Consider the following 115343-nt stretch of genomic DNA (forward strand, 5'->3'; position numbering starts at 1 on the left):
CATCTATATTATAATTAATTAACTCATGTGCTGAGTGATAGTTGAATGTCAATCGTACTAGCGTTTTGTCATCACCTGTTATTGCGGCTAGTCGTGTTTGTTCTTCTACTGAAGTTAACAATAAAGGACTTTCTTGGCGTATCAATAATGCTTTTGTATTTGACGGCGGCACTAGTGGATTTACAGGCCGTAAATCAGTATCGATTGTTAAGATTGTATTTCCAGAAACGGCTCTTGAGAACCAGTTAATTCCATAGGAATTATAATAATGCGTTCCACTAACTTTTTGCCTATGCACATATAATGGATGATTTGGCTCTGGAAATAAAATAGGTAGTGTTTCCGCATGCGCGAAATCACCTGCTGGCACAGCATTTAGATATGCTAAATCATGAGATAACTCTGGTTTTTGCCATGTTGTCTCTTCATTTTTTCGATATTCTAATCCCGCATACAATGGAAAAGTAAACGTTGATCTATCTATTTCATCTGAAATATTGTAAAATGGTACATTTATTTCGTCTTCTGGTAAATCATAACAATGTAGACTTACAAAGCGATATCTTCCATCATGACTATATCCATCTTCTGCTGTTAGACTTTGTGCTTCATCAGCATCATTTCCAACAAACGCTCCTGGAATGATTTCCTCTAAATCTATCGCTAATGGCAAACGTTGCTCGTTGGTACTTGTAGGCAAGCTCATAGATAAGTGTTGTACTTCTCTAGCTCCTAATCCATCTTCTAAGTTTCCAAACGTTGTGTATTCTGTAACATAAATATATTGATTACCACTAGTTGCTTGGCTATCTAAATCTAAAAATCCAAGTCCTAACATACGTGCCACATGATAGTCATATGCTGCTAAGTTTAGCATATCTAGATTTGAAATATCCATCGTATCATTGTCACTAATTGGTACTGCTTCTACTGCTGCTGGATTGTCGGCATCTTCATCACTAAGTGCTATGAAGTTTTGGACAATTTGCTTGATATTTCTATCCCAAGTATCTACTGGACCACTCCATTTATCTTTATAGTTTTGCGTGTTTACGTATGCATCATCATTGTAGCGTTGCCAATGTCCATGTACGCTACCATCTACAGGTTCTAGTCCATTAAAGGCTGTTCCATCTTCTAATGTTAATCCATAGTCACCTTTGAATTCCCAGCTTTGTGTTTCATTCGCAGTTCTGATAAAGTCTTCATACAACTCAAATTTAACAGTAGAGACATTACAACTCACTGCTCTGTATCTAATACTTCTTCCATTTTCACAAACTATACGAACATTATTTAGTTCTGAAGCTGAAAATGTTTTTCTATTTCCAATTGTTTTTAAAGCTATAAGTATATTTTCTGAAACATATAAACTTTCCGTTTGTAAAGAACTACTTCCTGTATTATTTTCAACAAGAAGTTCTGCGGCAAAGAATAATGCTGTTTTATTTTCAATTTCAATTAACTCATTTCCATAGTTTTGTATAAACTGAGCTGGATTTGTTAACGGGTTTATAGATGCTCTTACAATATTGTATTGTGCTATGTTTCTAAAATACACATAGAATTCTCTTCCTGCTACAGGTCTAAAAATCCAAAGTGCATTTGTATTATCAACTACGTTTGGCGTTGCATGTAAATTCAACGATACTTGTTGTTTCACATAAGGTGCTCTGTATACTTTTACAACATCATTTGGCTTGTTGAAATTATAATTTGTAGTTGCATAATTACGTTTTGGCAAGTGTTTCTCTCCTAATGTACCTCTAAACATCCAACGTAAATGAATTCCTAGCGTACTTTCTTCTCCTAGAGAACCCGCTGCTTGCATGTAAAAATTAGGTGACTGTAACGATGTGATTTCTGTAATCGGAACCACTCGGATTTCATGATATAAGTTAACCGTAGCAGTATTCCCAATCGCTTCTTGCCCTCCAACAGTAAAACTGACAATTACATTTTCTTCTATTGTAGAAGATTGTAGTGTTGCCGTGTATATATTTCCACTTCCAGTAGTGTCTTGTAGATTTGCACTAAATGTCATTCCATTCGCAAATACCACCTGCACAGGAAGTGATGTTGATACAGGGTTTCCATCACTATCTAAGAGTGTTACCGTAATCGTTGATGTAGAAGTTCCATTGGCTTCTATTGCGTTAGGAGATGCTACAATGGTACTTACATTAAGATCTACCGTTGCTCCTCCACTATCTGATGTTAGTGTAACTGTATCTGTATTTGACGCAGTTACCGTATTTACTATAAAGCCAACTGTGGCTAGTCCATCTGTAGTTCCTGTTAGTTCTGCTTTGTATTGTCCGTCACTTACATCAAAAGTTGTCAACGTAATGCTTCCAAAATTCGTAGTGATTTCAACGGAATAACTATTCGTTGTAATTGGGTTTCCGCTTGTATCTACTAATTGTACACAGACTGTAGATGTATCTACACCATTGCTTTGTATGATACTTGGTATGGCAACAATTGTACTTGCATTTAAGTCTAACGTACTTTCTCCATCACAATTATTAGAAAAAACAACAATAGTCGAATTTGGACTTTGCAATCCATTTATTGTGAAAGTTATGGTTGCACTTCCAGATGCATTGTGCGATAAAAGTGCTGTATACGTTCCATTTCCATTGTCATTTGTAAATGAGATTGAACCTAAACTTGTTTGAATTGCTATATTTTCACCTCCTGTATTGATAGGATTTCCATCCGTATCATACAATTGCACCGTTATTGTAGCTTGTTCTGTTCCATTAGATGGAATACAAGGTGATGAGGCTGTAATTGTACTATGTCGCACATCAGGTTGGATTCCGCAACTTCTTGAGATAACAACTGAAACAGAATTAGCGCTCATTTGCCCATTGACTAGGAAAGAAATTACAGCTATTCCTGCTTGGGCACTACTAAATGCTGCTGTATAAGTTCCATTATTATGATCTATTACACTTGTTAATTGACCAATACTACTTTGAATAACCACATTATCTCCTCCAACTAAAATAGGGTTCCCATTTTGATCGTATAATGCTACCGTTATTTGATTATTTTCATTAGGTCTGATACAGTCTGATTGTGCTGTAATAGTACTTTGATCTGGATCTGGACTTATGGTAATTCCACAATTTTTTGATATCGTTACAATCGTGAAGTTTTGGCTCAGCACTCCGTTTACAGAGAAAGTTATGAAAGCAGTTCCTGTATTAGAACTATTTAAATTTGCTGAATATGTTCCATCTCCATGATCTGTAGTCGCAGTAATATTACCGTAATTTGTTTGGATTTGAACTGTATGTCCTCCAGAGGTAATTAGATTTCCATTTCCGTCTACTAATTGAACTGTAATTGTTGAAGTATCTGAACCTTTGGACGGTGTTATACACGTTGGCGAAGCCGTAATTGTACTTAAATCTGGATTTGGCTCTTCTTTTCCACAAGCTTTAGAGACTGTAATCGTAGCAGATTGTAATGCCAACTCTCCATTAATAGAGAATGTTATTGTGGCAATTCCTTCTGTTTCACTGAAGAAATCTGCTATATAGCTTCCATTGTTTAAGTCCTGTAATCCAACTACTTCCCCTAAGTTTGTATAGATTAGAATATCGTATCCTCCAGAAGTTATGATATTTCCTGCCGTATCATACAATTGAATTGTAATTGATCCATTTGCAGTACTACTCGGAGTAATACAAGCTGGCTTTACCATAATTTTACTCAAGCGTTTACTAACTGTATTGTTTCTACATTTCGTTGAGATAGTTACATTGACTGAATTTGGAGATTGCGCTCCATCCACTGTAAAAGTAACATTTGCCTCTACTCCATCTACGGTTCCTGTTAATGAAGCTGAATACGTACCATTTCCATGATCTGTTACTGATGACAATTGTCCTTCAGTTGTTTGTATAGAAACATTTTCGCCTCCAACGGTCATGGCATTTCCTTCTGTATCGTACAATTTGACAGATATGATGGATTGCATTACTCCATTTGGAACAATACATGTTGGATTGGCATGTATAGTACTTATTTTTATATCTGGTTTAGGAGGTGAACTAACGGTTTCGCATAATTTAATCTCCGGTATAAAATTAAGTGATTCTGCAATTATTTGTGGCGTGGTATACTGCACAGGATTAAAACCTTGCATTAAAAGTCGAATTTCATTTGCTTCAACAGCTAATGTTTCAAAATTATACGACGCATCTATGTTTTGTGTTTCGCAAGTACTAAAATCGTCTTTAGTTTTTCCAATTACATAATAACCATTTACGCCATTTTTCGAGTATTGCGCATAGATGTAATTATCTTTATCATAATCAACAGGTATTACTTGTCTATTTACTGATGACAGTCTTATTTCCTTTGACCACTCTAAATTTTTATTATTATTTAATTGATGTAATACACCTTTTTTACAAAACTGATATCCTTGATCTTCTCGTTCAATATTTCCATAGCTTTGGTGAAAGTAAGTATCTGATGTATATACAGTATTTATATCTCTTATACCAGTAGGTTTTACATCTACTAAAAATGTATTAAATCCGTTTGGAGAAGCATAAGCTCCTAATAAAGAGAACTCTCCTATATTTGTATTTACGTCACTGGAATGATAGAAATGAAAGTTATGATATCCACCAGGATTGTTGGCGATTGAAACCTGATACGATTCTTCAATTTCAAGGTTTTTATCTACTTTAAAAATAAGTCCGTTTCCTCCTGATAGAATAATTGTGTTGTTATACATAATTTGGTCTCTGACAACCCAATATGGATTTTCCGAAGCCAATACATTGGTTTTGACAACTGCTCCATTCCCAATAGCAATTTTAAAAAACTTATAATCTATTTTTCGAACGCCTCCATTGTATGAATGAATATCACTGATTACCAAAACCATTTCTACAGGAGAAATTTGATGCAGTTTGGTTTGTATGCTTAGATGACTAAAAGCTAACGGAGTATCAGATCGATCATAGTATTTTTTAGACCAAATTAAATCTCCATCAGGTGTCAATTTAAGTAATAATACATTGTCAAAATCTCTCGCTAACAATAATAAATTACCTTGACTGTCTACCTTTTTTATATCAACAAAATGTAGTTTATGTATCGGCGAACCTCCAATTGAGGTATTGGCATATGCGAAACGTTTGCTCCAAAGCATTTTTCCCGAAGCATCTAATTTTGCTATATATAAACGATATTTTGGAGTTTCACTTGGATCGTAATCGTATCCTAAAACAAAAGCATTTCCTTCTATTTCAACGGTATGATATATGTTTGCACCTGAGTGATTATATTGATTTAAAAATGTCATTTTCTTTTGTTTTTATTGAATCTGTAATTCCTGAATAGTTACCGTATCTGCGATTGTGTATTGTCGGCTATTTCCGTCCCAAGTTTTGTAAATAAATCGGAGTGAAATTGTAGAAGCTTCTATTTGTCCACTTGAATGCATGATGAGTGCTTGAGAATAATCTTTAGCATGTAAAACTTTGTAATCTTCCATGATTTCTCCTTCACTGTTTACAACAACAATTGTATTTTGTATTGTATCTAGTGGAATTTTTGGAATATTAAATGGTTCAGGATTACGAATTAATAGTCCAATGGTTTTACCATCTGTTTTATTAACAATTACATTAAATTCTGTGGTTGATGGAGGATCTAATGGTTTGAAACTAAGAACTCCTTCTAAGACTCTATCAAAATGATGTTGGTATTGCGTTTCTAAAGCATTGCTTTGCTCGTCATTCTCTCCTGCTACAATATTGTAAGCCGTCATTACTTCTTCAGCGGTTGCAGTAATTGACACGTCAAAAATTGCAGGCTTCTCGTTATCTTGTCCATCATTTAATAAATAACTTTTCACCTGTTCACTAAAGTCTTTGTAACGTGATGTTTGGAAGACATATTGATGTATTTCCTTATTTTCTAAAAGATCATCATTATTTACTTCAAAAGCATTGTAAAATAGTGCTGTATATAACTTTTGAGGTTTCAATTTTGTTAACGTTACCTCATACGTATATCCTGCAGGAGATAATGGATCTCCAATTTCTAAATTACAGTTAATCACACTACTGTGTTGATTGATATGATTGATCAAATTATTTAACAGTAAAATACCTGCTGGAATATTTGGATCTGTATCACTGTCCCATGATTCATTTTCTGGAACTGGCACTGTTTCATTAGCACTGATTTCTTCAGGTAAAGGATATGGAATTATGACATCGGTAACTGGGTCTTTGATCGCAATATTTAACGCACCTTGTAGTTCATCCATATTATTATATTCTGCCCAAGTATTCAGCATATGATATGCCCATTGTTTGTCAAAGAATAAGTTAATCTTACATTGATTTGCTCCATAGAATATTGGTTTTGCTTGTAATAAGCTACCATCTGCATTCGGGTATGAACGATTGTAATCGATGTACTGTCTTAATGACGTAATAGGATATTGATCTGGATTTTCTCCTTCAGCTATATAATTAACTTCTGGGTGATGTTGGAAATGACCAACTGGACCAACTGTTTTGAATCCATAGTAATAGTTATAAACACCTGGTGTACTTTCTCCATTATCTACTTCATCTTTCAAGGTAAATTTCACATAGTATTTCGTATTTGGACGCCAAACAGGTTGTACTATTTTTTCAATAGCTTCTTCCATGGCTAATTGATCTTCGACAATTGCTGCTTGACTTGGAATTGCTATATTAAACTCATGATTTTCTAGTGTCATCCAACAGATTTCCTGTAAGGTTGTAAAACATTTTGAAGGAGCTATATCATCAAATGTAACTGGACAGATTTCTTCTTTTAAAAGATTAACTCCTGCTTGTGATTTTTCTCCTTCTATTACTTCATATTCTTCGTTCTTGGATCTTCTTTCTAATTCCATTGAAGAAAATTCAAGATTAGTAAAGCCATGACTAACAGCGTATGAATTAAAAATACATGAGTTAAAGTCCGATTTTACAATTCCGGTATACGTTTCTGAAATATCGGTTGTCTCATCAATCATACAAGAAACTACAAAATGTTTTTCAATAGTATTATATCTAATATGTTGGATTAAATTCCTTAAATCTGATAATACCCATGAACTAGTTATGATATGTGAACTAGACTCAGACAGTTTCACTTTGAATATGTATTGTGTATTTCTTACAAATACCTCATCATTATCATGATAGCCTTCAATAAAATTGAGGTTCTTGAACTTTATTTCATTTGAAAATTGTGTTGAAGTGAATTCAAGATTAGTTTCTAATCGTCTTGCGATTGTAATGCAATTTTTACTACCAATTTCCGCTGTAATTAGTAATTTATCACCTTTAATATTATGAATATCAAAGACACTCTTAACACTTAATTCATATACTGAACTGGCAATGATTCTACTTGAATCTATTCTAAAATCTAACAAATAAAATGTATCTGCAGTTTCTACTAAAATACTTGCTCCTACAGTATCTACAAGCGGGCTTATTTTATGAATTATTGTCCTACTATCTACAGGAATACTATCCGAAGAACCAAAATGTACAGCAGTTCCTTGTCCGTCAAATAGCGTTAGACTTATCGTTGCATCTTTGTGATTTGCATAGCTAAAAATTGTATACCTAGAGTTTAATTCCTTCATGTAAGCTGAAGGAAACTTAGTGATATCTTCAACTAGAATGTCATATTTTACATCTTTATTCCAAACAACTTCTAGATCATTTGTGAAGTTAGTTACTTGTAGATTAAATATATTTCCTCCTTGAGTTACAAATTTGTAATCTAACCATCCTTCATTAGTAGCTATTAAATCATCTCCTGAAATTGCTACCGCATTTCTATCTGTAATCATGGAGGAATTTAAGATTTCTCCTTGATCGGTTAGTTTCATTAATACTCTACTATCTAATTCTGTAGGATTTTTGGTAAAGTTTCCATTAGCATAATAATGAATTCCTGATTTATGTAGATCTGGAATTTGTATGGTTACTTTTGAAACTGCTTCTTCGTATGTATTTACAAAATAGTAATTCCTAACTGGCAGAGAACATGCTTCTCCTTTTAAGGCTGCTAGTTCTGCATCCCAAATATCTAATTGTTGTTCTTGAGCAGCAGTTAATATCACCACATCTTCTCCTACAGCATTGTTATACGCTTCTAACCATAACTCCTCAATTTGTAATTCTATCGCATTGATATCATCAGAATTTGGTGTATTAGGTGAAATAACTATTTTACTGATAAACGCTTCTTCATTGACATATGAAACAGCATTTTGAAGTTCGTTTGCTGCTTTAGTTTGCAAGCCAATTTGTTGATATATCGCATTAGGACTTGTATCATTTAACACTGATTTATAGTATCTAATCGTAACTCCTTGCGCATGTGTATTTAAAAGTAGATCAACACGTACAGAAGGTTCTGGTGTCAGTATTTCTAAGCTATTGTAATTATCAAATTCTAATGATTTTGTATATCCATGTGAATTTGAAGCGTTAGATATTCTGAAATTATCATCACTTACAGGAATAAGGCTTCCTTCATCGTCTGCTTCTCCAAAATAGACTCCAACTAAGTTAAATTGAACTCCATTGATGTCATGTGCTTCATACTGCGTTGGCGGATAATATGTAGTTCCAACGTTGTTCGTTAGGAAGTTCATACAATCAAGTCCCCTTTGTTGTGTTTCACAGAATAAATCAGAAGGTCCTATTCCCATTTGTTCAGGAATAAACCAACCTGGCTCTCCTGCTGTTAAGTATGAGAATGGATTTGTCGCTAATAAACGTACTGTATTGTATTGCTTACTAGATTTTTGCCAATATCCTATTCGTAAATGTGATACATCACCGATACCATCTTCTGGTTTTACAACAGCCTGAAATGGATGATACGATTCCCATTCTCCATTTCTATTCAGCGCATTTATTTCAATGCTTTCAATACTATATTTATGTTTTACTTGACGTAATTCTCTTCCGCCTCGTACCACTCTTTGTGGTGGAATTAAATCTACATGATTTGTTGGCGCATTATTATATCCTCCAATAAGTCCTGAAACTGCTCCTGGTAAGAGACCTTTCATCACTTTGAAATCAATAAAAGTATCAACAGGAATTATTTTTGTAATACTATTTGGAAATATTTCTAGCTCTCCATCATTATCAATAACTCCAAGGAAATCTACATCAAAGGCTTCATTGGTGAGCATATGGATTCCTTTTACAGACTGTTCTGTTCTATCTACATGATTATTTCCTCCAATAGGCAATGGTGCAAGAGGATTTCCTGCAAATGGTAATGGAGGAATTGGTGTTCTATTTGGTTCATTATCTCCTCCCCATTTAAGTTTTACAGTGACTCTCTTGCATATTTTTACTATTATTCGAATACAGATACGAAGTCTGAGTTCTGCATATAGTAAGAAAGGTTCTGCTGCTTCACCAGACAGAATAGCGTCTAAGCCAATTGTAAATCCAACAATTTTCCAGAAACTAATACTTATTTGACCTCCCATTGCTATGTATCCTCCAAATTGAGGGCGTTCAAAGCTAATTGCTCCTCCAGCTTCTACATAAGCATATAGATGTACTTTGATTCCGAAGAAATTTCTTCGTAGATCAAATTCAACACGTGCTCCGGCTTCTATTCCTTGTGCGGATAACATTAGGAATGATTGTGCTGTAAGAACTGTTAAGAAACGTGCTGAGATTGGATTTTCTTTTGTTCCGAAATTGATATACCAAGCTGACGGATTGTTAAAGAAGAAACCTGCCTGTACTTCAGCATATAAATCTATGATAAATCCGTTACTAGGCAATTGATAGTCTGCTCCAAACCAAAACTCTAATGAGTTGTCACCAAAAGCGACTCCTGCAAAGAATGGTGGTTCGCTATGATCTAGCATCGCAATACGTTCTCCAAGTACATTGGCTCTACCATCTAGTATAAATACTGATGGTAATGACAGTATTGCCATTAAGCGTGTGGAAAATGTGTAACCATCATCAAACATGGTTCCTAGCACAGTTCCTGCTCCAACTGAGAATGGCATATTATGTTCTCTTTCTGGACCACTGAATTTCATTTGATTGACACCGCGTTCTGGATGTACAAAATATTCATACCAAGTATTTTCTCCAGATACTAAACCGATGGCTTCTTTTTCAGCAACGTAGTTGTATCCTAATAGACCTCCAAAAGCAAAGAAACCTATTCCTGTAGCTGCTAATGGTATTGGTTTAGCCATATCAATCCCTGCTTCTATTAAAAAAGCAGGATGCTTTGGTTGTAAACGCATGGCTGCATTACCTCCTGCTATTTTAGCTTGCGGTAATTGCACCGATACTTCACCTATATATTCTTGACTTTCTCCTGGCTCTGGAATTGTTAACATTCCATGAATAATTGCTAATGCATTGTCTGGATCTTCATTCCCAGGAATGATTAAGTCTATTTCTATTGTTTTTATGTGTAAATAACTATGCCCATTATCTCCATGTTCATCATTATCTACTGTATAATAATATTTTACACCTTCTCCTCTCGCATCAAATCCTAGTGGATCTAAGTTAATTGCTCCATCAAATCCCCAATAATCATATTTACGCATCACTCCGTTATGTTCACGTTGGTGTGAACCGAAATGAATTCCTGAAACTGCTATTTCAATTGGCCCAAGATTTAAAGAAATATTTGTTGGAATAAAACCATTTCCTCCAACGATTTCTATGCTTCCGTTGTCATACATACGTAAATGCGGAAGTACTATTTTTTGTCCATCAAGAATTCTATTCATGATTTCATTATCAAACCATATTTCACAAGCGGTTCCGATAAAGAAATTATCATCATCTTTTCCAATTTCTGCCGATAAGAAATTGATCGTCATAAAATTGAATAAGTTCAATGGAAAACCGCCTGGTAAGAATGAAGCTGTAAGCGAAAAATCTTCTTCACTATACCAATGTCCTTCTAAGTTGATAATTGCTGTTTCATCCGGATTATCAGGATCCTTGAATTTTGGAATTTCAAGACGTGCTTTTAGATTTGATTCTACGACTGATCCATGATGAAATGTTAAATCAAATCGGTTAAAACCTAATCGCCATGCTCTTTCTTCATTTTTTCCAAGTTGAAACCACATGAATTGGTTTGGATCAATGGCACTGATAAACGCATTGTATTCTGCTTCTTTTTGGAATGTGGTTGCCCCTGTATTTGTTAGGATTGTTAATGGATATGCAAATCGTAATGCATACGGTGAATTCAATCCATTTATATGTGTTAGCAACGCAGCTTGATCTGCAATGATTTCTTCGCTACCATTGGATACTACTTTTACAACTGTACCATAATCTATTTGGAAATACTCAGAAAAATAGTCTGTTACTTCTCCTGATTGCTGTACCGCATAGGTTGCTCTCAAAGCAATAGTTCCAGACATTCCTCCTGTACCAATTAACAAACGTTCTCCAGTGATAGCTAGTGTTTGTCCTGTATCTTTTTTAAACCATTTTTTAGGCAGATAAATAGTCGTCACATCTGTATAAATTCCCATGAATTCAGGTGGACGATTGTCTAAATCGGCTTCTATGATGTTTGAATTCCTACTTAAATCAATTTTTAAGTTCTGGATATCTACGATGAGTCCTGTATTTCCTATTTGTGCAGGATAGTTTGTATTTAATACAACATCTAAGTTGTACCCAAAACCTTCTTCGGTATCTGCATAGAATAGTGCTTGTCCAAAAGATAGCATTACTTTTGGATTTCCACCTTCTTCTTCTGGTAATTCCGTTAATGGTTCTCCTGTTAGTGGTTCTACAGTTGGTGGTTCTGATGATGATGGCTCAACACCCGGATATTCACCAAATTCATTGTATACAGGTTTTAGAATGCTTCTTGGGAATTCTATGGCTGCAGATAATAATAATGTAGCTCTTGCCTTGGGAGTAACTATATCTTTGATATATTTCTCTATATTTTGAGAAAGTAAAGATTTAAAATATGTATTTAATTTTCTTTTAGTTGTCTCAAAATCAGAATTCAATATATAAATCCCAAAAGCTATTAATGAACTGTACTCACCTGTATGTCCCTGTAATGATTGTAAAATCTCGGGAATTGCATTTGTTGTATCCGCAGGCAGGGTATAAGTCCAGTCTGGATATACCATTTTGACATCATTTACAAATTGATGTATTTGTTCTATATCTTCTTCAATAGGGTCTACAAACTCATTTATAAATTGTAATATTGCTTTTTCTTCTGAAATATTAAGAGCCTGAAGAGCTGTTTCAAAAATATCTTTAGGAATAAAAGAAAACTCATTCAAATTGAATCTACTTATATACCCTAATATCTTCCATTGATATTCTACAGTAATGGGAAAAGCTGAAATTTGACTACTATCTACATTGGGGTTTAAAACTAAATATATTCCTGTCCCAGGAATTTCTATGTCTAAGCGTTTTTTAGTAACTATCGATAGACTGTAAAAAGCCTCATCTCCATATACACTTTTACTAAATTGTAAATCTTTGTAATGTATATTATCAAATAAATAAACGATCCCGTCTTTTATAAACCCTAACATATCAGGAATATCATCTTCATTTATTAAAGAAGATATTGTAGGGTAATATCTAGAAGCTATGATTGCTGTATTATTTTCTTCGCTTGACATATTTTTATTTCTTTAAATTTTAATCTTTCTATTTTCCTAGAAAAAAACTAACATTAACCACTTAAAACTAAATAGTTAATCAATCAAAAAATTGACATCTCACTTCAATATTTTAGTTGATCTTTTCAGATATTAAACTTTATTCCTAAGTTTTTTTCATTAAATCTTTCCATTTCATTATTGTTAAAAAAGGATGTATCTTCTATTGGTATGTTTTTATCCAAATAACTTCTATTTATGTAATCAACTAATGAGTGCCAGTCCAATACAGTATCGAATTCTGTTCCTATCTTGGATAAATAATAGTGCATGTATATAAAAATGTATGTGTAATTTTCGAAAGCTATAGACAATAGCGATTCTGTAACTTCTCTTCTAGTAAGAAATTTTTCTTTTATTAAAAAATGAAAAATTGTAAAAATTTCAAATAAATTAGTTCCATATGGGTTTACAGCCATATTTCCTGCATATTTATATTGGTAAGTACTGTATTCATTTTTCCCTTTTAAAATCTCTTTTATTTTATTTTCTTTTAAAAAGTTATAAATCACTTCAAATAAATTACTGTTTATTTTAACAAAAGTTTCATCATTTGCTAGCTCTTTTCTATCATTTGTTATAAATTCTATGTATTTGGCTGTAATGTTTTTCATAATTATTTTTAATATTGAAAATCAATTCGTTATTATTTTAAAGTTATATATCTTACTTGACTGGAATTAATAGTTGATTTTTGTATAGATTCTATTATCAATTCTGCCCAATTTTTAGGAGTAATTCCTCCTGGCAACCAAAGAGGGTTTGCCCCTCCTTCATTACCCTTAGGGATATTTGACCATGGTACTTGACTTGGGGTTAAGTCTACTCTTATTATTCTTGCTCCATTTCTCACTTGCCCTACCCAATCATCAGGTCCTGCCACTATCCCCAATTCATCTTGAATTTTTGCTAGATTACCATTTGTTCTATTTAATAGCTGAGTCATTTCATCATATGCAGCTGTAAATTTGCCTCCTGGAGGACCAATTGTAGGGTAGCCAGTAGTTAGCCATGGTGATCCCGCAGGTTCAACTGCTAAAAATGAATATCCATTATCAAATTTTGCAAGGTGAGAATTAATGTAAGATTCTTTTAAATACACTGATGGTTCATGAAAAATACCACTAGCTCTATCTTCTAAAACTCTTCCTACTGTCCAACCTGGTTTAAAAGCATTATTAACAGTGTTTAAATATGCTTCCCACTCTTTTAATACAAGATCTAATTGTGCAAATCCATTTTCCATTAATGGTTTTAATTTTGCTCTTAATTGAGGGGAAAAAGAATCATACTTAGCTTTAAATTGATTCATTGCCGTTCTGTAAGTAACATAGTCATTAACCATACTAGCTATGTTTCTCACACCAAAAAGTCCCAAATGAGCCAAATCTAATATAAGAACTGCTTGTTTGATAGTATTCCAATTCGCAATAAAATCAGGATGATTTTCTTCTAAATAAGCACTTACTGTAGGGTCGCTAAAAACAATACTTCCTGAAAAGGTCACTACTGTAGCAATACTCAAAGCTCCAGTAATAGACATAACAGGAAACTTTAATAACGATGCAGCTCCAGCCTGAAGAGTTACTACGTCTATTGCATGAGAAATAATAGCTGATTGCTGTGCTTCACATAATGCCATTATATATATTCTAGGCAGATACGTGTACTGTAAATTTTCATCATTAGCATCTACAGCCAAATACGATTTCAATAATTTATCCTTAGTATCCAATTTAGATAATTCCTCTCTTCCATTAATGAAATAAAGCTTTACAAGGTCAAAAGGATCTAATCCTGGTTCATTAACATCATAATGAGGATTATTTGCAAATTCCCAATCTCTGTAACAATAATATTTAAAAAATATTTTCCCTAAATCGTTGATTCTTTCAATACCCGATAAATAATTGAATCGTGTCCAAAATTGAGCATCTATATTTAAACTTCCAAGCTTATTATTAAAAAAATAAGTATTTGCTTCTATAGCCAATTTCATAAATAGAAAACGATCGTTTTCATATTCTTCATAAACAGCAACCTCTTGATTTACAACAGAAATAGTATCATACAACTCAAGTGTTTTTTGATACGTTTGAGCTAATGTATCGTAATAATTAAGATATATTGTAGTACTTTCATCTCTAAAAAACTCATCCAAACGTTTTAATAAGCCTGTCGTATCAGATTTTAAATTATTTATTAATCTTATAGCATTTATTTTATTTTCTAGATCTATAAGTCCCAATATTATATCAATAGGCAGGTCTAATGTATCAAAAGACTCTAACAATAAATACATTTGATCTATGTCAAGTTCTTGCTCATATATAGAGGTATCATATTTATGGAATCTTGTATAATCTCCTGCTAACGCTTCTTGGTAAGCAGCAATAAAATTACCTCTCCAACCTATACTTTCATCTCCATATGGAAGTGCTAGAAATGCTTCAAATGCAGATGCAGAATCCTGATCAACAATAATTGTCAATGCATATCTAAACCAACCAGCATACCTCCCTTTATCTTGAAGATTTTCTTTTACTTGTAACTCTAATCTATTTTCACCTTTATATATCGGAAAATTTTCGTAAAAGTCTTTGAATGCAAAGACATATTTCTTGTAACCTCCTACAATATCGACATAACTAAAAACACCTGCTTCTAAATTTTCAGAGGGAATATCTCCCACATTATCAATGCTTTGAAATAGATTTGTAGGTATATGCCTTAACACGTACCCTAGTTCTTTCGCCTTTTCAAAAGTTTCTTTAGCTGTATCATTGGCTACAAGACCTGCTCTCGAAGTCATCAAAGCTATATTGATTATTATATTCTCTGGAGTAACAATTTCTATAGAACCAGAGCTATACCAAGGTCTATTTAAATAATTCCCTGGACCTTGGAAGATAATTTTATGATTATCCTTAATAACTAAGAAGTATTTTAATTTTTCTAAAAATTGAATAGCTGACATAATTATTATAATGTTTTTTACTCTAGATTATCTCCTTCACCACGATTCTCTGCATAAAATTCATAATCAGCATACTCTTTTGTTGCAAAAAATGTTAAGTTCAAAGAATAAATAAAAATTGGAGGAGTTGATAATAAGGTTTGTAATTCTCCATTTATATCTTCATAAAGAATTCCTAGTGAATATTTAAAATAGGTATAATTGTTTAATGAATCCCAATCTTGCACATCTGAATCTTCTTTAAAGTAAAAAGATACATTGTGTGAATCATCAGGAATTATGTTTTTTAATGAATTAAATTCTTCATAAGTAAGCCCTAAACATATGTTGGAGTTATCTGGCTTATCTTTATGGCTTAGAGCTAATAGTTTAACATCAAAAAATCCATTATCATTGATGGCAAAATATTCTGTGTAATAATTTTTATTTCCAAAAACTCCTCTAAAATAATTTTCTTTTTCTAAATCGTTTTTATTTGATTTTATCCAAGATGTTTTTCTTGAAAATATAGAACTTTGATCATTCCACTTTATAACTTCAGTTGTTTTACTCTTTTTAGAAATGAATAAAACTCTATTTTTTTCTATCAATTCAGAGTTCTCATCTGATGGGTTTACATATTTTTTTCCTTTATTAAAGTTTATTGAAGTTTCCAATAAAGATATTCCTGAATAACCGACTAAATTTTCAAGATTTAGTATATGTTTGTTAAAATTAACTATACTCCTTTCATAATGTAAACTTTTATATATTGATTCAATATTGATAATATCAAAAATGCCATCTAGTATATAAAATACTTTTTTATTGATTAAAGGAATATCCTCAACAAAAGAGTAGTTCGTTTTTCTCCCCACATAATTCAAAAACAAACAATTAGATATATTTTTATTTTCAGAATCATCTAAAATATTAGTTATTAAAAATTCTACCGAATTAGAATAACCTATGGTCTCAGAAGTACTAATTAGATATTCAGCATCTAGGAAATTATTATTATGTTCTGATAATAATGTTCCGTGTTTACAATATAATAGTGAGCCATAATCAGCACCATCTATTACTAATTGAATTTCTAATTTATTTTCATTTTCATTCAAGTTATAAACATCATCAAAAATATGAATAGGCCAATCTAAAGTTCCAAAAACTGTTTCCTCGTAACTATCAGGGCTTGCTCCTACTTTAATATTATTGTTATTAGATTCGGAAATTTTATAATCATTATAAAAATTATACGATCTATTACGATTACTCTGAATGTAGATAAATACTCTATTTTTATTTGCAAATCCATTCATCAATTCATAAATGCTACTTTTAATTATTAACGGATTAGAATTTTCTGCGAAGTAAAGTTTTCCCAAATTATTAATATGCAAACCATAAAAAGTGGCAATATCTATAAACTGAACAACTGATTCTTTAAGTAATTTTTTATAAAAAAGATTTGTTACTGTTGTAGTATCTATAAAACAATCAGCTACTCTTGCATAAGCAAGATTTAATTTAAAAGGATGAGAATCATTTTCTATGTAATAATCTCCATTATTTAAAACAATATCTATTCCCATTTCTCCGCTTACAGTTGCAAGGTGTGTTCCCATAGGAATTAATGGAAGTTCAAAAGCGGTATTTTCATTTTCTTGAGCTTGCGCTTCATCAGTATAAGTAACAATTTTGAAAAAATAGTGATCAATAAGATCATTATCATTCTGATCATTATCATTTTCAGGATAACCAATATATTTAGCATAAAAATTAGGTGCTTCTCCTCCATTTCCAACATCATAAAATTTCTCATATTCTTCCCATACATAATTTACCAAACCTGTTGCAGTATCTCCTTTGGGTGCAAATTTGTTTCCTACAATAAAATCACTTTTATCCAAACCTCTATATATTATATATTTAATAGAAAGGTTTGAAATTGGCTGCTTGAAAGGTTTTAAAATTAAGTTTATTTTATTAATGTTCCCTAGCTGTGGTTGAATAAAGATCGTGCCTTTACATATAGAATAGATTTTTTTTGTTTCACTTATGGTGAAACTATTTGTAATCTTAAATTTACTTTCTGATACTGGTCCAAATTTTTGAATATCAGATTGATTAAAATTAGAATCTTCAATAAAAAAGTGAGATCTACAATGAGCTCTATTAACTCTATCTCGCCCATAAGATAGATCTGGTGTAATATGATATTGATTATTTTCTAAAATATTTGGCATAACTTTTTATTTTGATTTGTATTGAAAATGTATTAGTATTCTAGGCAATTTATATTTTAGACAAATAGAGTTAAATTTTGCAAACACAATACTTTTCCTTGCAAAAAGCGTACGTGCTTTTGCATGTTTCATCAGATATTTTCAACTGTAAAGATTAGGTATCTTTAGGGGTAAGGGTTATTATTCTGTATCGAATATATGTAAAAAACTTTAAACATATTAAAATATTGCATAAGCGTAACAAATAATTAACAAATGTTGCTACTTTCATATATTTTATGTTAATAATCCATTGATTTTAGTTTCTACCAAGTTATTCCCTTTTTTCAATAATTCTAAAAATCATCATTAATGATGTATCTAATTTGAGCATATACTTTTATATTTCAAACCGATAATGAGTTAACCTCTTATATCTTTTAGGCAACTGTTCTTTTTTAAACTTATTCATCACAAATGTATTAGATAGCAATATATTTTCAAGAGTAAAATATACTTTCTCCCTGTAGTTGCAGTACTTCAAAAGCTATTCTTCTTAGCAGCATCATAAAATAAGATTCCCCACTCATGTAAAGTAAAATAGGTGTTTCTACGTGTAGTAATTATTATACATTTTTATTAGCTTAGCTATGTTAATTTTCTAAAACTAGAGAACAACTTTTTAATTCCCACAAAATCAGAATATTACATTTTTAGTCATAAAAGACCATAACGTTCTTTGGTTACCGTAACATAAAAGAAGATTGTAGAAATCTGAGTGAAATTATAATGAAAATAACGAATAAAGTTAGTTGTAAAATCTCTAATTTTAAACATCATTTTTCTACAACTACACGAATGTATTACAAATAGAAGTTTCATGTAGCAATCATTTTTGTTCAACATACAAAAACTGCTTTACATAAAATATTTTTATAATCGACAGAAATTATACTGTCCTACCTTTTATTAACCTTTACTAAAAATTATGAGTACTAACCCAACTACAAAATTTATCAGCACGCTGGAGCAAACTCCAACGATTGCTGGTGATTTGAACGCAAACTTAAAGCGTTTGAAAAACAATCTCGATGATATCATTAAGGTTTTAGGGTATTCTAAAACAATCGATGATAATCTTACGAAGCTCGACGAGTATTTAACAGAAGCTAACCAATTACTTACTTTTGTTTCAGTAATTCCGCAAATAAGACCGGCAGCTACAACTATGAAACAAGCAATATCTGTGCTGCAGCCACAAGTAAAATCGGCAAAAAAAGCTGCTGATAGTATTGAATCTGTAGTGAAACCATTGCGTGAAGCATTACAAAAATTAGATCCTGTTTTACAAAAGTTAATTGATGTAACACAAGAGATACAGGATACTTCTCAGAAATTCTACGATACATTTACAGCAGTATACAAATGTGTAGAAAGCCTTCCAGATGGCAGTGCAAAAGAAAAATCGATTGATTACCTTAACAGCTTTTCTAAAGATGCAGAACCTATAGTTTCTGCTTTAAATACTGCAATGTCTGAAGCCAATTCTGCAATCAATAGCTTCTATAATGAACTTGAAAAAATCAAAGAAGCATTGAATCCATTAAATGCTATCAATGATGCTATTAATGATATCTTAAGTGCTCTTGATCCAATAATGAACTTACTTAAAGAATTGGAAAATAAACTAAAAGATATTACAATTCCAGTGCTAATACCATATCCACATGAGGTTAGTTTATATGATATCTTTAAGTTTTTCGAAAGTGTAGCAGAATTGATCGACAAAGCATTTAGTTTCGTTCAAGACTTAGTGAATGACCTTATTAGCAAAATACTAAATATCAACCTTGAGATTCCTGGGCTTTCAGACATTTTTAATATTCATATCAATGTTCCAAGCATTCCTGACTTCAGCAAATATCTTAAGGAACTTGAAGATGCAATTAAACAAATAACAGATCTATTTGATAAATTTAGCTTGAAATGCCCGCCAGATAGCAAGGGTTAAAAAGCTAAACCATATGAGCAAAACTCGAATACTGTTTTTACCGCTTAGCAACGTATTGGGTCATTTGACCCGTACGTTTTCGCTTGCTGAAAAACTGTTAGAATATAATATTGATGTACATATTGCTTGCGATATGTATTATTCAAATTTATTACAAGTACTACCTGAAGGTATTTCTATTCACACAACCATAGAAATGCCTCCAAGTAGTTCTCGTTCTTTTGGCGCTATCAAAGCTTTTGGTAATACAAAAGAAGACGATCTATTAAATCTTGAAAATGCTAACAATCTAAGTTCAGAAGCACTTACAGTACGAAGTGAATATTTGAAAAAAATGATGACGCATGACGAAAAGTTAATCGAGCGTTTACAGCCAGATATGATTGTAACTGATTACCGATTTACAGTGACAATGCTATCAAAAACTCCAATTCATCGTGTTTTTCATATTTCTAATATTCTTGGTTTTCTTTCGTTTTACCACAGAATTAGAGGTACATTTTTTTCACCTTTAGATACTGGAAATATTTTAGTGCCTGGCATTCCCGAAATAGAATTCACTAATGACAAAACAACTCTAGAAAACCCAAACATCAATTGGTGTGGTCATTTTTCTTGGCAAGGTTGGAAACGATTGTATAAAGATGCAATTGCTCTCAGTGAAGTTGCTATTTTTCTTTGCTTTGGAAGTACTGGAAATGGTCCGAATTTAGTGCCTTGGCTTGTTGAAAATATTGATAAAAATCATAGCTTACTAATGGTTTCTGATAGTGATTATCAAATACAACCGCAAGAGAATTTGCATGCTGTCAAATTTGGATATTTGGAAGAATGCCTCAAAAAAAGTAAGATTGTTTGTTGTCATGGCGGACATGGAACAGTGATGGAATGCATACTTCATGAAACTCCCATGCTGATATTTCCTAACAATTTGGAACAATTAGAAATTGGCAAACACATCGAAAAATTAGGATTAGGAATTTTAATGAATAAACCGCAAGCATCCATCACAACAGCATATTTGAATGATACGATTGAAGGTTTACTTTCAAACACAACCATAAAAAAACGGTTAGCTCAGTATGCTAAAATACTCAAACAATACAATGGACTTGACAAAGCAGCTTCGATACTATTAGCAGCTTTGGAAAACAACTAACAATATATGAATGTAGAAACATACGCACCTAAAAACCCCGAAAAAGAATATTGGGATGTCATTGTTATAGGAACAGGTATGGGCGGAGCTACGATGGGTTATGAACTCAGTCAACTCGGCAAACGTGTATTGTTTGTTGAAAAAGGAAAACATGTACAAGCCGTACACTTTGTAAATGGAGAAATTCCCGCAGGAATTGATGAAACACAAGCTCGACTCATTAAAGGTCGTTGGCCACACAAATTGGAAGGAGAAACATCGTTTGGAAAAACAAATTTCTTTGGACCTGTAGGTTGTGGTACCGGCGGATCAACCATTTTATATGGAGCACAACTAGAACGCTTTCAACCCGCAGATTTTACACCTAAAAAATACTTTAAGAATATTGGCGACTCTACTATTCCTGATAAATGGCCAATAAACTACAACGATTTTATTCCGTACTACCGAAAGGCAGAAGCACATATGAAAATTTGTGGTACGCAAGATCGTTTGAATCCTGATGCAGAAGCACCTTTACTAAAAGCTCCTGCGCTTAGCGAACGTGATGAGTTTATTTTTTCTTCCATGCAAAATGCCGGATTACATCCGTACCGCTCACATGTAGGATATCACAATTCCGATAAATGTTGGGAATGTCTAGATTTATGTTTTAGAGGTTGTAAAAGTGATGCAGGCACTCGATCCTTATTGCCGGCTTTGTTTGAATACAACGCTAAAATTTTAACGGAATGTGAAGTTGTTCGTTTAGAAGCAGATGCAAAGAGTGTACAAAACATTCATGCTATAAAAGATGGAAAAACCCTAAAACTTCAAGCAAAAATAGTTGTATTGGCCGCTGGAGCATATGCAACACCAAGCATACTACTAAGTTCTACTTCCGATGATTGGAAACACGGTTTGGCAAATGGTTCAGGCATGGTTGGGCGTAATTTAATGCTTCACACCAGTGATTTTATCATGGTAAATCAGAAGAAAAAACGAGATGCTACTGGTCCCATAAAATCGATTACGATGAACGATTTTTATATTCATAATGGAGAAAAACTAGGTACATTTCAATCGGTTGGTTTAAAAGCAATTCCGCCTATTATTTTAAGCTATTTACGCTATGTTGAAGAAAAAGATCCGAGTTGGTTTCGAAGAAAAACCAGCTTTTTATTACCAAAAATTTCAAAAATAGCAAGCAAATACTTCCATAAAAGTGCTGCGTTTAGCACCATTGTAGAAGATCTTCCTTATTTACACAATCGCGTAGAACTTGATCCGAATACTGCAAATGGTTTTCGAATCCATTATACATATTCAAAAGAATTAAAACAACGCACAAAAAAGCTCCGGAAACTGATTGCAAAGTCACTTTCGCCAAACTTAAAAACCACCGTTGTTACAGGAACTAAAAACAATATCAATTTTGGTCATGTGTGTGGTACATGCCGATTTGGAAATGATCCGAAAACAAGCGTTTTAAATGCTGATAACAGAGCACACGAAGTAGACAATCTATATATTGTAGATGCTTCCTTTTTTCCATCGAGCTCTGGTACAAATCCAAGTCTCACTATTGCCGCCAACGCCATTCGCGTAAGTGAAATTATTAACAAACAACTTGACAAAAAGCAGTACGAATTACATCATGATAGATCAAAAGACACTCAAAGAATATAATGAATTTCGAAATGGAGCTTCGCTGCATACACTGTGTCCAGCGCCTTCCATGAACTTGCATTTCTCTCAATTGGGAATTGTAACAGCTTGTTGTTTTAATCGAACGAAAGTAATGGGCGTTTATCCTAAACATTCTTTGGATGAGATTTGGAATAGTGATGAAGCTCAAAAAATGCGAGAAGAATTGCAAGCAGGGAAATTTCCAATTGGTTGCGAAAAATGTCGAGAACAAATTCTATCAAAAGATTTTGGCGGATCGCATGCAAATTTTTACAGTCAACAAGCCAAATATTTCAGAATTACGAGAGCTAAAAGAAATGCAGAATCTGGTATAGAATTAGCTTCAAATGTATTACCGATGAAATTGGAATTCAACATTCACAACAATTGTAATTTACAATGCATTATGTGTCACGGATTGGCTTCGTCTTCTATTCGTGTACATCGAGAAGGTTTACCAGCGATGCCAAATCCGTATGATGATGCTTTTGTGGAACAATTAAAAGTTTATTTACCACAAGTTGTAGAAACTGATTTTATGGGTGGTGAACCGTTTATGATCGGCGCCTATAAAAGTATTTGGAAAGCCATTAGCGAAGTAAATCCTAAAATTAAAACCTGTATTTTAACCAATGCAACCATTCTGAATGATGCTATAAAATCGCTCTTGGAAAGTTTTAATTGTTGGATTCACATTTCCATAGATTCTTTCAAAAAGGAAACCTACGAAACCATTCGCAAAGGTGCTTCTTTTGAAGAAGTAATGGAAAATTCCAACTATTTCAATCAATTGATGAAAGCCAGAGGACTCAATCTTGTTTGGCGCTATTGTCCAATGCGCATCAACTGGCATGAACTTCCAGACACAGTGCGTTATTGTACAGAACAGGATATCAAATTATTTTTCAATCAGGTTGATTCGCCTATTAACATGTCGTTGACGACTTTACCTGTAGAAGAACTTCAAAAAGTAATTGATACCTTAAAAGCTGAAGAACCAAAGTTGCCAACCACAGAAGTTGCTTTAGAAAATCTTAAAAATTATAGAGAACTCATTTTCCGATTGAGTGGTTATCTTACACAAACCAATCGAAGCAATGCATTGCAATCAAGACTTCAGGCGGCTTCAGCGGTTGTTGGTCAATATACTGCAAAGCGTGAAAATGCGATAAAAAAACGTAAAAATCGAGACGAATTAAACGAACAATTATCGCCTATTTTTAGAGGTTATTTTATCAATCGATTGAATGTAGAACAAGCAGAAAAAGCCAAAACTACCATTGAGCAAACTGCGTACGATTTGCTTTTGTCTTCTCACAAAAATGTGATCGATATGACGGCAGAAGTTAGTATTCCTGAGTTTTTAGAAATCTATATAAAAGAACTAGCGCGTGTAGTTTCAGGAATTTGGGGTGTGACCAAAGCACACAATCGCGAATTATTTAAACAAATTGATGATTTTATTACAACTATTTCAGAAGATAATTATTCTGCGAGATTGGTTGACAAAAAATACATTCTTGGCATATCGCTATTAAAAACTTATGAAAAGATTGCTACGGCAACTTCTGTATCGAGTACTTTAGAAGAATTATTTGTCTTGCAAAAACGTGATGAGATCACTCAAAATTAAATTTTAGATCATCCCTTTCAGCAAGATGAGTTCAGCTTTCAAATTCAAATTCAACTTTCAATTTCGATTTCAACTTCAACTTCAACTTCAACTTCAACTTCAAACTAAGTTTCTCTAAACAATCGATAATGCGAAATTCTGTCGGCAACTTCTAAGGTTTGCTTGCCTTCATGAGTGTTTCCTAATTCTAACAATGTGATTCCTATCATCAATCTCCCCAAAAATCCCCATTGCCAAATGGACGTTTTATCAACACCAGTTAATTCATGAACCCAATGGCAACGTGCCAAAAGCAATTCCAATGTATTTCCTCGGAGTAAACCGTCACTCCAATCGCGCATAATGCAGATTAAATCATAAGCTTTATCAGCATATATTCCATCAGGATCTATAAGCTTATACGTGTCATTTTCGGTTTCCATCAAATTAAAACCATGTGCATCTCCATGTGCCAACACACAGTTCTCTGGATCGTACGCTTCCATGCGTGCTTGTGCATATTCAATGGCTAATTGCAGTGTTTGTTCGGAAAATGGTTTGTGAAGTGTGCTCCATTTTTGCTTCACAATTTCTTTCATTTCCAAGGCTTTTTGAGCCGCAGTTGGCAACGGAACCATAATATTTGGTCGTACCCAAGCTTTCGTCAATACCTTACAAATTGTTACGATATGTTCGTCAATCGTTTTTGAAGTGCCACTTAAAGGTGTTCCTAATCTTTCTAATAAAATGGCTTCCTTAGAAAAGTCAACTTCGTACAAATTCACGTATCCATTTCCTTTTGCGACTCTGAGTACCAAAGCTTCTGTCCAAATATTACTGCCTGGTAAGGCAATCTTTAATACTGCTTCTTGTCCGTTTTCGCGAGTTGCTTCAATAATAAGGCTAGCGGTTCCTCCTTTTAACACCTTTCCAAGCGTTAATTTCCACTGCGCTGCAAGTTCCGCTACTGTTCGATCTAAATTGAACGAAACCACTGCTTCTTTTTCAAGCAACTGAAGTGTTTTTAGTTGCGCAATTTTTGGTAATTTGTTGAAGTAGTAACCGTATGCTTCCAATTTTTTTTATTTATCTTTATGAAATAACTTAACACTTTTGCTTGAATTAAGCAACTTTAGTTCAAGGATATTTTATGACAATTTCTATAGAAGTCCCTGTCTTCAAAGGGGAATTTTTACAACAATGTATCGATTCAGTACTCCGTCAAACGAGTGACGCGTGGCAACTATCACTAGTGTGGGATGGCGGCGATGCACTTTCGCATGAAATTCTTAAAAAGATAGAAACTACGAATCATCCTAAGATCCGTGTTTTTTTTAACGAAAATCAAGGAATTGCCAAAGCGAGAGCATTTCTTAGTAGCCAAAATGATAAAGCGTATATATTGCCTTTAGATGATGACGATGAATTGGCGCCGCATGCAGTAGAATGTTTTATAGAAGCCGCAAAAGCAACTCCTTGGGCGAGTTTGATACGTGGAAAACGTGGATTTATCAATCAGGAAAGTAACATTGTAGAAAAAACACAGTGGTTTCCATTTGGTCCACGCACATATTTTAAAGGAATGGTGACAGATGTTTTTAATCAGGCGCAACCGTATTTGATTCGAAAAAGTGCTTACAATAAAACGTTGGGCTGGCGCGGGTTCGACGATTTTATGCAAGCTGGAGAAGATTGCGATATTTTTTTGCAAGTAGAAGAAGTTGCGCATTTTGAATTGGTAGATGAAATTCTTTATTACTACCGAATACATGACGATCGTGCGAGTAACGAATTGACTTCTGCCGCAGCTTTTGAAATGTGGAGACGATTGGCTGATGACGCCGTACAACGTATGGAATTACCATTGATTCGGACCAATGAAGCACCTCCATTTACGTTTATTGAAAAGGAACCTATCAACAAAACAATAAAAGATATTGCGTTTATTGTGCAGCATAAAAGTCCGCAAATACAGCAATTGAAAGCGATAGGTATTGACGGAAATTCTATTATTGAAACACAAGCAAATGCTGCTTCTTGGCGAATGGAAGGTTTTCAAGTTTCTCGTAAAAAGTTAGTTTGTTTTGTAAAAGATACGGTCACGATCCACGATATAGCTTCACTCACGGAGATGATTGCTATTTTAAATGAAACGAATGCAGACATCATCGCGCCAAGCAAAAAAATATTGGAACAGAAATATAAAAAAAGTCCGTGGTTGCATGATGATTTTCTTTTAGTGAAAAGAACAGTATTGTTAGCTACGACTGGATTTGATCATGATTTTATTCCAGAAAACTTACAAGGAATTGACTTTTGCATTCAAGCGAGACGTAGAGATTTTAGCTGTTATGAAGCCACTATTTCCGGTATTACACATGCAGAAACTACTAAGAATATATTGCAAGAAAACGATTTGACTCCATTAAAAACAAAATGGTATAGTCATCCTGAGCTGATCAGTTTTATTTAGGGTTTTACTGTAAATTCGAGTAGATCATAGGTAGCTCAAGTTTACTTTTTTATATCAAGTATTGCTGCTGCATCTTTGTAATAATCCATCAACTGTTGTTCTCGTGCCACAAGTTCTCTCATACGGTAAGACATTAATTCTAGATTTGATTTTGCGTACTTGTCTGTATTTACATCCTTTGAGTTAAATAATTCAAACATCTCCATGCCAGGTTTAAATGCCACTTCTTGTTGTTTGTACACTTTAGAGAGTACAAACAGTTTGTCATACTCAATATTCACTATAAGCGGATGCGATTTTGCAATATCCCAAGCATCATTGGCTGGTGATTTTCCCATAAAACTTCCTTTGGTGAGCAATCTTTCAAAAAAGATGAATTTGTCTTTTTTAAATTCTGCTATAAACACTTCATCCGTTGAAAGTTCTTTTAATTTTTCAGCTATTTTTTGATGATACGGACCCCATTCATTCAATATGATTAGATTGTCCTTTACTTCAGATTTGATCTTACTTAATAGTTCTTCGGAAGCTTTTTTATTCTTGCCTTCTTCAATTCTTTCACTTAAATAGATACCGAGTACCACACTAAATACAATTAAGATAAATTGAACTATAGTCCCTTTGATGTCAATACTTTTTCCTGCCATTATTCAAATTACTTTTATCGTTGATCACATTTAGTTAGAAACTAAAAGTAACAGAATTTTATATAAATCACATGAAGAAACTTGATTTTTGACTAAAACCTTGTCTCCTCACACATCTATATTACTCTACTTGTAGCAATGAATTGAATAGTGCTGCTGGAGATGGCGCACGTGTATAGGCTTTCATAAGCCTTTCTTTTTGTTTTGTGTGATCGTTTACAAAATCAGCCAATCCTTCTAACGTTATTTTTTGGGTTTGATCAAAATAATTAGGTTCCCAACCTTGATAATACCACGCAATGACACGTTCGTATAAGTTTGAAACCGAACGCGCCAAATGTCCTTTGTCAAAAAGTATGACCGATTTTCCATTCCACAATTGAATTAATATGGTATGTGACACCACATTCCAGTAAAAAGTATATTCTGCCGTGAGCAGTAACGACATGACACGATCAAAAGCGCCAAAGTTGAACAAACATATATTTTCATTTGGAGTAGTACTCATAGAACGCAACATATTGATTAATGCGCTTGGTCCCAAAAAGATCATTTTTCGACCTAAATTTGCTCCTTGCGTGAGTAAGTTCCAAACCATTGCCACAAACTTTCCTGCGCCTACATGCATGGTTTGTGTTTGAAAATCGACCTCAGAAATGATAAACATCCAATGCGGTTTGTCTTTTGATGAAAGTGATTGAAGTTCGGCAGGAATCACCAATTTTTCATTAAAGAAGCTTTTGTTTTTTTCATCCGATGGAAACGCGGCAATTCCCTTCATGTCTGTATACGTAGGATATAGATGTGGAAATGCTCGCAAAAAGGAATTCGCGGCCGCTAACTCGGTATGTAATTTTTGATCTGCTTGCCGTTTTAAACCTATCAAATGTTCGTTGGAACCTGTAGGAATGTCTATGGAAATAATTTCTTTCAATCCTTTTGGCGACCATTCTGAGACCAATCCTAAAAACGGATCGGCAGTAACTACTTGTATTTTTTGATCTGTAGCTGCTTGACATACGCGCTCCAAAGCTTCATTTGTCAATAAATTATGTACTGGAATTAAATAACCTGCAGCAAATACAAGTACATCAGGTTGGTATGTTTTTAAGGAATTTAAGACATCTTCTTCGGTCGTCCAAAGGTCAATATTTTGGGGAAGAATATTTTTATTCTTTTCATACAATCGCGCACTTAATAATACTTTGGATTTTCTAAAATAGTTCTGTCCAGAAACCAAATACATAATCGTAGTGAGTTCGCCATAATCATTATCTAATACAAATAAAACTTTCGGCACTTCATCTTCATTATTTTCTGTATTCGAGCAGGTAATTTGGGTTAATTCTTGTAACCAAGCTCTCATTGCTTCCGATATATCTGATGCTACATCATTCCAGTTATCTACCATAGTATTCGTTTATTTGTCTGTGTTTTTACGCCAATATATCGCTGACCAATCTATTGACACAATTTTATCTGTAATGGAATTTGCTTCTCTAAACTCATCGATTGCTTGCTTGCATGGCGGCGCACAATGATAATCATCTACAATTATAAAACCGCCATCCGAAAGTTTATGATATAGACTTTTTAATGCATCCATCGTTGATTCATACAAATCACCATCCAAACGAATCATCGCTAGTTTTTCAATAGGCGCTTTCGGTAAAGTTTCTGAAAACCATCCTTCTAAAAATTTCACTTTTTCATCAAGCAAATCAAATCGTTTGAAATTTTCACGAACCTCATCTGCGGTAACCGCTAAAGTTTTCCACATAGAAAGATCGTATTTTTTATCGGCAGGATATTCTTTTTTGTTGGGTTTTGGCATTCCAGAAAACGAATCGGCTACCCAAACAGAACGTTTTGTATCTCCATAACTTTTTAGCAATGCACGCATGAATATGGTACAACCGCCTCGCCAAACACCCGTTTCAATGAAGTCGCCTTCAATACCTTCTTGCAATATGAGTTTTGTACAGTATTCAATATTATTCAATCGTTCTCTTCCAGCCATTGTCAATGCTTTCGCTGGCCAATCCAATCCAAATTCACGTTTATCAGCAGTAGAAAACTTAAAAACTTCCTTTATGCGATGAATGATTCTCGCAAAGCTAATTAGTGGTTTTGAGATGCTCACTTCAAACGCACTTCCATCACTCGCATTCCACAACTGATACGTTAAACAATTCTTTAATAATTCTAAATATGCATCTGTATTATTTATAGAAGAAGTAAAAGCGACTTTTGCATCTGTAACTCCTGATGCGTACTGTCTTAATTCTGTAGCACTACGATATGATTTTGAGGCACCAACGGCATCACCACATTGAAGCTGTAAATCCCCTAATTTTTGGTATAGTTCAGATTCCCTAGGATTTTCTGCAATGGCCTCAATACAAGCGTGTATTTCTAGTTTTAATGATTCTTTCTCTTTCATTTGAAAAGAGTGGTTGGTTAGATTGGTTACGTACTAAAAATACAATAAAAAAGTGGGAATTATAAGTGAGTCGTTTTAGAATTTACAAAAATCTATGAATTCCATAAAAACACTATTCACAAAATGTTTTTTTAAGTTTTAAAACTGCTTAAGAATAACTAAAAAGGGAAAACACCTTTCAAATTTAGTGTTTTAACTATTTGATAATCAATTATTTAAATTCATATTTATTGTGTTTTAAAAAATATTAATCATAACATATTACATTATGAAAAAAAGACTAACTATGAGTCTAGTGATGAGTGTTCTTTGCGTTGCTTTTGGTCTAAGCCAAAACAATAGTAACAGCGCTACACGTGATGGACTACAACGCATTAATGTATCAACAGTTAATGGTACAATTTCTGTAAATCTGCCCGCAGAAATACATTCTAAGGATCAAATATCGGGAACCGTCATGGTTGTTCCAGATCATACAGGAACCAGTAAAAGAGACAAAAAAAGAGCGCAGAAACAAAAAGAAGCTTTAGAAAAGTATACAGTTTCTTTTGATGGAAATTCAACTCCTACGTCTGACACCAATGTGGAGTTAAAAATTCCTGAAGTGAATCCCAACAATACGCAAGAACTTACTATTTATGACCCTAAAGGAACTGCTATTGCTACCGTTCCTATTCCAATCAACAATACTGCACGAACGCCAAGCAATTCAGAAAATATTCAAATTCCCACCTATTTAAGAGCTGGAAATACGTGTTATATTAAAGGGAATTTTGATGGTGACATGAAGAATACGGAAGTACTTCTGAATAACAATCCGATTCCGGTTATTGCTGAATCTCCTGATCGACTTATCTGCGAAATCCCCAATACTGTTTCAGGCTTGCAAAAAATTACCGTGACTGAAAATGGCATTACAAATTCGGAGTCTTGTCATGTAGTTGGCATGAATTTGAGTGTTGGAAAGCTGAATTTATTAAAGGGCGAATCTACAAATTTGACGATTGAAGTTTATGGATTGGAAGGCATTGAAACTCCCGTAGAAATTTTAGTTGAAAATAAAACACAGGAAAACATTAGTATTAGTGGTGGAGATATTCAAAATATAACTATTTACCCTAATGAAGCTTCTGCAGAAGGCATTTATACTAAAACGATGCAAGTGCAATCAAAAAGAGCTGGAAATTATACCATTGATGTTACATTGATTGAATCCTTTGAAGATGCTCCAGAAAATAATTCTATGGATACTTCTGAAGTTACCGTCGTTGAAAACCCGGATGTTTTAACCAATAATATTTCTATACCTGATCAATTTATTAGTTACAGTCCTTCATATATAAGCGGAGCTACTTTTTCACCATATTCCTTATCGACAGGTATATTTCCTAATGTCTTTTTTAGCTTTAATGTGATGATTGATGATGATAAGAAGCGAAAGCTACGAAACAAAGGACGAAAAGTACCTGAGAATACACCTTTAGGACCCAAATCTCCTAACGATAAAAAGAATCCACATTCCAGACCTGTTCCTTCTGGAATTAAAGCACCTGTTCACGAAGAAGTTCCAGGTGTATGGCAAACTGGAAAAGCCTTGCTTAAAGAAGCCAAAAAAGAAGTTGAAAGAGCGAAGGCGCACAAAGGAAAAATTGTTGTAGGATTGCCAGGAACTCATGCAAGAGGTCATATGAATCCGCATAGAAAAGTGATTCATAACCAAAGAGGTTGTACCGAAGAAGTGTATATTTTTTACCAGCGTTTACGATATATAGATGATCGTACTTTGGTCATGGAAGAACAAATTTCCCCTTCTTTTGAATTTTCAATAGCTAATGGAACGAGTAAAGTCGAAATTACTAAAAATGAAAGCGGATGGAGTATATCGCCGAGTGTCTCTGTAGAGGTAAGAAAAGGCTTATCTATTGGCATAGGAGGCTCGTATTGGAACAAAACAAAAAAAATCACAGGTAAAGGAGTTCTCAGTTTAGTAGGCAGAAAATTATGGATGTTTCATGTTGGAAGACTTTATTTACATAGAAAAGCTTTTGTACGTATTAAATATGAATACCATTATGAAGTATGTAATGATGGCTCTACTAGAAACTGGGTAGAAACTACATTTACAGACAATTGGTATTATTGGTATGAGTGGGAAGAAGAATTATTTGTTGCTTCTAAAGATAATGAAGGTAATTTTCATCGTGTAAAAGAATTCCCTGAAACAATACATTCTCGTGATGTAAGTGGAAAAGAAAATATGAGCTATGAGGTTGAAGGCTTAGAATCAAAATATTTTGATAATTACGGGTTAAGTGGTTGGGATTTCTTTCCTGCTATTAGCAAAAAATAATAGCACCTATTTTTAAAAATTAAAAGGCTTCACCGAAATGTGGAGCCTTTTTTTAGCACAAGTTCTTACGCTTTCAAAACTTAAAAAAGCAGGTCAGAATTACTTCTGACCCAGCATGAGCTTGTGTCCATTTTAAAAATGCTTAGTTAACCTACACTAACACACATCAAAAAGTATCACCCGAAGAATACCAGCACTTAGTAGGAGTGTTAGATTTTGTTTCACAAACTGTTTCTACAGTAATCGGTTCACACTCTAAACAATAAGTATAATTAGAGGTTCCTACATCATCGGTACCACAATTATTCATAGTATGTGTCCTTACTTGACCTCCTCGTAAAGCAACAAGGTTAGAAACTTGTGTCTTGTTTAGAGTTAAACTTTTTAAATTCTTTTTTTTCATACTATAAATTTGTGAATTATGCTTTCGGTTTACATTTATCATCCTCAATAGTCAATGGACAATTATTACAAGAACGTGTACAACTAAGACAACATGTAGCTGCGCTAACACTTTTTGAAGAAGCAGCTCTACCTCCAATGATTGTATCTTGATTAAGATTCGAAACATTTTTTTTGTTCAAGCGTAAGGTTTTAAGATTTCTTTTTTTCATAATTTCTAGATTTTAAATTTTAAATGATTTTTATTTAGTGTATCAATACAGGAACAAAACAAGCTTTAAATAAAACATGAGTCAACAGAGAGCATTTACAATTCTCTGAATTATAAACGCAATTCATGGAATTGTAAAAGATTTGCGTCTTTAAAAGAATTAGTTCGCGTATGATTTCGGTTATATTTGTCAGAACCATAGATATTTATATGAAGAAATTGCTTCCATTTCTCTGTTTTTTCTCAGTCATTTTATACTGTCACGCACAAAAAAGTGATGCTTTATTAGAAGAAGGTATTGCTTTGAAAAAAAAGGTGCTGCATAAAAAAGTAGCTTTAGATAAAGCAGAAACACTCATCAGATATTATTTAAAAAAAGCACAAGAGAGTCAACGTAAAGAATTGATTGGAAGAGCATATTATTTGTTGAGTTTAAAAAATACGGATCATCAAAAGAAAATGCTATACATAGATAGTACGCTCTTTTATACTAAAGATTTAAAAACGGATACGGAGTTTCCTATGAAAGGATACTTTTATAAAGGCTTGTTTTTAGATATGGCAGAAGATTATCAAAGAGCTATAGATAATTATTTATTTGCGGAATCGTATGCCAATACCAATCAAAATACAACCTATCAATACTACATAAAATATAATATTGCTTTTCTAAAACGCAGAATAGGGAATTATGACGAAGCGATCACACTTTTTAAGCAGTGTATCGATTATGAAGAAGCAAAAGAAGAGATGAATGTATCCAGTTATTTAAACATACTACTTCATTTAACAGCTATTTATTATGAAACTGGACAGTTGGAAAAAAGTAGTGTCATTAATCAGCAAGGCATACAACTATCCTTAGACCATAAGTTAACGAACTTATATCATCGTTTTGTGGTTTGCTCCGGAATCAATCTATGTTTACAAGGAAATTATAAAGCTGCTGTTGATAGTCTGGAAAAAGGCATTCCCTATTTGGATAAAGCAAACAAAATAACTTCCAGTTTTTATTTAGCAAAAAGTTATGATGCTTTACAAGAAAGAGATAAAGCACTATCGCTTTTTCAAAAAATAGATACTGCTTTTACCGAAACCCAGAATTTATTTCTACCTATACGTGAATCTTATTTGTATTTGATAAAAGATTCGAAAGAAAAAAAAGATAAAGAATCACAATTATATTATATAGAACAGTTGCTAAAAGCGGACAGTATTAGTCATATAAATTATAAATATTTATCTTCTACCATTACAAAAAAGTATGATATTCCGGAATTAATGGCGGATAGAGATCATTTGATAGCCGATTTAAAAAGTGATAAAAATTTGATCCTCATTATAAGCATCATACTTGTTCTATTGACTTTGGGCGGATTGCTCTATTATTATAGATTGAAAAAACTTTACAAAAAAAGATATGATGCAATTGTAAACCGATCTAGCGCTATCATAGAAGAACAAATTACAGTAGAGAATGCACAAATACGCCCGATTCCTATAGATATAGATGAAAGTACTATTCAAGAAATTTTAAAACAATTAGACATTTTTGAAGCAGAAAAAAGTTACCTCACCAATCAAATATCTCTGAAAGATGTCGCAAAAATTGTGAATACTAATTCCAAGTATTTATCTAAGATTATCAATTCTCATAAAGGGAAAAATTTTGCCACTTATATTAACGATTTGCGTGTTGATTATATCATAAATTGTATTCAACACGATCCATTATATCTAAAATATACGATCAGGGCAATTGCCACAGAAGCTGGATTTTCAAATCAGGAAGGTTTTCTTAGAGCTTTTCGAAAAAGAACAGGACTAAAACCTTCTTACTTCATCAAAAAAATACAAGAAAGTCAATAGTAATTGATAATTCACTGAATTATCAATTGTTGAAGTTTACTTTTTCCTCGTTTTATCAAATGAATAATTAGTTTTGAGTACATTCAATTAATAATTTATAGTATGAAAAAAAACAAAAAATTAATGTCATTTAAAAAGTTTACGATTGCAAACTTAAATGTCGCTACGATTATGGGAGGAACAAATGCTCCAAATCCAAATAATGGAGAAGATACAGATACAGATGATTGTACCGGCCAATCTACAGGCTTACATGCTTCTTCTCCCGAATTTACATGTGAAGATGATGCTGCAACTCGAGATGGAGTATTGTGTTTAAGACCTGATACTAATAATCAACATACGCAACAAAACATGTAAGTTTTAAAAATATAGTGGTTCGCTAACCGCTGTATCTTTTATGATAAAGTTAAATAACAACTTCGTTAAGAAATTTTTATACAAAAAAAGCTTCACATTCCTGTGAAGCTTTTGCTTAGTAGCGGAAACTAGACTCAAACAAGTAACTTTCGAGCTATGAGTCAAAAAGTTTAATTTTCAATTGCTTAAAAACAAACAGTGTTTGCGCGCCAACTGTATTTATTCAACAATTAACTTTTTTGTAACCAAAAAGTCTCGATTTTTAATCCTCAAAAAGTAAACACCTTTTGCATACTTACTAAGATCCAAAGTTTCTATATTAGTAGTCGCATTTTTAGATAAAATAGTTTTACCCGTCATATCTAAAACAACTAAATTAGCTTCTGACATTCCTCCTAAATTTATATTAAACATTCCTTTAGATGGATTTGGATATACAGATATTTCAGTTGTATTTACAGGAATGATTTTATCTGGTTCATCATTTGCGTCTCTATTAAAACCATTGAAGATTTGAACAAAATTATGGTTGCTTCCATACTCTCCACATTGATTGCTAAATTCTATGGTATAAAAATAAGTACCATCATTAATACTAGCATCAGGCGTCCATATACACACCGGATTTTCTGTAACACAACCCGATGATTCAAACATTACATTTCCCCATCTATTTACGACGGTCAAATGGTAAAAATCGGCTCCTTGCGGACTAAAACATAAAGTATCATTGATACCATCACCATTTGCCGTAATGACATTTGGAAAACTTGTAGGCATCGAAAATGCAGTATTCGATTTATTCCACGATAGTGTTGAAACTGCTTCTGTAGGATAACAATAATTCTTCATCCTTACTTTAATCTTATAATTATGACATTGAGAAACACAGCCTGTTAAGCAATTTGTAACATCAAAATGATATGTTCCCACATTAGGATTCGTACAAGCTTCTATTGTTTGAGAACAAATTAATTCTGTTTCTTGCTCGTTCCACGTTTCTATAACTAAATACTCATAACTAGCTGGAAGCGCTAGGTCAAATTGAAAATCAAAATCCGTATTCACCATATTCGAAAAACTATTAATTGGAGCAACAGGTGTAGGAGCTGTCCAAGTAATGACTTCTTCAACATCATCAAAACAAGGATTGGAAGCCGTAATGGTAACTTCAACATCATCGCACATTTCTAGGAGACATGAATTTAAATCTAGAAGCACATCGTTTACGTTTATATCATTACAACTTGAACTTTGCGTATCCGTATATAATACCGTTCCATTTGCTACACTTACTGCTGTTACCGTATATGAATTTGCATTATTGATGTCTAAATCAAGATTTAAATTGTTTACTCCAGAAGTAGTACTGTTTACAGTTATAGATGGTGCTGCATCAAAATAACTCATGGTAAACGGAAATGTTTGACTTTCTCCGCATATTGTCCAAATCACCAATTCAGCATTCACACAACCTGATCCTGACGGTGGTGTAAAATCTGTAACTCTAGACCATGGAGTTGAAAAATATTCTACTGGAGTCCAACTGTAAAATACACCTGCTTGATCTGGAATATTTTCACCCAATGTGGTTCCACTGCTACAAACTGGTGTTGATGGTGTTTCAAGTGCTCCTATTGACGGGCATGGATCTTCTACACAAGTACCTATTTGTGTTTCAAAATAACTTCCGGGTTCTGTAATAAAACCTGGTGCTAAAATTACTGTCGGTGCTCGATAAATGACTTTTGATGAACTTTTCACTATCACAGGTAAATTATCAACCCAAGGTTCAGGGCTTACATTAGAACCTGCGCTAATTTGAACATTCGCTTGTTCTATTTTGTGAACATCAAAATATTGCCAATCTTGAATATATTTATAATCAACACACTCTTCCTCTTCAACCAAAGACACTTCATCATAATGTAAAATTAAAGAAGCAGCATCATCGACGGGAGAATTTTGTTCATGATTGTACTGTAAGACAATATATTTCATGTCTTCATAGTCTTTATTATCATCCATCGGAACTGTAAAATAGGCTTCAATATTTCTCCAATCACAAGAATGTTCAACATATACATCTAAAGCCACCCATTTTTTATGAGGTTGTACTCTTAAACCCTCACTTTTCGTTGAAAATACTACCTGAAAACTTCCTGCACCGTAGTCATAACCTCTTGCAGCTCTTACTTTTACTTTAAATCTATATGTTTTACCTTTTACTAGTTTGTAACCATTCTCCATTTCGGTCATAATACTCTCGTTTTCGAAAGCACTCCTAATATACCTAGAGTCGTTAGCTGGACAAAATCCGTCTCCTATTACCATTCCACCAGGAATCCAATCTGGCGAACATCTAGAACTCCAAATATCTGTTGGCTTAGCAACATACCAATTAGATAAATCAGCATCAAAACGAGCTCTACCAGTTGTGCATCCTACCTGAGAGTAATATGCATCTGGATCTGTTCCTCCGTTATAATTTCCTAGTTCAAAATCACCATTCGGGATTAAGTTTTGTGCGTTAGCACATGGAGAAAAACTTAAAGTGATAAGAACAATTAGATATAATAATCTTATATTCTTCATCATTACTTAGTTTTCAATTGTTCTTGTAACTTCTTTATTTGCTTTTGTTGTTCAATGACATATAATGTCAGTTCTTCAATTTTCTCTAATAGTTTAGCATCCATCTTTGCTAGATTGATTCCTTCTTTTGCAACTTCTTCGGCACTTGGCACATTTGGTAAATGCCCATTTTTTTCAATATGTGCTTCTACTTCTTCAAGTGGTAATAATTCATAATTATCTTCAAATACATAATCTGCCCAATCACTAGAACTACGCAAGGTTACTTTTACTTTTTCTGTCATGATACCATCTGCAACATATAGTTTAAAGTTTCCGTTAAAAGTTCCTGCTGTGTTTGGATCGAGTCCAATACTTACTTTTCCTGTATCGGTTAAAAACATTTTATAATTTCCAAAATTGCTACTTCCTGAAGGTTTCCAGAAGTTAAGACCAGCAACACCTCCAGATACATATTCAATTCCCCAATTTCCGCTTGGAGCATTTGTATCTCCTCCAAAAATCATCATAGGACCGCCATAAGAATTGTTTCCTGTAATTTGGATTCTACCGTTATGAACATGAAGTTTGCTATTAGGATTTTCTTCTCCAATTCCAACTTTTCCATTCGTTCTTACAATAAACTGAGTTCCAAACGAGCCTCTTCTGAGTCCATTTTTTCGTATATGAAATAGCGAATTTATAGTACTCCCTTGCTGAAAGGCAAATGGACTGGTTATTCTCAACCCAGATTCCATAGTCGCAAATTGAGGAAGATACATATCTGTTTTTGCTGTAGGTCCAGAAGTCCCAATACCAACATTTCCACTAGTCGGAAATGTATTTGTTTGAGAATAGGTAAAGTTTGCTAAAACTAAGCAGATTACTAAAAGTAAATTATTTTGTGTTTTCATATTTAATATTTTAATGCCTGAAATTTTTGTGTTAGAAAGTATTATGTATACGGGTACTTTTAAAAAAGTAAAGAAGAAAAAGCGAACCGAAGTTCGCTTAGAGTGTTTTTTAGTTACTAACGTCACAGTTAGATGGCACACCTCCCATTGGATTTCTACTTGTGTGAGTTGTGAAAGTATCGCAACCATCTAGTGTTTTTGGAGGTATGTATCCGCAAAAATTACAATTAGTAATATCTTCAGTACCTGCTTTACCTCCTTGTAATTTATGGTATTGTAAATTAGAAACTAACTTCTTGTTTAATGTCAATGATTTTAAATTCTGTTTTTTCATAATCTTAAAATTTTAAATTAATATTGACTCAAAGAAAGCCTGTAAACACAGATAAACAAAGGGGTATACTTGACCTTTTATAAAAGATCAATTGCGTTTTTATAAAACATAAATAGAACATTATATATCCGTTTTCTTTATTTTTTGAAGGCAGACAAAACCATATACATATATGAATTAATAGATTTAGGTTACTTTTCTTATTCAATGAAATGGAACTTCTTATTATATTTGAGTAATCTCATGAAGTTTATTATATGTCTTATATCCAACATTCCCCTTATATTCTTAAAAGAGTGCTATTCTTTATACTCTTTTGTAACTTTTCAATGCTCTATGCGCAGTCGGATTCTTTAGCGCATAAATCCTATGAATATCTAGATTCTTTGTATTTGAAGTATCGATATAATAACCCTAAAAAAGCCAACCTGTATGCAGACGAACTCTACACTAAGGCTCAAGCTACTGAAGATGATAGGCAAATTGGGCAAGCGCTACATAGAAAGGCTTTTATAGCTTATAAGTTAGGTAACTATGAAAACGCTTTTATGCATATAGAAAATTCGATTTCTATTGCTAAAAAAATAAAAAATGATTCGCTAGAGCTAAAGAATGAAAGTTTAACAGGTAATGTATATTTAGCAAAAGGAGATTATAATAATGCGATTAATCAATATATACAAGCAAAAAAAGTTGCACGTAGGATAGGAAACATCAATGATTTTTTACTGTCAGATCATAACATTGGTATGATTAAAAAACAAACTAAAGACATAAATGAAGCTATCGAAATTTTTTTAGCAAATTTAGAAGCCGTTAATACATATAAAGATGTGAATCTTGAGAGATTAGAAGTCATTAGTTTAGTTGCATTATCCGATACCTATTTGAGGATAAAAAATGTAACTAAAGCAGAAGAATACACTACTAAAGGCTTACAAAAATCCTCTTTAAAAAAGTTTAAAGATGCGTACCTTATTTTATCAGCAAATAATGTCATTATTAATTATCAAAAAAAATTATATCAATCCAGCATCCAAAAAGCATACTCTTTATTAAAACCTATGTATGACTATAGTAGTGAGAAATCTATAACTACACTGTATTTATATTTAGGCAAAAATTATCTAAAATTAGAGCAATGCGATAGTGTTATTAAGTATTTTGAAAAAATTAAAGTAATTACCGCAAAAGAAGATTTTGAATTTCCCGAATTAGAAGAAGTATATCATATCCTAGGGACTTGTGAAGCAAGATTAGGCAATACGGAAAAGAGTATAGAATATCATAATTTGAGTGCTCAGTTTGATGAAATAAACGACAGCACAAATACTGTTATAAATAATGAATTACATAGAAAAAATGACATCATACCTTTAAAAGAAAAAATAGAATCTTTGGACGATTATGGACAGGAACAAAAAAGTCGGGCAACCTTGTGGTATAGTATTTCGGCTATATTGATCCTATCACTACTATTATTTTTCTTTTTGTATCGAAAAAAGCAACTTCAAACTAAAAAACGCTTTCAAGAACTTTTACAAACTATAGATACCTTAGAACAATCTAAAACTGAATCACAACCTTTAAAAACAACTGCTTCAGTGATTACTGATGAAAATGTATTGGGAATTTTAGAAGGACTCAAAGCATTTGAGCAAAAAGAGTATTATTTACGACAAGATTGCACCTTAATATTTGTCGCTAAAAAGTTAAAAACCAATACCACATATTTATCAAATGTAATCAATACATATAAAGAAAAGTCATTTAAATCATATTTGACCGAATTACGAATCAATGCTGCACTGATTCGCTTAAAAAACGAACCAAAATTAAGAGCATATACCATTAAAGCCATTGCTGAAGAGTTTGGTTTTAAACGTCAAGAAACATTTTCTAAAGCTTTTAAAGCAAAAACCAACATGCTCCCTTCAAAATACATTAAGTCACTTAAAATCAATAATATAGAAAATTGATGTTTTATAAAATATCAACTACAAAATTAGCAGATTTTAAAAATATTTCCCACCTTGCTGTTAATAACTAAAACTATAATTTGCATTATGAAAAATTTAAAGATCAAAAAAATAAAGATTGCAAAAATTAATAATTTGAGCATGATTTTAGGCGGAAACAGACAAACTATTATTCAAGGTTGTATGCCTGACACACATACTTGTCCACCTAGAGAAACCCACGATCCCAACTATACTACTTGTCATACAACAAATAATGGTACACTAGCTGGAAATCCGACTACTGGAGGTTTTGCCGAAACTGATCAATGTGGCAGCGGTCGTAATTCCGATTGAGTGAGATTTAATTATATAAAACTATAGCTAACTTATAATTTAGCATAAGAGTTTTATAATAACATTTAATATTACTCGTTTATGTTTTGATTAAAAATCCTTTTAGCCTTTTTTGTGTATTAACTAAAATTTTAAACATTATGAAAAAAAAGAATTTTAAACTGCTTAAGTTAAACAAAAAAACTATTTCAGTTATAAAACTTACTAAAATTAAAGGGGGAACAGACCTTACATTAGCCGGAAATGTAACAGGAGGTTTTGCCGAAACTGATCAATGCGGCGGATAATATTTTATCCTTAAATAAAACTAATGATACCAGTTTGATCATAATATGATGGACGTTATAGATACGAAATTACGTTGACATCATGTTATAATCAAATTGGTATTAGCTATAAAAAAACAGAACCTATTTACTCTAAACGTTTAGTGGAACGTATCGCTCCTTTGTAACAGTTATAGAAGCAAAGAGCAAAAGAAAAGCGAACCGAAGTTCGCCAGACTATGATTTAACTATTAAAATCATACACATACATCAGGAGGACAAGAAAAACAAGAATTTGCATCCATAAACGCCTTTGTATGTTTATCAGCATTACAATACCTACAATTAGTTCTTCTTTCGGACACCTCTGCTCCTCCTTGGATATATAAAGAATTAAATTCCGAGATTGTTGTTTTATTAATGACTAATGATTTAAGATTTCTTTTTTTCATAATAAATGATTTTAAGATTAAACATAGAAACAAGTAATGATAAAAAGGAAGAGCAAAAAAGGAAAGTAAATGATGTTTTATAAAACATCACAACATAAAAAAACAAAAAAAGACACTTCACTTTTGTAGCAACAGAACTAGACCCAAACCTGTAATTTTCGAATCATTAGTTTATCTAGAAAAAACTACTTATTGATTTTCGTTAACGTGATTACAAGATATCATCAACTGACTTTGTGTATCTTATTTATTCTTTTTTAACGGTCAACTAGAATCACCATATACTCATATCTGTGAGCATTCATATAATTATTATGGCGTATTTCATACGAATTCGTTAATTTTAGAGTCGAACACTTTTCTAACACTAAAAAGGCAGCTACTTTGAAGATTAAAAAAATATGGAAACGAATTTTATTAGGACTCATCATAGTTCCAATTTTAGTGCTAGGAGGTTTAATATTATATATTCAGAGCAACCAAACTGAAATTATTAAAGCTGAAATCGCAAAACTAAACAAAGAACATAAAGGGCTTATTAGTATTGGTGAAAGCGAATTATCTCTTTTTGGAAACTTCCCATACATTTCTCTTAAGGTATATGATTTCAAAATTTTTGAAACAAAAGAAGACAATGCACCTGTTATAATGGATGTAAAAGATGTGTATGTTGGCTTTAATCTTTGGGACATTGTAAGCGGAAATTATGACATTCAATCTTTAATAGTTGAAGATGGTGTTTTTAATATTGTTATTCACGAAAATAATACTACGAATATTCAAAATTCCATCGCTAGTACTTCTGACACAGAAACTCCATCCACGAATATTCATCTAAAAAAGATTAAATTTAAGAATATAGATATTCACACGCTAGATGAAGCTACCAATACAGATGTCGAAAAATTCATCTACGCTGGTACAGGTAGTTTTAATCAAAAAGACAGTATTATTTCTGGGCATGTAGATGCCGATCTTGAATTAAATGTGATAAAAAATGGAGATACAACCTTCTTCCATAAAAAACATTTAGAAGTACATACAGATGTCGTGTTTAATGAACAAACTAGTATTCTTGACATACAACCCTCAGGGATTGTAATGGAAAATGGAGATTTTGAATTAGAAGGCTCTATAGATGTAAAGAATGATGTAGATCTCGATCTTTCTATAAAAGGAACAAAGCCCAATTTTGATATGTTTATCGCTTTTGCTCCTGCAGATGTAATACCTGTATTAGAGAAATACGAAAACGCTGGCGAAATTTATTTTAATGCGAGTATTAAAGGTGCCGCTAATAAAGGAAATAGACCTTTTATCAATGCCAGTTTTGGAGCTAAAAAAGCTTTTTTAGAAAATACTAAAAGAGGAAAAAAGATCGATAATATGGGCTTTAGCGGTCATTTTACCAATGGTGAAAATAGAGATGCAAGCACCATGGAATTTTCTTTAACAGACATGACTGCCTCTCTGGAAAAGGGAGAATTTGAAGGTTCTGTTGTTGTTAAGAATTTTGAATCACCGGAAGTTGATATGCAAATAGATTCTAACTTCAATCTGAATTTTATTACAGACTTTTTTGAACTCGAACAAGTACAAGGTGCTTCTGGGCAAGTTTCGCTAAAAATGAATTTTCATGATATTATTGATATTGACAAACCCGAAAAGGCATTGCAAAAACTGAATCAAGCATATTTTGCACAGCTGACTGTAACAGATTTGAGTTTAAACGCCAAAAACCTACCTGCTCCTTTAGACACTTTGAATGTAAACTTAGTTATGAATGGTAGGGAAGCTACGCTGAAACAATTTGATATGTCAATGGGCAATACAGACCTATCTATTAGCGGTTTTCTATCAGATTTACCAGCCATCGTACATCATACAAATATTCCAATAGAAGCCCATTTCGATATTACTTCTAAGAATCTGGATATTGCACAATTGACAGGTTATTTACAACAAGATTCTATCCAAAAAGGTATTGATGAACAAATAGAAAATCTCAGCTTAGGACTTTCTTTTAAGGCTTCTGCGAGAGACTTTACAGAGTCCAAATATATCCCAAAAGGCGAATTTTTTATTGATAGTTTACATGCCAACTTGAAGCATTATCCACATAAATTACATGATTTTCATGCAGATGTATTGATAGACAGTGTAGACTTAAAAATAGTAGATTTTACCGGATATATAGATGATAGCGATTTTCATTTTGACGGACTCATACATGATTATGCCTTTTGGATGCAACCCGAACTTAACGGAGATGTGGATTTAGATATCAATCTCGTTTCTAGCAAATTAAGGCTGGAAGATGTTTTTTCGTATAAAGGAGAAAATTATGTTCCTGAAGAATACAGGCATGAAGAGTTTGATGATTTAGCATTGCATTTCGATTCTAGTATGCATTATAAAGATTCTGCTTTGCATTCCATCGATCTGGCTTTGGATAAATTAGACACAAAAATGAAATTGCATCCACTGCGCTTTCATGATTTTAAAGGAAACATTCATTATGAAGACGAACATATTGTCATAAAGGATTTTCATGGTGAAATAGGAACGACTAATTTCAATTTTGATTTAAATTACTATTTGGGAGAAAATCAGCAAATAAAGAAAAGGGATAATTATTTGGCAGTAAAAGCAAATTATATTGATTATGATGCGCTCTTTAATTTCGATTTACAACCCACAAAATCAACAGCAGTTGTTGCTTCAAAAACTGAAGATGTAACAGCACATGCAGATGCCTTCAACATCTATGAATTGCCTTTTACAGACATGCAATTTAAGGCAGATATTGATCACTTTATATACCATAAAATAGATCTTCAAAAAATCAAAGCAACTGTAAGAACAACGCCTAACCATTATATTTATATAGATACGTTACACATGAATGCTGCTGGAGGAAATATTCAATTAAGTGGATATTTTAATGGTAGCGATCCAAAACACATCTATTTGCAACCAGATTTGGTGATGAATAATGTTGATTTGGATAAATTGTTATTCAAGTTCGAAAATTTTGGGCAAGATCATCTTGTTTCAGAAAATTTGCAAGGTAAACTCACCTCTAGAATTAAAGGGAAGATTAGAGTATACCCAGATATGGTTCCTGATTTGGATCAATCTACACTAGAAATGGACGTAAAAGTGTTAAATGGTAGATTGAAGAATTACGATCCAATGTTGGCACTTTCAGATTATATGGGAAATAAAAACCTGCGAAATATTCGGTTTGACACTTTACAAAATAGCTTGAATGTAGAAAAAGGAAAGATTCATATTCCTTCCATGACAATCGAATCTACTTTAGGTCATATGGAATTGTCTGGCACACATGACAGCAATCAAAATATCGATTATTATTTACGAATTCCTTGGAAGACTGTACGAAAAGCTGCTTGGTATAAATTATTTAAACGTAAGAACCGTACTGTTGATGAAAACCAAGAAGATGAGATTGTAGAAATAGATTCTACCAAAAGAACACGCTATCTCAATATAAAGGTCAAAGGAAGCATCGATGATTATAAAATTTCACTAGGCAAAAAGAAGAAAAGTAAACGTGATCAATAATAACTCCGTGATTTTATAAAAAAACTCCATTTAAAAAAGTAACGTAAAAGACGTTTCTTTATTAGGTACAGAAGTCACCGTTAAGCTTCCATTGTGCATCTGTAAAATTTGTCTTGAAAGGCTTAATCCTATTCCAGAACCATCTGTTTTAGTAGTGAAAAATGGCACAAATATTTGCTCCATTAATTCTGACGGAATTCCAATACCATTATCCTTTACTTTAATAAATTTCCTGTTCACTTCATTAATTCCAGAAATAAGTTCTATGCTACTATCTTCTTTTCCTCTGGAAGATTGCATTGCATTTTTTAATAAATTGATGAGTGTTTGCGTAATTTGTTTTTCATCCGCAAAAATTTCAAAATCACCTGACAAATGCCTGACCTTAAATGAAATTTGATCAAAACCTTTTTCCTGACTTACCAATGTTTTTACTTCTTCCAAAAAGTCTTGAATATTAATAATTTTTTTGTCTGGTTCTGGAATACTTAAAAGACTTCTGTATGAATGCACAAAGTCAATTAATCGATTTCCTTGATTATTAATAATTTCCAAACCTCTTATCGTATTTTTAACTTGCTTTTCATTAATTTGATCTGCGGCTATCCATCCTTCATCAGTCTTATAATAATTCAAAATTGACTCCGATATAGAACTCAAAGGTGTAATAGTGTTCATTATTTCATGCGTTAATACTCGTATAAGTTTCATCCATGAATCTGTTTCTTTTTCATTTAATTCATTATTGATATCTTGAATTGTGACGAGGTTTAACATTTGAGCATTCAATACAACTTTCTTCGCTTTCACTACCAAACTAATAGTTTCTCTTTCATTCGTAATTTGAAATAATTGCCGTTCAAAAGGTTGCAGCTTTGATAAGTGATCCGAAAGTTTTTTATCTACTTTCTTTAACTGATTTATATGATTTAATTGACTTGTATTGAATAATCTTTTTGCTGTAGGATTTGCGAATAGTATATGTCCTTTATCATTGATTGTAAGAACTCCAATTTTAACTTGTTTTAATATTTCTTGGTAGTAGTTTTCCTGTTCTCTATTTCTGACTTGAGTTTCTTGAATAAAATTTCGAACTTTATTTAAGCTTTTGTGAAGTTCTCTTAATGAATTAGGTCCCGAATCTTCCGGAAATCTAATGGTGAAATCTTCATTTTCAATAGACTCAAAAAAGTAAGCAATTTTATGATTTGTTTTATTTAAGTATCTAACAAAAAAAACGACTTGTATGCCTATAAAAAGAAAGCATAATCCTGATAAGTAATATTGTCCTTTATTAAAAAGAAAAGCCAATAAAATGGCAATGCCCGTTATAATGACAATTCTGATTAAAATTTGAATATAGTATGTTTTAATAGCCATTTTTTGCTCCCAAATTGTTCATCTTCTTCGTTTTATTGTATAGTGTTTGCCTAGATACACCTAACTCATTAGCTGCTGCTGTATAATTTCCATTATGCTTGTGTAAGGAATCGGCAATCATTTTTTCTTCCATTTCCTTTAGGTTATTTGTATGAAAACCAGTATCTATAGCTGTAGAAGCATTCAATAAAAAATCGTTTGGTTTTAATATAGTGCCTTCACTGAGTATTACAGCTCTTTCCATGGTATGCTTGAGTTCTCTTATATTTCCTGGCCAATGATGAGTTTTCAATTTTTCTTGTGCCAAACTATTTATTTTCAAAGCTGATTTCCCATATTTTGAAGTGAATTTGCTTAAGAAAAAATCTGCCAAGATTAACAAATCATCACCGCGTTCTCTTAAACTTGGAACATCTATTTGTATTGTATTTATTCTATACAATAAATCTTCTCTAAAAAGTCCATCGTTTACCATTTGAACTAAATCACAATTTGTAGCACAAAGCAATCGTATATCAATAGGAACATGTTTGTTAGACCCAACTTTTATAATTTCTCTATTTTGGATGGCCGATAATAATTTTGCTTGCATTTGCAATGAGAGGTTTCCAATCTCATCCAAAAAAAGAGTTCCTTTATTTGCTGCTTCAAACTTCCCTATTCTATCTTCTTTTGCATCGGTAAAAGCGCCTTTTACATGACCAAAAAGTTCACTTTCAAAAAGTGTTTCAGATAAAGCTCCTATATCTACATTAATAAAAACTTCATTTTTTCTTTCAGATATTTGATGCAGTTCTCTAGCAATAAGCTCTTTTCCTGTTCCGTTTTCTCCCGTAATTAATACATTAACATCCGTTACAGCTACTTTTCTAGTGAGACGTAATACTTCATGTAATGCTTTAGAATTACCAATAATAGTGTTTTTATTTTGGTTAATGAGTTGCTTTAAATGCCCTTCTTTTTGTTTTAGCTTCTTGATTTCTACTTTAGACCTTCTTAGTGTATACGCAGAACGAATAGTAACTAATAACTTTTCATTATTCCACGGTTTCATTATAAAGTCAATTGCACCTTTTTTTAATGCCTTCACTGCAAGATCTACAGAACCATAAGCAGTCATCATAATTACAGAAGCATCGGGTGCTTTTTTTTTGATTTCATTCAGCCAAAATAATCCTTCATTTCCTGAATTAATTCCTGCAGAAAAATTCATATCAAGCAATACTACATCTACTTCTTCAAGCTTAGGATAGGAGCTAATTTGATTGGGATTACTAATCGTATTAACATTTCCACATTCAAATTGAAGCAAGATATCTAAAGCATTTAATATGTTTTTATTGTCATCAATAATGAGAATCGTAGCATCTGTCATTTCATTGCTTTTTTATAGATATATAAAAGTACAAATTAGTCATATATGAAAAAAAGGAGTGTCAATTTTTTTTACACTTTCTGTATATTTATTTTACACCAACTTCCTTCTATTCGCAACAAATAACTTATAAAAAACTACCTGTCAATCACTTATGTTTTTTGGTACATATTTGGCTTAGCTATTATCACAATTTTTAAACTATGATCAAATTAGAAAAAATCATATTTCTATTATTAGTATGTATACATACAGAAAGTTTTGCACAAAAAAGCTGGAAATTAGACGCCTGCATAGACCATGCATTGGCACATAATTTAAGGTTAAATGACCTGAACTATACTAGTGCTTCTGAGAAGGAAAAAAACAAACAATCGTACCGAGAGTTTCTTCCAACCATAGAAGCTAGTGCTTCGTATGATATTCAGTATGGACGTTCGGTAGATCCAAATACGAATCAGATTGTTAGTTCTAACTTCTTTTCAAACAATTATTTTATTAGAGCTAGGCTCGATCTTTTTAATGGTTTTCAAAGGATTAATACGATTGCAGCTACTAAGTTTTTGTACAAAGCTTCTTTAGAAGAGTATGAACAAGAAAAGTATTTGTTAGCTTTTTCGGTAATGTCTGCTTTTTACGATGTACAGTTTTATAATGAACTTCTTCAGATTTCAAAAGAGCAAGTCGTTATTTCTGAAAGGAATCGTGATTTTGTAAAAAAACAAGTTGATTTAGGGATGAAGGCTGGAGCTGATTTGTATGAAGCCGAAGCCATTGTTATTGGAGATGAATTGATTGTGACTCAGAACGAGAACAATTTGAAAACTGCCAAATTAAAGCTAATTCAGGAAATGAATCTTGAAAATGTTACTGATATTGAGATCAATGCTTTTGATACTACTTTTACAGAAGAAGAGAATATAAAGGAAATAGATTCAGACACAGTGTATAACAAAGCACTTTCTTTTATGCCTATTATAAAATCTCAAGAATTTAGAGTGAAAGCTGCCCAAAAAGATGTTTCAATTGCTAGAGGTAGCTTGTATCCAACACTTTCTTTTTCTGCAGGATATCAAACTGGATATTTTGAAACCAATGTTGACGATGCTGGTTCAGTGATTCCTTTTAGTACACAAACCAACAACAACGCTTCCCAATTCATTGGTTTATCATTGCGTATTCCTATTAGCGAGCGTTGGAGTAATCGTTCAGAAATTAAACAAAAGAAAATAGCATTATTACAACGAAAAAATGACTTAAAGCTTCAACAACAAGAACTTAATAAAGTCATACAGGAACTTACACAAGCGTACGAAGCTTCAAAAGTAGAATACAGTCGCACAAAACAAAGTGAAGCTTCACAAGCTACCGTTTTTGCTATTGCTCAAAAAAGGTATGAAAAAGGATTGATCAGCATTTTGGAACTTCGTCAAGCAAAAACTACGTATGCAGTTGCGCAGAGTAATACATTACAGGTAAAATTAAAATTACAAGTTCAACAGAAGACATTAGATTTTTATATGGGACTTCCTGTATTTAATATTAATAAAAACTAACCAAGAATTATAACATGGATATAGTATTAGAAAAAAAGAAGGGATTGCGTCCAAAACATTACGGGTACATTGCACTAGGTATATTAGCCCTTTTTGTAATTTGGAAATTTGGTTTCGAAGGAACTTCATCTACTTTTAGAATTGAAAGGAATAAGCTTTCTATCTCCACAGTGACACAAGGAGAATTTGATGATTATATTACAATAAGTGGTTTGGTTGCTCCTATAACTACGATTTATATGGATGCTTACGAAGGTGGCCGTGTTACGGAGAAACTTGTGGAAGAAGGCGCTACGGTGACGAAAGGAGATATTATTTTACGATTAGAGAATATGGAGCTTTATGAACAAATTTTGGCAAGTGAAAACAACTTAGCGTTGAAGCAAAATGACTTACGTTCTACTAAGTTAACTTTTGATTCTAGACAGGTTTCTGGAAAGAAAGATTTGGTAAACTCAAAATATGATTTGCAAAAGTTAGAACGAAATTATAACCAAAATAAAGCATTATATGCAGATGAGCTCATTTCTAAAGAAGAATATTTAGTTTCTAAAGAAAGCTACGAGTTAGCAAAAAAACAATTTGATATTATAAAAGTGCAAACTCAACAAGATGATCAACTTCGAAATACTTCTTTAAAAGAACTCGATTCCGATTTAGCACGTATGCGTAAAACACTTTCTATGGTTTACGATCGTATTGATCACTTAAATGTAAGAGCTCCGGCAGATGGACAATTAGGTTTTTTGGATGCTGAAATTGGACAAAATATTAAAAGAGGAGAACGTATTGGACAAATTAATGTACTTACCGATTATAAAATTGAAGCTTTTATTGACGAGCATTATATTGACCGCGTAAAGAGAGAGCTTAGCGGTGTATTGGATAGAAATGGACAAGAATATGCATTGCGCATACGAAAAGTATACCCTGAAGTACGTGATGGAAAGTTTAAAGTAGATCTTGTATTTACTTCCGACAAACCAGAAACCACTCGTACAGGACAGAGTTATAGTATAAAACTACAATTAGGAGCTTCTAACGAAGCATTGTTGTTACCAAAGGGAGGGTTTTTCCAAAATACTGGTGGACAATGGATTTTTGTAGTTGATCCATCTGGGGAAACTGCTTCGAAGAGACCTATTAAAATTGGAAAACAAAATTCAAGATATTATGAACTATTAGAAGGCTTACAATCGGGAGAAAAAGTAATCACTTCAAATTACGCTAGTTTTGGCGATGCAGAGAAAATAGTATTAAAATAAACCTTATATTAAGATTTTATATTTATAAAAAAGACCAAGAAATGATCGCAATAAATAATTTAAAAAAGACTTTCAGAACTGAAGAAATAGAGACGTTAGTATTAAACAATGTGAACCTAAATGTAAAGCAAGGAGAATTTGTAGCCATTATGGGACCTTCAGGTTGTGGAAAATCTACGTTGTTAAATATTATAGGTATGTTGGATACACCAACAGATGGTAGTTATGAGTTTGCCGGACATGAGATTCAAAACTTAGATCAAAGTGAACGCACTCAACTGCGAAAAGGAAACTTAGGATTTATATTTCAAAGTTTTAATCTTATTGATGAACTTACTGTTTTTGAAAATGTTGAACTTCCACTAATTTATCTTAATATTAAAAAAGATGAACGAAAAAAACGTGTGCGAGAAGTATTGGAACGTATGAAAATTGCACATAGAGAAAAGCATTTTCCGCAACAACTTTCGGGAGGACAGCAACAACGTGTAGCTATTTCTAGAGCAGTAGTTATAAACCCAAAACTAATTCTTGCCGATGAGCCAACAGGTAATTTGGATTCTAAAAACGGAGTTGAAGTAATGGATTTATTAACAGAACTTAATCAGGATGATACAACTATTATTATGGTTACGCATTCAGACAGAGATTCTCATTACGCACATCGTGTAATTAACCTTTTTGATGGACAAATTGTAACCGAGAATATCAATAAAAAGTCTGTAACACATTCGTAATACATACAGCTATTTAATTTTTTATTTCAATATCATTTAGAAAATATGAATAAAAAAAGTCAGAAGATCTTTTCTTCTGACTTTTTTTATTAGTACTGAAATAAGCTTACGATGAATACTAGCTTATCATTTATGGTTCGTTCGTTTATTGATTTAAGTATACTTTTAAAATATCATTTCTTAGTTTTCGCACCACTTTTTCAACTTCTGGAGCGTATGCATTTACAAATATCGCGATTGCTATATCTAGTTCTTTTACAAGTAATACACAGCTATCAAAAGTACCTGCGCTTCCACTATGAATACTAAAGGTTTCTTCATCTTTTTGTCTACTACTCCAACCTATTGAGTAGCTAGAAAAATCGATATTTGCATAGTGTATATAATTATAAGTTGCTGCTGTTACGATGTTATCACTTCCGTGAAGTCCTTTTAAATTTGCTTGCAAAAACTTCCCATAGTCAATAATTGACATATTTAAATCACCCGCAGGTTGCAATACTTCTGCAAATTGATATTTTCCATCTGGCTCTTGTATTGTGAGATATGTATTTTCTTTAACTAGCCAATGTCCCCAAGGTTGTGCCGCATTGAAATTACCTGGCCAACCTGAGCTTGCCTTCATATGTAATGGTATAAATATATATTCTTGAAGTAATGCTTCCCAACCCTTTCCACTAACTTTTTCTAACATCGATGCAGCTAATGAATATCCTGCATTTGAATATACATATCCTGATTCGAGATCTGGATTTACGGGAGGAAAATTTAAAACATCAATCGCAAATTCAAGCCTTCTTTTAGCTTTGCTTTTTGATTTATATGCTGGAATTGCATCCCATTCCGGATCTTCCGTATAGGGTTTTAATCCAGCTCTATGCGACAAAAGTTCATTGAGTGTAATATTACAATAGTCTTCTTTGGAAAACTGTTCTATTTCAGGAAAAACATCAAAAAATCTAGTATCCCAATTTATTTTCCCTTCTTCTACTAGTTTTCCAGCAATGGTCGCTGTAAAAGCTTTGGTTAAAGAACCAATATGAAACCTGTCGTTTAGCGTTATTTTATCATTGCCTAAAAGTTTTCGTTCACCACTAACAGCACTATTTAAAATAGAATCACTATTTACTACAATTGCTGCCATACCAGGAATCATATGATTCTGAGTGGCTTCTGAAATTAATTCATTGAACTTTTTTTGTGACAATACAGGTTTCTGCGCCATACCTATAGAAAAACTCATGAATAAAATTAAAACTATCCAAAATTTAGGCTTAATAGATATCGCTTTTTTTATAAACTCTATCATTCAGTATACATTGAATCATTTTTGAGAAAAGCAATTACACTTTTCTTCCTTAAAACTACTGATAATATTTTTATTTATAAGCGTAAGTCATTGATTAGTTTGAATAAATTATTGTTTGAAAGTATTCATCATTAGAAATGGTATAATCTTCAGATTCTAATCGTCCAACTTCCTTAAAAACTGTAGAACGTTCCATTGCAGGAAAAGGATTTCTTAAAAATATAAGTTTTACAATAATATTTCTGGTCGCAATAAATTCTTCTAGGTTTTTTATAAATTGATTGGAGATGTTTTCTGTAAACGGTTCCCAAAAATACAAGACCATATTGCTTTCAGAAAAGTTAAAACTCAATGCATCTACACAGTGTAAATCGCATTTTATTTTTTTACCTGTTTTTGCTTCATATCGCGCTACATTTTTCTCTGCAATTTCATGTAAATAGTTAGAAATTTCTACTCCAGCCACTCTTTTAAAAGGGTATTCTGAAGCTATGAGTAAATTTCTTCCCATACCTGAACCAATATCTATAAAAACAAAATCGCTATATGTTACTCCATATTTTACTAAGGAATTTAATGCGAGTTTTACTGAATTTACAGGACTTGGATGATATCTTGCTGAGTTTATATATCTGTCTGGAGAAATTAATTCTTCCATTTCAAATTGTTCAACAATAACATCTGTAATGGTGTCATAAGTAGCATCAAAACTATCTTTCTTTTCTCTTTCTTCGGTGTAATAGTCAAATGATTCTAATACAACTTTTTCATTTGAAATTGATGTAATAAACTGTTCTACCTCAACATTTAATGTAAATAAATAGTAGTTAATGAGGTTCTGTAAGTTTGATGCTGTTTTTTGATCTTTTTTATCCAGAACCTCTTTGCAAACCTTTAAAAATTCAGTTCTTTTATCATCTTCGTTTCCTGCATATTTAATACGATCTATGTTACTTTCAAAACTAACTAGTAACTCTGACAGGATATCGTTTTTTATTTCATTCATTTTTTGAATTTTTAGTATTAATTTCTACTTAATTATGTACCGTAGTTTTTATGGAGAGCAATTCTAGCGCAATCCATCGCATTACATGTTTTGGATATTGAAATATGAAAAAGTGCTTCCCTGGAAATTGTTTTATTTTTACGGGATGCAATGATTCTTCTTGCCAAGTTTCAGCTTCTTCAAGAGTTACTTTCTCTTCTTTGCCAATGGCTACTGAAATAGGAATGTTTATCGCCTCAGATGAAGTATAAGTGTAGGTTTCAATTGCTTTAAAATCTGCTCTTAAAATGGGTTCAAAAAGTTCCATTAAATCTTCATCATTAAATACTTCTTCTGGAATACCATCAAGGGTTTTTAATTCTTCTATAAATTCTTTTTTAGGAAGTGTATGCCTTTTTACGTCTTTATCTTTTGCTGATGGACCAGCTCTACCAGAAAAGAACAAGTGTAACGGAGGGTTCAGGTTTTCTTCAAGAATTTTTTTAGCAACTAAAAACCCTGTTAGTGAGCCCATACTGTGCCCATAAATAGCATAGGGTTCTTGCAAATAATCTTTTATTTGATCATAATAATCTGCTACCGTTTCTTCAATACTACTGGGTAATTTTTCAGAAAAACGCATTCCTCTTCCAGCTGATTCAATAGGAATAAGTTTAATATTAGAAGGTATAAACTTTTCATAATCTCTATAAGAATACTTATTTCCACCTGCAAAAGGGAAACAAAACAGATTGATCTTCTTCATAAGTGCCTATGCTTTTTACTTGACTTATTTAATGTAATTACACATTAAACTACTGCGCTTTCTATTTCTTTGCTTGAATACGATTTTTTGTCAAATAATAATTCTTTCTCTCCAAATAATCGTTCAGAAGTAATGCCTCTAGATTCACATTCTTCTACTAGTTTGTTTGATTGTACTATTGGTTCAGATTCGTCTGTGTATACAATACTACTGATAAATTTGCACCAAGGTTCCATTCCCATGGCATATACGTATACTTCTTGAGGATTGAATACATCTACCAATCCCATTCCTCTGTTATGATTACAACCCGCAAGTCTTCGGCTAGAATCTTTATCTCTTGGAAGGTCTTCTGTAAGTAATGGACCGTATAACCAAGTTAAAGGCGCTCCGTCACATTCCATTCCTAAAAATAATACATCTATATCTCCCACTATTTTTTGTACATGTTGATAGAGTTTGTTTTCAATATTACATGAATCTGCTAAAAAGAGTAATGAGAATTCTCCCATTTTTACATGGTGACAAACTTTTGATTGGATATTTAAATCACTGTGTTCTCCAATAAAAGGCAATCCAGTAATGGTACATTCATCACTAAATTTAATTTCTTCCATATCTCCTATTTCCGTTACATTATTGAACCCAATATTGTTAAACATTAGTTTCAAATTAGGATCTTGTAGTGAACCTGAAGTAGATTTTGGAACTACGATGTTTTTGATTTTATGACGTAATGGAAGTAATGTTTCAAAAAGAATATGATCTTGGTGATTGTGCGTAATTAATACATAATCAATTACATCTGGCAAATCGTAGTCTGAAAAATGGTTTACTTCCGATTGGTATCCGTAATAACTAATTAAAGGATCAATTAAGATTGCCATGTCCTTCGTTTCAACAAGTATACATGCATGTCCTAAATAACGCATACGAATTTTGTCTCCTACATATCGTTCGTATGGAATAAATGCTTCTTCTGTAAAGAGTGTTTTGAAAAATGCTTCATCTTTTTCCTCGATGTTCATTATTTCTTTGATTTCTCCAAATGTTTTTGGAGCTCTTTTCATTTTTGCTAGCTCATCAATTGACTTACTTTTAAATGGAATTTCTAAATGCAAAATGCCTGGTTCTTCTAACCTTGGCGTACTTAATACAAAAGGTCTTTCGTCATTATTCGTTACCCATAAAGCAATACTTTGTGCTTCTGGTTTATAGAATTTACTATGGTAAAGTAAGTTTTCAAAAAAGCGGTACGAAGGATTGTTGTTTAAGTCGTACACAAGCTCTACATATCCACGCAATTCATCAGGAATTTTATCATAGAGTTCATTCATAGAAAATCCTGTTGCATGTGTTCTTAACATTTCATCAAGCTCATCAATTGCTTTAGAAAACGTTACTAAATCGCCTAAATAATCATTGGTACGATCTCTAAGTTCTTTTACTTCGTCCACTCTTTTTCCTCCTAAATCCATAAAGGGTCCACCAAGCATTTTTGGGTTTTTCACTGCCGCTTCATGAATTTTTGGAGCTTGAATATATGAGTTCATTATTTTTAAATGTCTTCCTGTTATATTTCTTGCTGCTGTAGCAGGAGAAATAAGATGAGACCATGCATACCATCTGTCAAAAAATGGTTCGATTACCACATTAGGTTTTAAATACACCGTTGTATTATCCGTTATCATAATATTTCTAGTTTAATTTAATTAAGATTAAAAATTTTCTTTATTGTTGAATTGGTTTTACTTCTCTTGGCTGTTTTAGATATTCTTTCACATGCTCAATTTTTCCATAATCGAATTTTATAATTCTGTCTGCATACGAAAAGTATTTATCGTCATGACTAATTGCAATTATGGTTTTTCCTTTTTGCTTTAATTCGGGAATTAGAACACTGTAGAAAAACGCTCTAAATTCAGGATCTTGTTCTGCAGCCCATTCGTCAAGAACAATAATAGGTTTGTCTTCCAATAGTGTATACACCATTGCCAGTCTTTTTTCTTGTCCTTTAGATAAACGATTGTCTATCGTATTTTTTTCTTCATCATATCGAACCACATCCGTTAGCTTCATTTTTGCTATTAAGTCTGTGAGTCTTTTGTTTTCTTCTGTGATTTCAAAACCATCATAATTTTCACTAAATAAGTATGGATGTGTAAAGATGGTAGCTACATGTTTTTTGAATGTTGCTTCACTTTCATCTGGCTCCATTTTATCATTATAGAATTTAATGTTACCACTCTTAGGTTTGTACAAACCTGTTAGTAAGTTTACAAAGGTACTTTTCCCACTTCCGTTGGCTCCTACGATAAAAAGTACTTCTCCTGAGGTGACTTGAAGATTTAGTGGCCCGAGTTCAAAAGCTTTTTCTTTCTTTTTATCAAAGTACTCATAGGAAACTTCTTCGAAGGTAACTTTAGAGAAGTTTGCTGCTTCTGTATGCGCTTCTAGCTCCATATTTGCTGCTACATTTCCGCTGAGCGTTTTGTTGAATTTAGACAATCTTCCTAGTGCAATTTTTACACGTGTATTGGTAGGAATCAGTGTAATTAGTACTGCTATAGGACCAATCATGTATAGTATTGTAACTAGAAAAGCTGAAGTTGCTGCAAAATCTAAATCTATGACACGAGGTAAGGCAAATAATATTGCTCCAATAATAATATACCAACTGTAATTTCCTGTTAGTTCATTGTTAAGATAACTTATACTAGTTTGCTCTCTTAGGTTCCGTGCTTTGCTTCTATTTACTTCTAAAAATTTTGTATGTATGTTGTGGTTTCTTGTTAGGCTCATTTTTAATTCTTTAAACCCTAACAGTAAGTCATTCAAATACCTAAAATAACTATTTTGCAAGCTTCGTAAATGCTCTAATTTTCGTTCAATTCTTGTATTCCTCCAAATGTAAATTACCAACAACATTGCCATTACAAACAATACGCATCCGCCACCAATAACAGAGGTCATGAATAGGTATATAAAGCAACATGTAATGATGATTAATGAGTTAATTGCATTCATGATGACTTCAGGTAAATTCCCTAAAGCTCTAATATCGCCCATGGCCGTAAACACTTTTTCTTTTCCTAGTTCTTCAAAATCTTGAAAACTGGCGTTTTTTACTTTTCGTAAAACCATCATTTCAAAATCGAACGTAATCTTTGTGCTTAATTTTATGAGGAATGTTTGAAATAGTTTTGCTGCTAAAAAAGAAACAATCACTATTGAAGAAAACACCAACCAGTCATATTCTGGAAAAAAGGGAATAGGCGTTTTTGTTATGGCACTATTTATAAACATTAACAAAGCAATGTTTAGTAGTCCATTAATTACACTTATTAGAACCAATGCTGCGTAAAAAGCTTTTGATCTATTTAATAAAATCTTAAGAAATTCCATTTTTTAATTTTTATGTAGTAATTTTTAATTGTGCGTTTGACCTTAGTCTATTGAAATAAAGTGTTGAATGTGTGTGACCACATCGTTGAGATTTTCGTGGTTTAAAATTTCATAGTGACTTCCCTTTGCAAATTCGTTTTTGAGATTCCCTTTCGTATAGTTACTCCACTGGTGCATGTTTGCATTTTTATCGTTGTTCCTGCTTTCTATGGTAAGTATGTCACTTTGTATAGTACCATTCATGCGATAGTCATTATGAATTTTTAAGTTGTTGAGATAAAATTTCTTTAGCTGCGCTATTTCCTGTTGGTTTAATGCTTCTAAAGATGCACCCAAATTGATTTGTAATAGTTCGTCTAACTCTTCATCTGAAATTTTAGTTAGATCCTGATTTTTTATTGTTGATTTTACACCTTTATCAAGTAGAATCAGTTTTGGTGTAAATCCATTATTTTCAAGCAGTTTAATTAACTCAAAGGCTATTAATGCTCCCATTGAGTATCCTAATACTGTGATCTCCGTTTTGTATACAGATATATTTGCAATTTCATTGTAATATTCTTGCGCTAGTTCTTCAATACTATTTGCTATTTCTGTATTTCCATCAAAGCCTTTGTACTGAAATCCATAACATCCTGTATATTTTTCTAATTGCGTTGCTACATTTTTATAAATTGTAGATGATCCTCCAATAGGTGGAATTAGGAAGAGTTTATGATCAGACAGATTTGTTTTGTTTAGCTGAATTAATAAGTTGCTTTCTATTTTTCCTTCTTGGATTAAATACGCGTGTAATGTTTCAATACTTGGATGATTGTAAATTGATACTAAATCTACATTTACGCCCATTTTTTTATGTATTACAGATGAAAGTTTGACTGCTTTTAATGAATGTCCACCAAGTTCAAAGAAGTTGTCTCTTACACCTATTTTTTCTCTCCCCAATACTTCTTCCCAAATATCAACTAGTCGTAATTCATACTCGTTTCTAGGTGCTAGATAATTATTGGTTTTTAACGTTAGTGTGTCTATTTTCGGAAGCGCTTTTCTATCTAATTTACCGTTTGGAGTTACTAAAAACTCTTCTACCTTAACAAAGTGCGACGGAATCATATATATCGGCAAGAATGCTTCTAGTTTTGCTCTAAAGTCTACTTCTTCGTAGTTTTCTAGAGTTGAATAATACGCTATTAATACTTTATTTCCGGTGTCATCAGAATGTGCAAGAACAATCGTTTTGTCTATTCCTGACAGTTTTTGCAATGTATTTTCTATTTCTCCTAGTTCTATTCGATAGCCTCGTATTTTTACTTGCGTATCTTTTCTATCTAAAAACTCAATATTTCCGTCAGCTCTCCACTTTCCTAAATCTCCAGTTTTATATAATTTTTCTCCTTCTATAAATGGATGTGGAATAAACTTCGAATTCGTCAATTCTTCTCTATGGAGATATCCTCTACTCAAACCTTTACCACTTATACATATTTCTCCTTTTATTCCTATAGGTTGTAATTGTAAATTATCATCTAGAATATAGATTTGAGTATTTGAAATCGGTTTTCCAATGGGTATTGTATTGCCTGAATATTCTTGTAGTTTTATTGAAGTAGCCACAACTGTACTCTCTGTTGGCCCATAGTTATTGATAACATTGTTGGCGTATTTTTGGAGTTTATCTCCTCCTGTCAATATCATGGTATCTCCTAAATCAACTCCTTCTTCAATTAGTTGTTCACAAATTATTGTAGGAAAAAAACTGTGCGTTATTTTGTTTTCTAAAAGAATCGATTTTAATCCAGCAATGTTTAAACTAACTTCATTCCTTATTGGATACAAACAGCCGCCCGATAGTAAGTAAGGCCATATTTCCCAAACGGAAGCATCAAATCCTGTTTTTGCATATAGTGTTGCACGACTAGAAGCATTTACATTATAATATTCTTGATGCCAGCTACATAGATTGAGTAAAGACGTATGCGCTATCATTACTCCTTTAGGATTTCCAGTGGTTCCTGAAGTATAAATAACATACATTAAATCATTTGACGTATTAATATTATCTACAGATTGTGATGACACATTTTCTGTTGCTTCTGAAAGTTCTTTGAATAAAATTTTAGGGCAAGAAAATGTATGATTCAATGTTTTTTCATCATGAATGAGTAAAATAATTCCAGAATCAGAAACTATATAATTGACACGATCTTGCGGATAATCAGGATCTATTGGCACATATGCAGCGCCCGATTTTATAATTCCCATGATTGTTATAATCATTGTATCCGAGCGATCCATCATTACTCCGATAAGCGTATCTGGAGTTATGGTATGTTGTGTTCTTAGATACTGAGCAATACGATTTGAACGTTCATTCAATTCGTTGTACGTTATTATATTTCCTTGAAAACTAACTGCTGGTGCATTTGGATTTTTTGTTACCTGAGCTTCAAATATACTTTGTACTGTATTTTTAGATGGAAATACACGTTTTGTATCATTAAACGTTTTTAACAACTGATGTTGTTCTGCTTCAGAGATATAGTTATATTGACTAATTGAGGTTTTTGGATTTGCTATAATGGATGCTAAAAGTGTTTTGTAATGTGTCTTCATTCGCTCTATACGAGCAGCATCAAACAAATCGGGATTGTAAATTATATTTACTTGTATTCTTTCTCCTCTTTCTATAAAACCAATGTTTAAATCGTATTTACTTACATCGGCACCTACATCAGATTCTTCCGTAATTTTTGTCTCATCTTCGTCTGCGGCATCGGTAACGTTTTGTAATATCACCATGACATCAAATAATGGTGAGCGACTCATATCTCGTTCTAAATCCAATTCATCTACCAACATATCAAACGGATACGATTGATGATCTTGTGCATCTAACGTCGTTTCTTGTACTTGAGTTAATAATGCTAAGAAATCTTTATTTCCTGAGAACTGTGTACGCAATGCCAACGTGTTTATGTAAAAACCTATCTGACCTTCCAATTCTTCATTTGCGCGTCCAGCCGTTGGCGTTCCTACAATGATATCTTCTTGTCCTGTGTAACGATATAAAAGCGCTTTTACGGTAGCCAATAAGGTGATAAACAATGTACTTCCTTGGCGTATGCTTAAGGCTTTTAATTCTTTGCTTACTTCTTCTGAGAGTCCAAATCGAATGCTATCACCATTGTAAGTTTTAACAGCGGGTCTTGGATAATCTAGCGGTAATTCAAGCACAGGTAATTCGCCTCCTAATTGCGTTAACCAATACGATTGTGCTTCTTTGTACGCTCCTGTTCTTAGTCCTTCATTTTGCCAATGTGCATAGTCTTTGTATTGAATACGTAATGGAGGTAAAGGATTCGAAGCGCCTTTTTTGTAGGCTTCATATAATGCCAATACTTCTTGTATTAATACTTTTATAGACCATCCATCAGATATGATATGATGCATGTTTAAGAAAAAGATATAATCGTCCTTTTCTAAGTGAAAGAGCGTTCCTCGAATTAGAGGTCCTTTTTCTAAATCGAAACCAAGTTTGCAGGATGCTATGATTTGCTTTTCTATTGCTTCTTCCTTACTTCCACGATTTCTAAAATCTTTATATTGTATATTAAAAGAAGCTTCCTCATGTATTATTTGCCTTGGCTCACCATCTATGTTTACAAAAGTAGTTCGTAAGATTTCATGACGAGAAATTAGCGTGTCAAAGGCACGTTGAAAAGAATCGGCATCAAGTGATTCTAGCGGATAGATTCCAGGTATATTATATACCGATTTGCTTTCTTCAAATTGTTCTAAAATCCAAAGTCGCTTTTGTGCATGAGAGACTTCATAGCTTTCTTGCGCTACTACTACTGTTGTATTGCTTGTATAGTTTACAGATTCTGATGTACTGATATGTGCGGCTAAAGATTCGATTGTAGGATTTGAAAAGATATCCTTCAATGTTACTTTGGTGTGTAAAACCTTGAAAATACGCGACATTACTTGAAATGCCTTTAAAGAATGTCCGCCTAATTCAAAGAAATTATCGGTTACACCTATTTTTTCTCTAGCTAATACTTCTTCCCAAATACCAACTAAACCTTCTTCATATTCGTTTCTAGGTGCTACATAATTGGTCGTATCTAAAGAGAAAGTATCTGGCGACGGAAGTGCTTTTCTGTCCAACTTGCCATTATTATTCATTGGAAATTCGTCTAAGACAATAATTCTCCTCGGAATCATATAATGTGGCAAACGATTTTTTAGGTATTCCTTAATTTCCTCAACTTCAACGGCATCTTGACTTTCCACATAGGCTACTAAGTATTTTTCTTCTCCTTCAACATCAATGACACTCATAACAGCATCACTAATTTTTGTATGTTGGATGAGTGTGTTTTCTATTTCATCAAGTTCAATTCTATACCCACGTATTTTAAATTGCGTGTCCGTTCTTCCTAAAAACTTGATACTTCCATCCGTTAGCCAAACACCTTTGTCTCCAGTCTTGTACAATCTGTTTTCTGAAATGTCTGGAAGTTTTTGAAACGATCTTAATGTTTCCAATGGAGAATTCATATAGCCTTCTGCCAAGCCATATCCTTCAACATATAGTTCTCCTGGAATTCCTATGGCAACAGGTTGCGCATTAGCATCTAATAAATGAATTTTATGGTTTGCAAGCGGTTTTCCAATCACATCAATAGCTGCTAAGTTTTCGATATGATGGTAGGTTATGCAAACTGTTGCTTCTGTAGGACCATACGTATTATAGATAGCTACTTGATCAATCAGTTGATCTATATATCCTACTTTTAACTTGTCTCCACCGCTTATTAAAATTCGTAACGAATTCAGATATGCTGCACGTTCATTTAATTCATTAATGATAAGTGGCGTTGCGCTTAAGAGTGTAATTTTATTTTCATGAATTACCGTTGTAAGCTCATCAATATCTCTTCCTCCTTCTTTCATCAGAAATAGTTGTCCGCCTACACATAAAATTGGAAATATTTCTTCTACCGAAACATCAAATGCTAAAGATGATTGCTGAATTATTTTATCTTCATAAGTGATCTTAAAATATTCGCCAAAAGTATTCGTATAATCACTTAAGGCATGATGTGAAATCATTACACCTTTTGGCATTCCTGTGGTCCCCGAAGTGTATAATATATACGCTAGTTTGTCTGAAGAAATAGGTATGTTTAGATTTTCATCCGAATACTGAGTTAAAGATTCTTGTATTTCTTCTAAAGAAATCAATGCTATTTCCTTATCAAGTAGCGTATCTTCAATAGTAACATCCGTAATTAAACAATTTACTTCAGCATTTTCAAGCATGTACTTAGCACGTGCAATTGGTGTTTCTCGATCTACAGGCACATAACATCCACCAATTTTAAGAATTGCAAGCATGCTTATAATTTGCCATTCAGAGCGTTCTATATATATTCCTATTTTGGATTGCTCACTGGTTGTTTTTGATGTTAAAAGATAGGCTGCAAGCTGATTTACTTTTTTATTGAGTGTCGCATAGGTCAGTTCATTGGATTGAAAAGTAACCGCAATTGAATCTGGATATTTGCTTACTTGTTCTTCAAATAGATTTACAACTGTTTTAGAAACATCAATCGTTTTATAAGGCAGATTGAATTTTGTTAATAATAGCTGTTGTTCTGTTTCAGAGATATAATTCAATTGATTAATTGCTCTGCTCGGATTTGCAATAATTGAACCTAAAAGTGTTTGATAATGTTCTTGCATTCGCGCTATACGAGCAGCATCAAATAAATCAGGATTGTAGTTGATACTTACTTGGATTCTTTCTCCTTTTTCTACAAAACTAATGTCCAAATCATATTTACTTACAATGATGTCTGAACTAGATTCTTCCGTAATTGTTGTGTCGCCATCTTCGGCAGCATCATTGACATTTTGTAATATCACCATGACATCAAATAATGGAGAACGACTCATATCTCTTTCTAAATCCAATTCATCTACCAACATATCAAACGGATACGATTGATGATCTTGAGCATCTAACGTCGTTGCTTGTACTTGATTTACTAATGCTAGGAAATCTTCATCTCCTGAAAACTGCGTACGCAATGCCAAGGTGTTTATATAAAAGCCAATCTGATCTTCTAATTCTTCATGATCTCGTCCTGCCGTTGGCGTTCCTATAATGATATCTTTTTGTCCTGTGTAGCGATATAAAAGTGCTTTTACAGTAGCTAATAAGGTGATAAATAATGTACTTCCTTGATGTCTACTTAATACTTTTAATTCTTTTGTTATTTCTTCTGAGAGTCCAAATCGAATACTATCGCCATTGTACGTTTTAACAGCGGGTCTTGGATAATCTAATGGCAATTCTAACACAGGCAATTCGCCTCCTAATTGCCTTAACCAATACGATTGCGCTTCTTTATAACCTCCTGTTCTTAGTGTTTCATTTTGCCAATGTGCGTAATCTTTGTATTGAATGCGTAATGGTGTTAAAGGATTCGAAGCTCCTTTTGTATACGCTTCATATAATGCCAACACATCACCAATTAAGACTTTTATAGACCATCCATCGGATATGATATGATGCATGTTTAGAAAAAATACATAATCTTCTCCTTCCATCTGAAATAACTTCCCTTGAATCAATGGTCCGTTTTCTAAATCAAAATCTTTTTTACAAGCTTCTATGATTTGGTTTTCTAATACTTCTTCTCTATCGTTGTGACTTCTAAGATCTTCATATTCTAGATCGAAAGGAGTTTCTGTATGTACTATTTGTCTAGGTTCGCCATTGATATTGACAAACGTAGTTCGCAAGATTTCATGACGAGAAATTAACGTATCAAAAGCACGTTGAAAAGCAGCAACATCAAGTGATTCTAGCGGATAAATCCCTGGCATATTGTATGCTGATTGACTTTCCTCAAATTGTTGTAGTATCCAAAGGCGCTTTTGTGCATGCGACACTTCATAACTTTCTTGATGCGCTATTGATGGAATAGCTATATAATCTACGGACTCTAATGTATGAATATGTGTAGCTAAAGATTCGATGGTAGGATTTGAAAAGATATCCTTCAATGTTACTTTGGTGTGTAAAACCTTGAAAATACGCGACATTACTTGAAATGCCTTTAGAGAATGTCCGCCCAGTTCAAAGAAATTATCGGTTACTCCTATTTTTTCTCTAGCTAACACTTCTTCCCAAATACTTACCAAACCTTCTTCATATGCGTTCCTTGGCGCTACATAATTGGTTGTATCTAAAGAGAAAGTATCTAGTGTCGAAAGTGCTTTCTTATCTAATTTACCATTGGCTGTTAATGGTAATTTTTCCAATTCCATAAAATATGACGGAATCATAAAACTAGGCAATAGTTCGCTCAATTTTGACTTTAGAATATTTTTCGTTATTTCTGATTGCTTGTACAAACTATAATAGGCAACAAGAGCTTTGTCATTATTTGAACTTTTTACGTCTACAAAAGCACTTGATATTTCTTTTATAGTTAACAACGCATGTCGTATTTCTTCTACTTCTATTCGATAGCCTCGTATTTTTACTTGACTATCGCTACGTCCTAGATATTCAATGGTACCATCTGCCATCCATCGTCCCATATCACCCGTTTTATACAAACGTGCGCCTTCTTCAAATGGATCTGCTATAAATTTCTTTTTTGTTAAGCTTTCTTTGTTTAGATAACCTCTTCCTACACCAGCACCACCTATGCATATTTCGCCTGGTATACCAATTGGCATTAAATTATGCGAGTTGTCTAATAGTACCACTTTTGTGTTTGGAAGTGGCTTTCCGATGGGAACATTTTTTCCAATATTAGTCCCTGTAGCAATTTGACATGTGGAATCAACTGTTGCTTCTGTAACTCCATATACATTGACAAGACGACTTGTTTCTCCTAGTATTGATTGGTATTCAATTGCTTGTTTATTTTCAAGCGCTTCTCCTCCTACTAATGTATATCCTAAATGACAATCTTGTAAATTTCTCTCTTTTAGTGATGCAAGTACATGTGGCAAATAACTTGGTGTTACATCTAAAACATTTACATTTTCTTTCAGAATTACTTCTGCCAATGCAGCTGGATTCTTTTTTGTTTCTTCTGAAGGAATTACCAAACAACCGCCATTTAAAAATGGTGGAAATAATTGTTTTACAGAGGAATCAAAACTATAAGAAGCCGTCAATAATGTTGTTGCATTTTCTTCATAAGAACTATATACAAGATCATATAACCAACTACATAAGTTTGCTACTGAACCATGTTCTATTAAAGAACCTTTTGGATTACCTGTTGTTCCCGAAGTATAAATTACATAAATAAGGTTGCTGCCAGCGCTTTGAAGTGGAAGATTTACAACAGGTTTTGTATAAATTGTTGTGTTGTAAATATCCAATGTTGTTGCATTGGCAATATCTTCTACACAAGCTTCTTCTGTAATTACTAATTTAACGTTACTATCTTCTATTAAATAGTTTTTTCGTGTTTTTGGATACGCAGGATCAATTGGCACATAGGCTGCGCCTGATTTTAAAATTCCCCAAATTCCTACAATTAGTTCTGCTGATCGATTTAAAGAAATTCCGATTAAATCTTCAGTATTCACCTCATACTGTTCCTTTAAATAATGCGCCAATTGATTGGAACGTTCATTTAATTCATTATACGTTAATGATATTCCTTCTGAAGTTACCGCAATAGCATTCGGTGTTTTTGCTACTTGCGTTTCAAACTGTTCTACAACTGTTTTATAGGAAACTGCACTTGTGTATGGTGTGTTGAATTTGTTTAATATCTGAGTTCTTTCATTTGTTGAAATAAATGAAAGTTTGTTTATTTTTTCTTCCGTATTCAGAATGATGCTTCTGGATAAGATTTTAAAATGTGTAGCAAGTCTTTGTATAGTTTCTGATGTAAATATGTCTTTACTATACGTGATGTTTACATGAAGATTACCTGCATTTTCTGCAAAAGTAATTGACATGTCAAATTTACTGATGCTTCTCGCTGGTTTGGCAAATGCAACATCCGTTTCTTCAACATCGCTTTCTGTTTGATTTTCTATTTCTTTCATAGAAACCATAACATCAAACAATGCAGAACGACTCATGTCTCTCTCCAAATCCAATTCGTCTACTAAGTGATCAAATGGATATTGTTGATGACGAAAAGCACCTAGTGCCGTATTTTTTACTTTCGTTAATAAGACACTAAAAGAATCATCTTCTAAAAAACGAGTTCTTAATGCAAGTGTATTTATATAGAATCCTATTTGACCATTCAAATCTGGATGATCTCTTCCTGCAACAGGCGTTCCAACAATGATATCATTTTGACTCGTATATTTATAAAATAGCGTTTTTACAACGGTTAATAGCGTCATAAAAGGAGTAGCACCTTTTGATAATCCGAAATTCTTTAAAGATGTATAGATAGATCTATCAATCGTAAAGTTTAGGTCTGCTCCTTTGTGTGTTTTTGTTGGCGGTCTTGAAAAGTCAGATGGTAATTGTAATACAGGAATGTTACCACTAAATTGATCTAGCCAATATTTTTTTGAACTTGCCAATTTTCCGCCATGTGTCATTTCATTTTGCCAATATGCATAGTCCTTATATTGAATAGGCAACAAAGGCAATTTAGGCATTGTATTACTAAGAAAAGTACTGTATAAATACCCAAATTCTTTTTCCATTACTGACATGGACCAAGCATCAGAAATAATATGATGCATGGTTAAGAATAGTACAAAATCATCTGTACTTGTCTGAACAACGGTCACTCTTAGTAATGGACCACTGCTTAGGTTGAACCTTGTTTTTGCTTCTTTTTCGGCAATTTCAGCAACCTCATTTTCTAGGTTTGGATGCTCGCTTATGTCTATAGAATTAATTTTAAATGGAAATTCTTCAAGACTATATATTTTTTGTCGTGGCACTCCATCCACAGAAATAAAAGCAGTTCTTAATATTTCATGCCTTTCTATAAGTGCTAAAAAAGCTTTTTCAAAGGCTCCTTTATGTAAGTGTTTAAAACCGAACGTTGATGATATGTTGTATGCAGATTTTCCATCCGATAATTGGTCTATTAACCACAATCGTTTTTGCGCATGCGACAACTCATAATGATCTTGTATTGCAACTTTTGCAATATGTTTAAAAGAGCCATTGTTTGTTAAGTTTTGAATATAAGATATGATCTCTTGTTTTGATCCTCTTAAATCATCCAAAAGTTCAGGGTACAGTTGCCCCTTCACATCATCAAGGATTAATTGATGATCTTCAACTTTAAGTTTTACTTCAAGCTTTTTCAGCTTAAGAATTAAGTCTTGGACATTACTCATAAACTAACTCTGTTGATCACTTCTTCGTTATTATCTGTTTGATCTTCTTGAAACCAGCACAACGTTTCTATTTGTTTTGACAGACTTTCAAGTATGTGATGTGCAAAAATCATGTTGATATCGACATCTATTTTAAACTCTTCTTTAAGCATATTGGACAATTTTATTGCCTTGATTGAATGTCCTCCAAGATCAAAGAAACTATCGGTAACACTTATCTCATCCAAATCAAGAATTTCTTTCCAGATGCGAACAATTTTTTCTTCATAGGTATTTCTCGGAGCTATAAATTCTCTTTTTGGCTTGTAATTTTCTTCTCCAGAAGCCAATAGTTTTTTGTCTACTTTACCATTAGAATTCACTGGTAAAACAGGCAATTCCACAAAGAATAAAGGAATCATGTATGCAGGAAGATAGTTGGCCATAAACCCTTTTAAATCGACCACTTTTTGTCCTTTTTTCAACGTATAAAATGCTGTCATATGGTTATTACCATCTGCATCTTTTTTGACAATTACAGTGCTATTTTCGAGGTTTTCATTTTTCTTTAGTACGTATTCAACTTCTCCAAGTTCAATTCTATGACCTCTTATTTTTACTTGACTGTCTTTTCGACCAATATATTCTAAATTACCGCTTGGCAACCATTTTCCAAGATCGCCAGTTGCGTACATCTTTTCACCTGTTTCAAACGGATTGTCTATAAATTTTTCTCTGGTAAGTTCTGGTTGTCCTAAATATTCTTTGGCTAAACCAATACCCGATGCATAAATTTCACCAATTTGTCCTATGGCTACTGGCTGTAAAAATTTGTTCAGCACATAGAGTTTCATATTCCCTACAGGTTTCCCTATTGGCATTGAAAGTTTGTCATTGTCGGTTGCTTGTACTTTATATGTTGAGATACAAACTGCGCATTCTGTTGGTCCGTATGCATTGTAATAGTCACTAAATTCACTACAGCTAACTGCATCTTGTACATTACATGCTTCGCCCGCAGTAACGATGACTCTTAAAAATTTTAGTTTTTCAAGATCGAGCGCCGATAAATAGGATGGCGGCAGTGTTACTTGCGATACTTTTTTGTCTTCTAAGTATTGTATAAATCTGTCAGAATCATTGATGATATTTCTATCGACAAGCACTAAAGTTGCTCCAGAATAGAGCGCCATGAATATTTCATATACAGAAGCATCAAAAGATAGTGATGCAAATTGTAATATGTGATCTTCCGATGTGATACCAAATTCGCGAATTTGATCGAAAGCCATATTAATATTACTATGGTGTTTTATAACAACTCCTTTTGGATTCCCTGTAGATCCTGAGGTAAATATTACATATGCCGGATCTTCAGGTTTGTTAATTATTGCGATGTTTTCTGGCTTTTCTTCTAAGTCGTCCAATTGCAAATCTATTGCAAACAATTCTCCTTTATAATATCCTAAGTCAAATATATAATTGGAATTTGTCAGTAATATTTTAGCACCTGAGTTATCCAATAAGTATTCTTTTCTAGCTGGCGGAAGTTCTGTATCTACAGGAACATACGCTGCTCCTGCTTTTAATACTGCCAAAATACTTACAATTACATCTTCAGAACGATCGAGTAATATACCAACAAAATCACCTCGTTTTATATGTGCACTTTCTCTTAAATAATGTGCTAGTTTGTTAGCTCTTTGATTCAGTTCTAAGTACGTAAGTGAAGTGTCTCCAAACACAACAGCTTCCTGATTAGGAAATTGTTCCACTCGCTGCTCAATGATTTGAGAGATTGTTTGATGTATTGGATATTCATATGAAGCAGTATTGAAATCAACTAAGATTTTGTTTTCCTCTTTTTTATTAAGATACGTTAATGATTGTAATGATGCTTCTGGTTGCTGAACGATGCTTGATAATAATACTTTGTAGTTTTCATGCATTAATTGCATTTGTTCTTCAGAGAAAAGATCAGAATTGTAGTTAATACTTACTTCCAAACCTTCTTTGTGTTCTTTGAAGTTGAATTTCATATCTACAAAACTAATGGCGAAATCTGTATCGTAAGATGCTACAGCAATGTCTCCCATGCTTTCTATTTCATCAGAATCTTCATAGTTATCTTGCATTACCACAGCAATATCGAATACAGGCGACCTGCTTGGGTCACGTTCAATTTGTATATCTTCTAACAGTTTATCAAAAGGATATATTTGATGTTTGTAAGCACCAAGCATTGTTTCCTTGACCTTTTTTAGAAGTTCTCTATAGTTTTGTTGTTCAGAAAATTGCGTTCGCAATGCCAAGGTATTGATATAAAACCCGACTTGATTTTCTAAGTCTGAGTGATTTCTTCCAGCAATAGGAGAGCCAATAATGATATCTTCTTGCCCAGTATATTTGTATAGAAGCGTTTTTACTGACGCTAGCAACATCATATATAAAGTAACTCCATTAGCCTTTGCCATGTTACTAACTTTATCACTGAGTCCTTTTTCGATTAAAAACTCAACTTTGTTTCCATTGTCTGTTTTTATCGCTGGACGCGGCCAAGTAGTTGCTAGGTTTAAGGTTGGAATTTCACCATCAAATTTGTTTAACCAATAGTCTTGATGTCCTCGTAGTAATTCTCCGTGTAGTTGCTTGTTTTGCCAAGCTGCAAAATCTTTATATTGTATAGCAAGTGGAGCAAGTTTGTTAGGTACATTGTTTTTGTAACAGTTATATATCGCTAACATTTCTTTCATTAACACCTGAATAGACCATCCGTCAGAAATGATGTGATGTGTCATGAATAGAAAGACAAAGTTTTCATCTCCAGTTTGCAGCAAGCTCACTTTTAGCAAAGGCCCTTTTTCAAGATCAAAAGGAACGATTACTTCTTTATTTACTATAGTATCTGCCTTTTGTTCAGGGTTTTCTTCATTGCGAAGATCTTGGTATGCTACTTCAAAGTTATATGTATTTACTGCATGAACCTTTTGTTTTGGCACGCCGTCAATACTTGTAAAGGTAGTTCGCAACACCTCATGTCTTTCTACAAGTGTTTTAAACGTCTTTTTGAATGCTTCTATATTGAGTTTCCCTGTTAGTTCATATACTCTTGGTTGATTGTATGTAAGTTTTCCTTTTTCGAAAAGGTCAATAATCCACAATCGTTTTTGCGCATAAGAAACTTCATAATATTCTGATTCTTCTATCGGTTGTATTCCAGCAACTTTTTCTGTTCCTTTAAAATAACCTAATGATGCAGCTAAGTTCTTTGTTTGTTCGCAAAGAAACTCTTCTTTGTAAGCATCTTTCCAGTGATCAGCTACTTTTGGATCAATTTTTTCGTGTCTGAAAAATTTAATATCTCCAATCATATTTGATTCAGCATGAATTCCATCAGTCATTCTATTTTCATTGCCTTTGTATATGTTTAGCATTTGTTCTTGATGCTTTTCTATTCCTAAGAATTCACATAAATCGGCTGTTATCTGCGTGCCGTCTTTCACCATGTCTTCAAATTTGACTACATGTTTTCTGTTGTCTGGAATTTCTTTGAAGAATTCTACAATGTTTTGGTTGCTTGTTAGCCATTCTAGTTCTCCTAATTTACGTGCATCAAAATCATGTTGGTAACGAAAAACCTGCTCCATACGCGTATCTTCATAAGAATGAATGAGTCCGTATGGGTTTCTTTGTAAGTGAATGAATTTTGCGTTTTTGAATGTTTGCTCTATTCTTCTTAAGACATTGATGTCTCTTGCGTACGAAGGACTTTTATCAACAAGTATTCTATTGCCAATCCAACTTTGCAATTTTGCATAGTATTCTTGAACCGACAGATCTTCCTTGATGAAATCGTTCATGACTTCGGCAGCTTTTTCACTGTCTAAATCTAGCAATTCCATGATGGCACGGATATTTCCTTCTTTGTAAAAACTTAGTTTACCGTCTAATTCCTTCTCTCTTTCTTGTAAGGTGTTGAATATCATTAGTTGTAATTCTGGCGGCACAAATAAATCTGGATGTCCAGCCATAATCACTCTTAATAAAGTTGAACCTGATCTTGGTGGTGCTAGTATGAATACTGCCGAATCATTTTTGTTCTCATTTACAGGATATTCTGGTAAAGGTGTAATGATACTGTTCATCTTCTCGATGTCGTTTTCATTCACCTTATCATTATATTCAAGTGTATATTTTTCTAGTTCTAAAGCGAGTTCTTCTATCGTTGATGCATCAAATAAAAGACTTACATGTACTATTTTGTTTAGGTATGTTTGTAATTGATTTACAACACGAATTCCTTTTAGTGAGTCGCCTCCCAATTCAAAGTAATTGTCTTTGATTCCAATTTTCTTTTTTCCTAGAACTTCTTCCCATATTTCAGTTATTTTTTGTTCTAGTGTGGTACTTGGCGCAGTGTATTTACTACTACGTCCCATGGTTGTTTCCGAAGGATCTGGAAGCGCTTTATAATCAATTTTCCCATTTGCTGTTAGTGGAAATTTAGCTATTTCCACAAAATGAGAAGGAATCATATATTCTGGAAGACTTTTACTGATAAAGTCTCTAAGTTCAGTTACATTTTGTTCTTGCGAACCTTTTATATAAGCTGCTAAATAGCGTATTCCTTCTTTATCTTTTTTATCGATTACGATTACGTCTTCGATTTCTTTCTTCGCTGCTAAAACATTTTCTATTTCGCGAAGTTCAACTCGATATCCTTTTATTTTTACTTGTCTGTCAACGCGTCCTAAGAATTGAATTGTTCCATCAGACAGTCTTTTTACGCGATCGCCTGTTTTGTATACTACTTCTTCTTGACCAAAAGGATTTTCAATAAATCGCTCACGAGTTAATGCTTCGTTATTTACATATCCAGCGGACAATCCTGCACCAGCAATATATAATTCTCCACTAACACCAAATGGTGCAATTGCTAGGTTCTGATCTAAAACATACGCTCTTGTATTGTTAATTGGTCTTCCGATGATTGGCGGAATTAAGATGTTTTTTAAATTTTCAGCATCTAATATGTGAGCAATACAACCAATGGTAGATTCTGTTGGACCGTAATGATTTACAAATACGACATCTGGTTTTAGTGCTTTGAATTTTTTGACATCGGAAATGCGCATTTCTTCTCCACCTAAAACAATTAATCGCAAGTCACTATTTGCAAGCAAAGGAGCATCTGCACTTTCCATCATCATGTAAAATAACGATGGCGTTGCCTTTATGTAGCTAATATTATGATCAATAATGTAGTTTGGCAGTCCTGAAATTTCTTTTACAAAATTATCATCTACTAAATGCAATTCTCCACCACTTAATAAGCTTCCCCAAATTGCTGTATATCCAAGATCAAAAGCATAGGAAGAAAGCAATATCGTATTGTCTTTTTGTGTAAGGTTGAATGTGCTTTTTAACCAATATGAATAGTTGTGTAACGATTCGTGTTTGATTTTTACTCCTTTAGGGTTTCCTGTGGTTCCCGAAGTATAAATTATATAGGCAATATCTGAAGAACGATTTCTGTTGGGAAGGTTTTCTCCGCTGTCTTCTAATCCAGGTAATTGAATATCTAATGCGAAAATTTCCGTACTGAAGTTTTCTATGGCATCAAACATTCTTGCTGAATCTGTTAACAGAAGTTTTACCGCTGAATCTTCAAGGATATATGCTATTCTATCTTTTGGTGTATTTGCTGCAATTGGCAGAAAAGTTGCGCCCGCTTTTAAAATCCCAAGCATGGCTATAATGAGCGATTCAGACGTATCTTGCCATATACTTATAACATCTCCTTTTTTAATACCGTACGATGAGATAAGGTTGTTGGCTAGTTTGTTTGAGATTTCATTTAATTCGCTATAGGTAATCGATTTTCCATCGTAAGTAACAGCTTCAGCATTTGGAGTTGCATGTACTTGCGCTTGAAATAATTCTTGTATGGTAAGGTTTTCATCAATAACAACATAGGTATCGTCTATATGATTGATGTAATATTCTTCTTCTGCTTCCGATAATAACTTTACAGCAGTAGGTAGTTCTTGAATGTTTTGTAACATATTTAATAAAGTGTTACAAAAATGTCTTCCTAGTTGATTTGCTTGTTTTTCACAATAGCATGCTGTGTTGTATTTTACTTTTAAACGTAGATCTTCGCCTTCTTCTTCCATATAGAATAAAAGATCCACATTGTTTATATGCTTGTTTTCCTGATTTAATTTATCATAGAAAAAGCCTATTTCATATAAAGCATTGTCATCAACATTTTTATCCTTGTATCTTTTAAGAAAGTTGTCAAAATCAAATTCTTGATTTCTAATGATTTCATTCAAATTTTCAAGAACCGTATTTAGTAAGTTTTTGACGGGTTTATTTGAATCAATCTGTGTTTTAAAGAACACTAGAATATCTGAATTATCGTTTACATGATCATTTCCAAAATAAGGTATCGAGATTATATTGTTGTTCTTATTTGTATATCTGGCCAAAAGCAAATTGAGCGCAGTTATAAAAAGCACGTATTTATTCAATGCTTCTCCTTTTGATATCTTATTTATAATATTGATAAGATCTTCAGAAAGTACAATGTCTAATTCCTTAAGTTGAGGAGAAGCATCGTCTTTCGCCTTCTTTGTAATATCAAATAGAGATGTTAACTCTACTCCTTCTAATTGTTGAAGCCAATAGTCTTCAACAATTATGCTGTTGTGTTTTAAAACCTTATTCTCCATCTTAATAGATTGTTTTTTTGGTATAGAGTTCGTTTACCTCTTTTTAGTAAAGAGATAAACTAGTTCTATAATGTCTTGTGTATAATTATAATGTCTTTATTAAAAAGAAAAGTCTGTTTTGAGTTGATGAACATTTTGTGTTCGCTCGTAATCAGAAGCACAACTGAGTTCCTCAATTTTCTTGTCAGGATTATTTACAATATCGTTTATAAGATCTTCCATCCGTTCTTGCATGATTTGCATACGCTCTTCTTTGAAGAGTAATGGATTGTACCGAATACTTATTCCTATATTGTTATCTTCTTGAAGAAGTGCAAAGCGTAAATCTTGTTTGCTGTGTTGCTCTTTTTCCCTCTCAAAGGTTGCTACTTCGAGTCCTGTATTACTTAGTAATGAGTTTACTTGATTTTCGGAAACCTCATCAGAAGCTTCTAATTGCGTAACTAATACGTCGAATAATGGACCTCTACGCTTGTCTCTTTGTAGTTGAAGTTCACTTATTAATTTATCAAACGGATACATTTGATTTTCATAAGCGTCTAACATTTCTTGTTTTACCGAATTTAGAAATTCATTGAATGTTTGTTGTTCATCAATCGTATTTCTTATTGGAAGCATGTTTATGTAAAACCCAATTTGATTTTCAAGTTCTCGTTGTGGTCTTCCAGTAACCGTAGTTCCGACAATAATATCATTTTGGTTGCAATATTTGTGAAGCAGAACGTTTACAACGGCCATGAATGTTATAAAGTTGGTTGCTGTATTTTCTTTTCCAAGATTGACAAATTGATTGGATTTTTTATCATCTAACAAAAATCCTAAAACTTTCCCGTTGAAGGTTTGTTTTTCATCACGAGAAAAATCTCTAGGTAATTCTAATACAGGAAGCTTTCCGCTGAATTTATTGAACCAGTATGATTCAACTTGTTTCATTTGATCACTTTCTAAGAATTTGTGTTGCCAAGCTGCATAATCTTTGTATTGAAGTGTAAGCGGCGTTAATTCCTCATGATCTCCCTTTAATAAAGAATTATATATTTTAAGTAAATCATTCACCAGTACTTTCATTGACCAACCATCTGAAATGATATGATGCATGCTTAGTAGAAATAGGTGTCTGTTGTCTTCTAAACAAACTAACTTAGCACGTACTAATGGTCCGTTTTCCAAATCGAAAGAAATCTCTGTTTCTTCTTTTGCCAATGCTTTTGCTTCTTCTTCTTTGGCAGGAACATTTCTCCAATCGAATACTTCAATTTTCAATCCACAATCTTCAAGGTTTTTGTGTATTTTTTGCTTTGGCACTCCATCTACAGTACTAAATGTTGTTCTGAGAATTTCATGTCTATGTAGTAAGCTATTGAATGCTTCTTTAAATAGTTCTTCATTTATATTTTCGAGATCATAAGCCGCAGACATATTGTATGCCGTAAGTCCTGGTTCCAATTGATCTAAAAACCAAAGTCTTTTTTGTCCATGAGATACATCATAATATTGCTGTTCTTTGACAGGAACAATTGTAACCGTATCAGTTTCTTGAGAGTTTTCAATGGCTTTTGCTATTCCTTGAATGGTTTGCTCACTAAATATTTGTTTTAGGTCTAGTTTTACATTTAATTTTTCATGAATTCTAGAAACCATTTGCGAAGCACTTAAGGAATGTCCTCCAAGCTCAAAGAAGTTTGATTTTACACTTATTTCAGTACTTCCAAGCAATTCATTCCATATTTCGGATAGTATTTTTTCTGTGTCGCTACTTGGAGCTACATATGCTTCCGTTCTACCTGCTTGTTTTGCTAGCGTATGCAGTTTTCGTCTGTCAATTTTCCCATTCGTTGTTAACGGCATTGTTTCTAATGCTGTAAATGTTGACGGAATCATATATTCTGGCAAATGATTCATGAGTTGCGAACGTACTTCGGAAATGTTTATGTTTTCATGACCTGTTACGAATGCCGCTAAATACCCTGCATTTGAGCTATCTTTCATCATTACTACAGCAGCTTCACTTACCGCTTTTAGTTTCACCATTACAGTTTCAATCTCTCCTAATTCAATACGGAAACCTCTAATTTTTACTTGTTCATCATTTCGTCCAATGAATTCTATATTTCCATCTGGCAATAGTTTCCCTATATCACCTGTTTTATAGATTTTGTGATTCTTTGCGGCTTCAAACGTTACAAATTTTTCTTTTGTAAAGGTAGGTCTGTTCACATATCCTCTAGCTAAACCTGGTCCTGCAATACAGATTTCTCCATTGACTCCGACAGGACATTGTTGCATGTCTTTATTTAAAATAAAAACTTCCATATTCGCTATTGGTTTTCCTATAGGAAGGCTCTCTCTGTTTTTATCTGCTTCGGTTATTTTATAACTCGTAGAACATATTGCGCATTCCGTTGGACCATATACATTGTAATAGTCTGAAGTTTTACTAATTTCAATTGCTTCTTCCAGTTTTGGAGGCTCGCCACCAGTTAATATAACACGCAATGATGTTAGTTTTTCTTTTCTGATTGATGATAGAAAAGCTGGCGGTAATGCAATAACACTGATGTCATTGTATTGGATGTAGTTTTCAAAACTATCTAAATCTTCAACAAGCTGTTTTCCTGTTACATACAGAGCTGCTCCGCTGAAAAGTGCCATGAATATTTCACACATGGAAACATCAAACGATAGCGAGAAGAATTGCAACACATGATCTTTTTCATTGATGCTGAATTGATGAATATGATCTAAAGCAATGTTGACATAGCTACTGTGCTCTATCATAACTCCTTTTGGCAATCCTGTAGAACCTGATGTGTATATTACATAGGCTAAATCGTTTGCTGCATTTTGATTTTCAGGATTATGCGTAGGCAAATTGTTTAAGATAGTTGTCTGCTCGGCAATGTAAAATAACTGATTTTCTTGTAGGGTATTGCTATTCCAAAAAAGCGTTCTTTCAGTAATGAGAACTTTAGGTTTTACATCGTTTAGAATGAATTCTTTTCTTTCTATTGGATAGTTAGCATCTATCGGAACATATACGCCACCAGCTTTGAAAATTGCAATAATGGCAATGATCATACTTTCTGATCTATTTAAAGATAAAGCAACAAAATCATCTGGTTTTATATCGTATTCTTTTCTAAGGTAATGCGCTAACTGATTTGCCTTTGTATTAAGTTCGTTGTATGTGAGTGAATTGTTTTTATATACTACAGCTATTTTGTTTGGAAATTTTTCAACTTGTTCTTCAAAAAGCGTGTGTATATTTTTGTCTAATGGAAAATCGATATCTGATTGATTGAGCATCGCAGACAATCTTTGTTCTTCTTCTTTCCCTAGAATGTTTATTTCTTTTATTGGTTTTTCAACATCATCAATAATTTCTTGCAGTAAGGTTTTTAAGTGTTTGCTACAAGCCTCCATGCGCCATTCGTCAAATAAGGCTGCATTGTATCCAATTTCTACCCATAAACCATCTTTTGTTTCTTGAAATTCGAAGTTTACATCAATTTTATTCGCTTCAAAATTTGTGTCAACTTCTTCAGTAATGATTCCTTCAAATTGATATTCCTCGCCGTTAGTGACTTCTATATTTTGTAGAATTATCATCACATCAAATAAAGGTGAGCGACTCATGTCACGAGTGATTTGTAAATCATCTACAAGTTTGTCAAACGGATATACTTTGTGTTTGTAAGCTTCTAGTGTGTTTTTGCGCACTTTATCTAGTAACTTATCAAAGTTATCATTGGTTGAAAATTCTGTTCTTAAAGCTAGTGTGTTTACATAAAAACCAACTTGATTTTCTAACTCAGAATGATCTCTTCCAGCCGTTGGCGTACCTATAACGATGTCTTCTTGTCCTGTATATTTGTATAGAAGTGTTTTTACAGAAGCAGTTAATAACATAAATAATGTAACACCTTTTTCTCTACATATTTTGTGTAGGTTTTCTTGTATCGTTTTTTCGATTAAAAATCCTTTACTTTCTCCTTTGCCAGATCTTACAGACGAACGTTGACGATCTGTTGGTAAGTCGAGAACAGGAACTTCACCTTGGAAACGACTTTTCCAATAATTAGCATGTTTTGCTAAGTTTTCTCCTTGCAAATGTGAATTTTGCCAAGCCGTGAAGTCTTTGTATTGTATTCTTAAAGGCGCAATATTTATTGGTTGTTGGTTTTTAAAAGAGTTATACAGTTTAATAACCTCATCAATAATAATTTGCATTGACCAACCATCAGAAATAATGTGATGTGTGTTGAATAACAATGTATTTTTTTCATCGTTGATGCGCAACAAATGAACTCTTAACAAAGACCCTTTTTCCAGATCAAATTCTTTGTTAGTTTCGGCTTGTATTATTGCGGCTTCTTGTTTTTCTTTTTGTGATGTATCTCTTAAATCGGTAAATTCAACTTTGAAACCGTATTCTTTTCTGTTGTGAATTTTTTGTTTTGGCACACCATCAACACTTATGAATGTTGTTCTAAGACTTTCGTGTCGATCTACCAATGTATTGAAAGCCATTTCAAATGCTTCCGTGTCTAGTTTTCCTTTGAGTGTAAATACTCTTGGTTGTGTATAGGCTAGTTTACTTTCTTCAAATTGATCAATAATCCACAAACGTTTTTGCGCATGTGATGCCTCATAATATGCTAATTCGCCTAAGGGTTGTATTGCGGTAACTTTTTCTGCTCCTTTAAGATATCCTAATGATTCCGCTAAGTTTTGTGTTTGTTCGCAAAGAAATTCTTCTTTGTAAGCATCTTTCCATTTGTCAGCTACTTTTGGATCAATTTTTTTATGTCTGAAAAATTTAATATCTCCAATCATATTTGATTCAGCATGAATTCCATCAGTCATTCTATTTTCGCTGTCTTCGTAGATTTTCAGCATTTGCTCTTGATGGTTTTCCATTTCTAAGAAATCACATAGACTGGCTGCCACTTGCGAACTATCTTTTACCATGTCTTCAAATTTGACTACATGTTTTCTGTTGTCTGGAATTTCTTTGAAGAATTCTACAATGTTTTGGTGACTTACTAGCCATTCCAATTCTCCTAATTTACGTGCATCAAAATCATGCTTGTAACGAAAAACCTGATCCATACGTGTATCTTCATAAGAATGAATTAATCCATATGGGTTTCTTTGTAAGTGAATGAATTTTGCATTTTTGAATGTTTGCTCTATTCTTCTTAAGACATTGATGTCTCTTGCGTACGAAGGACTTTTGTCAACCAGTATTCTATCGCCAATCCAACTTTGCATTTTTGCATAATATTCTTGAACCGATAGGTCTTCTTTGATGAAATCGTTCATCATTTCGGTAGCCTTTTCATTGTCGAAATCTAGCAATTCCATGATGGCACGGATGTTCCCTTCTTTGTAAAAACTTAGCTTTCCATCTAATTCTTTTTCTCTTCCCTGTAAGGTGTTGAATATCATTAGTTGTAATTCTGGCGGCACAAATAAATCAGGATGACCAGCCATAATCACTCTTAATAAAGTAGAACCTGATCTTGGCGGCGCTAGTATAAATACTGCCGAATCATTTTTGCTTTCATTTACAGGATAGTCAGGTAAAGGCGTAATGATACTGTTCATTTTCTCGATATCGCTTTCATTCACCTTATCTGCAAAATCAGTAGCTTCTCTATTTAATTCAACGGCAAGTTCTTGTATTGTAGGCGCATCAAATAAAAGACTTACATGCACTATTTCTTTTAGGTAATCTTGTAATTGATTTACGATTCTTATTCCTTTTAGAGAATCGCCTCCTAATTCAAAATAATTGTCTTTAATCCCAATTTTCTTTTTCCCTAAAACTTCTTCCCAAATTCTGCTTATTTCTTTTTCTAGTATACTTTGTGGAGCTAGATATTGATCTTTTACTCCTATACCTGCTTCTTTTGGGTTTGGTAATACTTTGTAGTTTATTTTTCCATTTCCTGTTAACGAAAAACTGTCTACTTGCACAAAGTATGATGGAATTTTATACGCTGGAAGAATTTTTCCTAGATAGGCTTTTAGGTTTGCAATGTCTTGTGCTTCCGAACTTTTTACATACGCTACTAATTGTCCAATTCCTTCTTCATCTTTCCATACAGTCACAGCCACTTCATCGAGTTCTGGCTTGTTTCCTAGTACTTGCTCTACTTCTTGAAGCTCTACTCGATATCCTCTTATTTTTACTTGTCGATCTATTCTTCCTAAAAACTCTAAAGTTCCGTTTGGTGTCCATTTTACACTATCGCCGGTTTTGTATAGTAATTCTTCTTCTATAAATGGATGATTGATGAATTTTTCATTGGTTAACGATTGGTTATTTATATAACCTAACGCTAATCCTTTTCCAGAGATATACAATTCTCCTGCAACACCAACAGGCACTACCTTTAAGTTTTTATCAAGTACGTATGCTTTTGTATTGTTGATCGGTTTTCCTATGACAACTTCACTTTCAAAACTTTCAAAATTCGTTTTGTCTATACGATGCGCTACACAACCAATGGTACATTCTGTTGGACCATAATGGTTTACGAAAGTAACATCAGGCTTCAAATTATAAAAGCTTTTTATATCATCTGTTCTGATAGCTTCTCCTCCAAGAAGTATTAATCGGATGTTTGAATTTTGTAAAGATTCGTAATTATTTGCATGCTTGAATAGGTAAAATAATGAAGGCGTTAATTTGATATAACTAATATTATTGGATACTAGATACTCTATTAACGCATTTGTTTGTTTGACAAGCGATTCTTCTATTAAGTGTATTGATGCACCATTCAATATTGTTCCCCATAAAGCGGTATATCCAAGATCGAAAGCGTACGTTGATAACATGATAGAGCTATCTTTTTCAGTAACCTGAAACTTTTCTTGCATCCAACCAACATAGTTTACCAAAGCACTATGTTTTATTTGTACACCTTTTGGTTTTCCTGTGGTTCCTGAAGTATAGATAACATATGCTACATCTTCTGGTGAAATAGTTAACTCCAGATTGTCTTTACTTTCTTCTATATCTGCCAATTGAATATCGAGCGCAAATAATTCTCCTTGATAATATTCTATAAGATCAAACATAATGCTTGAGTCTGTAAGAATCATTTTTACATTGGCATCTTTTAGTATGTGACTTATTTGTTCTTTAGGTTGTCCTATTCCAATAGGTAAATATGCTGCTCCAGCTTTTAGAATACCCAACATTCCTATCAACATAAATTCTGAAGGTTCCACCATTAATCCAACAATGTCTTTTTGCTGGATGTTATGATTGTTTCTTAAGTATGCTGCTAGTTTGCTTGTTATTTCATTGATTTCATGATACGAAAATGAGCGTCCGTTTATATACACGGCTGCGTTATTTCCTCCTTGTCTTACTTGTTCTTCAAATCTTTGCACTACATTTTGAGTAGTATTTACATTGTAATCCGTTTGGTTGAAATCGGCTACGATTGTGTTTTCCTCTTGTGGTGTTAAGATTTGAAGATCTTTTACAGGAATCTCTATTCCGTTTAATAAACTGTTTAGTGCAGTGATATAGTGAGTTCCTAATTGCTTTATTTGATCTTTGCTATATTTTGCATTATCGTATCGTATCTTTAAACTAAGTGTGTCATTTTCATCTACTACATCAAAACGTAATTTTATTTTGTCGGTAAGACTGCTTTGTTTTGTCATTCTATTGAATGTCAAGCCACAATTATAGAGTATATTTTCATTGTCAAAACCATTAGCCTTGAGCTTATTCATTAGACTATCAAAGTCATAATTTTGATGCTCACTTACATTATTTAAATTCTCAAGTATGGAATGAATAAGTTGTTTTGGCGTCTTATTCGCATCTATTTCAGCTTGTAAAAACAATAATGTATTTATTTCCTCATTATGACTTGCTTCACCAAAATTACCTGTCGTAACCAGTATATCATTCTTATAGGTATACTTATATAATAGAATATTTAACGTAGTTGTTAATAGAAGAAAAGCGCTTGATACATCTTCATTTGACACTTGAAATAGTTGTTGTCTTATTTCTTGTGCAAAATCGAAATATTGTTCTTCATAAACCGCTTCAACAGCTGTATTGTTGGCATTGCTGCCAGAAAATAGTTGAAGTTCATCTGAATTCTTTATAATGTGTAACCAAAAGAGTTCTGATTTACTTCTTTTGACTAAAAAATCTCTTTCCATGTGTGTCTTTTTAATAATTACCCAATGCAGTTTTAATTATTTTAAATCCATATCATTGATTCTAGAGGAGGAACTTTAAGAGTTTCAAATAATGATATTTGATGTAGATGCTATACTTAGTTTTGTGAGTTCTTGATATTAGTCTTCTAGCAATACACCGACATTTTTACTTTCTGCTAGGTTGAAGAAATAAGAACAAACTGCCATATCATACACGGCCATTCCCATAGGATTGAACATCACTACTTTTCCAAGTGAATTTGCTAATTTGTTATTGCATAATACATCGACAATGGTGTGTACATTTTTTTCTTCCAATCCATGCTTTAAATGCATAAATTCGATATCTGTATTTTCACGATTTACTTCTTCCCAATCGTCAACGACCATCACATCTACTTCTTTCATAAAAGGAGCGTCAAAATCTCTTAATGATACGTTTAGGTATAATCCTGGTTTCTTAGCTTTTTTGTTGATATAACGGTTTTTTGACACTGTACATGTCATAAAAATGTCAGAACTATCAAATACTTCTTCCCAACCGTTAGTGATAATTACTTTGCTTTGAAATGCTTCAGGAATATCATCCATGTTTATAGGTCTTAAATCATAGAGGTAAATATTTTCAATTTTATCTCCATAGAGATTTATGATCAAATCTAGATGTTGTTTCCCAATAGGTCCAAAACCTATAATACCAAAGTTCATTTTGGAAGTAATGTCATTTTTTTCAATGTAATCAGAAATTACACTACCTGTTACTGCCGCAGTTCTTATGGCACTTACTAATGCTGTATTGAAAATAGCTTTTGGTTTTCCTGTATTGGCTTCATTCAGAATTATGGTTGAATGTGCTCTTGCTATTCCATTATGAATATTGTCTGGAAAACTTGCAATCCATTTTATTCCAGAAACATCAAACTCTCCTCCAATAAATGCAGGCATTGCTATGATTCGGTTTTTTAAATCTCTGTATCGTAAATATGGTTTTACTGGTTGACTGAAATCTTTTTCTTTGAGCAAGTGTGTTGCATCCTTGATTGCTTCAATTATGTTGCTCCAGTTAATTCCTAGTTCAAAAATGTTAGTTTCACTAAAATACCTCATGTCCGTGTTGTTTTTCTTTTTTTAATTTTTCGTTTACCCAATCATCATTATAAATCGTGTCAGCATAAGAATTTCCGCCGTCAGGACTTATAAACAGAATGTTTAAATCTTTATTAGAGTTTGTTTTATTTATGAATTTTTGTGCTGCAAAATAAGCGGCACCAGAAGATCCTCCTGCAAATATTGATTGCTCACTTAAAAGTTTGTGGCATCCTTCAATGATTTCAGCATGTGTTAGAATTACATGGTCGTCTATATGTGCGTTCTTTATAATATCGGTTCGCATACTAGCACCAATTCCAGGAATTGCACGTGGCATTGCTTTATCTGAGAAGATCAAAGATCCTTCAATATCTACAGCAATGATTTTAACGTCCTTAAACATTTCTTTCAGTTTTATAGATAATCCGGTAACTGTACCACCAGAACTAACACTGATAAAAACATAATCGAGTTTTGGCAATTCGTTGCTTATTTCTTCACCTAAAGTCTTGTAATAGGCGAGGTAATTATCAGGATTTTGATATTGATTTGGATTGAACGCGTTTTTATTCTTGTTCAGGTATTCCTTTATAAATCGTATTCGATTTAAAAGATATCCTTCGGTTTCGTCCATCTCAGTAACTTTCTTCACTTTGGATGCCAAGATTCTAAGAAGTCGTTCTTTTGATTCCGTTATATTTGGATCAATAACGGGCATAAAAGGAATTTCTAGTTTTCGACATATAGTAGCAAGCCCCAAGCCAAAATTCCCTGAAGTAGATTCTATAACTGTGGTATCACTGGTAACAATATCGTTTGATATTGCGCTTTTAAGAATATTAAATGCAGGTCTAATTTTTATACTACCTGTCATATTATAAGATTCAAGCTTTACATATAAGTTAAACTTTGTGCTTTTTAACCGGACTAAAGGTGTATTCCCTATTAGAGGCTCAAGCTTCTTGAGCTCTTCCAAATAATGTTCTTTCGTCATATTTTATCGTTTTTTTAATGTTTAAGCACACAGTTTGGGAAAACTTAAAATTTACAGGGAGTTAATTGAAAAAATATTGATACTAGAATTCGGGACGTTCTATCGTATCTTATTTGCTGTATTTAGAATGAAAAATTGCTTTTAAAAGTTTGTTGTTTGGGAGCAATTGTCTCTTGTAATATATGCGTATCACATGCTTCGACACGTATGTTTATGTCTTTGATGATATCGTTAACTATTCGTTGCAATGTTTCTTTCATTGCATGGATACTTTCTTCTTTAAAAAGATCGGTACTGTATCTTAGATTTAGTACTACAGTATTTTCATATTCGGCATATCCTATTCTTAGGTCTTGCTTGCTAAAATCTTCATCATCCATTTCAAATAGAGCGACTTTTAAATCATCATTGTCGTCTTTGACAGTTGTATTTCCATGGAAATTATCAAGATTTGCTACTACGACATCAAAAAGAGGACTACGACTCAGACTTCGGTCTATTTTTAAATCGTTTAAAAGCATATCGAAAGGATAAGACTGATTTTCAAAAGCTTTTAGGGTTGTCTGTTTGATGTTAAGAAGTAATTCTTGAAAAGATTTTGTTGGATGTATTTGATTTCGCATTGCTATATTATTGATATAGAATCCGATTTGATTTTCTAATTCTTTTTCTTCTCTACCAGCAACAGGAGTTCCAATTATGAAATCTGTTTGCCCCGTATATTTATGAAGTAATACATGAACCGTAGTAAGGATTAGCATAAACATTGTAACTTCTTGTTCTTTACATATTGTTCGCAAGTTTTTAGTTACTTCCGTATCGAATGCAAATTCTACAACACTACCTTTATATGTTTGCACTTTTGGTCGGTGGTAATCTGTCGGCAATTCTAATACAGGCAATTCACCTTTAAACATTTCTTGCAAGTATTCCTTGCTTTGTTTCATTTGTTCACCTTCTAATTGACGATTGTGCCAAAAAGCATAGTCTTTATATTGAATACGTAAAGGTGGCAATAAGGTTTCTTTATTGTTTTTAAGATCGTTGTATATGGTTAAGAATTCTTCAGTTAATATACTCAACGACCAGCCATCGGAAATGATATGATGTAAGGTAAGCACAAATACATGTTTTGTATCTGTAAGCTGCATTAACACAACTCTAAATAATGGACTTTTTTCTAAGTCAAATATATTATTGAATTCTTTTTTTACGAGTGCTAAAGATTTTTCTTTTTGAGCTTCAACACCTCTTAAATCAACATGTTCTACATGAAAAGGCACATCTTTGGCTTCATGTATCTTTTGTTTTATTTCGTTGTTGACTACTAAGAATGTGGTGCGAAGAATTTCGTGACGTTCAATTAATTTTAAAAATGCTTCCTGAACTAAATTTTCTTCTAAACCTTCCATTTCCCATACATTAGGAACTATATAAGCAGCCTGCGCTTCCTTAAATTGGTTAAGAATCCATAATCTTTTTTGTCCATAAGAAACCTCATAATATTCACTTTTTTCTAAAGCTTCAATTTTATTAATTGTTTCTTTTTCTTTTGTAGAAATGAATTCGCATAAATTTTCGATTGTAGGATTTGAAAATACATTTCTCAACAGAATTTTTACACCAAATTTTTCATAAACTCCAAACATAATTAGCGTCGCTAGAATAGAGTGTCCGCCAAGTTCAAAAAAGTTATCTTTTACACCAATACGATCTACTTTTAGGACTTCTTCCCATAAAGCTACCATCTTCTTTTCTTCTTCAGTATGTGGTGCTAAATAGCTATTGGTTTCTGAAATGCTAAAGTGCGTATCTTTTAATGCAATTAGTGCTTCTCTATTAATTTTACCATTGGCTGTTAATGGAAATTCTTCTAGCGTTACAAAATTAGATGGAATCATATATATAGGTAAGAATTCGCCTAACTCAGTTCGAAAATCTAATTCTTTATAATCCTTTCCTTTTTGGAGATATGCTACAAGTAATTTTTGTTCATTTTTATCCAATTTTACTAATACAATAGCTTTTTCTATGCCTTGAAGCTTTTGTAATGCATTTTCTATTTCTCCTAGTTCTATTCTGTAACCACGAATTTTTACTTGCGTATCTTTTCGTCCAATAAATTCGATATTACCATCTAATGTCCATTTTCCTATATCACCTGTTTTGTATAATTTTTCACCTTTGTTAAATGGGTTTTCGATAAACTTTTCCTCGGTAAGTTTTTCTCTGTTTAAATATCCTCTACTTATTCCGTTTCCACCAATACATATTTCTCCGCCTACTCCTATAGGTTGTAATTGTAAGGTATCATCCAGAATATAGATTTGCGTATTTGCAATAGGTTTTCCTATAGGAATTGTTTTCCCTGAATGTTCACGCAGTTTTATTGAAGTCGCAACTACAGTACTTTCGGTAGGTCCGTAATTGTTAATAATGTTTACTGATGCATCGGGAAGTTTCTGCAATTTATCGCCACCTGTTAATATCATCATATCGCTTGGTATGGCATTATTACTGAGCAATTGCTCGCAAACTACCGTAGGCAAAAAGCTATGTGTTATTTCATTCTTCACTAAAATAGATCCTAATTCAGCAATATTTAAACTCTGTTGATGTGTTATAGGATATAAACAGCTTCCTACTAATAAGTACGGCCAAGTTTCCCATACGGAAGCATCAAAACCAGTTTTGGCATATAAGGTAGCTTTACTAGTCGAAGTTACCTCGTAATACTCTTGATGCCAACTACATAAGTTAAGCAAAGATTTATGTGCTATCATAACTCCTTTTGGCTTTCCAGTAGTTCCTGAAGTATATATTACGTATACGAGATCACTAGGTTTGTTTGTGTTTATAGGATTATTTGTTGAGTAATTGGCTAAACTAGTTGTAAGCTCTTGAAATGATAACGTAGCACACGGATATGTTTCCTCTGTTTTTCCAGAATCTACCATTAGCATTGCTACTTTTGAATCTGAAACGATATAGTCTATTCTTTCTTTTGGATATTCAGGATCAATAGGAACATAGGCAGCTCCAGATTTTATGATTCCTAACATTGTGATTACCATCCATTCTGATCGATCCATCATAACACCTATTAGGTCATCAGATTTTATAGTATATGTTTCTCTTAGGAAATGCGCTAGTTGATTTGATTTTTTGTTGAGTTCTTGATAGGTCAATGTTTTTCCTTCAAAGGAAACTGCCAAAGCTTCTGGGTTTTTAGCTACTTGTTCTTCAAAAACTTCTTGAATTGTATGTGTTAAACTATAAGGTGCCGCTGTTTTATTAAACTCGTGCAATAATAGATTTTTTTCTTCTTCATGAATGAACTCAATATTCTTTAATAAGCTTGTGGGCGTTTTAAGAATATTGGAAATGATCGTTTTAAAATGATTGATCATTTGTAAGATTCGTTCTTGAGAAAATATATCTGTACTGTATTCTAAATTTCCAGAGATTGTTAGTTCGTCTTCGAAAAATTCGAAACTTAAATCAAATTTACTCGTATTGTTTTCAACCGTGAGCAAGTCAACCGATAAACCTTCTAACAATTCTGGATCGGTTCCAGTAGTATTTTGAAGCGCTACTATGACGTCAAAAAAGGCAGATCGCGAGGAATCTCTTGGAATATTAAGATCTTCAATCAAAGAGTCAAACGGATAGTTTTGGAATTTGAAAGCTTCCAAAGCGTCGCTCTTTATTTTATGTAATAACGATTCAAATGTTTCTTCTTCACTTATGAACGTTCTAAACACCAATGTGTTGATATACAAGCCTATTTGACTTTCTAATTCTGGATGATTTCTTCCAGCAATTGGTGTGCCGATAATGATATCTTTTTGCTTGGTATATTTATATAATAATGTATTCACAACTGCTGTCAAAAACATAAATAAGGTAACTCCTTCTTGCTTGGTTAGCTCATGTATTTTGGTTGTTGTATCAACATCTAATTCGAAATAAACACTTTTTCCTTCAAACGTTTTTTCTGTAGGTCTTGGAAAATCCAAAGGCAATTGTAATACAGGCAATGTATTGTTTAATTTATTCAACCAATACGATTTATGAACATCCAATTTACCTTCACTTAGTTGATTATTTTGCCAAGAAGCAAAATCTTTATATTGGATTTGTAAAGGTTTTAACGGACTGTTTTTTTCATTTAAAAATGTTTTGTATAAAAGCAGTAATTCGGCAAAAAATATGTCCAAAGACCATCCGTCGGTAATAATATGATGCATTGAAATCACAAAAACAAAATCATTATCATCTAATTCCAATAAGCTTGTTCTTAATAAATGATCTTTCTCCAAATTGAACATGAAGTTTCCTTCATTTTCAAGCGTGTTTGTAATCTGTGCCTCTTTATTTTCTACATCTTTAAGATTTGTATACTTTATCTTAAAATTAAATGTATTGTAATCATGAATTTTCTGTTTTGGCTTTCCTTTATTTACAACAAAGTTGGTTCGTAAAATCTCATGTCGTTTTACGATTTCGGAAATTGCTTTTTCAAAAGGTTCGCGCTTCAATTGTTTTATTCTCCATGCACTAGAAACATTATAAGCGGTTTTATTTTCTTCACTCAATTGATCTAGCATCCATAAACGTTGCTGTCCGTGCGAAAGCCCGTAATATTCCTGCTCTTCTACAGATACTATTTCCTCATGTTCATTACGTTGATGCGAATTTTTTATAAAAGCTATTACTTCATCTTTATAGAGTTTCAGTTCTTTTATTAATTCAGCATCAATACCACCTTTTGGTATTAAGAATTTCAAATTGTCTTCTACAATTTGAAACTTAATGCCTGCTTTTATAAGTTGATCTATGAGTTTGTGTATGTTCATCCTATAGTGAGATGTTTTTGATAATTATATTGGACAAGAATCTATTCTTATCAAGTATGATTATTGATCGCAAAAATTCTGGTATTTGATCCTAATAATAGGTACGGATTCTGTTCTGATACAAAAGTTTGTAATATGACTTTTTTAGTCTTTTTTTCAGTATGATTTTTATGAGTACTAAACAAAAAATTGATGTAGAATCTTTTAGTCGTTTATGATCATTTTATGCATTATAAAATTCTCTATAAATAGTGTTGATTCTAGATAAAAATTAATTAAAAATGTGCTGTTTTATTTTAAAGCTGCGCTTCCCTCTATCACAGAAGTTCTTTGTCAGGAAACATAAATAAACCTAGATGGTTCTTACTTTTTCAACATGAATCATGTTGGTATAAAAGTATATTTTTTTTTCGAAAAAACAAACATTATTATATAAAAGTTCATATTAATTATTTGATGATTTTTAACATCTTGATTCTAAAGAAAATCATAGAATAAGTTCTTCATATTCTCCCTCATTTATTTCGTCTTCATTACTCCAAATAACTCTCTTAACATGAGTTGCCAATCCTTCTATTGTAGGATTTTCAAACAACTCTCTAAGTTCTATAGTTACATGTAGTCTTTTTAATATTTTTGAAACCACTTGGGTTGCTTTTAATGAGTGTCCTCCTATGTCAAAAAAGTTGTCCATAACTCCTATCTGTTGCTTGCCTAATACTTCTTGCCAAATAGAAACTAATGCTGCCTCTACTTCATTTCGTGCCGCCACATAAGTATCTGCATTACTTTGTAATTCTTCCGTGTAGCCTAATAAGGTTTTACGATCTAATTTACCATTGGAAGTAAGTGGCATTGTGTCTAACAATACATAACTTGACGGTAACATATAATTTGGTAAGCGATCGCCTAGTTTTTGTTTTAATATGTCTAATTCCACTGCTTCCGATAGAACTAAATACGCACATAAGTATTTGCGTCCTTCATTATCTTCCTTATCTAAGACAACGGCTTCTTTTACACCTTCCAATCCTACAAAGTGATTTTCTATATCGCCCAACTCTATACGATGTCCGCGTATCTTTACTTGATGATCTTTTCTTCCTAGAAAGTCTAAATCACCATTGGGTAAGTAGCGACCTAAATCGCCCGTGCGATACATGCGAACGCCTTTTCTAAAAGGATCTTCTATGAATACCTTTGAGGTGCGTTCTGCATCATTCAAATAACCACGACCAACTCCCAATCCTGATACTACAATTTCTCCAGTAACTCCTATGGGACATACATTGAATGATTCGTCAACAATATGAATATGGAAGTTTTGTACCGTCTTTCCTATTGGAACACGTTCCAATTCTGGTGCTTTATCCAACACATGATGGGTAATATCATCTGAAGCCTCTGTAGGTCCGTAGGCATTCACCATTGGTATGTCTGAAAATAACGAAAACCATCTTCTTGCCAATACCGGTTTTAAAGTCTCTCCCGTGACCATTAAGTATTTTAGTGCCGGAAAGAATGCTTCCGTATCACCTTCTTCTATCGTATCTAATAAAAGTGATAGATAGGAAGGAACAACTTCTAGGATGCTGATTGTATCTGATTTGACTTGTGCCATAAAAGCCGTTGGCTTTAGCACTAAGTCTTGAGAATAAATGACCGTACTTCCTCCTACTAATAGTCCTGAAAACATTTGCCATACTGAGATATCAAATATTGGAGGTGCATTGAAGGAAACTATACTTTCTTGAGTGAGTTCTAAAACATCTACTTTAGAATACAAATGATTTAACATTCCAATATGTTCTACCATAGCGCCTTTAGGTTTGCCCGTTGAGCCTGAGGTATAAATTACATATGCTAAATCCGAAGGTTCAAAAGCTAAAGAAACTGCTGCTGTGGAATGATTTGAGATGTTGGTTGCTTCTTTGTCCAAATGCAAGAAATCACAGAGATCTGTCAATCCTGATGTGAAGCCACTTAGACTTACCATCAAGGAAGATTTTGAAGAGGCAACGATTTCTTGGATGCGTGATATTGGAAAGTTAGGATCTAACGGAATGTACGCTGCGCCACATTTCCAAATAGCCAATATCGTTTCCATTAAATCTAATGATCGATCTAACAATACTAATACAATACTACCTTTGCCGATTTGGTGTTCCGTTTGTAAATAATGTGCTAGTTGATTGGTGCGTGACCATAAATCATCATAGCTTACAGAAATATCGCCGCTGACAGCTGCCGTTTTTAATGGTGACTCTTGTCTTATTTTGTCTAAATGATCTAGATAACTTAATGATTCTGGTAAAGCTACTTCTGTAGCATTGAAACCTGCTAAAGTTGCTTTCTCTTTTTCGGAGAGGATTTCTAGACTTTTTATTTCTGAATTAGGCTTCGCTAAAACCGTATTCATGATTTGTTCAAAATGACTGCTGATGCTTGTGATGAGTTCTTCTTCATAAACATTTCCGTTAAATATGAATCTCACCTCCATTTGATCACCAGACAACACCGTTATTTCCAAATCATAATCTGTATGTTCAAAAACTTCAACAGCTTCTACATCGAATTTATCCGTAGCATCTTTGTTAATTTCTCCAATTAAATCATTGATTTCATCTGAAGCAGGATAATTATCAAAAACCATCAAATGGTCAAACAGGTTTTGTTTTAAATTGCTTTTAGATTGTACTTCTGCAAGTTGACAATATTGATGCGGTTCTCTTTCATTTGCTGATGTTTTAATTTCTTTCAACAATTGCGTAAATGTTGAGTCTTTAGAAAATTTCACTCGCAAAGGAATCGTGTTTACAAACAGTCCAACCATCGATTCTACATCCACAACTTCAGCAGGACGTCCAGAAACTACCAGTCCAAAAATAACATCGTTCGTATTGTTGTATTTTCCTAATAGAATTCCCCAAATAGCTTGAATACATGTGCTCATTGTCACTTCATTCTTGCTTGCTATTTCATTAAGTGTGTTCTTTTGGTATTCATTGAGTTTAAAGCTAACTTCATTTCTCTGAAAAACAGGCGCATTATCTGTGTTTTTGTTAAACTTTGATATTGTCACCAATTCTTCGTACCCTTCTAAATAGTTTTCCCAAAATGATAATGATGTTTTTATATTTAATTCCTGCAACCATTGTATGTAAGTGCTATAAGGTCTTAGCTTCGGTAATTTAGGTGATTTCCCTTGTAATAAGTTGTAATAAATTTGAAGGAATTCATTGTTTAAGATTCCAACGCACCATCCGTCCATCACTATATGATGGAAACTCCATATGAGTTGAAATGTATTGTTGTCTTCTTTTATCACAGCAATTCTAACTAGTTTGTCTTTGCTTACGTTAAAAGTATTTAGCTTGTCTTGTTCTTTGAATAATGCTATGAAAGATTCTTTTTCACTGCTTGCTTTTAAGTGTGATATATCTTCATAACTAAATTTTACTTTTTGTTTTTTTAATGTGATTTGTAAAGGATCTTCAACAAGATCGTGAATGTATACTGATCGTAATACTTCATGTCTTTTTAATAACTCGTTAAAAGCTTCTTCTACCAAAGAAATTTTTAATGTTCCTTTTAATTGATAGGCAATTTGATAGAAATAAGCTGAAGAATTATTGTCATATAAAGTATGGAATAACATACCTTCTTGTAATGGAGATAGTAAATTAATATCCTCTACTTCAAAATCTTCTCTTAAGCTGTTTAAGTTATCATTTGATAAACCTCGATAACTATAATCACTAGGTGTTAGTGTGGTTGAATTCAGCTTTGAACATTGTGCTATTAATGCCTCCAAGTTTTCCTTGTATCTCAACACTAAGTTTTCTATGGTTGTTGCCATAAAGTGTGTTGTGTTGTAAGTCATTCCTATATGTAACTTACCGTCAACAATCATACTATTGATCAATAATTCATTGTCATTCTGATTCGTCGAAGCACTCAACATCCCGATTGATTCACTTGAGACTCTGAATGATTTCCCTGATAAGTCATTATCAAAATCTCCCAAGTAGTTAAATCCTATCTGTGGTCGTACACGATCTACCAACTTGTCATCTCCTACATAAGCCAATAATCCATATCCGATTCCCTTGTTTGGTATCTTTCGTAAATGTTCCTTGGTCCAAATCAAGGTATCCAATAAGTCTTCTTCATTAGAGACTTTAAGTAGTACAGGAAATTCACTCGTAAACCAACCAATCGTTCGGTTGATATCAATATCTCCTAGCTCCTCACGTCCATGTCCTTCTAAACTAATCAGCATCTCTTCCTTGCCCCATAACTCATGAATACTCCTTCCTAAAGCCGTTAGTAAAAAGTCATTAATCTCTGTATTGTATGCCGTATGGGCTTGTTCTTGTAATAAGGTAGTGTCCGATACATTGAGTGTTGCTCTAAATGTTTCGGTGTCTTGTATCTGATTGTCTGTTCCGTTTAAGTCTCTTGGAATGGTTGTAGTGCCTGCCGATGAGAGAATCGATTGCCAATATGTAGCTTCCGATTGGATGGCTTCACTATTGGATTGTTCTTGCATATGAACAGACCAATCTTTAAAAGATAAGGTCTTATCCGATAACTTCAATCTTGTCGCTCCTTGTTTGCTTTGTGTGTATAAATCTTCTAAGTCTTCCAACAAGATACGCCATGAAATACCATCCATAATCAAGTGATGTACCACCATCAATAGTTTGCTACCTTGATCCGTATGATATAAGTTTAGTTTCATCAGTGGACCTGTCTCTAATCGTAAGCTCGATTGTAACTCTGCCGCTTTATTTGACAATATCGAAGACCAAGCGATGACTCCTCGAAGATCATATGTTTCTAACCATAAAGGATGATCTAAGTCTTTGTTCTCTTGTAACCATTTGCCTGTTTCTTTGCTAAACACCATACGAAGTGCATCGTGATGGGTTTGAAGTGTCGTGAATATTGCTTTGATCGTTTCTGGTGTTACAACCTGCTCAAAATCTAATAACATCGATTGGTTATAATGCCAAGGTGAGTCGTGTCCTGATTCGAAAAACCATTCTTGAATCGCATTTAAAGGCACCATACCACTAATCACAGATTGGTCTACAGAGCGTTCTGATTTCTTAACATGTATCGCCAATTCTGATAACACTAGGTAGCGCATAATGTTCTGCACACTTAATCGATAACCAGCCTTGCCCATTCTTGAAGCTACCTGTACTGCTTTGATCGAATCGCCTCCAACGGCAAAGAAGTTGTCCATCACTCCTATCTGTTGCTTGCCCAATACTTCTTGCCAAATAGAAACTAATGCTGCTTCTACTTCATTTCGTGCCGCTACATAAGTATCTGCATTACTATGTAATTCTTCCGTGTAGCCTAATAAGGTTTTACGATCTAGCTTTCCGTTGGAAGTAAGTGGCATCGTATCTAACAATACATAACTTGACGGTAACATATAACTTGGTAAACGATCGCCTAGTTTTTGTTTTAAAATATCTAATTCTACATCTTCTGATAGAACTAGATATGCACATAAGTATTTGCGTCCTTCATTATCTTCCTTGTCTAACACTACGGCTTCTTTTACACCTTCCAATCCTACAAAGTGATTTTCTATATCACCCAATTCTATTCGATGTCCGCGTATCTTTACCTGATGATCCTTTCTCCCTAAGAAGTCTAAATCACCATTGGGTAAGTAGCGACCTAAATCGCCCGTGCGATACATACGAACGCCTTTTCTAAAAGGATCTTCTATAAATACTGCATCCGTGCGTTCTGCATCATTCAAATAACCGCGACCAACTCCCAATCCTGATACTACAATTTCTCCAGTAACTCCTATGGGACATACATTGAATGATTCATCAACAATATGAATATGGAAGTTTTGTACCGTCTTTCCTATTGGAACACGTTCCATCTCTGGTGCTTTATCTAACACATGATGGGTAATATCATCGGAAGCCTCTGTCGGTCCGTAAGCATTCACCATTGGTATGTCTGAAAATAACGAAAACCATCTTCTTGCCAATACGGGTTTTAAAGTCTCTCCCGTGACCATTAAATATTTTAGTGCAGGGAAGAATGCTTCGGTATCACCTTCTTCTATGGTGTCTAATAAAAGTGATAAATAGGAAGGAACAACTTCTAGAATACTGATTGTATCTGATTTCACTTGTGCCATAAAAGCTGTTGGCTTTAGTACTAAGTCTTGAGAATAGATGACTGTACTTCCTCCGACTAATAGTCCTGAAAACATTTGCCATACTGAGATATCAAATATTGGAGGTGCATTGAAGGAAACTATACTTTCTTGAGTGAGTTCTAAAACATCCACTTTAGAGTACAAGTGATTTAACATTCCAATATGTTCTACCATGGCTCCTTTAGGTTTGCCCGTTGAGCCTGAGGTATAAATTACATAGGCTAAATCCGAAGGTTCAAAAGCTAAAGAAACTGCCGATTTGGAATGATTTGAGATGTTGGTTGCTTCTTTATCCAAATGCAAGAAATCACAGAGATCTGTCAATCCTGATGTGAAGCCACTGAGACTCACCATCAAGGAGGATTTTGAAGAGGCAACGATTTCTTGGATGCGTGATATTGGAAAGTTAGGATCTAACGGAATGTACGCTGCGCCACATTTCCAGATGGCCAATATCGTTTCCATGAGTTCTAACGAGCGATCTAACAGCACTAATACAATACTGCCTTTACCGATTTGGTGTTCCGTTTGTAAATAATGTGCTAGTTGATTGGTGCGTGACCATAAATCATCATAACTTACAGAAATATCGCCGCTAATAACTGCCGTTTTTAATGGTGACTCTTGTCTTATTTTGTCTAAATGATCTAGATAACTTAATGATTCAGGTAAAGCTACTTCCGTAGCATTGAAATTTGCTAACGTTGCTTTCTCTTTTTCGGAAAGAATTTCTAGACTTTTTATTTCTGAATTAGGATTCGCTAAAACCGTATTCATGATTTGTTCAAAATGACTGCTGATGCTTGTGATGAATTCACTGCTGTATATGTTTTCATTGAATATGAACTCTAGTACGAGTTGTTTCCCTGGTAAAACATTTATTTCAAAGTCATAACTTGTATGATCGTAGACACTAACTTCCGGGATTTCAATATTTAATTTCCCTTCATCTTTGTCCATCATTTCAATCATTTCTTCAATTTGTTCTGATTGAGGAAAGTTTTCAAATATGAGAAGATGATCCAGTATTGGCTGACCAGCTCTCGTTAAGTTTTGTATATCGGCAAGTTGACAATATGAATGTGATTGATTTTCAACACTTTCTTTGTGTACTTCGGCTACTAAGTCAATGAATTTCTGATCGTCATTAAATTTAATCCTTACAGGAATTGTGTTTATAAATAGTCCGATCATCGATTCTATTCCATGTATTTCCGAAGGTCGTCCTGAAACTACACCTCCAAATACGACATCTTTTCTACCATTGTATTTTCCTAGTAATATTCCCCAAACAGTTTGAATTATACTGTTTAAAGTTACTTTACACGTAGCAGCAAGCTTTCTAATATTATCGGTTTGTTCTACATCAATCTTTAAATCAATTTGCTTGTACTTATAACCTTCTTTATTGCCAGTCGCTATTTTAGGAAGTGATACAATTCCTTCATAGTCTTGAAGCGTTTGTTTCCAGTATTGTCTTGATCCTTCTAAATCCTTTTTTTCTAACCAATGTAAGTACTCTGAATATGGTGTAACTCTTTCAAGTTGTATTGGTTTGTTGTTTAGTAATAGATTGTAAATTTGATAAAATTCTGTGTTTAAGATTCCTACACACCAACCGTCCATTAGTATGTGATGGTAACTCCAAACGAGTTCAAATGTATTGTCTTCTAGTTTTATTACACCGATACGCATCAAGACATCTTTTGTAAGATGGAATGAACGTATTTTATCTTTTTCTTTAAAGGCTTCTACAAATTCTTCTTTTTCTTTATCTGAAGTTAAACCGCTGATGTCTTCAAATGTAAAATCAACTTTTGCATTTTTTCTAACAACTTGATATGGTTTATTTACATTTTCATAGCAGAAAGAGTTTCTTAATACGTGATGTCTTTTAAAGAGTTCGTTGAAACTTTTTTCTACAATTTCAGCATCTAAATGTCCAAGTATTCTGTATGAAGATTGATAGAAGTATGCTGAAGAAGTACTGTCATAAAGCGCATTGAAAAGCATTCCTTCTTGCATTGGAGATAATGAATATATATCATCTACTTCTACAGTATTGGTAAGTGTCTCCAGTTCAGACATTGAAAGTCCTTTATAACTAAAGTCTCCCGGCGTTCGTATAGAATCTTGTTGCTGTGTACAGTGCGTTATAATTGTATGTAGTGCATTTTTATATTTTTCAGAGAATGCAGTAATTGTATTTTCTTTGAAGTGGTTTTTATTGTAAGCAATTGTAATTTCTAAACTCCCTTCAGATATAATTCCAGAGACATCTATATCAAAACTTCTATTGTTATGAGGATCTGAAACTTTCCCGCCAGATTCTTCTGCGATGTTAAATAAACTGTTTACAATATCCTGATCAAATTGACCGAGATAGTTGAAGCTTATATTTGGTGTAAGATTGAAGTTAATACCTTCTTTATTCTTAGCATCCGTTACATGTTGTAATAATTGATATCCTATTCCTTTGTTTGGAATTTGTCGCAATACTTCTTTTACATTGATGATTGTATTTGGTAATTCTTCGTTTGAATTTACATTGAATATCACTGGATATACACTTGTAAACCAACCTACTGTACGACTTATATCTAATTCTTTTCCTATGTCTTGACGTCCGTGTCCTTCTAGCGAAATTAAAACTTGATCAAGATTCCAAACCGTATTCACGCCAAGTGTTAATCCTGCCAATAAGATATCGTTAATTTCTGTATTGTACGCGCTGTTTGTTTTAGTAAGTAATTGCGTGGTTTGTTCTTTTCCTAATTTGAAGGATGCTACCGCTACGTCTTTTACAAAGTTTTCATTGACTTTAAAGTCTTTTGGAATTGAAAATACTTTTTCGTGTTGATCTTTTTTCCAATATTCTTTTTCTCTAAGTAATATTGAACTATTCGCGTATTCTTTTAGGTTTTCACTCCAATTTTTAAAAGACAATGTCTTTTCTGGCAAGTTAAACTTTTGCTTGTCTTGATATTGTTGTAAAAGTGTTCCAAAATCTTCAAAAATAATTCTCCAAGAAACACCATCTACCGAAAGATGATGAATTGCTATGAGCAAACGATTTCCATCTTTTAGTTTGAATAAAGCCGATTTCATCATTGGACCATTTTCCAAATCTATTCCAGCTTGTAACTTGGTTGCTTTCTCTTCAAGTATTTCTACTGCATTTTCTTCATTTGTAAGATCAAATACAGAGAAAGATATTGGATATTCAAGTCCGTGGTTTTCTTGAAGTATTTGGTCAGCATCTTTCCTAAACGTCATTCTTAAAGCATCATGATGATTTTGAAGTAATGACAATATTGTTTTTATATCATTTTCTGGCACTTCTACTTTTAGGTGTAGCATTACCGACTGATTGAAATGATTGTGATTTACGTGAGGAATTGAGAAAAAGGCTTTTTGAATAGGTGTGAGTCCTACGTTTCCTTTTACAGGCGATTGATCAATGAGTTTATCAATAGATCTTACACGCAATGCTAATTCCTCTAAAACAGGATATTGCATGATATCTTTTACATAAATACGATAGCCTACTTTACTAACTCTTGCGGTAACTTGAATTGCTTTGATAGAGTCGCCACCTAAGGTAAAGAAATTGTCTTTTGCACCAACTTTTTGAGTTCCTATTACGTCTCCCCAAATTTTTGCGACTATTTTTTCTACTTCAGTTCTAGGCGCAACATATTCTGATAAATCTTGAAGTTTGGCTTCATCAACTTTTGGCAGTGCTCTAGTGTCTAACTTCCCATTGGTTGTCAATAAAAATTTATCTAACTGTACAAAGAAGGAAGGAATCATGTAGTTTGGTAGCTTTTGACTCAGATAATCTCTAATACTAGATTCACTAAGATTGCTACCTTCTTTAGCCGTAAAATATGCTACTAAGTATTTTTCATAACTTTCACCTTCATTTAAGGTCACTACAGCTTTTTCTATTTCTGGTAGTTCTTCTAGTATCGTTATAATTTCATCACGCTCTATTCTGTAACCACGAAGTTTTATTTGAAAATCTATTCTTCCAATATATTCTATAATTCCTCCTGGCATTAACCTTCCAATATCTCCCGTTTTGTAGAGTCTTTCACCTTCTTTGAATGGATTTGTGATAAATTTTTCATTGGTTAATTCTTCATTGTTCAAATATCCTCTGGCAAGTCCGTCACCTCCAACAAGAATTTCTCCTATTCCACCAACAGGAACTAATGCCATTTGCTCATCAAAAACGTAAGCGGTACTGTTGGCTATTGGTTTTCCAATAGGAATACTGTGTTTATATATTTTATCAATTTGGTGACAGGTAGAAAATGTAGTGTTTTCGGTGGGACCATATCCATTGATTATACATAAAGATGGATTGGCTTTTTTTGCTTTGTTTATATGACTTGGTGAAAGTCGTTCTCCTCCTACTAGTAAATATTTTAAGTCACTGAACATTGTTGGAGAAATATCACACATTTCATTGAACAGAGATGATGACAACCATAAGATGTTAATTTTATCTTTTTTAAGATTATGTTCTAATTCGGAAGCTTCTAAGATGGTTTCTTTTTTATAGATATATATGCTTCCTCCATTCAGTAGCATTCCCCATATTTCAAATGTACTTACATCAAAAGATGTCGTGGCTGACGGGAGTAATCTATCTGTGTTTGATAGTTGAATAAAGTTTGTGTTGATTACAAGCCTTGATACACTGTAATGTTCTACTTGTACTCCTTTTGGCACTCCTGTAGAACCCGATGTATAAATTACATACGCCAAATCACGCGAAGTATTAATAATTTCGGGGTTATGCGTAGGATAATTTTTTATTTCTTCTAAAACTTCTTCAAGTTGTAAGCCTTTTATTTCTGATGGAATTTCTACATCATCTCCTATGATTAATGCTTTAAGTCCACTTTGCTCAACGATATATGAAATTCGTTGTGCTGGATATGATGGATCTATCGCAAGATACGCTCCTCCTGCTTTTATAATTCCTAAAATCAACAATAATGTTTTCTCCGATCGATTGGCAATAATTCCTACAATATCATCTGGACGAATAGAAAAATTTGTTCTTAGATAGTGTGCTATTTGGTTACTTTGCTCGTTTGCTTCTTGATATGAAAGTGTTTTTCCTTCACAAACCATTGCAGGAGCATGTGGATTTTTTGCAACCTGTTCTTCAAATATTTCTGAGATACATTTGTCTTTTGGATAGGTAGATTTTGTATCGTTGAATTCTGTAAGTATACTTTCTTTTTCTGAATCTGACAATACTACCAATTCGTCAATAGTAACAGTAGGCTGGCTGCATATTTGTTTTAAAAGATTTTCTATATGAACCGTAATATTGTTCACCAAATCTTCATTGTATACATTTTTATTGAAGAGGAATTTTATGATTAATTCTTCTCCAGGAAAAACAATTACATTAAAATTATAATTGGTTTGTTCGAAGGATTCTACTCCTGAAATTTCTAGTTTTAAACTGTTGTCTTCTTCAATATTAGTTTGATCGTTTAAGGAAGCAATTTGTTCTGAAACTGGATAACTTTCAAATACTAATATATGATCGAGCAGCGTATTGTCTAGTCCACTTATTTGTTGAATTTCAGCCAATTTACACATATGATGCGGCTCTGAGGAAATTGCTTCTTTTTGTGTCTTTTTTAGAAAATCTGTAAATGTCTGATTTTGGGTGTAACTTATCCTAACAGGTAAGGTGTTTATAAATAACCCAACCATAGATTCAATTCCTGCAATCTCGGCAGGTCTACCAGAAACTACCGATCCAAATACAATATCTTTGGTATTGTTATATTTTCCTAAAAGAATTCCCCAAAGTGATTGAATGACCGTGTTTAATGTTACTAAATTTTCCTTTGCATATGTTTTTAAGTTATGCGTAAGGGTTTTGTCTATTTTCAGGTCAATTTCTCCAGCGTTATACTCTTTTTCATCCGTATCAATTACACTTTTCGGAATTGAAGCACCAGCGTCATAGTTTACTAAATAGTTTTTCCAGAAAGCATAGGATTTTTTTAGATCTTGCTTTTCCAACCACTTAATGTATGCTCCATAAGGTTGGACATGGGACATTTTTATGGGTTGTTTTGACTGAAAACTATTGTAAATTTTATAAAATTCTTCTATTAAAACGCCTCTACTCCATCCGTCCATGATGATATGATGAAACGTCCAAATAAGGTAGTATTCAGTATCTGTTGCTTTAAGTACAGCTATACGCATTAAAACATCTCTGTTTAAATCGAAACCTCTGGATTTGTCTCGCGCTTTAAAATCTTCAATGAATGCTTTTTGATCTTCCGAATCTTTGATGCTTCTGATGTCTTCAAAACGAAATTCAATTTTTCGTTCTTTCAAAATTGCTTGAAGCGGCACATTGGTTTTATCATATTTAAAGACAGTTCTTAAGATATCATGTCGTCGCAAGAGTTCGTTAAAACTTTTTTCAATAAACGCTACATTTACTCCGCCTCCAAGTTGATATGTTGATTGTTCAACATAGGCAGAAGAAGTTTTGTCCATTAACGAGTGAAATAAAATGCCTTCCTGTAAAGGAGCCAATTTATAGATGTCTTTTATATTTTTTACGTTTAACATACGTTAATACTTAATATTAATAATCATTATTTTGATACGATTTTCTTCGTGTAGACTTTCAATAAGCCACACAATTCTAGAAGCAAATTGTTATATAATTTGATGTTAAGAAGAAAACCTATTCATATTTTAAAGATTCAATAGGGTTTGTATATGCTGCTTTTAAAACATGGTAACTCATTACGATAAAAGCTATTAAAAGAATTATGATCGAAGAAATTATGATCCACCACCATTGAATTGTAATGCGTGCTGCAAAACCTTCGAGCCAATTACCTAAACCATAATATACTAAAGGAGTGATGATGAGTGTAGCGATGAATACAAGTATAACTGTATCTCTTAAAAAGAAATATAAGATTGTTGATACTTTGGCTCCAAGTACTTTTCTAATTGCTATTTCTTTTGTGCGTTGTTGCGCTGCAAATACCGTTAATCCTAATAAACCAAGACTCGATATTATAATTGCCAAAAGCGTAAATAGACTAAAGAGCGTTATCATTTGTTTACTTTCCTTGTATTGTTGATTGTAGAAATCGTCTAGGAAATAAAACTCAAATGGTGAATCTGGAAAAAAGACATTCCATTTATTTTCCATGTATGCTAACGTTTCTTCTACATTATTAGTGGCTACTTTGGCAGAAAGAAATTTTGGTGTAAAGTTAGATTCTGAAAGGCATATAAATGCAATTGGATCTGGTGCAGACTTTGCTGTGTGTTGGTAATAGTTTTTTGAAATTGCAGCAATTTCAAATGCTCTTCCTGCAAATGTTAGTGTCTCTTTGTTATTGTATATACTTCCAATTTCAAGCAATCCTGCCAAAGCTTCATTAAGCATTATTCCTGTTCTTCCTTCACCTTCAAAGAAATCAGCTCCTTCTATCACATCCATTTCATATACTTCCGGATAATCTGAATCAATCAACATTACTTGTGCTGTAATTGTGGCATCTGAATTACTTTTCTTGAAGTTATCAGACACAAAATTATATTCTTCTCCAGGCACTAAAGAGGATGCTGTAACATTTTTAATACCGCTGTAGTTACGTATTTCATTTTTTAGTTCAATGAGTCCTTTTCTGTATCCTTTTCCAGACATGGGAACTTTCAGTACAATCATTTGGTCAATGTTCATTCCTATGTCCATATTTTCCATATAACTCATCTGTTTATACATTGTGTAAGATCCTACAATAAGGAATCCTGAAAAAACAAATTGAACGATGGTGAGTCCTTTTCTTAAGAGTCTTCCTTTTACACTGCTTTTCACTTTTCCTGAAACAGCTGCTACTGGAGTAACAGACGATAGAATAATGGAAGGATAAATTGAAGAAATTATAGCTCCTACTATAATTACAGCTAAAGCAACAATCCAAAAGAATGCACTTCCCCATACATTATCTGGTAGGTAAATCCCGATTTTTTCTGTGATTAATGAGCTTCCAATGTATGCTAGCACAAGTGCGATTAAAAGAGCTATAAAGTTGATCAGTATAAATTCGAACATAAATTGAAATACCAATTGTTTGCGTTTTGCTCCCATAATCATTCGAATACCAATTTCTTTTGCTCTGTTCATCATACTAGCCGTTGATAAACTGATATAATTAACCCAAGAAACAATGAGTATAAAAAATGCTAATAGAATTAAAATATTCACTTTCGTGTTGTCAACATTTACCGATGCTTCAAATTCTAAGTCAGAATGTAAATGAATATCTTTTACGGGTTGTATGAATACACTATTTTCACATCCTTGACCTTTGCAATATTTGCTATACATAGCGTTTATTCTAGTAGTTAAGGAAGTAACTTCTACTTTTGGTGCCAGTTGTACATACGTGTAAAAATCTGCATCTTCCCAACCTACATCATCATAATCGCCACCTGGAGCAAGTAATTTTTTTATAGGGAATAGAAAATCAAAATATAAGTGTGAGTTATTAGGAACATCGATTACTCCTTCAACTTTATAATTTTCATCTTCAAATTTAAAAATCTTACCTAAAGGATCTTCTCCTTTAAAATATTTGTCAGCTGCTTTTTTAGATATAACAACAGTGTTCGGCTGATTGAAGATAGTATTGGCATCTCCTTTTATTAATGGATAACTAAATATGGAAAAGAAAGAAGCATCTGTGTAATATATTTCTTTTTCGTTAAAAGATGTTTCTTCATATTTTATGATTCCTGAAGAGGAAATCAATCGTACATAATCTAGTACTTCTGAATTTTCACTTACAAGTGTTGGTCCTAATTTATGATAACTAACTGCGGAACGTATTCTGCTTCCATTTTCTTGATTAAACTCAATACCAACTCTACTAATATCCTCAAGATTTGTATTGAAATTATCATAACTGTATTGAAAACTTACATATTTTAAAATAAGTATACTCACGGCAATACTAACAGATAAGCCGAAGATATTTATAAAACTATGAAGTCTGTTTTTTGATAGGTTCCTTATTGCCGTTTTAAAATAACTCTTTATAAAATTCATACTCTATAATTTATTTTAATTGTGTTTTGTGTAATTCGTATTTGTTAAATGATATACTTACTTTTTTATGTTGTAGTATTCAAAATAAACTTGTCGTAATATTGATACTGTCAATATTATTCGAAGAAATTTTCTAATTCGTCTACCGATAATTCATTAAAACTATAATCACTAGGTGTTAGTGTGGTTGAATTCAGCTTTGAACATTGTGCTATTAATGCCTCCAAGTTTTCCTTGTATCTCAACACTAAGTTTTCTATGGTTGTTGCCATAAAGTGAGTTGTGTTGTAGGTCATTCCTATATGTAATTTACCGTCAACAATCATACTGTTGATCAATAACTCATTGTCATTCTGATTCGTTGAAGCACTCAACATCCCGATTGATTCACTTGAGACCCTAAATGACTTCCCTGATAAGTCATTATCAAAATCTCCCAAGTAGTTAAATCCTATCTGTGGTCGTACACGATCTACCAACTTGTCCTCTCCTACATAAGCCAATAATCCATATCCGATTCCCTTATTCGGTATCTTTCGCAAATGTTCCTTGGTCCAAATCAAGGTATCCAATAAGTCTTCCTCATTCGATACTTTAAGTAGTACAGGAAATTCACTCGTAAACCAACCAATCGTTCGATTGATATCAATATCTCCTAGCTCCTCACGTCCATGTCCTTCTAAACTAATCAGCATCTCTTCCTTGCCCCATAACTCATGAATACTCCTTCCTAAAGCTGTTAGTAAAAAGTCATTAATCTCTGTATTGTATGCCGTATGTGCTTGTTCTTGTAATAAGGTAGTGTCCGATACATTGAGTGTTGCTCTAAATGTTTCGGTGTCTTGTATCTGATTGTCTGTTCCGTTTAAGTCTCTTGGAATGGTTGTTGTTCCTGCCGATGAGAGAATCGATTGCCAATATGTAGCTTCCGATTGGATGGCTTCACTATTGGATTGTTCTTGCATATGAACAGACCAATCTTTAAAAGATAAGGTCTTATCCGATAACTTCAATCTTGTGACTCCTTGTTTGCTTTGCGTGTATAAATCCTCTAAGTCTTCCAATAAGATACGCCATGAAATACCATCCATAATCAAGTGATGTACCACCATCAATAGCTTGCTACCTTCATCGGTATGATATAAATTTAGTTTCATCAGTGGACCTGTCTCTAATCGCAGGCTCGATTGTAACTCTGCCGCTTTATTTGACAGTATTGAAGACCAAGCGATTACTCCTCGAAGATCATATGTTTCTAACCATAATGGATGATCTAAGCCTTTGTTCTCTTGTAACCATTTGCCTGTTTCTTCTCTGAACACCATACGAAGTGCATCGTGATGGGTTTGAAGTGTTGTGAATATTGCTTTGATCGTTTCTGGTGTTACAACCTGCTCAAAATCTAATAACATCGATTGGTTGTAATGCCAAGGTGAGTCGTGTCCTGATTCGAAAAACCATTCTTGAATCGCATTTAAAGGCACCATACCACTAATTACAGATTGATCTACAGAGCGTTCTGATTTCTTAACATGTATGGCCAGTTCTGATAATACAAGGTAGCGCATAATGTTCTGTACACTTAATCGATAACCAGCCTTGCCCATTCTTGAAGCGACCTGTACTGCTTTGATCGAATCGCCTCCAACGGCAAAGAAGTTATCCATCACTCCTATCTGTTGCTTGCCCAATACTTCTTGCCAAATAGAAACTAATGCTGCTTCTACTTCATTTCGTGCCGCTACATAAGTATCTGCATTACTCTGTAATTCTTCTGTGTAGCCTAATAAGGTTTTACGATCTAGCTTTCCATTGGAAGTAAGTGGCATTGTGTCTAACAATACATAACTTGACGGTAACATATAACTTGGTAAACGATCGCCTAGTTTTTGTTTCAATATATCTAATTCCACTGCTTCCGATAAAACTAAGTAAGCACATAAGTATTTGCGTCCTTCATTGTCTTCCTTGTCTAAGACAACGGCTTCTTTTACACCTTCCAATCCTACAAAGTGATTTTCTATATCACCTAACTCTATACGATGTCCGCGTATCTTTACTTGATGATCCTTTCTTCCTAGAAAGTCCAAATCACCATTGGGTAAGTAACGACCTAAATCGCCCGTGCGATACATGCGAACGCCTTTTCTAAAGGGATCTTCTATGAATACTGCATCCGTGCGTTCTGCATCATTCAAATAACCGCGACCAACTCCCAATCCTGATACTACAATTTCTCCAGTAACTCCTATGGGACATACATTGAATGATTCATCTACAATATGAATATGGAAGTTTTGTACCGTCTTTCCTATTGGAACACGTTCCAATTCTGGTGCTTTATCCAACACATGATGGGTAATATCATCGGAAGCTTCTGTCGGTCCGTAAGCATTCACCATCGGTATCTCTGAAAATAACGAAAACCATCTTCGTGCCAATACTGGTTTTAAAGTCTCTCCCGTGACCATTAAGTATTTTAGTGCCGGAAAGAATGCTTCCGTATCACCTTCTTCTATCGTATCTAATAAAAGTGATAGATAGGAAGGTACAACTTCTAGGATGCTAATTGTATCTGATTTCACTTGTGCCATAAAAGCTGTTGGCTTTAACACTAAGTCTTGAGAATAAATGACCGTACTTCCTCCGACTAATAAGCCAGAAAACATCTGCCATACTGAGATATCAAATATTGGAGGCGCATTAAAGGAAACTATACTTTCTTGAGTGAGTTCTAAAACATCCACTTTTGAGTACAAGTGATTTAACATTCCAATATGCTCTACCATGGCTCCTTTAGGTTTGCCCGTTGAGCCTGAGGTATAAATTACATAGGCTAAATCCGAAGGTTCAAAAGCTAAAGAAACTGCTGCTGTGGAATGATTTGAGATGTTGTTTGCTTCTTTGTCCAAATGCAAGAAATCACAGATATCTGTCAATCCTGAGGTAAATCCACTGAGACTTACCATTAAGGATGATTTTGAAGAGGCAACGATTTCTTGGATACGTGATATTGGAAAGTTCGGATCTAACGGAATGTACGCGGCGCCACATTTCCAGATAGCCAATATCGTTTCCATGAGTTCTAACGAGCGATCTAACAGCACTAATACAATACTGCCTTTACCGATTTGGTGTTCCGTTTGTAAATAATGTGCTAGTTGATTGGTGCGTGACCATAAATCATCATAACTTACAGAGACATCGCCGCTGACAACTGCCGTTTTCAGTGGTGACTCTTGTCTTATTTTGTCTAAATGATCTAGGTAACTTAATGATTCAGGTAAAGCTACTTCCGTTGCATTGAAACCTGCTAACGTTGCTTTCTCTTTTTCGGAGAGGATTTCTACTTCATTAATCTTTAAGTTTCTATTTTTTATGATCGATTCTAGACATGTTTTATAATTATCGAATAATTGTTGAATTCTCGATGCTTCAAAAATATCAGTATTGTATTCTATGTAAATATCTAATCCTTCTGCGGTTTCTAGAAAATCAAAACTCAAATCATATTTACTGTATGCACTTTTAAATCGATAGGTATCAATCGTAAGTCCATCCAACTCTTCATCAATCGTATCTTGAATGGCGTTTTGTAAAGTTACCATGACATCAAATAAAGGTGCATGTCCTTGTTTACGCTCTATTCCTAGTTCTCCAATTATTTTATCGAAAGGATATTCCTGATTGTCAAAAGCTTCTAAACTAGTGTCTTTTACTTTTGCTAATACTTCTTTGAATGTATCCTCTGCATCAAATATGGTTCTTAATGCAAGCGTATTGATGTAAAACCCAAGTTGATTTTCAAGATCAGGATGCTTTCTTCCGGCTGCAGCGGTACCAATAACGATATCGGTTTGACCTGTGTATTTGTAGAATACTGTTTTTAAGGAAGCAATTAAAACCATGAAGAAACTTACTTCTTCATTTTTGCTTAACTCCAATAAGTTTTCTTTAATTGTGGCATCTAGCGTAAAATCTAATACTGCACCATTGAAGGTTTGAAATTTTGGTCTGATGTAATCTGTCGGTAATTCTAATGGCGCTATTTTACCATTTAGTTTTTCCAACCAATACGTCTGTTGTTCTTTAAGACTGTTGTCTTTTAGTTGCTTGTTTTGCCATTCAGCATAGTCTTTATATTGAATTTTCAATGGATGTAAAGAAGGAGTTGTATCATTTTTATAGGCGTTGTATAAAACCAATAATTCCTTCATCATAATACTCATTGACCAAGCATCGGATATGATATGGTGTATAAAGAACAGTAATACGTGCTGATTTGTTTCTGTTTGTATTAAATTGACCTTTAGTAAAGGTCCTTTTTCCATATCGAAAGCTTCGTTTCCTGTATCGCTAAAAATTTTGTTTAGTTCTGAATCTTTATCGACACTATCGCTAAGATCTGTGTGATGTATATTAAAAGTAAACTCTGTAATTTCCTGTACTTTTTGCATTGGCTTTCCATCAACCATAATGATGGTAGATCGCAAAATTTCATGTCTTTTTATGAGTTCTTGAAATGCATTTTCTAGCGGTTCTTTTTCTAAGCCATTTATGGTGTACCCTACAGGCATTATGTAGGCTTTATTGCCTTCTTCTATTTGATCTAAAAGCCAAAGTCTATTTTGAGCATTAGATACTTCATAGTATTCTTTTTTCGTAGTTGGCTGTATTTTTGCATATACCGTTTTTTCAGATGTGCGTATTGTTTTTACTAGCAATGCAATTGTTGAATGTTCAAAAATATCCTTTAAAGTAAGCTCTACCTGAAACGTTTTGTATATGCGTGATAGCATTTGTGCTGCTAGCAATGAATGTCCTCCTAATTCGAAGAAACTGTCTTCAACTCCAAATTGATTGGTTCTTAACAGTGATTGCCAAATTTCGAAAAGTTCATTTTCCATCACGTCTCTAGGAGCGATGTATGTTTTTTCTTTTGAAATTTTATTGTTGTATTCTTCTTTGAGCGTTCTTCTGTTAATTTTTCCACTGGATGTCACTGGAAAACTATCTTTTACAATATATTTTGATGGAATCATGTATCCTGGCAGCAAATTGCTTAGGTAGGATCTTACTCCTTGCTCTTCAAAAGAAGCTGTCCCAATGATAAAAGCGATTAAGTAGTTTTCCTTTTGTTCATTTTCTTCGGAAATTACCGCTACGTCTTTTACAAATTTGTAGTTTAATATACTGTTTTCAATTTCACCGATTTCAACTCTGTTTCCCCATATTTTTACCTGATTGTCGGTTCTGCCAAAGTATTCAATGTTTCCATCAGGCAACCAACGACCATGATCGCCTGTGCGATATAGCTTTTCATTTTCTTTGAACGGGTTTTTTATGAATTTTTCTTTGGTGAGTTGTTCTTTGTTAAGATATCCGTTAGAAAGACTAATTCCTCCAATAAATATTTCACCTTTTGCTCCAATTGGTAATCGTTGTAAGTCAGTATTCAGAATGTATATTTCTGTATTACTTATAGGTTTTCCAATAGGAACATTATCAATATTATCGCTGCTTTTTAAGGTGTATGCCGTTGATGCGGCACATCCTTCAGAACAACCATATAAATTGATTACTTCAAAGTTTTGTGTACTTGATCTTTTATATTTAAACGCTTCACCACTTAGGATTAATGTTCTTAAAGTAGTAATGGTTTCCACATCAATTGAATTTGCAAAATGCAGATATACTGAAGGTACAAATTGTACGATTGATGTTTGTATGGCAGCTAACCATGCTCGTAATTCTTCTTGATTTAAAACAATATCATCATACGGTCTCAGATACACGGCACTATCACCAACGGTAATAGGAAATAATAATTCGATGATTGAATCCACAAAGTTTATCGTTGTTTTTTGTGGAAATACATCATTTGGTTGAAAGTTTACATATTCTTTAAACCATTGAAATTGATTGACCAAATTGACATACGATAAACACGCTCCTTTTGGTTTCCCTGTAGAACCTGATGTGTATATTACATAAGCTAGTGCTGTAGCTTGAATGTCGCGTTTAGGATTTGTTTTTTTGAAGTCTTGAATGTGTTTCCATTCTTTATCAATAAAACATACAGGCACATTTATATTTGAAGTCTTAACTTCATAAGAAGTATGCGCAATTAGTATTTTAATTGCGCTGTCTTCTATGATATATTCTGTTCTGTTGTTTGGTCCTGTAGGTGCTATTGGCAATACTACGCCGCCAGTTTTCATGACAGCAAGAATACTTACCAATAGTTCAACAGACGATTCTAAACATACTCCAACAATTGCACCTTTTTGAATGTTTTTTTCTTCAATAAGATACCAAGCTAGTTGATTTACCTTTTCATTTAATCCATGATAAGAAAGGTATCCGTCTCCATAAAACAAAGCTGCTTTATGAGGATTTTTCTCGGCTTGTGTTTCAAATAATTCAGGAATCGTTTTGCATTCAAAAGATTTTTCTGATGACAATTTCCCTAAGTCAATAACTGGTTCGGTATATAATTCTAAAGAATTTAATGTGTCATCTATATTGGAAAGCGTCTTAGAGAGTACCGTATGAAAAAATTGTATAAAGCTTTCAATATAGAGCGGATTAAAACCTGGTTTGTAGTTAAGAATTATAGTTCCTCCTTCACTTTTCCTAGAAAAAGAAATTGCTATATCACATTCTGAAAAGAATTCATTTTCTTTCTGAATTTCATCATCATAAAACCCTATTTGAAATAATAGATTTGGATTGTAATCTAATGTAGATTTTATTTTTTCTAATAGGTCTTTATTGTTAAAATTTTGATGCTTGTATGCTTGTATGACTCGTTCACGATTACAGTTTAATATTTCCTTTATTGTTTTGTTTTCATGATGTTCACATCTAAGAAAATTAAGCTTGTCTGAAGAAAATTTGTCTTCTTCCTTTAGAAGAAACTCAGGCGTAGCAATAGCAAATTTATTTTCTTGCGTAAATCTGCGAAGCGAAATATCAAGACAGGTAAGCATGTAAATATACCGTCCTACAGGAGATTTATTTGTCAATGCTTCTATGTTTGATACGATTTCTTCCGATAGCTCAAGATGTAATGTTTTTCTATCGTGAGTCCCTACTTCATTGAAACTAAATAGTTGCTTTAGATTCAAATCAGAAATAGTTTCTTTAAATTGTTCTCGCCAATATCTTTCTAAGATTAACTCTTTCATTATGATAACTTCCCTATAAAGATTTATTATATTATTTAACTGTAATCATTTAACTATCAACACTTTTTTTAGATTTCTGATTTTATAGTGTTGTCTTCATTAAGTATCACTACTGTAGGTTTGTAGGTTTCTAGTTCTTCGTCATCTACTGCTCCATAAGCAACAATAATTACTCGGTCTCCAACTTGAGCTAATCTAGCGCAGGCACCATTTAAGCAAATTGTACCAGAGCCTCTTTCTCCTGGAATAATATAAGTGACAAATCTTGACCCGTTGTTTACATCTAGGATATGAACTTGTTCATGTATTTTCATATTGGCCTTATCGACCAAATCCATATCAATTGTGCAACTTCCTTCATAGTTTAAGTCAGCTTCTGTGACTTTCGCTAAATGTAATTTTGATTTTAAAATTGTGTGTAACATTCTTTTTTGGTTAAAAATTAAATTCAAAGTTTGTATCTTTTAGTTGGTTCTCCTGATCTAGTTCTAGTTCCCAATCACTTTTTACTTGTATATCGCTTAGTTTTTGAGTAAGATCACCAACAATCTTTTTGGAAAGGAATAAGAATTCATGTGCCATCAACTCTATCCTTTCGTGTTTGTATAAATCTGTATTGTATTCTATTTCAAAAAATATCTGTTCTCCTTTTTCAAAGAAGTAAAAGGAAATATCAAATTTGCTTGTGTTAGATGCAACAGGTATGTGTTCAATACTGTTTCCATCTATCGTATATGAATAATCCTTGTCTCTAAAGTTTTGAAGAGATACTAAGACATTGAATAGTGACTTGTTTTTTGCTACTTTATTCAAGCTTACATCGTCTACTATTTTATCGAAAGGATACGTTTGATATTCGTATGCTTCCAACATTGTATTTTTTACTTTTTCTAATAAGTTGCCAACACTTTCATCTGCAGAAAAACGAGTTCGGAGTGGTAATGTGTTTAAATAGAAACCTATTTGATCTTCTAAATCTGGATGTTCTCTACCTGCAACTAACGATCCTATAATGATGTCTTCTTGTTTGGAATATTTGTGAAGTAATGCTTTTACAAAAGTTAATAGCACCATAAATACCGTTGCTTTCTCTGCCTTAGCCAGCTCATATATTTGTTCGCTAAGAGCTACATCTATATCATACGCGAGTGTATGTCCTTGATATGTTTTGGTTTCATCATCAATAAAATCTTGATCGAGTTGTAATACAGGCAATTCTCCTTTTAGTTTTTCGCTCCAATACTTTTGATGTGCTGTAAAATCGCCTTTTTCAAGTTTCGTATTTTGCCAATTGGCATAGTCTTTATATTGAATTTTTAATGGAGCTAATGTACTTTCTTCCTCATTTTGATGTGCTTCGTAAAGCGTTACAACATCTTTTACAAGAACTCCTATGGACCAACCATCAGATATTATGTGATGCAGTGTTAGTATAAATACATAGGTATCATTTTGTAAATGAAGTAATGTAGCTCTGATCAGCGTATCATTCTGTAAATCAAAATAAGTGTTGGATTCATCTTCTGCTATTTGAATTACTTTATCGTCTTGCGCATCCGTATTTTTTAAGTGTATATGCTTTATACGAAAATCTACTTCTTCAACTTTGGCAATACGTTGTTTAGGTTCTCCTTCATGCATTACAAAAGTTGTTCGTAATGTTTCATGTCTGGCAACAATACTTTGAAAAACTTTTTCAAATGTTTCTACATCTAGTCCTTTAATTTTATAAGCGCCAGATATGTTATAAGCAACAACATTATTTTCTTTTTGATCTAGAATCCATAATCGTTTTTGAGCATATGATAAATCGTATACATCATTGAAAGGAACTGTTTGAATTTCTCCCAGTTTTATTCTTTTAGACGTATGAATAACTTCCGATAAAGATTGTATTGTTGGATATTTGAACACATCCTTTAAACCTATTTTGACATTGAATTCCCTGTGAATGAATGAGGTTAATTGTATAGCTCTTAATGAATGTCCGCCAATTTCAAAAAAGTTTTCAGTGATGCCAATGTTTTCTCTTTTCAGCAGTTTGCTCCATAGTTGACTTAGTATCTTTTCTGTTATATTTCTTGATGGTTGTTTGGTTATACCATCCTGTGGCATTTCAGTAGTCATACTGAGTAATGCTTTTTTGTCTACTTTACCATGTGACGATAACGGAAGTTTGTCCAACTGTATAAACATGTCTGGCAACATATATGTTGGCAAGTGACCTTTAAG

46 protein-coding genes (2 of these 46 running past the window's edge) are annotated in these 115343 nt (G+C 33.2%); 15 read left to right on the plus strand and 31 right to left on the minus strand.

Annotation, left to right across the window (positions count from 1 at the left end):
• The 5 genes from Q0845_RS05590 to Q0845_RS05610 all read right to left on the minus strand — a co-directional run.
• Positions 1-5335, minus strand: the 5' portion of a protein-coding gene (locus Q0845_RS05590; RefSeq protein ID WP_298510394.1) for an Ig-like domain-containing protein. The gene continues 2789 nt to the left of window position 1, outside the view; the window shows 5335 of its 8124 coding nt (coding positions 1-5335); the start codon lies at positions 5333-5335; its stop codon lies off the left edge, out of view.
• 12 nt (positions 5336-5347) lie between these two features.
• The gene (locus Q0845_RS05595) at positions 5348-12718 is read right to left on the minus strand and encodes a hypothetical protein (protein ID WP_298510397.1); all 7371 of its coding nucleotides are present in this window, start codon (positions 12716-12718) and stop codon (positions 5348-5350) included.
• A gap of 125 nt (positions 12719-12843) precedes the next feature.
• Complete coding sequence (locus tag Q0845_RS05600) at positions 12844-13371, minus strand: hypothetical protein (protein WP_298510400.1); 528 nt, start codon at positions 13369-13371, stop codon at positions 12844-12846.
• Positions 13372-13403: 32 nt separating this feature from the next.
• A complete protein-coding gene (locus Q0845_RS05605) occupies positions 13404-15734 on the minus strand; it encodes a hypothetical protein (RefSeq protein WP_298510403.1) in 2331 nt (776 codons plus the stop codon).
• A gap of 17 nt (positions 15735-15751) precedes the next feature.
• On the minus strand, positions 15752-17962 hold the full coding sequence (locus tag Q0845_RS05610) for a hypothetical protein (protein WP_298510406.1): 2211 nt from the start codon (positions 17960-17962) through the stop codon (positions 15752-15754).
• Between the two features lie 967 nt (positions 17963-18929).
• On the opposite strand from Q0845_RS05610, the gene Q0845_RS05615 reads away from it, so the two are divergent.
• The 4 genes from Q0845_RS05615 to Q0845_RS05630 are packed head-to-tail and all read left to right on the plus strand — an operon-like array spanning position 18930 to position 24412.
• Positions 18930-19952: a hypothetical protein gene (locus Q0845_RS05615; RefSeq protein WP_298510409.1), complete on the plus strand. Its 1023-nt coding sequence runs from the start codon at positions 18930-18932 to the stop codon at positions 19950-19952.
• A 13-nt stretch (positions 19953-19965) separates the two neighbouring features.
• A complete protein-coding gene (locus Q0845_RS05620; protein ID WP_298510412.1) occupies positions 19966-21111 on the plus strand; it encodes a glycosyltransferase in 1146 nt (381 codons plus the stop codon).
• A 6-nt stretch (positions 21112-21117) separates the two neighbouring features.
• Complete coding sequence (locus Q0845_RS05625; protein ID WP_298510415.1) at positions 21118-22779, plus strand: GMC family oxidoreductase; 1662 nt, start codon at positions 21118-21120, stop codon at positions 22777-22779.
• Complete coding sequence (locus tag Q0845_RS05630; protein WP_298510418.1) at positions 22748-24412, plus strand: twitch domain-containing radical SAM protein; 1665 nt, start codon at positions 22748-22750, stop codon at positions 24410-24412. The genes Q0845_RS05625 and Q0845_RS05630 overlap by 32 nt, the downstream gene beginning before the upstream one ends.
• 104 nt (positions 24413-24516) lie before the next feature.
• On the opposite strand, the gene Q0845_RS05635 is transcribed toward Q0845_RS05630, so the two are convergent.
• Positions 24517-25467, minus strand: a complete 951-nt coding sequence (locus tag Q0845_RS05635; protein WP_298510420.1) for an aminoglycoside phosphotransferase family protein — start codon at positions 25465-25467, stop codon at positions 24517-24519.
• A 74-nt stretch (positions 25468-25541) separates the two neighbouring features.
• Between Q0845_RS05635 and Q0845_RS05640 the strand changes: the two genes are divergently transcribed.
• Positions 25542-26864, plus strand: a complete 1323-nt coding sequence (locus Q0845_RS05640; RefSeq protein ID WP_298510423.1) for a glycosyltransferase — start codon at positions 25542-25544, stop codon at positions 26862-26864.
• 41 nt (positions 26865-26905) lie between these two features.
• On the opposite strand, the gene Q0845_RS05645 is transcribed toward Q0845_RS05640, so the two are convergent.
• From Q0845_RS05645 to Q0845_RS05655, 3 genes are all read right to left on the minus strand, one after another.
• Positions 26906-27511 (minus strand): hypothetical protein, encoded by a 606-nt coding sequence (locus tag Q0845_RS05645; protein WP_298510426.1) that lies wholly within the window; start codon positions 27509-27511, stop codon positions 26906-26908.
• Positions 27512-27632: 121 nt separating this feature from the next.
• Positions 27633-28922, minus strand: coding sequence for a hypothetical protein (locus Q0845_RS05650; protein ID WP_298510429.1), 1290 nt, complete (start codon positions 28920-28922; stop codon positions 27633-27635).
• A gap of 9 nt (positions 28923-28931) precedes the next feature.
• A complete protein-coding gene (locus Q0845_RS05655) occupies positions 28932-29954 on the minus strand; it encodes a TylF/MycF/NovP-related O-methyltransferase (protein ID WP_298510432.1) in 1023 nt (340 codons plus the stop codon).
• Positions 29955-30222: 268 nt separating this feature from the next.
• Here Q0845_RS05655 and Q0845_RS05660 point away from each other — a divergent pair, with 268 nt between their 5' ends.
• On the plus strand, positions 30223-32304 hold the full coding sequence (locus Q0845_RS05660; protein ID WP_298510435.1) for an IPT/TIG domain-containing protein: 2082 nt from the start codon (positions 30223-30225) through the stop codon (positions 32302-32304).
• Positions 32305-32723: 419 nt separating this feature from the next.
• On the opposite strand, the gene Q0845_RS05665 is transcribed toward Q0845_RS05660, so the two are convergent.
• Positions 32724-32918 carry a hypothetical protein gene (locus Q0845_RS05665; protein WP_298510438.1) on the minus strand — a complete coding sequence of 65 codons (195 nt, stop codon included), beginning with the start codon at positions 32916-32918 and terminating at the stop codon, positions 32724-32726.
• Positions 32919-33127: 209 nt separating this feature from the next.
• Between Q0845_RS05665 and Q0845_RS05670 the strand changes: the two genes are divergently transcribed.
• Both Q0845_RS05670 and Q0845_RS05675 read left to right on the plus strand, forming a co-directional pair.
• Complete coding sequence (locus Q0845_RS05670) at positions 33128-34786, plus strand: helix-turn-helix domain-containing protein (RefSeq protein ID WP_298510441.1); 1659 nt, start codon at positions 33128-33130, stop codon at positions 34784-34786.
• A 102-nt stretch (positions 34787-34888) separates the two neighbouring features.
• Positions 34889-35146: a hypothetical protein gene (locus tag Q0845_RS05675; protein WP_298510444.1), complete on the plus strand. Its 258-nt coding sequence runs from the start codon at positions 34889-34891 to the stop codon at positions 35144-35146.
• A 219-nt stretch (positions 35147-35365) separates the two neighbouring features.
• Here Q0845_RS05675 and Q0845_RS05680 read toward each other — a convergent pair whose 3' ends face one another.
• The 3 genes from Q0845_RS05680 to Q0845_RS05690 form a co-directional block, all read right to left on the minus strand.
• Positions 35366-37744 carry a T9SS type A sorting domain-containing protein gene (locus tag Q0845_RS05680; protein ID WP_298510445.1) on the minus strand — a complete coding sequence of 793 codons (2379 nt, stop codon included), beginning with the start codon at positions 37742-37744 and terminating at the stop codon, positions 35366-35368.
• The gene (locus Q0845_RS05685; protein WP_298510448.1) at positions 37744-38634 is read right to left on the minus strand and encodes a hypothetical protein; all 891 of its coding nucleotides are present in this window, start codon (positions 38632-38634) and stop codon (positions 37744-37746) included. The genes Q0845_RS05680 and Q0845_RS05685 overlap by 1 nt, the downstream gene beginning before the upstream one ends.
• A 109-nt stretch (positions 38635-38743) precedes the next feature.
• Positions 38744-38968 (minus strand): hypothetical protein, encoded by a 225-nt coding sequence (locus tag Q0845_RS05690; protein WP_298510451.1) that lies wholly within the window; start codon positions 38966-38968, stop codon positions 38744-38746.
• Between the two features lie 257 nt (positions 38969-39225).
• Here Q0845_RS05690 and Q0845_RS05695 point away from each other — a divergent pair, with 257 nt between their 5' ends.
• From Q0845_RS05695 to Q0845_RS05710, 4 genes are all read left to right on the plus strand, one after another.
• Positions 39226-40947, plus strand: coding sequence for an AraC family transcriptional regulator (locus tag Q0845_RS05695; RefSeq protein ID WP_298510454.1), 1722 nt, complete (start codon positions 39226-39228; stop codon positions 40945-40947).
• 87 nt (positions 40948-41034) lie between these two features.
• On the plus strand, positions 41035-41283 hold the full coding sequence (locus Q0845_RS05700; RefSeq protein WP_298510457.1) for a hypothetical protein: 249 nt from the start codon (positions 41035-41037) through the stop codon (positions 41281-41283).
• Between the two features lie 140 nt (positions 41284-41423).
• On the plus strand, positions 41424-41570 hold the full coding sequence (locus tag Q0845_RS05705; protein WP_298510459.1) for a hypothetical protein: 147 nt from the start codon (positions 41424-41426) through the stop codon (positions 41568-41570).
• Positions 41571-42385: 815 nt separating this feature from the next.
• Positions 42386-45589, plus strand: coding sequence for an AsmA-like C-terminal region-containing protein (locus Q0845_RS05710; RefSeq protein ID WP_298510462.1), 3204 nt, complete (start codon positions 42386-42388; stop codon positions 45587-45589).
• Between the two features lie 30 nt (positions 45590-45619).
• Here the strand turns inward: Q0845_RS05710 and Q0845_RS05715 are convergent, their stop codons facing one another.
• Both Q0845_RS05715 and Q0845_RS05720 read right to left on the minus strand, forming a co-directional pair.
• Positions 45620-46969 carry an ATP-binding protein gene (locus tag Q0845_RS05715; protein ID WP_298510464.1) on the minus strand — a complete coding sequence of 450 codons (1350 nt, stop codon included), beginning with the start codon at positions 46967-46969 and terminating at the stop codon, positions 45620-45622.
• Complete coding sequence (locus Q0845_RS05720) at positions 46959-48344, minus strand: sigma-54 dependent transcriptional regulator (RefSeq protein ID WP_298510467.1); 1386 nt, start codon at positions 48342-48344, stop codon at positions 46959-46961. Before Q0845_RS05720 ends, Q0845_RS05715 begins: the two co-directional genes overlap by 11 nt.
• Before the next feature lie 203 nt (positions 48345-48547).
• Here Q0845_RS05720 and Q0845_RS05725 point away from each other — a divergent pair, with 203 nt between their 5' ends.
• From Q0845_RS05725 to Q0845_RS05735, 3 genes are read left to right on the plus strand one after another with little or no spacing between them, the layout of a single operon-like run.
• Positions 48548-49900 carry a TolC family protein gene (locus tag Q0845_RS05725; RefSeq protein WP_298510470.1) on the plus strand — a complete coding sequence of 451 codons (1353 nt, stop codon included), beginning with the start codon at positions 48548-48550 and terminating at the stop codon, positions 49898-49900.
• A 14-nt stretch (positions 49901-49914) separates the two neighbouring features.
• The gene (locus tag Q0845_RS05730; RefSeq protein ID WP_298510473.1) at positions 49915-51165 is read left to right on the plus strand and encodes an efflux RND transporter periplasmic adaptor subunit; all 1251 of its coding nucleotides are present in this window, start codon (positions 49915-49917) and stop codon (positions 51163-51165) included.
• Positions 51166-51206: 41 nt separating this feature from the next.
• Entirely contained in the window at positions 51207-51902 is a 696-nt protein-coding gene (locus Q0845_RS05735; RefSeq protein ID WP_298510476.1) for an ABC transporter ATP-binding protein, read from the plus strand.
• Positions 51903-52047: 145 nt separating this feature from the next.
• On the opposite strand, the gene Q0845_RS05740 is transcribed toward Q0845_RS05735, so the two are convergent.
• The 16 genes from Q0845_RS05740 to Q0845_RS05815 all read right to left on the minus strand — a co-directional run.
• A complete protein-coding gene (locus Q0845_RS05740; RefSeq protein WP_298510479.1) occupies positions 52048-53145 on the minus strand; it encodes a serine hydrolase in 1098 nt (365 codons plus the stop codon).
• Between the two features lie 160 nt (positions 53146-53305).
• On the minus strand, positions 53306-54217 hold the full coding sequence (locus tag Q0845_RS05745) for a class I SAM-dependent methyltransferase (RefSeq protein WP_298510481.1): 912 nt from the start codon (positions 54215-54217) through the stop codon (positions 53306-53308).
• Between the two features lie 28 nt (positions 54218-54245).
• The gene (locus Q0845_RS05750; protein ID WP_298510486.1) at positions 54246-54962 is read right to left on the minus strand and encodes a thioesterase II family protein; all 717 of its coding nucleotides are present in this window, start codon (positions 54960-54962) and stop codon (positions 54246-54248) included.
• A gap of 44 nt (positions 54963-55006) precedes the next feature.
• Positions 55007-56653, minus strand: a complete 1647-nt coding sequence (locus Q0845_RS05755; protein ID WP_298510489.1) for an MBL fold metallo-hydrolase — start codon at positions 56651-56653, stop codon at positions 55007-55009.
• Between the two features lie 40 nt (positions 56654-56693).
• Entirely contained in the window at positions 56694-58367 is a 1674-nt protein-coding gene (locus Q0845_RS05760; protein ID WP_298510492.1) for a cyclic peptide export ABC transporter, read from the minus strand.
• Between the two features lie 42 nt (positions 58368-58409).
• Positions 58410-68732 (minus strand): non-ribosomal peptide synthetase, encoded by a 10323-nt coding sequence (locus Q0845_RS05765; RefSeq protein WP_298510495.1) that lies wholly within the window; start codon positions 68730-68732, stop codon positions 58410-58412.
• Positions 68729-75448, minus strand: coding sequence for a non-ribosomal peptide synthetase (locus tag Q0845_RS05770; protein WP_298510498.1), 6720 nt, complete (start codon positions 75446-75448; stop codon positions 68729-68731). The genes Q0845_RS05765 and Q0845_RS05770 overlap by 4 nt, the downstream gene beginning before the upstream one ends.
• A 99-nt stretch (positions 75449-75547) precedes the next feature.
• Complete coding sequence (locus tag Q0845_RS05775) at positions 75548-83650, minus strand: non-ribosomal peptide synthetase (protein WP_298510501.1); 8103 nt, start codon at positions 83648-83650, stop codon at positions 75548-75550.
• A 138-nt stretch (positions 83651-83788) separates the two neighbouring features.
• On the minus strand, positions 83789-84757 hold the full coding sequence (locus Q0845_RS05780; RefSeq protein ID WP_298510504.1) for a 2,3-diaminopropionate biosynthesis protein SbnB: 969 nt from the start codon (positions 84755-84757) through the stop codon (positions 83789-83791).
• Positions 84744-85733, minus strand: coding sequence for a 2,3-diaminopropionate biosynthesis protein SbnA (gene sbnA, locus Q0845_RS05785; RefSeq protein ID WP_298510507.1), 990 nt, complete (start codon positions 85731-85733; stop codon positions 84744-84746). Before sbnA ends, Q0845_RS05780 begins: the two co-directional genes overlap by 14 nt.
• Positions 85734-85855: 122 nt before the next feature.
• Positions 85856-90592: a non-ribosomal peptide synthetase gene (locus tag Q0845_RS05790; protein WP_298510510.1), complete on the minus strand. Its 4737-nt coding sequence runs from the start codon at positions 90590-90592 to the stop codon at positions 85856-85858.
• Positions 90593-91079: 487 nt separating this feature from the next.
• Positions 91080-103418, minus strand: a complete 12339-nt coding sequence (locus tag Q0845_RS05795; RefSeq protein ID WP_298510513.1) for a non-ribosomal peptide synthetase — start codon at positions 103416-103418, stop codon at positions 91080-91082.
• Between the two features lie 118 nt (positions 103419-103536).
• The gene (locus Q0845_RS05800) at positions 103537-105921 is read right to left on the minus strand and encodes an ABC transporter permease (protein WP_298510515.1); all 2385 of its coding nucleotides are present in this window, start codon (positions 105919-105921) and stop codon (positions 103537-103539) included.
• 116 nt (positions 105922-106037) lie between these two features.
• Positions 106038-113111 (minus strand): non-ribosomal peptide synthetase, encoded by a 7074-nt coding sequence (locus tag Q0845_RS05805; protein ID WP_298510518.1) that lies wholly within the window; start codon positions 113109-113111, stop codon positions 106038-106040.
• Positions 113112-113179: 68 nt separating this feature from the next.
• Positions 113180-113536, minus strand: a complete 357-nt coding sequence (gene panD, locus Q0845_RS05810) for an aspartate 1-decarboxylase (RefSeq protein ID WP_298510522.1) — start codon at positions 113534-113536, stop codon at positions 113180-113182.
• Between the two features lie 10 nt (positions 113537-113546).
• Positions 113547-115343: the final stretch of a non-ribosomal peptide synthetase gene (locus Q0845_RS05815; protein WP_298510525.1), read on the minus strand. The gene runs 14214 nt beyond the window's last position; the window shows 1797 of its 16011 coding nt (coding positions 14215-16011); the start codon falls outside the window, past its right edge; the stop codon is at positions 113547-113549.

It is taken from the genome of uncultured Kordia sp., from assembly GCF_947489565.1.
Classification (GTDB): domain Bacteria; phylum Bacteroidota; class Bacteroidia; order Flavobacteriales; family Flavobacteriaceae; genus Kordia.

Coding starts and splice junctions, on each gene's coding strand:
- Q0845_RS05595 (WP_298510397.1), bottom strand. CDS start 12,718: ATGTCAAGCGAAGAAAATAATACAGCAATCATAGCTTCTAGATATTAC.
- Q0845_RS05600 (WP_298510400.1), bottom strand. CDS start 13,371: ATGAAAAACATTACAGCCAAATACATAGAATTTATAACAAATGATAGA.
- Q0845_RS05605 (WP_298510403.1), bottom strand. CDS start 15,734: ATGTCAGCTATTCAATTTTTAGAAAAATTAAAATACTTCTTAGTTATT.
- Q0845_RS05610 (WP_298510406.1), bottom strand. CDS start 17,962: ATGCCAAATATTTTAGAAAATAATCAATATCATATTACACCAGATCTA.
- Q0845_RS05615 (WP_298510409.1), top strand. CDS start 18,930: ATGAGTACTAACCCAACTACAAAATTTATCAGCACGCTGGAGCAAACT.
- Q0845_RS05620 (WP_298510412.1), top strand. CDS start 19,966: ATGAGCAAAACTCGAATACTGTTTTTACCGCTTAGCAACGTATTGGGT.
- Q0845_RS05625 (WP_298510415.1), top strand. CDS start 21,118: ATGAATGTAGAAACATACGCACCTAAAAACCCCGAAAAAGAATATTGG.
- Q0845_RS05630 (WP_298510418.1), top strand. CDS start 22,748: ATGATAGATCAAAAGACACTCAAAGAATATAATGAATTTCGAAATGGA.
- Q0845_RS05640 (WP_298510423.1), top strand. CDS start 25,542: ATGACAATTTCTATAGAAGTCCCTGTCTTCAAAGGGGAATTTTTACAA.
- Q0845_RS05645 (WP_298510426.1), bottom strand. CDS start 27,511: ATGGCAGGAAAAAGTATTGACATCAAAGGGACTATAGTTCAATTTATC.
- Q0845_RS05650 (WP_298510429.1), bottom strand. CDS start 28,922: ATGGTAGATAACTGGAATGATGTAGCATCAGATATATCGGAAGCAATG.
- Q0845_RS05655 (WP_298510432.1), bottom strand. CDS start 29,954: ATGAAAGAGAAAGAATCATTAAAACTAGAAATACACGCTTGTATTGAG.
- Q0845_RS05660 (WP_298510435.1), top strand. CDS start 30,223: ATGAAAAAAAGACTAACTATGAGTCTAGTGATGAGTGTTCTTTGCGTT.
- Q0845_RS05665 (WP_298510438.1), bottom strand. CDS start 32,918: ATGAAAAAAAGAAATCTTAAAACCTTACGCTTGAACAAAAAAAATGTT.
- Q0845_RS05670 (WP_298510441.1), top strand. CDS start 33,128: ATGAAGAAATTGCTTCCATTTCTCTGTTTTTTCTCAGTCATTTTATAC.
- Q0845_RS05675 (WP_298510444.1), top strand. CDS start 34,889: ATGAAAAAAAACAAAAAATTAATGTCATTTAAAAAGTTTACGATTGCA.
- Q0845_RS05680 (WP_298510445.1), bottom strand. CDS start 37,744: ATGATGAAGAATATAAGATTATTATATCTAATTGTTCTTATCACTTTA.
- Q0845_RS05685 (WP_298510448.1), bottom strand. CDS start 38,634: ATGAAAACACAAAATAATTTACTTTTAGTAATCTGCTTAGTTTTAGCA.
- Q0845_RS05690 (WP_298510451.1), bottom strand. CDS start 38,968: ATGAAAAAACAGAATTTAAAATCATTGACATTAAACAAGAAGTTAGTT.
- Q0845_RS05695 (WP_298510454.1), top strand. CDS start 39,226: ATGTCTTATATCCAACATTCCCCTTATATTCTTAAAAGAGTGCTATTC.
- Q0845_RS05700 (WP_298510457.1), top strand. CDS start 41,035: ATGAAAAATTTAAAGATCAAAAAAATAAAGATTGCAAAAATTAATAAT.
- Q0845_RS05705 (WP_298510459.1), top strand. CDS start 41,424: ATGAAAAAAAAGAATTTTAAACTGCTTAAGTTAAACAAAAAAACTATT.
- Q0845_RS05715 (WP_298510464.1), bottom strand. CDS start 46,969: ATGGCTATTAAAACATACTATATTCAAATTTTAATCAGAATTGTCATT.
- Q0845_RS05720 (WP_298510467.1), bottom strand. CDS start 48,344: ATGACAGATGCTACGATTCTCATTATTGATGACAATAAAAACATATTA.
- Q0845_RS05725 (WP_298510470.1), top strand. CDS start 48,548: ATGATCAAATTAGAAAAAATCATATTTCTATTATTAGTATGTATACAT.
- Q0845_RS05730 (WP_298510473.1), top strand. CDS start 49,915: ATGGATATAGTATTAGAAAAAAAGAAGGGATTGCGTCCAAAACATTAC.
- Q0845_RS05735 (WP_298510476.1), top strand. CDS start 51,207: ATGATCGCAATAAATAATTTAAAAAAGACTTTCAGAACTGAAGAAATA.
- Q0845_RS05740 (WP_298510479.1), bottom strand. CDS start 53,145: ATGAGTTTTTCTATAGGTATGGCGCAGAAACCTGTATTGTCACAAAAA.
- Q0845_RS05745 (WP_298510481.1), bottom strand. CDS start 54,217: ATGAATGAAATAAAAAACGATATCCTGTCAGAGTTACTAGTTAGTTTT.
- Q0845_RS05750 (WP_298510486.1), bottom strand. CDS start 54,962: ATGAAGAAGATCAATCTGTTTTGTTTCCCTTTTGCAGGTGGAAATAAG.
- Q0845_RS05755 (WP_298510489.1), bottom strand. CDS start 56,653: ATGATAACGGATAATACAACGGTGTATTTAAAACCTAATGTGGTAATC.
- Q0845_RS05760 (WP_298510492.1), bottom strand. CDS start 58,367: ATGGAATTTCTTAAGATTTTATTAAATAGATCAAAAGCTTTTTACGCA.
- Q0845_RS05765 (WP_298510495.1), bottom strand. CDS start 68,732: ATGAGTAATGTCCAAGACTTAATTCTTAAGCTGAAAAAGCTTGAAGTA.
- Q0845_RS05770 (WP_298510498.1), bottom strand. CDS start 75,448: ATGGAGAATAAGGTTTTAAAACACAACAGCATAATTGTTGAAGACTAT.
- Q0845_RS05775 (WP_298510501.1), bottom strand. CDS start 83,650: ATGGAAAGAGATTTTTTAGTCAAAAGAAGTAAATCAGAACTCTTTTGG.
- Q0845_RS05780 (WP_298510504.1), bottom strand. CDS start 84,757: ATGAGGTATTTTAGTGAAACTAACATTTTTGAACTAGGAATTAACTGG.
- sbnA (WP_298510507.1), bottom strand. CDS start 85,733: ATGACGAAAGAACATTATTTGGAAGAGCTCAAGAAGCTTGAGCCTCTA.
- Q0845_RS05790 (WP_298510510.1), bottom strand. CDS start 90,592: ATGAACATACACAAACTCATAGATCAACTTATAAAAGCAGGCATTAAG.
- Q0845_RS05795 (WP_298510513.1), bottom strand. CDS start 103,418: ATGTTAAACGTAAAAAATATAAAAGACATCTATAAATTGGCTCCTTTA.
- Q0845_RS05800 (WP_298510515.1), bottom strand. CDS start 105,921: ATGAATTTTATAAAGAGTTATTTTAAAACGGCAATAAGGAACCTATCA.
- Q0845_RS05805 (WP_298510518.1), bottom strand. CDS start 113,111: ATGAAAGAGTTAATCTTAGAAAGATATTGGCGAGAACAATTTAAAGAA.
- panD (WP_298510522.1), bottom strand. CDS start 113,536: ATGTTACACACAATTTTAAAATCAAAATTACATTTAGCGAAAGTCACA.